Annotated in this window: 102 protein-coding genes and 4 pseudogenes (1 of these 106 only partly in view); 56 read left to right on the top strand and 50 right to left on the bottom strand. The window is 70.1% G+C overall.

Translation table 11 applies throughout. From position 1 onward, the window contains the following. Positions 1-191: 191 nt before the first annotated feature. The 4 genes from zwf to ACFYL6_RS18975 all read right to left on the bottom strand — a co-directional run bounded on the left by zwf (position 192) and on the right by ACFYL6_RS18975 (position 4,796). Positions 192-1,685 carry a glucose-6-phosphate dehydrogenase gene (gene zwf / locus ACFYL6_RS18960; protein ID WP_387172692.1) on the bottom strand — a complete coding sequence of 498 codons (1,494 nt, stop codon included), beginning with the start codon at positions 1,683-1,685 and terminating at the stop codon, positions 192-194. A 340-nt stretch (positions 1,686-2,025) separates the two neighbouring features. Continuing rightward, positions 2,026-2,847, bottom strand: coding sequence for an S-methyl-5'-thioadenosine phosphorylase (locus tag ACFYL6_RS18965; protein ID WP_387172694.1), 822 nt, complete (start codon positions 2,845-2,847; stop codon positions 2,026-2,028). 40 nt (positions 2,848-2,887) lie between these two features. Beyond that, a complete protein-coding gene (locus tag ACFYL6_RS18970; RefSeq protein ID WP_387172697.1) occupies positions 2,888-3,436 on the bottom strand; it encodes a hypothetical protein in 549 nt (182 codons plus the stop codon). Then, positions 3,429-4,796, bottom strand: coding sequence for a molybdopterin-dependent oxidoreductase (locus ACFYL6_RS18975; RefSeq protein ID WP_387172699.1), 1,368 nt, complete (start codon positions 4,794-4,796; stop codon positions 3,429-3,431). The genes ACFYL6_RS18970 and ACFYL6_RS18975 overlap by 8 nt, the downstream gene beginning before the upstream one ends. Positions 4,797-4,911: 115 nt before the next feature. Between ACFYL6_RS18975 and ACFYL6_RS18980 the strand changes: the two genes are divergently transcribed. Beyond that, a complete protein-coding gene (locus ACFYL6_RS18980; protein ID WP_387172701.1) occupies positions 4,912-5,973 on the top strand; it encodes an NAD-dependent epimerase/dehydratase family protein in 1,062 nt (353 codons plus the stop codon). A gap of 25 nt (positions 5,974-5,998) precedes the next feature. Here ACFYL6_RS18980 and ACFYL6_RS18985 read toward each other — a convergent pair whose 3' ends face one another. Continuing rightward, positions 5,999-7,411, bottom strand: a complete 1,413-nt coding sequence (locus tag ACFYL6_RS18985) for a hypothetical protein (protein ID WP_387172703.1) — start codon at positions 7,409-7,411, stop codon at positions 5,999-6,001. Positions 7,412-7,556: 145 nt separating this feature from the next. On the opposite strand from ACFYL6_RS18985, the gene ACFYL6_RS18990 reads away from it, so the two are divergent. The 12 genes and pseudogenes from ACFYL6_RS18990 to ACFYL6_RS19045 all read left to right on the top strand — a co-directional run bounded on the left by ACFYL6_RS18990 (position 7,557) and on the right by ACFYL6_RS19045 (position 17,964). After that, positions 7,557-8,231, top strand: coding sequence for a glycosyltransferase family 2 protein (locus tag ACFYL6_RS18990; protein WP_387172705.1), 675 nt, complete (start codon positions 7,557-7,559; stop codon positions 8,229-8,231). Then, positions 8,228-8,842 (top strand): annotated as a pseudogene (locus ACFYL6_RS18995) (TIGR04282 family arsenosugar biosynthesis glycosyltransferase); the annotation flags it as partial. The gene ACFYL6_RS18990 and the pseudogene ACFYL6_RS18995, both read left to right, overlap by 4 nt. 203 nt (positions 8,843-9,045) lie before the next feature. Then, complete coding sequence (locus ACFYL6_RS19000; protein WP_387172707.1) at positions 9,046-9,738, top strand: class I SAM-dependent DNA methyltransferase; 693 nt, start codon at positions 9,046-9,048, stop codon at positions 9,736-9,738. Positions 9,739-10,111: 373 nt separating this feature from the next. Beyond that, positions 10,112-10,789, top strand: coding sequence for a response regulator transcription factor (locus ACFYL6_RS19005; RefSeq protein ID WP_387172709.1), 678 nt, complete (start codon positions 10,112-10,114; stop codon positions 10,787-10,789). Between the two features lie 88 nt (positions 10,790-10,877). Continuing rightward, positions 10,878-11,432, top strand: coding sequence for an RNA polymerase sigma factor (locus ACFYL6_RS19010; RefSeq protein WP_387172711.1), 555 nt, complete (start codon positions 10,878-10,880; stop codon positions 11,430-11,432). After that, entirely contained in the window at positions 11,429-12,166 is a 738-nt protein-coding gene (locus tag ACFYL6_RS19015) for a hypothetical protein (protein WP_387172713.1), read from the top strand. The genes ACFYL6_RS19010 and ACFYL6_RS19015 overlap by 4 nt, the downstream gene beginning before the upstream one ends. Then, complete coding sequence (locus tag ACFYL6_RS19020; RefSeq protein WP_387172715.1) at positions 12,163-12,909, top strand: ABC transporter ATP-binding protein; 747 nt, start codon at positions 12,163-12,165, stop codon at positions 12,907-12,909. The genes ACFYL6_RS19015 and ACFYL6_RS19020 overlap by 4 nt, the downstream gene beginning before the upstream one ends. Before the next feature lie 17 nt (positions 12,910-12,926). Further along, positions 12,927-14,363: a hypothetical protein gene (locus ACFYL6_RS19025; protein WP_387172717.1), complete on the top strand. Its 1,437-nt coding sequence runs from the start codon at positions 12,927-12,929 to the stop codon at positions 14,361-14,363. After that, positions 14,360-15,037, top strand: a complete 678-nt coding sequence (locus ACFYL6_RS19030; RefSeq protein WP_387172719.1) for a hypothetical protein — start codon at positions 14,360-14,362, stop codon at positions 15,035-15,037. Before ACFYL6_RS19025 ends, ACFYL6_RS19030 begins: the two co-directional genes overlap by 4 nt. 81 nt (positions 15,038-15,118) lie before the next feature. Continuing rightward, positions 15,119-16,534 carry a sensor histidine kinase gene (locus tag ACFYL6_RS19035; protein WP_387172721.1) on the top strand — a complete coding sequence of 472 codons (1,416 nt, stop codon included), beginning with the start codon at positions 15,119-15,121 and terminating at the stop codon, positions 16,532-16,534. A gap of 119 nt (positions 16,535-16,653) precedes the next feature. Continuing rightward, complete coding sequence (locus ACFYL6_RS19040; protein ID WP_387172723.1) at positions 16,654-17,208, top strand: phosphatase PAP2 family protein; 555 nt, start codon at positions 16,654-16,656, stop codon at positions 17,206-17,208. 48 nt (positions 17,209-17,256) lie between these two features. Next, complete coding sequence (locus ACFYL6_RS19045; RefSeq protein ID WP_387172725.1) at positions 17,257-17,964, top strand: DedA family protein; 708 nt, start codon at positions 17,257-17,259, stop codon at positions 17,962-17,964. A gap of 400 nt (positions 17,965-18,364) precedes the next feature. On the opposite strand, the gene ACFYL6_RS19050 is transcribed toward ACFYL6_RS19045, so the two are convergent. Further along, positions 18,365-18,856 carry a hypothetical protein gene (locus tag ACFYL6_RS19050; protein WP_387172727.1) on the bottom strand — a complete coding sequence of 164 codons (492 nt, stop codon included), beginning with the start codon at positions 18,854-18,856 and terminating at the stop codon, positions 18,365-18,367. Positions 18,857-19,302: 446 nt separating this feature from the next. Then, positions 19,303-20,136 carry a hypothetical protein gene (locus ACFYL6_RS19055; RefSeq protein WP_387172729.1) on the bottom strand — a complete coding sequence of 278 codons (834 nt, stop codon included), beginning with the start codon at positions 20,134-20,136 and terminating at the stop codon, positions 19,303-19,305. A gap of 363 nt (positions 20,137-20,499) precedes the next feature. Here ACFYL6_RS19055 and ACFYL6_RS19060 point away from each other — a divergent pair, with 363 nt between their 5' ends. After that, positions 20,500-20,730 carry a hypothetical protein gene (locus ACFYL6_RS19060; protein WP_387172731.1) on the top strand — a complete coding sequence of 77 codons (231 nt, stop codon included), beginning with the start codon at positions 20,500-20,502 and terminating at the stop codon, positions 20,728-20,730. 127 nt (positions 20,731-20,857) lie between these two features. Here ACFYL6_RS19060 and ACFYL6_RS19065 read toward each other — a convergent pair. Further along, positions 20,858-21,202: pseudogene (locus ACFYL6_RS19065) on the bottom strand (LysR substrate-binding domain-containing protein); the annotation flags it as partial. 29 nt (positions 21,203-21,231) lie between these two features. On the opposite strand from ACFYL6_RS19065, the gene ACFYL6_RS19070 reads away from it, so the two are divergent. Continuing rightward, positions 21,232-21,384 (top strand): hypothetical protein, encoded by a 153-nt coding sequence (locus ACFYL6_RS19070; RefSeq protein WP_387172733.1) that lies wholly within the window; start codon positions 21,232-21,234, stop codon positions 21,382-21,384. A gap of 437 nt (positions 21,385-21,821) precedes the next feature. On the opposite strand, the gene ACFYL6_RS19075 is transcribed toward ACFYL6_RS19070, so the two are convergent. The 3 genes from ACFYL6_RS19075 to ACFYL6_RS19085 all read right to left on the bottom strand — a co-directional run bounded on the left by ACFYL6_RS19075 (position 21,822) and on the right by ACFYL6_RS19085 (position 23,938). Next, a complete protein-coding gene (locus ACFYL6_RS19075) occupies positions 21,822-22,682 on the bottom strand; it encodes a class I SAM-dependent methyltransferase (protein ID WP_387172735.1) in 861 nt (286 codons plus the stop codon). 162 nt (positions 22,683-22,844) lie between these two features. Further along, positions 22,845-22,973, bottom strand: a complete 129-nt coding sequence (locus ACFYL6_RS19080; protein ID WP_387172737.1) for a hypothetical protein — start codon at positions 22,971-22,973, stop codon at positions 22,845-22,847. A gap of 26 nt (positions 22,974-22,999) precedes the next feature. Continuing rightward, a complete protein-coding gene (locus ACFYL6_RS19085; RefSeq protein ID WP_387172739.1) occupies positions 23,000-23,938 on the bottom strand; it encodes an AraC family transcriptional regulator in 939 nt (312 codons plus the stop codon). A gap of 128 nt (positions 23,939-24,066) precedes the next feature. Here ACFYL6_RS19085 and ACFYL6_RS19090 point away from each other — a divergent pair, with 128 nt between their 5' ends. Further along, positions 24,067-24,432, top strand: coding sequence for a nuclear transport factor 2 family protein (locus ACFYL6_RS19090; RefSeq protein WP_387172741.1), 366 nt, complete (start codon positions 24,067-24,069; stop codon positions 24,430-24,432). 155 nt (positions 24,433-24,587) lie between these two features. Here ACFYL6_RS19090 and ACFYL6_RS19095 read toward each other — a convergent pair whose 3' ends face one another. Then, positions 24,588-27,311, bottom strand: a complete 2,724-nt coding sequence (locus ACFYL6_RS19095) for an ATP-binding protein (RefSeq protein WP_387172743.1) — start codon at positions 27,309-27,311, stop codon at positions 24,588-24,590. Between the two features lie 109 nt (positions 27,312-27,420). After that, positions 27,421-28,023: a VOC family protein gene (locus tag ACFYL6_RS19100; RefSeq protein ID WP_387172745.1), complete on the bottom strand. Its 603-nt coding sequence runs from the start codon at positions 28,021-28,023 to the stop codon at positions 27,421-27,423. Between the two features lie 97 nt (positions 28,024-28,120). Between ACFYL6_RS19100 and ACFYL6_RS19105 the strand changes: the two genes are divergently transcribed. Beyond that, positions 28,121-28,342, top strand: coding sequence for a hypothetical protein (locus tag ACFYL6_RS19105; RefSeq protein ID WP_387172747.1), 222 nt, complete (start codon positions 28,121-28,123; stop codon positions 28,340-28,342). 64 nt (positions 28,343-28,406) lie between these two features. On the opposite strand, the gene ACFYL6_RS19110 is transcribed toward ACFYL6_RS19105, so the two are convergent. After that, positions 28,407-29,330, bottom strand: a complete 924-nt coding sequence (locus ACFYL6_RS19110) for an alpha/beta fold hydrolase (protein WP_387172750.1) — start codon at positions 29,328-29,330, stop codon at positions 28,407-28,409. Positions 29,331-29,506: 176 nt separating this feature from the next. Next, on the bottom strand, positions 29,507-30,145 hold the full coding sequence (locus tag ACFYL6_RS19115) for a TetR/AcrR family transcriptional regulator (RefSeq protein WP_387172752.1): 639 nt from the start codon (positions 30,143-30,145) through the stop codon (positions 29,507-29,509). A gap of 81 nt (positions 30,146-30,226) precedes the next feature. Between ACFYL6_RS19115 and ACFYL6_RS19120 the strand changes: the two genes are divergently transcribed. Then, positions 30,227-31,027, top strand: coding sequence for an SDR family NAD(P)-dependent oxidoreductase (locus ACFYL6_RS19120; protein ID WP_387172754.1), 801 nt, complete (start codon positions 30,227-30,229; stop codon positions 31,025-31,027). Between the two features lie 437 nt (positions 31,028-31,464). On the opposite strand, the gene ACFYL6_RS19125 is transcribed toward ACFYL6_RS19120, so the two are convergent. The 5 genes from ACFYL6_RS19125 to ACFYL6_RS19145 all read right to left on the bottom strand — a co-directional run bounded on the left by ACFYL6_RS19125 (position 31,465) and on the right by ACFYL6_RS19145 (position 36,630). Beyond that, positions 31,465-32,427, bottom strand: a complete 963-nt coding sequence (locus tag ACFYL6_RS19125; protein ID WP_387172755.1) for a hypothetical protein — start codon at positions 32,425-32,427, stop codon at positions 31,465-31,467. An 8-nt stretch (positions 32,428-32,435) separates the two neighbouring features. Further along, on the bottom strand, positions 32,436-32,783 hold the full coding sequence (locus ACFYL6_RS19130; protein WP_387172757.1) for a PadR family transcriptional regulator: 348 nt from the start codon (positions 32,781-32,783) through the stop codon (positions 32,436-32,438). A gap of 326 nt (positions 32,784-33,109) precedes the next feature. Then, positions 33,110-34,813 (bottom strand): tannase/feruloyl esterase family alpha/beta hydrolase, encoded by a 1,704-nt coding sequence (locus ACFYL6_RS19135; protein WP_387173071.1) that lies wholly within the window; start codon positions 34,811-34,813, stop codon positions 33,110-33,112. Positions 34,814-34,912: 99 nt separating this feature from the next. Beyond that, a complete protein-coding gene (locus ACFYL6_RS19140) occupies positions 34,913-35,911 on the bottom strand; it encodes an SDR family NAD(P)-dependent oxidoreductase (RefSeq protein WP_387172759.1) in 999 nt (332 codons plus the stop codon). Between the two features lie 263 nt (positions 35,912-36,174). Then, entirely contained in the window at positions 36,175-36,630 is a 456-nt protein-coding gene (locus ACFYL6_RS19145) for an SRPBCC family protein (RefSeq protein WP_387172761.1), read from the bottom strand. 668 nt (positions 36,631-37,298) lie between these two features. Between ACFYL6_RS19145 and ACFYL6_RS19150 the strand changes: the two genes are divergently transcribed. Then, complete coding sequence (locus ACFYL6_RS19150; RefSeq protein WP_387172763.1) at positions 37,299-38,195, top strand: SDR family oxidoreductase; 897 nt, start codon at positions 37,299-37,301, stop codon at positions 38,193-38,195. A 118-nt stretch (positions 38,196-38,313) separates the two neighbouring features. Here the strand turns inward: ACFYL6_RS19150 and ACFYL6_RS19155 are convergent, their stop codons facing one another. From ACFYL6_RS19155 to ACFYL6_RS19170, 4 genes are read right to left on the bottom strand one after another with little or no spacing between them, the layout of a single operon-like run. Beyond that, on the bottom strand, positions 38,314-39,519 hold the full coding sequence (locus ACFYL6_RS19155; RefSeq protein WP_387172766.1) for an ABC transporter permease: 1,206 nt from the start codon (positions 39,517-39,519) through the stop codon (positions 38,314-38,316). Continuing rightward, positions 39,516-40,169, bottom strand: coding sequence for an ABC transporter ATP-binding protein (locus tag ACFYL6_RS19160; protein WP_387172768.1), 654 nt, complete (start codon positions 40,167-40,169; stop codon positions 39,516-39,518). The genes ACFYL6_RS19155 and ACFYL6_RS19160 overlap by 4 nt, the downstream gene beginning before the upstream one ends. Further along, the gene (locus ACFYL6_RS19165; RefSeq protein WP_387172770.1) at positions 40,166-41,215 is read right to left on the bottom strand and encodes a peptidoglycan-binding protein; all 1,050 of its coding nucleotides are present in this window, start codon (positions 41,213-41,215) and stop codon (positions 40,166-40,168) included. Before ACFYL6_RS19165 ends, ACFYL6_RS19160 begins: the two co-directional genes overlap by 4 nt. Then, positions 41,215-41,745 carry a hypothetical protein gene (locus ACFYL6_RS19170; RefSeq protein WP_387172772.1) on the bottom strand — a complete coding sequence of 177 codons (531 nt, stop codon included), beginning with the start codon at positions 41,743-41,745 and terminating at the stop codon, positions 41,215-41,217. Before ACFYL6_RS19170 ends, ACFYL6_RS19165 begins: the two co-directional genes overlap by 1 nt. A 246-nt stretch (positions 41,746-41,991) precedes the next feature. Here ACFYL6_RS19170 and ACFYL6_RS19175 point away from each other — a divergent pair, with 246 nt between their 5' ends. After that, positions 41,992-42,648, top strand: a complete 657-nt coding sequence (locus ACFYL6_RS19175) for a response regulator transcription factor (protein ID WP_387172774.1) — start codon at positions 41,992-41,994, stop codon at positions 42,646-42,648. Beyond that, positions 42,648-43,928 (top strand): sensor histidine kinase, encoded by a 1,281-nt coding sequence (locus ACFYL6_RS19180; protein WP_387172776.1) that lies wholly within the window; start codon positions 42,648-42,650, stop codon positions 43,926-43,928. Before ACFYL6_RS19175 ends, ACFYL6_RS19180 begins: the two co-directional genes overlap by 1 nt. 274 nt (positions 43,929-44,202) lie before the next feature. Here ACFYL6_RS19180 and ACFYL6_RS19185 read toward each other — a convergent pair whose 3' ends face one another. Beyond that, positions 44,203-44,793: a TetR/AcrR family transcriptional regulator gene (locus tag ACFYL6_RS19185; RefSeq protein ID WP_387172778.1), complete on the bottom strand. Its 591-nt coding sequence runs from the start codon at positions 44,791-44,793 to the stop codon at positions 44,203-44,205. Positions 44,794-44,869: 76 nt separating this feature from the next. Here ACFYL6_RS19185 and ACFYL6_RS19190 point away from each other — a divergent pair, with 76 nt between their 5' ends. Next, entirely contained in the window at positions 44,870-45,286 is a 417-nt protein-coding gene (locus ACFYL6_RS19190; protein ID WP_387172780.1) for a VOC family protein, read from the top strand. Between the two features lie 296 nt (positions 45,287-45,582). Here the strand turns inward: ACFYL6_RS19190 and ACFYL6_RS19195 are convergent. Beyond that, positions 45,583-45,888 (bottom strand): annotated as a pseudogene (locus ACFYL6_RS19195) (helix-turn-helix transcriptional regulator); the annotation flags it as partial. Between the two features lie 178 nt (positions 45,889-46,066). Between ACFYL6_RS19195 and ACFYL6_RS19200 the strand changes: the two are divergent. Both ACFYL6_RS19200 and ACFYL6_RS19205 read left to right on the top strand, forming a co-directional pair. After that, a complete protein-coding gene (locus ACFYL6_RS19200; protein ID WP_387172782.1) occupies positions 46,067-46,597 on the top strand; it encodes a pyridoxamine 5'-phosphate oxidase family protein in 531 nt (176 codons plus the stop codon). A gap of 198 nt (positions 46,598-46,795) precedes the next feature. After that, a complete protein-coding gene (locus ACFYL6_RS19205; protein ID WP_387173073.1) occupies positions 46,796-49,348 on the top strand; it encodes an excinuclease ABC subunit UvrA in 2,553 nt (850 codons plus the stop codon). Positions 49,349-49,558: 210 nt separating this feature from the next. Here ACFYL6_RS19205 and ACFYL6_RS19210 read toward each other — a convergent pair whose 3' ends face one another. Then, positions 49,559-50,773, bottom strand: coding sequence for an MFS transporter (locus ACFYL6_RS19210; RefSeq protein ID WP_387172783.1), 1,215 nt, complete (start codon positions 50,771-50,773; stop codon positions 49,559-49,561). 215 nt (positions 50,774-50,988) lie between these two features. Here ACFYL6_RS19210 and ACFYL6_RS19215 point away from each other — a divergent pair, with 215 nt between their 5' ends. Next, entirely contained in the window at positions 50,989-51,882 is an 894-nt protein-coding gene (locus tag ACFYL6_RS19215; RefSeq protein WP_387172784.1) for a LysR family transcriptional regulator, read from the top strand. Positions 51,883-52,140: 258 nt separating this feature from the next. Here ACFYL6_RS19215 and ACFYL6_RS19220 read toward each other — a convergent pair whose 3' ends face one another. After that, entirely contained in the window at positions 52,141-53,214 is a 1,074-nt protein-coding gene (locus ACFYL6_RS19220; protein ID WP_387172786.1) for an MFS transporter, read from the bottom strand. Between the two features lie 135 nt (positions 53,215-53,349). Between ACFYL6_RS19220 and ACFYL6_RS19225 the strand changes: the two are divergent. Beyond that, positions 53,350-53,630, top strand: a pseudogene (locus ACFYL6_RS19225) (transposase family protein); the annotation flags it as partial. Between the two features lie 72 nt (positions 53,631-53,702). Then, positions 53,703-55,748 carry a sialidase family protein gene (locus tag ACFYL6_RS19230; protein ID WP_387172788.1) on the top strand — a complete coding sequence of 682 codons (2,046 nt, stop codon included), beginning with the start codon at positions 53,703-53,705 and terminating at the stop codon, positions 55,746-55,748. 125 nt (positions 55,749-55,873) lie between these two features. Here ACFYL6_RS19230 and ACFYL6_RS19235 read toward each other — a convergent pair whose 3' ends face one another. From ACFYL6_RS19235 to ACFYL6_RS19245, 3 genes are all read right to left on the bottom strand, one after another. Continuing rightward, the gene (locus ACFYL6_RS19235; protein ID WP_387172790.1) at positions 55,874-57,112 is read right to left on the bottom strand and encodes an RNA polymerase sigma factor; all 1,239 of its coding nucleotides are present in this window, start codon (positions 57,110-57,112) and stop codon (positions 55,874-55,876) included. Between the two features lie 67 nt (positions 57,113-57,179). Further along, complete coding sequence (locus tag ACFYL6_RS19240; protein WP_387172792.1) at positions 57,180-57,551, bottom strand: YciI family protein; 372 nt, start codon at positions 57,549-57,551, stop codon at positions 57,180-57,182. A 33-nt stretch (positions 57,552-57,584) separates the two neighbouring features. After that, on the bottom strand, positions 57,585-58,235 hold the full coding sequence (locus ACFYL6_RS19245; protein ID WP_387172794.1) for a DUF998 domain-containing protein: 651 nt from the start codon (positions 58,233-58,235) through the stop codon (positions 57,585-57,587). A 150-nt stretch (positions 58,236-58,385) separates the two neighbouring features. Here ACFYL6_RS19245 and ACFYL6_RS19250 point away from each other — a divergent pair, with 150 nt between their 5' ends. Further along, positions 58,386-58,811 (top strand): hypothetical protein, encoded by a 426-nt coding sequence (locus ACFYL6_RS19250; protein WP_387172795.1) that lies wholly within the window; start codon positions 58,386-58,388, stop codon positions 58,809-58,811. Between the two features lie 235 nt (positions 58,812-59,046). Here ACFYL6_RS19250 and ACFYL6_RS19255 read toward each other — a convergent pair whose 3' ends face one another. Next, the gene (locus tag ACFYL6_RS19255) at positions 59,047-59,946 is read right to left on the bottom strand and encodes a LysR substrate-binding domain-containing protein (protein WP_387172797.1); all 900 of its coding nucleotides are present in this window, start codon (positions 59,944-59,946) and stop codon (positions 59,047-59,049) included. 268 nt (positions 59,947-60,214) lie between these two features. Between ACFYL6_RS19255 and ACFYL6_RS19260 the strand changes: the two genes are divergently transcribed. Continuing rightward, the gene (locus ACFYL6_RS19260; RefSeq protein ID WP_387172799.1) at positions 60,215-61,531 is read left to right on the top strand and encodes an MFS transporter; all 1,317 of its coding nucleotides are present in this window, start codon (positions 60,215-60,217) and stop codon (positions 61,529-61,531) included. A 202-nt stretch (positions 61,532-61,733) separates the two neighbouring features. Here ACFYL6_RS19260 and ACFYL6_RS19265 read toward each other — a convergent pair whose 3' ends face one another. The 3 genes from ACFYL6_RS19265 to ACFYL6_RS19275 form a co-directional block, all read right to left on the bottom strand. Next, complete coding sequence (locus ACFYL6_RS19265; RefSeq protein ID WP_387172801.1) at positions 61,734-63,230, bottom strand: sulfatase; 1,497 nt, start codon at positions 63,228-63,230, stop codon at positions 61,734-61,736. A gap of 156 nt (positions 63,231-63,386) precedes the next feature. Further along, positions 63,387-66,515 (bottom strand): hypothetical protein, encoded by a 3,129-nt coding sequence (locus ACFYL6_RS19270; RefSeq protein ID WP_387172803.1) that lies wholly within the window; start codon positions 66,513-66,515, stop codon positions 63,387-63,389. Further along, the gene (locus tag ACFYL6_RS19275) at positions 66,512-67,231 is read right to left on the bottom strand and encodes a VOC family protein (protein ID WP_387172804.1); all 720 of its coding nucleotides are present in this window, start codon (positions 67,229-67,231) and stop codon (positions 66,512-66,514) included. The genes ACFYL6_RS19270 and ACFYL6_RS19275 overlap by 4 nt, the downstream gene beginning before the upstream one ends. Positions 67,232-67,516: 285 nt before the next feature. Between ACFYL6_RS19275 and ACFYL6_RS19280 the strand changes: the two genes are divergently transcribed. Both ACFYL6_RS19280 and ACFYL6_RS19285 read left to right on the top strand, forming a co-directional pair. Continuing rightward, positions 67,517-68,746 carry a trypsin-like serine peptidase gene (locus tag ACFYL6_RS19280; RefSeq protein WP_387172806.1) on the top strand — a complete coding sequence of 410 codons (1,230 nt, stop codon included), beginning with the start codon at positions 67,517-67,519 and terminating at the stop codon, positions 68,744-68,746. Positions 68,747-68,761: 15 nt separating this feature from the next. Then, positions 68,762-68,884, top strand: a complete 123-nt coding sequence (locus ACFYL6_RS19285) for a hypothetical protein (protein WP_387172808.1) — start codon at positions 68,762-68,764, stop codon at positions 68,882-68,884. Here the strand turns inward: ACFYL6_RS19285 and ACFYL6_RS19290 are convergent. Beyond that, the gene (locus ACFYL6_RS19290) at positions 68,881-69,450 is read right to left on the bottom strand and encodes a helix-turn-helix domain-containing protein (protein ID WP_387172810.1); all 570 of its coding nucleotides are present in this window, start codon (positions 69,448-69,450) and stop codon (positions 68,881-68,883) included. The two genes, ACFYL6_RS19285 and ACFYL6_RS19290, sit on opposite strands and share 4 nt — an antisense overlap. Before the next feature lie 75 nt (positions 69,451-69,525). Here ACFYL6_RS19290 and ACFYL6_RS19295 point away from each other — a divergent pair, with 75 nt between their 5' ends. Then, positions 69,526-70,440, top strand: coding sequence for an alpha/beta hydrolase (locus tag ACFYL6_RS19295; protein WP_387172811.1), 915 nt, complete (start codon positions 69,526-69,528; stop codon positions 70,438-70,440). 183 nt (positions 70,441-70,623) lie between these two features. Then, entirely contained in the window at positions 70,624-71,361 is a 738-nt protein-coding gene (locus ACFYL6_RS19300) for a CPBP family intramembrane glutamic endopeptidase (protein ID WP_387172813.1), read from the top strand. Between the two features lie 35 nt (positions 71,362-71,396). Here the strand turns inward: ACFYL6_RS19300 and ACFYL6_RS19305 are convergent, their stop codons facing one another. Both ACFYL6_RS19305 and ACFYL6_RS19310 read right to left on the bottom strand, forming a co-directional pair. After that, complete coding sequence (locus ACFYL6_RS19305) at positions 71,397-73,241, bottom strand: hypothetical protein (protein WP_387172814.1); 1,845 nt, start codon at positions 73,239-73,241, stop codon at positions 71,397-71,399. 734 nt (positions 73,242-73,975) lie between these two features. After that, positions 73,976-74,464, bottom strand: a complete 489-nt coding sequence (locus ACFYL6_RS19310; RefSeq protein WP_387172815.1) for a hypothetical protein — start codon at positions 74,462-74,464, stop codon at positions 73,976-73,978. Positions 74,465-75,256: 792 nt separating this feature from the next. Between ACFYL6_RS19310 and ACFYL6_RS19315 the strand changes: the two genes are divergently transcribed. Together ACFYL6_RS19315 and ACFYL6_RS19320 are read left to right on the top strand one after the other, a co-directional pair. Next, a complete protein-coding gene (locus tag ACFYL6_RS19315; RefSeq protein WP_387172816.1) occupies positions 75,257-76,180 on the top strand; it encodes a trypsin-like serine peptidase in 924 nt (307 codons plus the stop codon). A gap of 54 nt (positions 76,181-76,234) precedes the next feature. Next, positions 76,235-76,615 (top strand): hypothetical protein, encoded by a 381-nt coding sequence (locus ACFYL6_RS19320; RefSeq protein ID WP_387172817.1) that lies wholly within the window; start codon positions 76,235-76,237, stop codon positions 76,613-76,615. Positions 76,616-76,721: 106 nt separating this feature from the next. Here ACFYL6_RS19320 and ACFYL6_RS19325 read toward each other — a convergent pair whose 3' ends face one another. From ACFYL6_RS19325 to ACFYL6_RS19340, 4 genes are read right to left on the bottom strand one after another with little or no spacing between them, the layout of a single operon-like run. Then, positions 76,722-78,302, bottom strand: a complete 1,581-nt coding sequence (locus ACFYL6_RS19325; protein WP_387172818.1) for a multicopper oxidase family protein — start codon at positions 78,300-78,302, stop codon at positions 76,722-76,724. Next, the gene (locus tag ACFYL6_RS19330; protein ID WP_387172820.1) at positions 78,299-78,715 is read right to left on the bottom strand and encodes a hypothetical protein; all 417 of its coding nucleotides are present in this window, start codon (positions 78,713-78,715) and stop codon (positions 78,299-78,301) included. Before ACFYL6_RS19330 ends, ACFYL6_RS19325 begins: the two co-directional genes overlap by 4 nt. Next, complete coding sequence (locus ACFYL6_RS19335; RefSeq protein ID WP_387172821.1) at positions 78,712-79,068, bottom strand: antibiotic biosynthesis monooxygenase family protein; 357 nt, start codon at positions 79,066-79,068, stop codon at positions 78,712-78,714. The genes ACFYL6_RS19330 and ACFYL6_RS19335 overlap by 4 nt, the downstream gene beginning before the upstream one ends. Beyond that, positions 79,065-79,784 carry a DUF3159 domain-containing protein gene (locus ACFYL6_RS19340; RefSeq protein ID WP_387172822.1) on the bottom strand — a complete coding sequence of 240 codons (720 nt, stop codon included), beginning with the start codon at positions 79,782-79,784 and terminating at the stop codon, positions 79,065-79,067. Before ACFYL6_RS19340 ends, ACFYL6_RS19335 begins: the two co-directional genes overlap by 4 nt. 64 nt (positions 79,785-79,848) lie before the next feature. Here ACFYL6_RS19340 and ACFYL6_RS19345 point away from each other — a divergent pair, with 64 nt between their 5' ends. The 3 genes from ACFYL6_RS19345 to ACFYL6_RS19355 all read left to right on the top strand — a co-directional run bounded on the left by ACFYL6_RS19345 (position 79,849) and on the right by ACFYL6_RS19355 (position 83,168). After that, on the top strand, positions 79,849-80,340 hold the full coding sequence (locus ACFYL6_RS19345; RefSeq protein WP_387172824.1) for a MarR family winged helix-turn-helix transcriptional regulator: 492 nt from the start codon (positions 79,849-79,851) through the stop codon (positions 80,338-80,340). An 89-nt stretch (positions 80,341-80,429) separates the two neighbouring features. Beyond that, positions 80,430-81,680: an FAD-dependent oxidoreductase gene (locus tag ACFYL6_RS19350; RefSeq protein WP_387172825.1), complete on the top strand. Its 1,251-nt coding sequence runs from the start codon at positions 80,430-80,432 to the stop codon at positions 81,678-81,680. 603 nt (positions 81,681-82,283) lie between these two features. Then, positions 82,284-83,168 (top strand): hypothetical protein, encoded by an 885-nt coding sequence (locus tag ACFYL6_RS19355; RefSeq protein WP_387172827.1) that lies wholly within the window; start codon positions 82,284-82,286, stop codon positions 83,166-83,168. Here ACFYL6_RS19355 and ACFYL6_RS19360 read toward each other — a convergent pair. After that, a complete protein-coding gene (locus ACFYL6_RS19360; protein WP_387172828.1) occupies positions 83,158-83,511 on the bottom strand; it encodes a winged helix-turn-helix transcriptional regulator in 354 nt (117 codons plus the stop codon). The genes ACFYL6_RS19355 and ACFYL6_RS19360 overlap by 11 nt on opposite strands. A gap of 84 nt (positions 83,512-83,595) precedes the next feature. Between ACFYL6_RS19360 and ACFYL6_RS19365 the strand changes: the two genes are divergently transcribed. After that, entirely contained in the window at positions 83,596-84,513 is a 918-nt protein-coding gene (locus ACFYL6_RS19365; protein WP_387172830.1) for an NAD(P)-dependent oxidoreductase, read from the top strand. A gap of 133 nt (positions 84,514-84,646) precedes the next feature. Here ACFYL6_RS19365 and ACFYL6_RS19370 read toward each other — a convergent pair whose 3' ends face one another. Next, positions 84,647-86,917 carry a glycoside hydrolase family 44 protein gene (locus tag ACFYL6_RS19370; protein ID WP_387172832.1) on the bottom strand — a complete coding sequence of 757 codons (2,271 nt, stop codon included), beginning with the start codon at positions 86,915-86,917 and terminating at the stop codon, positions 84,647-84,649. 308 nt (positions 86,918-87,225) lie between these two features. On the opposite strand from ACFYL6_RS19370, the gene hpnC reads away from it, so the two are divergent. Genes hpnC through hpnH form a run of 7 tightly spaced genes read left to right on the top strand, consistent with a single transcriptional unit; the run spans position 87,226 to position 95,805 of the window. After that, positions 87,226-88,083 carry a squalene synthase HpnC gene (gene hpnC / locus ACFYL6_RS19375; protein WP_387172834.1) on the top strand — a complete coding sequence of 286 codons (858 nt, stop codon included), beginning with the start codon at positions 87,226-87,228 and terminating at the stop codon, positions 88,081-88,083. After that, positions 88,080-88,949 (top strand): presqualene diphosphate synthase HpnD, encoded by an 870-nt coding sequence (hpnD, locus tag ACFYL6_RS19380; RefSeq protein ID WP_387172836.1) that lies wholly within the window; start codon positions 88,080-88,082, stop codon positions 88,947-88,949. Before hpnC ends, hpnD begins: the two co-directional genes overlap by 4 nt. Next, positions 88,946-90,322, top strand: a complete 1,377-nt coding sequence (gene hpnE, locus ACFYL6_RS19385; protein WP_387172838.1) for a hydroxysqualene dehydroxylase HpnE — start codon at positions 88,946-88,948, stop codon at positions 90,320-90,322. The genes hpnD and hpnE overlap by 4 nt, the downstream gene beginning before the upstream one ends. Next, positions 90,319-91,326, top strand: coding sequence for a polyprenyl synthetase family protein (locus ACFYL6_RS19390; protein ID WP_387172840.1), 1,008 nt, complete (start codon positions 90,319-90,321; stop codon positions 91,324-91,326). Before hpnE ends, ACFYL6_RS19390 begins: the two co-directional genes overlap by 4 nt. Continuing rightward, positions 91,326-93,278, top strand: a complete 1,953-nt coding sequence (gene shc, locus ACFYL6_RS19395) for a squalene--hopene cyclase (RefSeq protein WP_387172842.1) — start codon at positions 91,326-91,328, stop codon at positions 93,276-93,278. Before ACFYL6_RS19390 ends, shc begins: the two co-directional genes overlap by 1 nt. After that, the gene (gene ispH / locus ACFYL6_RS19400) at positions 93,275-94,804 is read left to right on the top strand and encodes a 4-hydroxy-3-methylbut-2-enyl diphosphate reductase (protein WP_387172845.1); all 1,530 of its coding nucleotides are present in this window, start codon (positions 93,275-93,277) and stop codon (positions 94,802-94,804) included. Before shc ends, ispH begins: the two co-directional genes overlap by 4 nt. A gap of 2 nt (positions 94,805-94,806) precedes the next feature. Continuing rightward, a complete protein-coding gene (hpnH, locus tag ACFYL6_RS19405; RefSeq protein ID WP_387173075.1) occupies positions 94,807-95,805 on the top strand; it encodes an adenosyl-hopene transferase HpnH in 999 nt (332 codons plus the stop codon). 29 nt (positions 95,806-95,834) lie between these two features. Here hpnH and ACFYL6_RS19410 read toward each other — a convergent pair whose 3' ends face one another. Both ACFYL6_RS19410 and ACFYL6_RS19415 read right to left on the bottom strand, forming a co-directional pair. Then, complete coding sequence (locus ACFYL6_RS19410; RefSeq protein WP_387172847.1) at positions 95,835-96,584, bottom strand: SDR family NAD(P)-dependent oxidoreductase; 750 nt, start codon at positions 96,582-96,584, stop codon at positions 95,835-95,837. Further along, entirely contained in the window at positions 96,575-99,271 is a 2,697-nt protein-coding gene (locus ACFYL6_RS19415; RefSeq protein WP_387172849.1) for a wax ester/triacylglycerol synthase domain-containing protein, read from the bottom strand. The genes ACFYL6_RS19410 and ACFYL6_RS19415 overlap by 10 nt, the downstream gene beginning before the upstream one ends. Before the next feature lie 98 nt (positions 99,272-99,369). Here ACFYL6_RS19415 and ACFYL6_RS19420 point away from each other — a divergent pair, with 98 nt between their 5' ends. Both ACFYL6_RS19420 and ACFYL6_RS19425 read left to right on the top strand, forming a co-directional pair. Then, on the top strand, positions 99,370-100,224 hold the full coding sequence (locus ACFYL6_RS19420) for a hypothetical protein (protein WP_387172851.1): 855 nt from the start codon (positions 99,370-99,372) through the stop codon (positions 100,222-100,224). Between the two features lie 339 nt (positions 100,225-100,563). After that, the gene (locus ACFYL6_RS19425) at positions 100,564-101,499 is read left to right on the top strand and encodes a DMT family transporter (RefSeq protein ID WP_387172853.1); all 936 of its coding nucleotides are present in this window, start codon (positions 100,564-100,566) and stop codon (positions 101,497-101,499) included. A 107-nt stretch (positions 101,500-101,606) separates the two neighbouring features. Here ACFYL6_RS19425 and ACFYL6_RS19430 read toward each other — a convergent pair whose 3' ends face one another. Then, positions 101,607-102,245, bottom strand: coding sequence for a TetR/AcrR family transcriptional regulator (locus ACFYL6_RS19430; protein WP_387172855.1), 639 nt, complete (start codon positions 102,243-102,245; stop codon positions 101,607-101,609). Positions 102,246-102,384: 139 nt separating this feature from the next. On the opposite strand from ACFYL6_RS19430, the gene ACFYL6_RS19435 reads away from it, so the two are divergent. The 3 genes from ACFYL6_RS19435 to ACFYL6_RS19445 all read left to right on the top strand — a co-directional run bounded on the left by ACFYL6_RS19435 (position 102,385) and on the right by ACFYL6_RS19445 (position 104,742). Next, the gene (locus ACFYL6_RS19435; protein WP_387172857.1) at positions 102,385-103,119 is read left to right on the top strand and encodes an SDR family NAD(P)-dependent oxidoreductase; all 735 of its coding nucleotides are present in this window, start codon (positions 102,385-102,387) and stop codon (positions 103,117-103,119) included. Between the two features lie 83 nt (positions 103,120-103,202). After that, the gene (locus tag ACFYL6_RS19440; RefSeq protein ID WP_387172858.1) at positions 103,203-103,826 is read left to right on the top strand and encodes an NADPH-dependent F420 reductase; all 624 of its coding nucleotides are present in this window, start codon (positions 103,203-103,205) and stop codon (positions 103,824-103,826) included. Between the two features lie 385 nt (positions 103,827-104,211). Then, on the top strand, positions 104,212-104,742 hold the full coding sequence (locus ACFYL6_RS19445) for a hypothetical protein (protein WP_387172859.1): 531 nt from the start codon (positions 104,212-104,214) through the stop codon (positions 104,740-104,742). Between the two features lie 154 nt (positions 104,743-104,896). Here ACFYL6_RS19445 and ACFYL6_RS19450 read toward each other — a convergent pair whose 3' ends face one another. Continuing rightward, positions 104,897-105,835: an AraC family transcriptional regulator gene (locus tag ACFYL6_RS19450; protein ID WP_387172862.1), complete on the bottom strand. Its 939-nt coding sequence runs from the start codon at positions 105,833-105,835 to the stop codon at positions 104,897-104,899. A 72-nt stretch (positions 105,836-105,907) separates the two neighbouring features. On the opposite strand from ACFYL6_RS19450, the gene ACFYL6_RS19455 reads away from it, so the two are divergent. Further along, positions 105,908-106,747: an NAD(P)H-binding protein gene (locus ACFYL6_RS19455; RefSeq protein WP_387172864.1), complete on the top strand. Its 840-nt coding sequence runs from the start codon at positions 105,908-105,910 to the stop codon at positions 106,745-106,747. Positions 106,748-106,805: 58 nt separating this feature from the next. On the opposite strand, the gene ACFYL6_RS19460 is transcribed toward ACFYL6_RS19455, so the two are convergent. Together ACFYL6_RS19460 and ACFYL6_RS19465 are read right to left on the bottom strand one after the other, a co-directional pair. Further along, a complete protein-coding gene (locus ACFYL6_RS19460; protein ID WP_387172866.1) occupies positions 106,806-107,063 on the bottom strand; it encodes a hypothetical protein in 258 nt (85 codons plus the stop codon). 76 nt (positions 107,064-107,139) lie between these two features. Further along, a complete protein-coding gene (locus ACFYL6_RS19465; RefSeq protein ID WP_387172867.1) occupies positions 107,140-107,778 on the bottom strand; it encodes a maleylpyruvate isomerase family mycothiol-dependent enzyme in 639 nt (212 codons plus the stop codon). Positions 107,779-108,098: 320 nt separating this feature from the next. Here ACFYL6_RS19465 and ACFYL6_RS19470 point away from each other — a divergent pair, with 320 nt between their 5' ends. The 4 genes from ACFYL6_RS19470 to ACFYL6_RS19485 form a co-directional block, all read left to right on the top strand. Further along, positions 108,099-109,298 (top strand): low temperature requirement protein A, encoded by a 1,200-nt coding sequence (locus ACFYL6_RS19470; protein ID WP_387172869.1) that lies wholly within the window; start codon positions 108,099-108,101, stop codon positions 109,296-109,298. Positions 109,299-109,472: 174 nt separating this feature from the next. Next, positions 109,473-110,048 (top strand): carboxymuconolactone decarboxylase family protein, encoded by a 576-nt coding sequence (locus tag ACFYL6_RS19475; RefSeq protein ID WP_387173077.1) that lies wholly within the window; start codon positions 109,473-109,475, stop codon positions 110,046-110,048. A gap of 91 nt (positions 110,049-110,139) precedes the next feature. Beyond that, entirely contained in the window at positions 110,140-111,303 is a 1,164-nt protein-coding gene (locus ACFYL6_RS19480) for a M20/M25/M40 family metallo-hydrolase (RefSeq protein WP_387172870.1), read from the top strand. Between the two features lie 48 nt (positions 111,304-111,351). Then, positions 111,352-112,485, top strand: partial view of a glutamate--cysteine ligase gene (locus ACFYL6_RS19485; RefSeq protein WP_387172872.1) — the 5' portion only. Its footprint extends 18 nt past the window's final position; 1,134 of the gene's 1,152 nt are visible here — the first part of the coding sequence; it begins with the start codon at positions 111,352-111,354; its stop codon lies off the right edge, out of view.

A 112,485-nucleotide genomic window follows, 5' to 3' on the forward strand; every position in this document is an offset into this window, starting at 1 on the left:
GCGGGCGGCGGGGGGGGGGGGGGGGGGGGGCGGGGGGGGCGCCCCGGGGGCCCGCCCCCCCCCCGCGCCGGGGGGGGGGGGGGGGGGGGGGGGGGGGGGGGTGGGCCCCCCCCCCCCCCCCCCCCGCGCCGCGTCGATGGTGCGACCAAGTGATCGGGCTCAGCAGCGTGGTCACACTCGTTGTGGCAGGGTCACGCGGAGTTGCGCCACCTGCGGCCGTGCCGGCCGATGAGCCGGTCGGCGTCGGTCGGGCCCCAGGAGGCGGCCTCGTAGGTGGGGAGAGGGGACTTGTCCTTCTCCCAGTGGTCGATGATCGGGTCGACGATTCGCCAGCACTGCTGCACCTCGTCGCTGCGGATGAACAGCGACGCGTCACCGATCAGCGCGTCCAGGAGCAGACGCTCGTACGCCTCCGGGGACTCCTCGACGAACGTCTGGTCGTAGGAGAACTCCATGGTGGCGGTGCGGACCCGGAAGGAGTGGCCCGGCACTTTGGCACCGAAGCGCAGCGAGATGCCCTCGTTCGGCTGGATCCGCAGGATCAGCGCGTCAGCATCGAGGCCGGTGAGCTGGTCGTTCGGGATCGGCAGGTGCGGCGGCCGCTGGAACTGCAGTGCCACCTCGGTGAGCCGGGCCGGCAGGCGCTTGCCGGTGCGGACGTAGAACGGCACCCCGGCCCAGCGCCAGTTGTCGACGTTGAGCCGCATCGCGGCGTAGGTCTCGGTCCGCGACAGGGGGTCGACGCCGGCCTCCTCGCGGTAGCCTGCCATCAGATCCTCGCGGGTGCCGCCCCGGGTGTACTGTCCCCGGACCGCGGCCTCGGCGATGTCCCGGTCGGTGGGGAGCCGGATCGCCTGCAGCAGCTTCACCTTCTCGTTGCGCAGGCCCTCGGCCTCGAATGAGGCCGGTGGCTCCATCAGCGCCAGCGCGAGGACCTGGAGCACGTGGTTCTGCACGATGTCCCGCATCGCGCCGGCGTCCTCGTAGAAGCCGCCGCGGCTGCCGACGCCGAGAGTCTCGGCGACGGTGATCTGCACGTGGTCCACCCAGGAGCGATCCCAGATGGGTTGGAAGATCGAGTTCGCGAAGCGCAGCGCCAGCACGTTCTGGACGGTGTCCTTGCCCAGGTAGTGATCGATACGAAAGATCTGGTGCTCGTCGAACGCGCTGTGCACCACGCCGTCGAGCTCGCGGGCCGTGACCAGGTCGCGCCCGTACGGCTTCTCGATGACCAGGCGGGAGAAGGAGCCTTCGCGTGGCTGGTTGAGCCCGACACCGGCCAGTCCGTTGATCACCGGCTCGAAGGCCCCGGCCGGGGTGGACAGGTAGAAGAGCCGGTTGCCGGAGGTGCCCCGCTGTGCGTCCAGCTCGTCGAGGGTCTCCACGAGCTGCTTGTAGGTCTCCGGGTCGTCGTAGCCGCCGGACACGTAACGCACGCCGCCCTGGAGCTGGCGCTTGCTGGCGAGGGTGCGTTCGCCTAAGGCGCTCTCAGCGAACTGCTCGTCGGTCATCGACGTGCGCGCGACGCCGACCAGCGCGAACTGGTCCGGGAGCCGCTCGTGCCGAGCCAGGCTCTCGATCGCGGGCAGCAGCTTACGCCGGGTCAGGTCACCGGAGGCGCCGAAGATCACCAGCGTGGCCGGCGGGGCACTCCGCTCCTGGATGAGCTGAGATGCGTGGTCCATGGTCTGCGTTCCTCCGGGCACAAAGGGTGGGGGGTTGGGGGGTGTGCTGTCATGCCAGGAAATGAGCGGGCTTTGGCGGTAGTGTCCGGGGCCACGCGGCGTGGCCCGTTGGTCACGGAGCTTGAGCGTCGCACGCGGGGCTGACGGGTGGGCGATTCGGTTGCGGTCTGTCGGCGTACGCGGTGGTGGTAAGAATGATCGTGGCCAGGCAGCCCGCGGAGGTCAACGGGCTCGCGTATCCGCCTGTGCGGGAAGATGAACGGCAGGGTGCTCGCGTCGCAACACCAGGCCGCAACGGATTCTTCACCGCGGCCGAGGTGATCCCGACCATTTCCACGTGTCAGGGCAGGGCGATCGGGAGTGGGACGCCCTCGTGGCCTCGCCCGCAGGCACAGGTGGACGGGTCGGACGGCAGCGCCGGAACCGCCTGGTAGAGCACCTCGCGTAGTCGCTCGACGTTCGCGGCGAAGATGCGTAGCACCTCTGCGTGGCTGACCGCGTCGGCCGCGTCGACTCCGGCGTCAAGGTCGGTGACCAGGGCGATGGGGGTGTAGCACAGCTCCAGCTCACGGGCGAGGATCGCTTCTGGGTGTCCGGTCATGTTGATCAACTGCCAGCCCTGGTGGGCGTACCACTGTGACTCCGCCCGGGTGGAGAAGCGCGGCCCTTCCACCACCACCATCGTGGCGCCGACGACGGGTTCGAACCCGATCTCGCGGGCGGCGGCGGCGACGGTTGTGCGCCCGTTCGGGCAGTACGGGTCGGCGAACGACGTGTGGACCGCACCGTCGTCGAAGTAGGTGCAGGCCCGTCCGTTGGTCCGGTCGACCATCTGGTCGGGGAGGACGAGCGCCCCGGGGGCCAGTTCCGTGGTGAGCGAGCCGACGGCGCAGGGTGCGAGGATCTGGCGTACCCCGAGCGCGCGCAGCGCCCAGAGGTTGGCCCGGTAGTTGATGCGGTGCGGGGGGAACCGGTGGTCGGCGCCGTGCCGCGGCAGGAACGCGACCGTGCGACCACCGACCTGGCCGACGGTGACCGGATCCGACGGCCGGCCGTACGGTGTGGAGACCTCGACCGTCGTGCCACCGGCCACCAGTTGGTAGAGGCCACTGCCACCGATCACCCCCACCTCGGCCTGGGGCAGCTCCGTGTACCTCGTCATGCTCGTGCCTTCCTGGGGACGGCGACAGGGAATCACCCGTTCAACGCGCCGTACCGTCGAACCGTCGCCAGCGGATTCGTCGCACCAGGTACCAGGCGCCGCTGACCAGGAACAGCGTGGCGGTGATTGCCAGCCACCGGACAAGGTACGGATGCTGGTTCTGACCTGTGGCCGCGAGATAGGTCTCCCGGCCCTGCCGCAGGATGCCGGGGAGGTACACCAGGAACAGCAGTCCGGTGGCGAGTGCCGGCACCCGGATGTGGTTCAGCGGTGAGGGCCGGGACGGCGCCTGCCCGGCGCGGCCCGGCATCGAGTGGCGTGCGGCGGGCCACTGCCCATCCGTACCGGCGTGGCCGAGGCGACCGAGCGCCCCGCGCAGCACCCGGTCGGCCGACGCGTAGATCGGGAAGAGGATGAGGTCGTGGGCGACGGCCGCCCCGACGAACCAGAGCAGCATTCGGCCAGCTGTGGCCTCCTCGGCGATTCGGAGCGCGATCCAACCGGTGAGGGTGAAGCAGGCGATCATGACGATCAGGTGCTGCGGGGACGATCCGTAGGCCGCTTGGAATCGGAGGATGGGTCTAGTCATCGGCACCGGTCCGGAAGGTGATCTCGGCGACCCATTTCGTGCAGTGCACGCCGGGCAGGGCGGGGACGATCACCCGGGCCGGGAAGCCGTGGTCGACCGAGAGATCGGCACCGTTGACCCGCAGAGCGAGCAGGGAGTCGGCGTCGAGCACCTGGTTTGCCTGGAGGATCGCCTGGTTGAACAACCCGGCTTTCTCCAGTGACCGCACCTGCGCCGACGCCGGATCGTCCACACCGACCAGGGCGGCGAGGTCGCGCAGTCGTACGCCTGACCAGGTTTGTCGCGTCGACCACCCCTCCACGCAGGCGATCGGCAGGCGGGCGGTGTGCTGGCCCATGGCCAGCAGGCGGGGGCGGTCGAGGGTGACGAGGCGATTGCCGCCCCGCACGGTCAACCGCCACCGTTGCCCGGTCTCGTTTCCTTGAATGCCCGCCGCGGCGGCGGTGCGGTTGATCGGGAACCCGTTCGGTCCGGTGCCGGGCTGACGTCCGCGGGGCAGCAGCAGCGCGGTACGACGCCAGCCACCGTCGAGGGTCTGCCCGATCGTGAGGGCGCCGAGCAGCAGGGACAGGCCACCGACCAGGGCTATCGCGCCGCGTCGGCTCATCGTCGGCGCGCCCGGTGCGGTGGCCACCAGGTCGTCCGGATCGGGTGGCTCGGGCCGGGTCGCGGCCAACGGGGTACGCAACTCGGCCCGCAGCGGCTCGTGCTGCCCCGGTCGGCGGCGGTCCCGCACGGCCGGCCGGGATCGGAGTGCGCTGACCATCCGCGGCAGCTTCAGTGTCACGTGCGCCACGAACGCCGCGATGAAGACCCAGGCTCCGAAGTAGTGCGCGGTGTAGAAGTCGAAGCCGAAGAGGTACGCGTACTGGATGTTGAGCAGGCCGGTCGCGATCTCGAAGAGGATGCCGCCGACCAGCAGCAGAAGGGACAGCCGTTCCAGCACCTGTGCCAGGGAGCGGGCCGGTGGCCAGATGAAGAGCTTCGGGATCACCGACCAGAGCTTCCCCAGCACCACGGGGATCAGGATGATGCCGAGCGTCACGTGCAGCCCCTGGGTGACCCGGAACAGCCAGGACGGCCGAGTCGGCCAGTCGAACGGCGGCAGCCGTAGCCAGCCCACCTCGCGGGGGAGGGCCTGGTCGAACTGTGGACCGTAGGCGGCGTAGTCGAGCAGCCCGGTGATGATCACCAGCGGCAGCCCGACGAGGAGCACGGCGCCGTAGACGGCGGTGAGCCACGGACCGCGCAGCGGGCTGCGCCAGCGATCCCCGGCCAGACCGGGGACCGGTGGGGGGTGCCGTTCCAGGGCACGCCACCACCGCTGGGGGAAACCCGTCTGCCGGTCCGTCACGCCCATACCCCCGGACGCTAGACGCGACGGGTCCGCAATTTGGCGCATACCGGGATACCGATCGCCTGGCAGGCGGGCGATCCCGCCCCGCACCGGGCGAGCGCCGTCTACGGTCACCGGGATGCGGGTACTGCTCACCGGCGCGGCCGGTTTCATCGGTTCGCAGATCGCCGACCTGCTCGTCGCCGAGGGCCACGACCTGGTGGCGCTCGACGCGTTGCTGCCCCAGGCACACGGCGGGGAACTCCCGGATTGGTCCCGACGGCACGACCCGGTGGTCGGTGACGTCCGGGACGCCCGGTTGCTGGACGGGCTTCTGGCTGGCGTGGACGCGGTGTGTCACCAGGCGGCGATGGTCGGACACGGGCTGGATCCGTCCGACGCCCCCGACTACGTCAGCCACAACGACTATGCCACGGTGGTGCTGCTCGCCGCGATGCACCGGGCCGGTGTGAGCCGGCTGGTGCTGGCCAGCTCGATGGTTGTCTACGGCGAGGGTCGGTACGTCTGTGCGACGCACGGCACCGTACGGCCCGCCTCTCGCAGCGTCGCCGACCTGGCCGCCGGCCGGTACGAGCCAACCTGCCCGGACTGCGCGGGCACCCTGTCGCCAACGCTGGTGCCCGAGAACGCGCCACTCGAGCCGCGAAGCACGTACGCGGCCACCAAACTTGCCCAGGAACACCTCGCTGCCGCCTGGGCGCGGCAGACCGGCGGAAACGTCTGGGCGTTGCGCTACCACAACGTCTACGGTCCCCGGATGCCCCGGGACACCCCGTACGCCGGCGTGGCCTCGATCTTCCGGTCCGCACTGGCGGCGGGCCTCCCGCCGAGGGTGCTGGAGGACGGCCGGCAGCGCCGCGACTTCGTCCACGTCACCGACGTCGCCCGGGCCAACCTGCTGGCGTTGACCGCTCCGCCACCGCAGGCTCTCGTGCCGGTCAATGTCTGCTCCGGCGAGCCGCACACGGTCGGTGAGCTGGCCGTCGCCCTCGCTGAGGCGATGGCCGGGCCGGCGCCACTGATAACCGGTGGCGGCCGGGCGGCCGACGTTCGACACGTGGTCGCCGATCCGCGGCGGGCGGCGGAGCTACTCGGCTACACCGCCCGGGTCGGGTTCGCCGAGGGGGTGGCCGCCTTCGCCACCGACCCGCTACGGGAACCGGCCGCCCTCACCGCCTGAGACCGTCGCCCTGCCGGCCGCCGGATCAGGACACCGTCCAGAGCAGGTGACTGACCGCGAGGGCGGTGACCACCTGCCCAGCCAGCCAGACCCGCTGGGCAGGCGGCGGCAGGTGAGCGGCGGCCACCAGCAGCCATGCCACGAACGGTAGCCAGATCCGTTCCACCTCCGCCTTGCTGAGTCCGGAGAGATCAGCCGCGCCGACCGCCAACACGGCGGCCAGCGGCAGCAGCACCGTGGGCCCGGTTCCCCGCAGGGCGTCAGGCCCGGTGAGACCCGCAGCTCGGTCCGGCCCGCGCCATCGCGTCGCAACTGCCCGCGCCGGACCGGCCGCGGCCAGCGCGGTCCGGCGTAGCGCGGGCCCGAGCACCGGGCCGCCGCAGAGCAGAAGCGCCGCTACGTTCGCCCACACCCAGTAGCCGTACGGGCGGTCCGCCGCCCAGCCCTGGTGATACCGCTCAACCACCAGGTGGTAGCCGTCCAGCCACCAGAAACCGGCCAGGGTGAACGTGGCCACGACCGTGCCGGCCCCGACCAGTGCCACGAACAACGCCGGCCACCGCTGCTGCGGCCGCAGCAGCCCTACCGCCAGGGCCAGGATGCCGACCAGCACGAAGCCGTACGACAGGTAGAGGGCGAAGCCGAGCAACAGCCCCCCGACTGCGGCGGCGACCAGTCCGCGTACCGCCAGCAGGGCCAGCCCCGCCGCTACCACCCCGGCGAAGATGCCATCGGCCGAGACTCCCACCCAGATCGCGCCAGGCAACAGCACCAGAAACGGCAGCACACTACGGGCCGCTTCCCCCGCACCGAGTGCCCGCAGCGTCACCGGCACCCACACGGTCACCGTCGCTCCCACCAACACGCATGCCAGGGCGGCCAGGGTGGGACCGCCGAGGCCGATCCGGTCCAACCCGACGAAGACCAGCAGCGCCCCCGGTGGATGGCCGGCGGTGTGGGTGGACCAGGCGTCCGGCTGGAAGTCGAGGATCCGGGCGCTGAAGCCGGCCAGCATGGCCGTGATGTCGGTGACCCGGGGTACCTCGTGCAGGTATTCGGCCTGCGCAGTAAGTCGCCGGGTGAAACCGGCCGACCATCCGTCCACCAGCGCCAACGACATCGTCCAGCCGACCGCCGCAAGGTAGGCCGCGACCAGCAGCCGGCCCCAACCGGCGGTCCGGGCCCACCGGACGCCCCAGCCGAGCACCCCGGCGGCGACCAGTAGCGCGGCCGGAGTGCCCCAGCCCAGGTGCGGACGCCAGCTGGCGTAGAGCGGCGCGGCGTCGGCGTGCAGACCAACACCACGCGCGTTGAGCAGCAGGCCCACCGCCACCGCAGCAGCGACCAACGCCACTTCGACGCCGAGCACCACCAGGTCGGCCTCGACGCGTCGGGCGGGCACTGCTGGTCCCCGCCGCAGGGGCGCGAGCACATTCATGACGACCGGACGGTACGGCCATCGCGGGCCCGCTGGTGCGGGAACGGGCAGGACATCACCCTTCGATGAGCGAGCGACGCCGGCAAGGATGCCGATGGTCCGATTCTGCCCATCTCGGGCGGCTCGGCGTCCTAGCGTTTCCGATATGCCAGCACCGATCGACGTGGTACTGCCGTGTCTCGACGAAGCCGCGGCACTACCCGGAGTCCTGACCGCCCTGCCACCCGGCTACCGGGCGATAGTGGTGGACAACGGCTCCCAGGACGGCTCACCGGAGGTCGCGGCCCGGCACGGCGCCCGGGTCGTTCACGAACCGCGCCGAGGCTACGGTGCTGCCGTACACACCGGTCTGGAGGCGGCCGACTCCGCACTGGTCTGTGTACTCGACGCCGACGGCTCCTTCGATCCCACCGAACTCCCGGCGCTGGTCGCGCCGGTGGCCAGCGGGTCGGCCGACCTGGTGGTCGGTCGTCGTCGGCCCGTCGCCGCCGGTGTCTGGCCATGGCATGCCCGAGCCGGTACCGCGCTGGTCGCGGCCCTGCTACGACACCGGGGCATACCGCTGCGCGACCTCAGCCCGATTCGGGTGGCCCGCCGCGAAGCGCTGCTCGGCCTCGGCGTCACCGACCGCGCCTTCGGATACCCGTTGGAACTGCTCATCCGTGCCTCTGGCGCGGATTGGCGGATCCGGGAAATCGACGTGCGGTACTCGCACCGCGCCGCCGGCACCCGGTCGAAGGTCTCCGGCTCGGTACGCGGCACGCTCCGCGCGACCCGGGACTTCGCCGGGGTCCTGCGCACGGTGGAGCGATCGCGGTGACCGTCCTGCTGGTGATGGCGAAGGCACCCGTGCCCGGGGCGGTCAAGACCCGTCTCTGCCCACCAGTCAGCCACCGTCAGGCGGCCCGGATCGCCGCCGCAGCACTGCTGGACAGTCTGGACACCGTCCGCGCCACGCCCGGCGTCACACCGGTCCTCGCCCTCTCCGGCCGGCTGGCCGAGGCCGAAGAAGCCACCGAGCTGACCGCGGCGACCGCCGGCTGGCAGATCCTGCCGCAGCGCGGCACCGACCTCGGCGACCGTCTCGCCAACGCCCACGCCGACGTGGCGGACGCCTACCCGGGTCGACCGGTGCTCCAGATCGGCATGGACACCCCACAGCTGACGTCGGCGCAGCTCGACGCGGCCGTCCACCGCCTCGGCCTGAGCGACGCCGTGCTGGGCCCCGCCGTCGACGGCGGGTGGTGGGCGCTGGGTCTGCACAACCCCCGGCACGCTGCCGTGCTGCGCACCGTGCCGATGTCCACAGCACTGACCGGAATCCACACCATCGCGGCCTTGCGCGAGTGGGGCTTGCGCGTCGATTCGCTACCCCTCCTTCAGGACGTCGACGAGTGGGCCGACGCGCTGGCGGTGGCTGCGTCGACTCCCGGCGACGCGCCGGCGTGGTCGATCGATGTGTCTGCCGACGGGCGTCCCGGGCATGCCGCGACAGGCTTGTCCGGGCAGTCCGGGCAGTCCGGGAGCCAGGACGCGGCGCACCCGGAGGTTCGACTGGCGCGGCACGGTACCGGCAGCCGCTTCGCGCGCCAGGTCGCGGCGGTCCAGCGCAGCCTGACGCCCGGGGTCCCAGGATGAGTCGCAGCGTCCGGACCAGACCGACCGAGGCGTTCGGCAGCGCGTTGCGGCACCGCACCGACGACCACTGGCTGGTGCACGGCGACAACGGTTGGCGCAGCCGCCTGCCGGTACGCCGGTGGCACGGTCCGGCCGAACCAGCGGTGGCAGCACTCGTCGCCCGGTGCACCGGGCCGACGCTCGACCTGGGCTGCGGTCCCGGCCGGCTCACCCTGGCACTCACCCAGGCGGGGCTGACAGCGGTCGGAGTCGACATCTCCGCGCAGGCGGTCCGGTTGACCCGGGCCCGAGGCGTCATCGCCCTTCACAGAGATGTCTTCGCCCCCCTGCCCGCGGAAGGGCGCTGGGCGCACGTGCTACTGATCGACGGGAACATCGGCATCGGCGGTGACCCGGTCACCCTCCTCGGCCGGTGCCACGACCTGCTGCGCCCCGGCGGCACCGTGCTCGTCGAACTCGAACCACCAGGTCCCGGATTGTGGCGCGGTCAGGCCCAACTGGCCCTCCAGGCCGCCAGCGGTGGGTCGCGCCTCGGGCCACCCTTCCGGTGGGCGCGGCTCGACACGATGGCTGTCCCCGGGGTGGCATCGGCGGCCGGGCTCACGATCCGCGAGGTGTTCCGCCGCGATCATCGCTGGTTCGGCGAGTTAGCCGCGGAAGGCTCTGGCGCGGTCAACCCGATGGCGTGATGTCAGTTTCTGCAAACATCTGCTCGGAATCCTTGGGTTGGGCGCAGGAGGGCAGGCCCGGCCGTAGTGGGTAGCCCGCAGACCGGGCGGGATGACGGTGGACCCAGCACACCTCGGCCGGTGATCGCTGCGGCCCGCCGGGGAGCATCGTGTCCGCCCGGACCGCCGTGAGCCTGACCGGCGGCAACCGCCACGACGTCACCCAGCCGTCACCAAGCGAACGTGTCTGACCGAGATTCCGGGGCCTTGCTCCGGTGACGGCACCTCACCATCGGGGTAGCCGGCCTGCCCCGGCTCCTTCACCCGCGATGATCGGAGGTGACGCGGGCTCGGCCGGGCCCGCCGGGGGCAACGGGCGGGAAGGAACGAGCGGGTGCGCGTGCTGGTCGTCGAGGACGAGACCGCCCTGGCGGAGGTGATCCGCACTGGCCTGACTGACGAGGGATTCGCCGTCGATGTGCAGCACAACGGGACTGACGGGCTGTGGGCGGCCACCGAGAACCCGTACGACGTGGTGGTGCTCGACATCATGCTGCCCGGCCTCAACGGCTACGAGGTGTGCCGCCAGCTGCGCTCGCGGGACGTGTGGACGCCGGTGCTGATGCTGACCGCCAAGGACGGCGAGTACGACCAGGCCGACGCGTTCGACCTCGGGGCTGACGACTACCTGATCAAACCGTTCTCGTTCGTGGTGCTGGTGGCCCGCCTGCGGGCCCTGATCCGCCGCGGCGCTCCTGCCCGACCGGTGATCCTGACCGCCGGTGACCTGGCAGTGGACCCGGCCCGGCGGCAGGTGACCCGCGCCGGGCAACCGATCCGGCTGACCGCCCGGGAGTTCGCGCTGCTGGAGTTCCTCATGCGCCATCGCGGCGACGTGATGTCCAAGCGGCAGATCATCGACAACGTCTGGGACGCCCACTTCGACGGCGACCCGAACATCGTCGAGGTGTATGTCGGCTACCTGCGCCGCAAGGTCGACCAGCCGTTCGGCCGGCGGGCCATCCAGACGGAACGGGGCATGGGCTACCGGCTGGCCGCCGACGGCGGGTGACAGCGCCCCGGGTGGTGTCGGGCCTCGATTTCCACATTGCGGGTGTGAGCAGTGAACCGATCCGCTCTGGAACGCAACAGTAGTGGCGATGGACAACGAAGATCTGATCGCTGCGATGGCTGGCGGTGACGAGAGCGCGCTGCGGGAGCTGTTCTCGCGGCACGCCCCGTGGCTGGCTGTTCGGCTGCGCGCGGCGCTGCCCCCTCCCGACGTGGAGGACGTCCTGCAGGAGACCTTCCTGGCCGCCTGGCGGGGAGCCGGGACGTACCGACGTGAGGGTGCCGGCGGTTGGCTGTGGGGGATAGCCCGCCGCCAGGCCGCGCTGTGGCTGCGCCGACGCGGGCAACCCGCACTGCTGCTCTCCGCACTGGCCGACACCGATGACCGGCACGTCGCGGACCCGGCTGACGCGGCGCTGTCCAGGGCCGAGCTTGCCGACGCGGTGAAGGTGTTGGGGCCGGAGGGCAGCCTGCAACGCGAAACCTGGCGGCTGATGTACGTCGAGGACAAATCCGTGGCTGAGGTGGCGGAGTTGATGGGTGTTCCCGCGGGGACGGTGAAGAGCCGCGCGTACCAGATTCGCCGGTTGATGCGCGCTGCTCTGCGGCGCCACGAGCCGGCGCGCGATGGAGGTGGCAAATGACCAGCCGTGACGGGACGCGCCAGGCCCGAGAGCACGAGGAACGGAGCCCTGGGCCGGACGACGTCGATCTTGGTCGGGTCTGGGTCGGGGTGGCCGCGCAGGTGTGGCGTCGCCATCCCGGGGTGGTGGAGCGGCTGGCGGTTCACCTGCTGCGCTCGCCGGGCCTGGCCCGGGCGTTGGTGACCACGCCGTCGCTGCTGCTCGGGTGGGTCATCGCCACCGCGGTGGTCCTGCTCGCCGGACTGCTCGCCACGCTGAGCACCGGAACGCCGTACGTGGCCCTCCTTGCGCCCGCGGTCGCCGCCGTGGGCATCGCTTTCGCCTACGGCCCGGGGATCGACCCCGCGTGGGAGCTGTCGTGCAGCATGGCGGTCAGCGATCGCATGGTGCTGCTGGTCCGGGCGCTGGCGGTGTTCGGTGTGAACGCGGCGCTCGGGCTGGCTGCTTCGGCCGCCTCGGGATCCGCCACGGCGGTCACGCTCGGCTGGCTGGTCCCGATGACCGCGGTGTGCGCCCTGGCCCTCGCCGCCGCGACCGTCGCCCGGTCGGCGAACGTGGGTATGGCCGCGGGGCTGCTCGGCTGGACGATCACCGTCCTGTCCGGGCAGGCGGCCGCCGGTCGGCTCACCTTCGCGGTCACCGAAGCCACGCTCTGGCCTGCCTACCTGGCGTTCGCCTCCTGCTGTGTGGCGATCGTCGTCTACTCGACCCGGATTCCGAGAGGAACGTCATGAACGTCGAGATCAGCGATCTCACCCGGCGCTTCGGCCGCACCGAGGCCGTGGCCGGGGTGACGATGCGGACCGGCCCCGGAGTGTTCGGTCTGTTGGGACCGAACGGGGCGGGGAAGACATCGCTGTTGCGGATGATGGCCACGGTGATCGCACCGACCTCGGGTCGGATCCGGCTGCTCGGCCGCGACCCCGGCCAGTACGGGCAGCGCCGGCAGATCCGGCGCCGGCTCGGCTACGTGCCGCAGCAACTCGGCTACTACCCGCGGTTCACTGTCGTGGAGTTCGTCGAGTATTTCGCGCTGCTCAAGGAGATGCCGCCGGCGCGCGTGCAGCACGCGGTCGCGGCCGCGGTCGAGCGTGTGGGTTTGGGCGACAAGGCGACGGCGAAGCTACGGACGCTCTCTGGTGGGATGCTGCGCCGGGTGGGGATCGCGCAGGCCATCGTCAACGATCCCGAACTACTCCTGCTGGATGAGCCGACCGCCGGCCTGGATCCCGAGCAGCGGGTGGCGTTCCGGGCTCTGCTGCGCGACCTGGGGCAGCACGCCACCGTCATGGTCAGCACGCACCTCGTCGAGGATGTCGGTGCCGCCTGCGGCCAGGTCGCCCTGATGGACCGGGGAAAGATCGTCTTCCAGGGCACGCCGGAGGAGTTGACCGCGCGCGCAGAGGGGACCGCCGCGGCCGGCGATGCTCCTCTCGAGCGCGGATACAGCGCGGTGCTGGCGCAGGCGCGCACGTGAGCCCCGCGTCAGTAGTGATGCCGGCGTCAGACGAACCCGCCCGTCGTACGCGCCTGGCGCTCACCGTGACGGGTGGGCTGCTGCGGCTGGAGATGCGCCGCAGCGTGATGCTGTGGATGTTGCCGCTGGTCGCCGCGCTGTTCTGGTTCATCACCTACCGGCCGAGCATGGCCTACCCGCCGTTGTGGAACGTTCGGGCCATGGCCATGCAGACGACCGCTCTGGCGGTCTTCGCGCCGACGGTGGTCGGCGCCGCCGCGTGGCTGGGCTGGCGGGAGCGTCGCCACGGCATGGCCGACCTGCTGATCGGTACGGCCCGGCCGCGGTGGGCGCGCCAGCTGGCGACCTGGGGCGCGACCACCTGCTGGGCGATCGTCGCCTACCTGGGCTGCGTGGCTGTCCTGTACGGGGTGACCGCGTGGCAGGGCGCCTGGGGCGGGCCGTTGTGGTGGCCGGCCGTGGTGGGCGTCGTGAGCATGCCGGCGTTCGCCGCGCTCGGGTTCGCAGCCGGGGTGCTCCGCCCCAGCCGGTTCACCGCCCCGTTGGTCGCGATCGGCGTGTTCCTCGCTCTGCAGATCAGCCTGCAGTTCATTCACGGCGATGACTCGTACTGGCAGATCTCGCCGTTGGTGGCCGGCCCCTGGGAGATCGGGCCTGACCCGGGTGTGGCGACGTTCTACCGCTACCTGCCCGACCTTCCGATCGCGCAGGTGCTGTTCCTCGCCGGCTTGACCGCGGCGCTGCTGGGCGCCCTCGGCCTACCCGCCGACGCCGGCGGCCGGCGGCTACGTCGGTGCGCGGCGGCCATCACCGCGGCCGGGCTACTGACGGCGGCAACCGCGGTTGCGCTGGCCGGCACCGGCCGCCTCGACGCCCACGGCATGATCGCCATTCCGCTGCTGCACAACACGGGCAATGACCGCCCGTTGCGCTACACGCCGCTCTGCAGCCAGACCCCGATCGCGGTCTGCCTGCATCCCGCCTACGCCGACTACCTGCCCGCCGTGACGCAGGCCCTCGAACCGGTGCTCACCGAGCTGGCGGGCCTGCCCGGCGCGCCGGTGCGGATCAGCCAGGCCTCCGCGAGATATGAACAGGGGCCCGACAATCGCGTCAGTATCAGTCGGGCTGGCCCTCCTACGAGTGGCACGCCGCCGGTGTTCCACCTGCTCCTGCCCCAGCGGACGGCCACCAACGAACTTGTTGCCGAGCTTCGGGTGGACGCCCCCCACAGCATCGTGAACAGCGTCGTCGGCGGCGGCCGTAACGCGAGCCCCGCACAGCAAGCGGTCACGGACGCAATCCTCGGCACCTCCACCGCCGCGCCCGGCAGTCCCACCGCCGCCGCGGCGCAGCGGCTCGCCGCGCTGCCCGCTGCCGTTCGGCACGCCTGGCTCATAGAGCACGTCGCGGCGCTGCGAGCGGGCCAGCTCACCCTGGAGCAGCTGCCATGACCGGGGCCGAAACCCGTCATCGCCCGCACGCGGTCGCACCGGGCGGGGCGATCCGCGCCGCGCTGCGGCTGGCTCGCCTGTACCTGGCCAGCCGCCGCGTCCCCGCGGCCCTGGCGGCGGTGGCGGCCTGCGCCATCGGACTGCGGGTCGCGCTGCGGTGGCAGTGGGAGGCATATGGGGCGCTGCAGTTGCCGCTGATCTTCGAGACCGGGTGCGCCGTGGCCATCGCTGTCACCGCCACCAGTCTGCTCGGCGAGCCGGAACGCGTCACCGGACGCTGGTTACCGATTTTGCGGCTGGCCACCACGCTGGCGCTGACCGTCGCCGCCGTCAGTGCCCTGGCCGCCGCTGGAGCTGATGCACACCTGGCCGGCGGCACGGTAGGGGTGCTGCGCAACACCGTCGGGCTGGTCGGCATCGGCTTGCTGTGCGCTGCCCTGTTCGGCGGCGCGCAGGCGTGGGCCGGCCCTACCACCTACCTCATGATCGCCCTCTACGCGCTGTACACGCAGTGGCACGGGCCGGCGCTGACCACGCCGTGGCTGTGGCCCGCTCGACCGCCGCACGACCTCGGCGGCGCACTCTGCGCCGGCGTGGTGTTCGTCGCCGCAGTGGTGCTCATCGCGGTGCGGGGAGCGCGTGACACCGGTCCGGAGACCGCTCGCAGCGGATGATCGAGACAGGCGGCGGGACAGCCGCACGACCCGGGCCGTCGCTCAGCGCCTTCTCAGCCCTGAGGACCCTAGGCTGCGGATATGGCCACCATGCTCACCTCATTGCGGGCCCCGGCCCGGTGGGCACGCCGCCGCCTGGGTGTGGGGCTGCGTTCGGCGCTGGCCGCGACCATGGTGGTGGCGGTGGTCTTCGGAATCGGCGCGGCCGCCTTCGTCTACCTGGCCCGCGCCAACCTGGTGCGCACCGTGGATGCGGCTGCGCGGCAACGCGCCGCCGAGGTGGCCACAGCGGTAGCTGACGGCGACTCCGAGGCCATCGCCCAGACGTTGAAGCCCAGCCCGGGGGAGCAGAGCCTGGTGCAGGTACTGGCACCGTCGGGTGCGGTGCAGGCGGCCTCGCCGACGCTCGACGGTGCCGTGCCACTGTCCCGGCTTCGCCCGGCCGCCGGTCAGACGCTGCGGGAACAGCGGACGCTGCCCTTCGCGGACGATGACGCCTATCGGGTGGTCGCGATTGGTGTCGGCACCAGCTCGGGCATTCAGACGGTGCTGGTGGCCCAGTCGTTGCGACCGGTACACGAGAGCACCGAGGTGATCGCCGCGATCCTGGTCATCGGGTTGCCGGCGATGCTGCTGCTGATCGGCGCGGCCGTGTTCCTGTTCGTCGGCCGGTCGCTGCGTCCGGTGGAGGCCATCCGCCGTCGGGTAGCGGGCATCACCGCCCGAGACCTGCACGCCCGGGTGCCGGTGCCCCAAGCCCACGACGAGGTGGCGGCACTCGCGCAGACGATGAACGGCATGCTCGACCGACTGCAGACGGCGGCGACCAGCCAACGGCGGTTCGTCGCCGACGCCAGCCACGAATTGCGCAGCCCTCTGGCAACCCTGCAGGCCGGCCTCGACCGCCTCACCATGACACCCCTGCCCGGCGCGAACGACGACCTGGTCCGACTGATGCGCCGCGAGTCGCAGCGGCTGGGCCGGCTGATCGCCGACCTGCTGCTCCTCGCCCGCATCGACGAACACAGCCTCGCCCTGCGCCGCGAGGACGTCGACCTCGACGACCTGGCCTACACCGAGCGGGAGCGTCTCTCCGCCCGCCGACCGGACCTGACCGTCCGAGCCCAGCTCACACCGGTGCGGGTGACCGGCGACGCCCACGACCTCGGGCGGGCGCTGCGCAACCTCGCTGACAACGCCGCCCACCACGCACGCCACGAGGTGCTCCTACGGGTCCGGGCCGAGGACGGGTGGGGATCCCTGGAGGTCACCGACGACGGGCCGGGCGTGCCGGCCGGCCAGCGGGAACGAATCTTCGAACGGTTCGTCCGGCTAGACGAGAGCAGAACGCGCGCCGACGGCGGAAGCGGCTTGGGCCTGCCGATCACCCGCGAGATCGTCGCGGCACACGGCGGGACGGTGCGGGTGCTGCCTGGCCCCGGAATGACGATCCAGATCCGCCTGCCGTTGACCGGCGCCGGCGACCCGAGCGACTGACCCCCAGGGCGTGTGCGACTACCGGTGGCCTTGCCTTTCAGGGTCCTCTCAGTGGCGAACAGGTTGGCTGGGCTCAGCCGGTCGAAGGGAGCCGGGTCGGCCACGGGATCGGACGCCCGATGAACTACCACCTGTTTCACCTCATCAACGCAGCTGCCGGACATCATGATCCGCTCGACGACGTGCTGGAGTGGTGCGCCGTCTGGCTGATCTACCTCCTCGGCGCCCTGGCTACGGTCGCGCTGCTGCTCGGCCTGAGCTCGCGTGGTTGGCCGCTACTCGTCCGCGTCGCGGCGTCCCTGGCCCTGGCATTCGCCGCCGGTCAGGTGGTCGCATTTGCCAGTACCGAGGTCCGCCCGTTTCAGACGCATCCCGTGCATCAGCTGATCCCACACGACCCAGGAGGGTCGCTGCCCAGCGACCACGCCACGGCGGCTTTCGCGGTGGCCTTCGCCGTCGGGGTGTTCCTGTCCTGGCGCTGGGGACTACTGCTATCGGTGCTGGCCACCGTCATCGGATTCGCCCGAGTCTGGGCAGGCGTGCACTACCCAGCCGACGTCCTCGCCGGAGCGGTCATCGGCGGGGCAGCTGTCCTGACAATCGCGCTTGCCGCACGCGTCCTCGATCAGCGCGCCCACCAACAGCGTCCACGGGCCGCCGCCAGCAACCACTGAGCACTCTCGCCCGCCTGCTCTGCCCCACACCCTCCCGGAGGTCTCTTCGTGTCACCGTCCCTCGCCTCGGCGGCTGCGGGTCCCAGCTTCCTCGACCCGGAGTGGTTGATCTCCACCTTCGGGTTGATCGGCATCCTCGCGATCGTCTTCGCCGAGTCAGGGCTGCTGATCGGGTTCTTCCTGCCCGGTGACTCGCTGCTGTTCACCGCCGGGCTACTCGTCGCCGACGGCCACTACCTGCACCAACCGCTCTGGCTGCTCTGTCTGCTGGTGGCCGTCGCCGCGATCGCCGGGGACCAGGTGGGCTACCTGTTCGGCAAACGAGTCGGCCCGAGCCTGTTCCGCCGACCCAACTCCCGCCTGTTCAAACAGGAAAACGTACACCGGGCCAATGACTTCTTCGCCCGCCATGGAGCCCGTTCGGTGGTGCTGGCCCGGTTCGTGCCGATCGTGCGGACGTTCACCCCGATCATCGCCGGCGTCAGCCGGATGCACTACCGGACGTTCCTCCTCTACAACATCATCGGCGGGGCCCTCTGGGGAGTCGGCGTCACCGTCCTGGGCTACTTCCTCGGCCAGATCGCGTTCGTCAAGGCCAACATCGAGATCATCCTGATCGGCATCGTCGTGGTCTCCGTCCTACCGATCGGAATCCAGCTCCTCCGATCCCGCCGGACCGCTACCCGGACCTCCGTGGCCGCGACGAACACCGGCGCGTCGGCTCAAGCGCAAACCCCAGTTCCTCGCAACGAATAGTTTTCCGCGCCGAGGACAGGAGGCACCCCTTCGAATCGTCGCCGCAGTCATTCGCTGCGGACCGTCAACGTACCGCTGTATCTCGTCCAGCCAGACCACCGTCCGGAGTCCGCGCGTTCCTCGCTGCGGACTCGGCTAGTTCGGCGTCGTTAAGCAGGTCGATGATCCGGTCCACCGGTAGTTGGGGGTACGCAGCCATCGCCAGCCGTACCGAGGCGTCGGGGTCGCGGGTGAGCTGGTCGACGAGCGGAGGTTCTGCCTTCGGGTCGCGATGTCTCGTAACGCGACGGAGGTCCGGTGGGGACCATGGGTGATCTTCGATGACGTGGGCTTGGGTCGCGCAGCAGGCAACCAGGCGCACGCATGTCGGTGGTCGCCCGAGCCCCCGGGCAGCGCAGCCTCAAGCCCGATTTTCAGGTGTCAGGCGGTTCAGGATGGTCCGGGCCAGCGCGGCGAGCCGGGTTCGCAGGTCGTCGTCGGCCCGCCCGCCGAGGTCGTCTTCGAGATGCGCGGCCAGGGCGGCGACCGCCGGGAGTAGGTCGTCCAGCGGGCTGCCCTCGTGTCCCACCACGTACAGACGGTGGGCTCCCACCTCGGCGGGGATGCTGCGGTCGAGGATCCGCGCGCAGGTGTCGGCCGCGATCAGCGCCACCGCCGTCGGCAGGTCCGGCTCCGAAAGTCCGAGTTCGGCAATGACCGCCGCCAGGCGCCGATTCGCGTCATGCGTCGGCAGGGTCCGAGCTGACTCGGCCGCAAGCGCCACCACGGCGTCGCCGTCGATGCCAGCCATCAGCAGGTCGCAGGCCAGCATCACCGCGTGGTGCGGGTCGGCGTCGTCGAGCAGCGCCCGGGCCTGTTCGGCCTGGAGTCTGCGAAGAAGTTCGCCATCCACGCACCGAGGCTAAGGGATACCACGTAACCCCGGGCGTCTGTCTGGTCAGGATGGTCGAGCAGGGTGTGCCTGGGTGCAGGTGATCACTGCGGCCAGGCCTGAGTGGATCTTCCCCTTCACCAGGCTGCAGCCCGCCCAGTTCCGGAAGCCGGCGGCTCTCACCGGCGAGCCCCATCCTCTAGCCTGACGCGAGCAGGTGGGTGCGCCCGGCCGACTGTGCCAGGCGTACCCGCGCTCAGGTCTGAACCGATACAACAGATGCCAGACCACAAGGTGGGCTGGTGGAGCCGGTCCCGTTCGTTGAAAACTCGACACGTGGCCATGTCCGGCGGGGCGGTAGGCGGGCCGGGGCGGACATGACTGCTCTGTCCGGCCAGGACGGCCGCCACCGGCGCCGGACGTGCCGCTGCAGCACCGCAACTTCATGCCTTGAGGGTGCGTGGGGGCTATCCCGCCCGGTACCGAGCAATCGCAGCGGCGGCGGCCTCGTCGTCCTCATAGTAGCCCATGAAGCGCTCGACGGAGCCGCCGGCCTCCAGCGCGTTCAGCGCGATGGCCCGGACCTCCCGTGCCATGTCGGGGTCGCCCGATCCGCCCGCGTCGTCGGGGATGTCAAGGATGGCTGCCATCACCGGTGTGACCACTGGACCGTGCTGGCCGGAGACTGCCCGCACCAGGTGAGCACGTTGCGGCCAGGTGTCCAGCGAGGGGTACGCGTCGACCAGAGCCTTGAGCAGGCTTTCTCCGAACGGTTGGCGTAGCTTCTCGATCGCGTCGCGGTCGCCGGCCCGAATCGCCGTCAGCAGGGCGCGCAGCAGACCGGCGTCGCTGATGTCGTACTGCCGGGCCCGGACATCCTCCACCCGGTGCTCCCCGTTCACGACGGTCACCACGGCGGCAAGTTCGAAGTACCACAGACGGTCGGCGTACATCTCCCGTTCGATCGCCCCGGCGAGGCTGTTCTGCCCATGCTCGCGGAGCCGGTCGACGCTGTAGCGGAGATAGTCGCGGGTGCCGCCGACCACCGTCGTCCCGTACGGGAGACGCCGTCGCGGCAGCTCGTACTCGCCGGCCAGCGCGGTGACCACGAGTAGGCGCTCGCCGTCGTCGTCCGGCATCCGCCACACCGCGTCGAGTTCGTCGGGTTCGGTCGGCTCGCTTTCCGTGCCCCAGAGGCGTACCGCTTCGGGAAACACCTGTTGCACGTAGCTCGTGGCGCACAGCCGGGCGATCGTCCGGTCCGCTTCCCACACCGCGCGGCTCGTCGCTTCGTGATCCATCCGACCTCCAAGCTTCGCCGTCGATCCCGGCGTCAGCCCGACAGGTTACCCCTCGAGAAGGGACCGGCGCCTCGGCGATACATGGGACAGTTCTCGTGCGCAAACTTGACGCCACGACGGCGTCCGCACCCACGTTGTGCGCCGACGACCGGTCGGGGCCCGGTGCCTTTGTCGGACAGGCCGGACCCGGCAAGTCGGGGTAGTCAGTTGTCTGGTGGGAGGGAGGGCTACCTCCAAGAACTGGTGGTAGGAGCCGTCGCCGTCTGCGAATTGCTCCGTCGAGGGATTCCCGGCCACGGAGGCCGACCCTTTCGACCGGCCGCGCACGGGTTCGGTGATGACCAGCGGCGGACACTGGCGCGAGTGTCGGACCTGAACCCCCGGATGTTCCGCACCTGCCATACCCTGCGCGGCACCTCGTTCCTGCTGCATCGGATCGGCCGGTCTGCCGTGCAAGTCCGGGCCGGTGATAACGGCGGGGCCAGTGACCGGCGGCGAGCCATGCTCGGCGGCGACCAGGCTCGCTGCGGGGTTGGGCTGCCCTGGTCGGGCCCGACCAGGGCCGACGGTGACGGCGAGCAGAAAGGCACCTAGCGGCGCAGCGAGTGCCGGCCCCATGCAGCGATTCTCACTGCGCGCGAACATGGCCTCCGCCCCGCGCTTCAGGCCTTCGCCATTGCTGTGGCGCTTTCTGGTGGTGCTGCTGTTGTCGGTCGACTGGTCAACCGTGTTGTGAAGCGGCACCGCTTGCCAGCTGCCACATTTCATCGTTCCCGCATTCTGCGGTGACCTCGGCCGTCGCCTTTGCTGCGGCGAGGAAGTCGTTGACCAGCGGTGAGGTGCGCGATGCCGCCACCGCGAGGCACACCTGGTCGGGCGGCAGGTCTGTGACGGGCACATAGCTGACTTCCGGGTGGGAGTAGAACACGGCTGTCGAACGGGCTAGGAACGAGATGCCGCGGCCGGCCGCGACATGTTCGAGCGTCTCGTCCACCCCGCGCACCAGGTATCCGGCGTTGGGGTGCGGGCGCTTGGTGGGCTGTGTGCTTGTGTCGGGATGCCAGAGCCAGCAACACGACCGGGTACTGGAATCTGGTGGACAACGTCTACGTGAACACGCCGAACGAGCACCTGAGGTCGACCACCGATTTCACGGTCCCGTACGCCTACGACGCGGTCAGCCCGGAGAACGCCAGGGCACAGGCTGTGCAAAACACCGGCGTCGGCGTGGTCGACGTGACGCCATAGGCATTTCTCCGTACGCGCACCAACCTGACCCCCGGCCGAGGGCGGTCAGCGATCGGGCCGCAGCGGTCGGCCGGCTCTCTTGCGTCGGTCCGTCGCTGCGGCCCGTGTCTCGCACCCTTTCCGGCGAGCGTTCTACGGTGACGTCGAGGAGTCGAAGGCCGCCGCTGACACCGCGTCGCTCAGTTGCGACGCACCGCTGGCGATGGTGACGGAGAGCACCGAGCTCACGCCCGGGGCATGAAGCTTTGCCGCACGGAGACCGAAGAGGCCGACCTGCCGGCGGAGTCGCCCGGCGCATGGCCCGGGGCAAACCGTCCCCCGCTTCCGGGCCCAGCTTGATGTACAACCTCTGCTGTGTGGCCTCGGATCAGCGGACCGAAGGAACGGACAGTCGAAGGCGAGCCCCCGCCATCCGCGGGGGCTGGCCTTCGTCGTGCTCAGTGCGCGGCGCGAACCGCCGAGACGAGCCCGCCCACGCCCTCGTCCTGCTGCGGCGGGGTACGCACAGGACGCCCGTAGGCCTCGGCGCGCTCACGCAGGGTGAAGGTCTCCGCCTCCCAGCCGAGGCCGCCTAGCCAGCCGACCGGGTCCTCCGGCATCTCCCAGACCCACATCGACGCTGCCGATCCCGAAGCGGCATCCCCGCGGAAGCGTTCGACCACACCGCGCGAGCCCAGTGTGAGGCCCATCCTGCTGCCTGCCGCGGAGAGCGCGCCGACCCGTTCGAGTAGCGACTCCACCGCGTCCTCGGGCAGATAGATCAGCAGCCCCTCGGCGATCCACACCGTCGGCTGCGCCGAATCGTGCCCGGCCGCGGCCAGGGCGCCGGGCCAGTCCTCGCGTAGGTCGACGGGGACGGTGATCCGCTCGCAGCGCGGAACGGCACGCTCCTGACGCAGCACTGAGGCCTTGAAGCCTAGCGGTTCGGCCGTGTCGACCTCGAACAACCGCGTACCCGTAGGCCAGTCCATCCGGAAGGCCCTGCTGTCCATCCCGGCGCCGAGCAGCACGACCTGCCGGACGCCGGACGCGACCGCCCGATCCAGCAGATCGTCCAGGAACTTCGTCCGGATGACGATCGAGAAGGCCACACCGAGCCAGCGGCGCCGCGCCGCCTCGCCCACGCGCGGGGGTGGCGGCGCCCCGGGGTCTCTCCCGCCGGCCGCGGCGAACGCCAGCGCCAGCGGGTCCCGGAACAGCGGCTGCTCGCGTGCCGTCTCCATTGCCCTCACTCGGGCTACGCCCACTGCTGTGGCCCACACCCCGGACGGCTCGATCGGTCCCGCCGCATCAGCCATGCCTTCAGCCTAGCCAGGCGGTGTGTCGCTCAACACCGTGAACCCCTGTTCAGCTATCGCCTGCATGATCGAGTCGTCGTCTTTGACCACCGTGCCGTAGAAGTCCAGCAGCGGTCACGTCCGCAGCGTAGTCGTCGCCGTAGCCGGAGGGGTTCGGCGAGGTCAGTGGCTGCTGCTGGCGAGCCGGATCCCGAATCCGGTAATCACAGTCCCGGTGACGCGGTCCAACAGCCGGCGTGCCGTGGGACGTCGCAACACCGTGCGCAGCCGACGTGCCAGGACGACCAGCACGGCCGACCAGGCAGTGCCCGGAGCGTTCAGGCCGGCAGATCGAAGTCACCGGCGGCACGGGAGGCCCGGTAGTCCCGAGGGGGCGCTCCCATCACCCGCTTGAAGGCGGTGCTGAAGGCGGCCTCCGAGCTGTATCCCAACTCGGCCGCGACCGAGGAGACCGTACGGTCGGACTTCAGCAGGATCTGCTTGGCCGTGTGCATGCGCAGGCTCAGCAGGTACCTGCCAGGGCTCTCCCCGACGACCGCCTTGAATTTCTCCGCGAAGCCCGAGCGTGACATCCGCGCCGTTCTCGCTAGCTCGTCGACGGACCAGGTGCGCGCGACGTCGTCGTGCATCATCGTCAGGGCCGCGTCCACCCCGGGATCGATCAGCGCCGCCGCGTGCGCGCGCTCACCAGGACGTCCAACGGTGCTGGCGGTCAAATGAGCGCGCAGCCCCTGCAGCAGGATGATGCGCGCCAGATGGTCGAGCATGAGCGTCTGTCCCGGCCGGGGCGCGGCCGTCTCGTACGTCAGGAGTTGAATCGTCGCCCGAAGCACGCCGGTGGGGTCCGCGTCGGCGGCGAGGTGTACGACCGACGGAAGTGCGTTGAGCAGCAGTTCGCCGTTGGCCCGGTCGAAATGCAGGCGCCCGCCGACCAGTGTCGTGTCATGGCCGTTGCCGCAGTAGCCGAGGTCCTCGGCCGACGTCCAGACCTCCTCCGAACGCACGGCGGTGATCCCCGGAGTGCTGGCGAGCTGGTAGTCCTGACCGCCGACCACCAGGTAGCAGTCGCCCTGCCGCAGGTGCAGCGGTGCCTTGACGGTCTCCACGGTGAGCCAACAGGCTCCGGAAAGCACCACTCCGAACTTCACGTGCATCTGACCGCGGAAGGCGATCGCCCACTCACCGCCGGCTCGCAGCTCCGCGCAGACGGCACCTTCGATGTTCGACAGGGCCAGCACATGGGACAGGGGATCCATTTCGACTCCGGGACTATCGCGAAACAATTCTGGCGCTTCTCGCATGCGTTTCGGGCAACCCTAGAAGCTAATCTCGGGTCTGGCAAAGAACATCCCGAAGGGAATAGACGATGAGCGACGATGTTCGGGTGATCGCCGACAAGGCGTATGACGCCCTGGTCCAGGGGTTCCAGACGGGTTCGTGGGAGAGCTTCTTCGACCTGTTTGACGATGAGGTGGACGTGATCCTCCCGGCCCCGCAGACCGGGCACTTCACCGGGGCCGAGGGGCGGGAGAAACTGGTCGGGTTCTTCAGCGTGTTCACGCCCGGTACCAGCAGGTTCGACAAGGTAGAGGTGATTTCCAAGACCGTCGCCGAGGATCGCGTCGTCTTCGAGGACTGGGCTCGGGGTGTCTTCTTCAACGAGCCGTACGCGGCCCGCCACTGCATTCACGTCATGGTCCGAAACGGAAAGGTCGTGGGCTTTCACGAATACAACCGATCGCTCGACTGAGCGCGGCCCATCGAGCGTGCGCCAACAGTAGTAGGTACTCGGCCGCGACCCGCACTACCGCGCCCAGAATTGGCTCATGCTCGGCAGGTTGACCGCTAACACGCCCGTCGAACAATATCGACGGGCGTGTGGGCGGCACTTTAGGATTCCGGCGGTCAGCGGTCGCGCAGGGCCGCCGCCAACTCCCTGCGCGACCCGATGTCCAGCTTGGTGAAGACCTTGCGCAGGTGCCACTCGACCGTACGCGGGCTGAGGAACAGCGCGGCGCCGATCTCCGGGTTGGTCCGCCCCGCCACGGCGAGTCGCGCGATCTGCGCCTCCTGTGGAGTGAGCTCGACAGGTACGCCGACCGTCCGCTTGCGGACGGTCTCGCCGGTGGCGAGAAGTTCCCGGCTCGCCCGCTCGGCGAATGCCTCCGCACCCATCGTGGCGAACGCCCCATGAGCGGCGCGCAACTGGTTCCGGGCATCGGCGCGGCGGTTCTCCCGGCGCAGCCACTCGCCGTACAGCAGTCGGGCCCGGGCTAGTTGCAGGCTGAGCTGGCCCGGGGCCAGCCGCTCGATCGCCTCGCGGTACCGGTCCTCGGCCTGCCCGGACGGTCCTGCCAGGGCGTCGGCGAGGGCCCCGGCGCCGAGTGCCCAGTCGGTGCCGGATGCGCCGACCCGCTGCGCAAGGCGCTCGCGGGCCTCGGCGGCCACGTCGGCGTCCCCGACTCGTACGGCCGCCTCGACCAGTTCGCCGAGCGTCCAGTTGAAGACGGCCAGGTCTTCGTACTCGGTAGCCTGGCGTGCGGCTTCCAGCGCGGCCGGATACTGGCCGAGCCCGTTGGACAGCACCGCCCTGGCGTAGCCGGCCAGGCCGAGCAGGCGACCCTCGCCGCGCGCCTCGGCGTCCTTGATGGTCGCGTCGATCAGCTCCATCGCGGGCAACTCCCGGCCCCGGTGCGCGGCCAGGGTGAGCGACGCGGACGGATGCGGCGCCATCCCGGTGGCCTGGGCGAGGGCATCGGCCTCGTCGAGCAGGTCGGACGCGTCGGCGAAGCGCCCGGCGAACACCAGGGCGCCCGCGCGGAAGGTCAAGGCGGTGGGGAGCAGCGACAGCCCTCCGGTGGTACGGGCGAAGCGGACCGCCTGCTCGGTGAGCCGATACCAGGCCGCGTCGTCCCACACCTCGTGCGCGACCGGCCCGGCCAGCCAGAGCAGGTGCAGATTCTCGTCCGCCGTCATCGTGTCGAGGGCTCGGCGGAGATGCGGCACGGCGGGCACGTACCCGTCCAGGGTCCACGCCGTGAGGCCGGTCAGGAACAGGCCAGCGGGCTCGTAGCCGGCCGGCACGCCGCGGGCGGCTTCGGCCGCCCGGCGCAGGTCACCGCCCCCGAGGCGGCCGGCGTGCACGGCGGCACCCACCGCCGAGAGGTACGTCATCCGCGCCGCACGGAGATCGAGTTCTTCAAGGCGGCGAGCAGCCGCGAGCAGTGGCGGCCCGGCGGCCCTGCCGGGGTTGAGCGCGAAGGCGGCTTGCGCCCGCAGACGCTCCACCCCGGCCTGCTGCAACGGTTCGAGCGGACCGCACTCGGCCGCCGCCAGCAGATCGGGCACCTGATTCAGCTCCCCGGCCTCCAGTCGGGCCCGCGCGGCGCCCAACGCGCGTGCGGCACGCGACTTCGGGTCCGGGGTCAGCTCGGCGGCGCGTTCAAGGAAGGACGCAGCGGCGGACCGGCCGCCCCTGGCGAGCGCACGTCCGGCCGAACGCTCCAGTTCACCGGCGACCCCCTCGTCCGGGCCGAGGGCGGCGTGCGCCCGGTGCCAGGCGCGACGGTCGGGATCCTGCTCCGGGTCGGTCGCCTCAGCCAGCGCACGGTGCACCTCCCGCAGCTCCGCGGCCTCGGCCGACCGCCAGGCGGCCGACCGCACCAGCGGGTGCCGAAACCGCACCCGGGCCCCGAACTCGACGAGCCCGGCAGCCTCGGCCGGCGCGGCGGCGTCGGGCCCGACCCGCAACCGATCGAGGGCGCGCCACAGCAAGGTCACGTCACCCACCGGCTCGACCGCTGCGGCGAGCAGGAGCCGGCGCGTGTTCGCCGGGAGGGCGGCGATGCGCCGTTGAAAGCCCTCTTCCATCCGGTTCACCAAGGGCGTCGCGGCCTGTCCGCCGAAGCCGAACGCCAGCTGCGCCGGCGTCAGGCCGCGCGGCAGTTCGAGCAGTGCGAGCGGGTTGCCGCGCGTCTCGGCGACGATCCGGTCGCGGACCCGGTTGTCGACCGGCCCGGACAACACCGAGTCCAATAGCGCCCGCGCCTCCGCGGCCGGCAACCCGTCGACGCGCAGTTCCGGCAGGCTGCCGAGGATCTGTTCGTCCCCCGGACTGCGGGAGGCGAAGACCAGCGCGATCGACTCCTCGTCCAGCCGGCGGGCGACGAAGGTGAGGATGACCTCCGACATCCGGTCCATCCACTGCACGTCGTCCACGATGCAGACCAGCGGCCGTTCCGACGCGGCCTCCGCGAGCAGACCGAGCACAGCGAGGCCGATGAGCAGCCCTTCCGGCGGGTCGCCGGGGCTCAGCCCGAAGGCGGTGGCGAGGGCGACTCGTTGCGGCTGCGGCAACGCGTCGAGGTGACCGAGCAGCGGTGCGCAGAGTTGCTGCAGTGCCGAGTACGCGATCTCGGACTCTGGCTCCACCCCGGCGGCCCGGGTCACCCGACCGGCCGAAGCGTTCTCGCTCAGGTAGTCCAGTAGTGCGGTCTTACCGGCACCCGCCTCGCCGCGGAGCACCAGCACCCGGCTGTGTCCGGCACGGACGTCGCGCAGCAGCCGGTCGAGCGTCTCCCGCTCGCGCCGCCGCCCCCGCAACACGAAATTGTCGGTGTTACCCGGCACGTCACCCCTCCCCGACGGACAGTACACCGACTGAGATCACCAACCCCGCGTACGGCCTGCTCAAGGCTGCGGTCCCGCACGCGCCGACGGCGCGAGGGGCCGTGCCGAGTCAGGAGCCGAGGCCGGCGGCCCGCGCCATGTGGTCGGCGTACCAGCTCGGCCAGTCCGGGTCCTCGTGACCGAGCACGGCCTCGTGCCGGCCGTGCGCCACAGCGGCGTCACGCAGAGCCTGTTCCACCTCGGGCACCGAGCCGTAGACGACGTGGGTGATACGTCCCGGGTGGCGTGCGGTGACCTCCTGGAGCACGAAGCCGTTGCCGTCCGGGTCGCTGAACGACGCGAACGAGCTGTACGACCGCCGATCAGGCTGTGGGCCGGTCACCCGGTCGCGGGTGCCGGCGTGGTGGAACACGCCACCGGCGTCGTGGAAGACCTCGCTCACCTCGATCCCACGGGTGACCAGCTCCGCCCGGGCGGCGACGACGTCGTCCACCACGAGGTGTACGCCCTGCACCGATCCCGGTGCGGCGTCGGACACTCCTTCCCCGATGATCAGGGAGGAAGCCGAGCCGGGCGGGGTGAAGTGCACGACGCGGAAGCCGTCCGGGGCGATGTAGTCCACGTCCTGCCGGAAGCCGATCTTTTGGTAGAAATCCCTGGCCCGGTCCACGTCCGAGACCGGCAGGACGATGACTTCGAGCTTGAAGTCCACGATCTTCACTCCTCCGCCGCGCGGGACGCCGTTCGACGTCCGGTCCTCACCGTTGCGCACCGGACCCGGGTGTCGCCCCAGGGAGAACCCCTGGCAGGTGCCCTGGCCCTCGCCGACCCAGCGCGGGTTGAACAGGTGCAGCCAGATCTCGCTCCGGGCTCTCTCGGTCATCGCCGGTGCGACGTACCTGCCCGCCGCCCTCGGCGCGGAACCGACCCTCAGCACGCTGATCCTCTACACCGCGGCCGGCGGTGTCTTCTTCGTCCTGCAGGCCGCGACCCTGGCCTGGCGGCTCCGCCAGCGGACCGTTCGGGTCTGATCGACTATCGACGTCGTCGTGGTGGAGCCCTGTCGTCCAGGATTGCTTCCGCTATGGGGGTTGCTCAGACTTGCCGCACCGCGTCGGCGAAGGCCTGGGGCGCCTCCTGCGGCAGGTTGTGCCCGATGCCGCCGCTGATGGTCCGGTGTTCGTACTGGCCGGTGAACTGCTTGGCGTAGACGCTGGGGTCCACGTGGGGTGCGCCGTTGGCGTCGCCTTCGAGGCTGATCGTGGGCACCGTGATTTTCGGTTTCCCGGCCAGCCGTTGCTCGACCTCGTCGTACTGGGGTTCGCCTTCGGCGAGGGCCAGTCGCCAGCGGTAGTTGTGCACCACGATGTCGACGTGATCGGGGTTGTCGAACGAGGCGGCGCTGCGCTCGAATGTCGCGTCGTCGAACGTCCACTTGGGGGAGGCCGTCTGCCAGATCAGTTTGGCGAAGTCGTGCCGGTTCTTGTCGTACCCTTCCCGGCCGCGTTCGGTGGCGAAGTAGTACTGGTACCACCAGGCGAGTTCGGCCTTCGGGGGCAACGGCGCCTTCCCCGACTCCTGGCCGGCGACCAGATAACCGCTCACCGAGACCAGGCCATCGCACCGCTCGGGCCACAGCGCGGCCACGATGTCGGCCGTCCGGGCACCCCAGTCGAATCCGGCCAGCTTCGCCTTCTCCACGTTGAGGGCGTCCATGAGCGCTAGGGCGTCGGCGGCCATGGCCGCCGGTTGGCCGTTGCGCATCGTGTCGTTGGAGCGGAAGCGCGTCGTGCCGTAGCCCCGCAGGTGCGGCACGATGACCCGGTAGCCGGCGTCGGTCAGCAGGGGTACGACCTCCACAAAGCTGTGGATGTCGTACGGCCAGCCGTGCAGGAGCAGCACCACAGCACCGTCGGACGGGCCCGCATCAACGTAGCCAACGTTGAGTACGCCGGCGTCGACCCGTTTCACATCGTCGAACGACGCCGCCGATCCGGTCTTCGCGCTGGTCCCCGCCATCTGCTACTCCTCCTGCTGAACTGCCGCAGCGGTCTGCCAGTCGGCGCATGAAGGCTAAGTTCTCGCGACCGGCGTCGTTCGAGGTTTGCGTAAGGCCGTGGGAGCCGAGAACGAGGTGGTTACGATGCGCATGGTGCCTCAACAGTCGACTCAGTCGATGCCAAGCCCGTGCAGCTTTAGCTGGAACTGGTCGAATCGGGTGCCGCGTCGCCGCCGCTGCTGGCCGGCGGTGCGTTGACGAGGACCTGCATCAGCTCGTGCAGTTGTTGGACGAGAGGGCCTTGATCCATGCCAGCGAGTGCCGGGGTCGCGATGATCTTTCGCATCAGCCACACCCCGGCGATCAGGGAGAGCAGCAGTTCCGCACGTGGGGCGGCATCCGGCCCGGGCAGGGTATCGGTCAGGCGCCCTCCGACGTGCTTTTCGATGCCCGCACGAATGATCTCGGCGGCTCGTGGATTGGCTGCGGATCGCAGCATCAGCAGGAACGGGTCCAGGTCGTCTGCGTCTGGTGAGGTCCGCGCAGCAAGCCTGGTCGCCGTCTGTGCGCTCAGCTCGCTCGGGTCGTCGCTGACGACGGTTCGCGGAGCGAACGAGCGGTCGACCGCCTCGGCGAACAGCTGTTCCTTGGAGCCGAAGTAGCGGTTGACCAACATTGCGGTCACTCCGGCGCCCCCGGCGACCTCGCGTACGCCGGCGCCGTCATAGCCGAGGCGCGTGAACGCCTCTATCGCTGAGTTCAGGATCGCTTCGCGGGTGGCGCTGGCATCGCGCCGTCGCGGGCCGTCGCCGGATCCGTCTGTGTCTGCCGTCACGTCTACGAGTGTAGACTACTTCGTTCTGCCATGTCTACAGTCGTAGACATACCAGCCTGAGCGAAAGAAGAGGAGCATCTGATGGACCTGCAACTGACCGGCAAGCGTGCCCTGGTGACCGGCTCAAGCTCCGGGCTCGGTGAGGCCATGGCGCGACTGCTCGCCGCCGAAGGCGCCCAGGTGATCGTCCACGGACGGAGCGAGAAGCGGGCCACGGCGGTGGCCGAGGCGATCCGGGCAGACGGCGGGAAAGCCGACATCACGCTCGGTGATCTCACCACGGACGAGGGTGCGGACGCGGTAGCCGCAGCGGCTCTAGCCGGCGGCCCGGTCGACATCCTGGTCAACAACGCTGGCGCCTACAAGCACCTCTCCTGGACGGACGCCACGCCGGACTCCTGGCGCGAGACCTACGAGGGCAACGTCATCTCCGGCGTACGGATGATCCAGCGACTGGTGCCCTCCATGCGCGAGCGTGGCTGGGGGCGCGTCATCACCATCGGCGGCGGTCTCGCGACCCAGCCGTTGTTCCAGCACCCGCAGTACAACGCCACCCTCGCCGCCCGACACAACCTGGCGGTATCGCTCGCCCGGGAACTGAAGGGCACCGGCGTGACGTCCAACATCGTCGCGCCCGGAGCGATCCTCGTCGAGGCCGTCAAGGACCTGCTGATCGAGATTGCTCCCGAGCGGGGCTGGGGCGAGACCTGGGAGCAGATCGAGCAGGACGCGACGAACGCATTGGTGCCCAACGACATCGACCGACTGGGTCGGCCGGAGGAGATCGCCACGGCGGTCGCCTTCCTCGCCAGCCCGCTGGCCGGTTACATCAGTGGTGCCAACATCCGGGTCGACGGCGGCGCCATCCGCAACGTCACCTGAGCCTCGTACCCATCGCCGCCACCCCCTTGCGGTAGCGCTGGCGGGTGTTACCAAACGTCCATGCGGCCGGCACCTGGTTGATGCTGCGGGCCTGGCCGGTGCCGGCCAGGCCCGCAGCCGTCCGCCCGGGTCGTCGCGCGGCCGTCGGGAACCACAGTCGGAGCCCTCAGCCCCGAGACCAGCCCACACAGGTACTGACGCGCCCGCAGCCGCGGCTCCGCCCGCCGAAACCGAGGCCCGAGCCGCGCATGCAACCGGTCCAACTCGCCATGCCACCGATCGACATCAACGTCCGTCACAGGCAGACCATCGAACGCGATGCTGCCCCGAGCTTCCGGGCGTCGGGCTGGTGCTGGGCCTGGCGTGGTAGGCGACCAGCACGCCGAGCTCGCCGACCGCCCGGTTCGGCAACGGTTCCGTCTGACCGGAGTTGGTGTTCAGCGGATCACGGGTTCGTCGGGTGGTAGCGACCGCACCTCGGGTTTGTGGCGCCGGGCAAGGTGATTGATGCCAGTCATGGTGGCAGCGATCACCGTGATGAGGATTGCCAGTGGTAGCGGCTGACCGTCGAAGTGCTGCATCGCCGTGTTGGAGAGCAGCGGGTCGGGGATGAGCCATCCGGCGAGGAAGCCGGTGAGTCCGACGCCGATGATGACGGCGGGCCGGTGGCGGCGGACCGCGAAGGCGGCCGCGACAGCGGCGGTGGCGGCGGTGAGGATCCCGATGACCGTCGGCACGGCGTCGAGAACGTAGACGCCGTGGCGTCCCCACTCTCCGGTGCCTTTCCAGGCGAGGATGCCGAGCGGGACGAGGGCCCACCAGAACAGGCGCGGCCGGGGCGCGGTCCACCGCTCGCGGTCGGCGATCGCGAGCAGGACGAGGATCGAGACCGGTACGGCGTATGCGAAGAGCAGTTGGCCGATGTTGGTGCCCATGCCGGCACCGTTGAACACGTCGAAGACGAACCAACCAACGGTGACCGTCAGGAATATTGCTTGCAGGGTGAGGGCGGTCCGGGTCGCGCCGCACAGCCAGGCGATCAGCGGTGCGAGGGGCAGCAGGCCGAGTGCGACCAACTCCGGCCAACTGGAGATGATGGCCGGCATGTCGGCGGCGAGGACGGCGCCGGTGAACAGGTCCAGGGTGCCACCGGCGGGCTGGGTGCCGGCGGCGACCAGCAGGGCACTGAGTCCGGTGGTGAGGGCAGCGGTGGTGACGGGCGTCGTAAGTCGCAGCCGGATCGCCAGCGCGATGATGTTGAGTGTCTCGTGTCGGCTCGGGTGCCGACGGCCGTCGTCGAGGTCCAGCAGCAGACCGAGCAGTTCCTCGCCGCGGGCGGTGCGGTGCGTGGCTGGCAGCAGGCGCAGCAGCCGTCGATATCGTCGTTCCAGGGGGCTCATGCCCGGGCTCATCCGATGGTCCCAAGGCGCGGGGCGTTGCGGGAGGCGCGCTTGTTGAGGCGCTCCTCGGCGAGCCGGACCGCGGCGGCCATCCGCCGGCTCTCAGCGCGGATGGCGTCTGCCCCCGCGTCGGTCAGTTTGTAGAAACGGCGCAGCCGGCCCTTCTCCACCTCATCGTGGTCGGGGGCGATGAGCCCTTGAGTGACGAGGCGGTCGAGGGCCCCGTAGAGGGTGCCAGCGCGTAACCGGATCCGGCCGTCGGTCATCTCGTCGACCTCCGTCACCACGGCGTAGCCGTGTCGGGGTTGGTCGGCGAGAGCGGAGAGGATCAGGAACGTCTGCTCACTGATGTCCATGAACTATATATACCGCCCCACGATATATATAGCAACGATGTCACGTGTGGGAGTGGCGCAACACTGGGCGCTCGTCGTGGTCGCCGCCGGCCGCCGAACAGCCCGCGCCAACGTCGTGACCAGCGGCGTCCGCCGCCACCCTGCACAACGCAGCCGGGTACGCACCGCTGCGGGCACCTACGTCGTGGAGCAGCCCTTTCACTGCGACGACCGACGGTGGCGGCCCCGGATGTCACATCCGGGGCCGCCTTGTTGATTCGGTTCAGTTCAGGCCGCGACGCGGCGGCACTTCGCCGCCTCGGTGTTGTCGCGGCCGCTGTGGCGGGTCACCGCGGGTAGTGCTGGATGGTGCTGGTGGTCTTGCCGTCTACGGACGTGGCGGGGAGGGTCTCCGGGGCGTGGCCCTTTTCCACCCAGTTGACCAGGGCGTCGAGGTCGGCGCCCGGGTCGACCAGCGGACCGGTGCTGAAGAGCGGCGTTCCGCAGTGGTCGACGCCGGGCAGCAGGAAGAGGCGGTAGAAGCTGTCGACGCGCTTGTTACCACCGAGGGCGGCGTTGACGTGCTTGCGGTAGTCGACCGTGCCCTGGGTCGGGATCAGCTGGTCTGATTGGCCGTGCCAGGTGAGCAGCTTGCCGCCAGCCTTGGCGAAGGTCGACAGGTTCGGGTTGTTGTTGGCGATGATGTCGTCGTACTGCTTGGTCGCCGAGGTGAAGAGCTGCGTGAACGTCGTGTAGGTGAGCTTGGTGCTGTCGAACGACGGGTTCTTCGTCACGAAGTACTTGGCCCACTGGTCGGGAACCTGGAAGGGCGTGCCGGGGTTGGCGATGAAGGTGAACGCGGAGCCCTTGTTCTGGCCGTACCAGAGCTTCTTGCCGGACGGTGAGACCGGGCCGGCCCAGATCTTGTTGACCGCGTCGGCGACCGCCTTGGTGATGGTGATTTCCTCGCCTTCACAGACGACCTTCTTGCCGACCAGGCGACGGGCGTCCCACTTGCAGTCCTGCGGGTTGTGGATGACGCCGTCCTTGACACCGTCGAGGGGGTCGCAGGCCATGACTGCAGCGGTGTTGAAGGCGGCCAGTTCGCACTGCGACGGGGCGACCTTCTCTTCGTTGTAGACGGCCTGCGACCACAGCGTGGCGATCTCGAACCGGTTCCACTCGATCGCCGGCGCGTTCGCGAGGATGCCCTGGAAGTCCGTCGGGTAGTTCTGGGCCTCCGAGTAGCCCTGGCGGCCACCGGTCGAGCAGCCGGTGAAGTACGAGTACTTCACCGTGCGCTGGTAGAACTTGTTGGCCACGTCCTTACCGATGACCGCCATGTCGTGCACAGAGCGGGAGGCGAAGTTGGTGAGCAGGCCGGTGTTGATCTTTCCATCGGTGAGCCCCCAGCTGGCGTCAAGGCCGCCCTTGACGCCAGCGTCGGTGGCCGCGCCGACGTATCCACCCTTGACCGCGCTGATCAGCGGGACGCTCAGATCGCTGAGGTCGCCGGCGGAGTAAGCGCTGCCGCCGGTGGCCTGGAAACGTCCGTTCCAGTTCTTCACGTCCTGGGGGAGCGAGACCTTGATGGAGACGGTGTCATTCGCGCCCGGGTGGGTCACGACCACATTGATGTCGCACCAGGCAGGCACGGCGTTGATCGGCGGATTCTGCGGGAGCCCCGGGGTGGAGGGGAACGTGAAGTCGCCGCCGGCCTTGGAGACAGCCTTGACCGACACCACTGACGTGCCAGACGGCGCGGAAACGGGAACGGCGGCGCAGGTGGTAGCGGCGGTCGTGCCGCCGTCGCGGGTAGCGGCGTTGACAGCTACGGGCGTGAGGGAGGCCGCTAGTGGTACTGCTGCGGCCATCAGAATCATCAAGCGTCGCTTCATACCTATAACCCTCATCCAACTGGGGCGACCTGACCCCAGGGTGAGGCACTGGTGTGCACCCTGGCCGAGGCACTCGCGCGCTCCGTGACCGCCCGCACAGCGGCGCTCGTCGGCGCTTTCCGGCGTCCGCAGCCCGACCGCGCGGACCAGCATGGCGGTCACCGCCTGCCCTCTGGCAGGTGGCAGTAGCGCAATTCCAGGTCGCCGCGGCCTGAAGACCTAGCGGGCTGGCGGACGCCGATCTTTGTGTGTCTACAGGAGGTGGACGCCGGTCAGTTCTTCGCTGAGCGTCCACAAGTGCTTGGCCTGCGTCGGGTCGATCGCGTGTGGCGCGACCCCCGAGAGGTCGTTGAAGCCACCGAGCTGCGCGGTGTCGGCATCGGTGTCGCGGGCGAGCTCGGCGATGTCGCAGTTCTCGCAGTAGACGCCGCCCATGCCGGCGAGCTGAGGGCTCGTGGCGCACCACACCGGAGTTGCGGCGCCCTGTTCGGGTGTCTTGAGCTGCTTGCTCGGGTCGAGGATCGGGCTGCCGTCGGGGTTGGCCATACCGGCCGCTGTCAGCTGCTCGGTGGTCAGGTACTGCTTCAGTCCGGTGGCGACGATGCTGCCGGGATGGGCGGCGAAGGCGCGTACAGATTCCGCCTGTCCGCGTCGGTCGAGTTCGACCGCGAACAGCGACATAGCCGTCTTGGACTGGCCGTACGCCGCCCAGGAGTCGTACTCGCGGTGCCTGAAGTTCGGGTCGTCGAACACGACGGGCGAGTGACGGTGCCCGAGCGAGGTGAGCGTCACGACGCGAGCACCCGCCGCAGCCCGCAGAGCCGGCCACAACCGGACCGCGAGCTGGAAGTGACCGAGATAGTTGATCGATAGCTGGAGTTCGTTGCCGCGCGAGTCACGCCCGAACGGGGCGGCCATGATCCCCGCCGAGGCGACCAGGATGTGCGCGGGCCGGTCGGAGTCGACGAACTCCTTCGCCACGCTGTCGACCGAGGCCGGGTCGCTGAGGTCCATGACCGCGTATTCCGCGGACGCTGCCGCCAATACGGTCTGGGCGTTGGCGACCTCGCGGTCGAGGACCACGACGTGGGCGCCCGCGGAGCTCAACGCCAGCGCTGTCTGTAGTCCCAGTCCCGAGTTGGCGCCGGTCACGATCGCGGTCTTGCCGGTCAGGTCGACCGAGGCCAGGACGTCCCGGGTTGTGGAGGCAGCGGTGAATCCAGAGCTGATGGGACGCTGTGCCGTCGTCACTGTGTCATTCCTTTCTGCGACCCTGAGGGGCGCAAACCTTGGTGGGCACGCTCAACCTCGCCGTCGTGCCCGGGCAACGCGTCTGGATCCTGAGCACCGTCGTCTCACTGCGGGAGCGCGCCGGCACGCACGTGGTGGGCGGCCGTTCGCGATTGGCAATCGAAATTCACCCTGTCGTGACCATGGGTGCAATCGCCCAGGGGAGACACCCCGCGCGTGCCAGAGGGTGCGGCCGTGCCACGCCCGAACCTCGGAACGCCCGGTCAACCACCGATGGCCATGCTGCGGGCTTCGATGGCTTCGACCGTCTTCTTCAACGCCTTACCCAGCACGCCCTTGCCGACCGAGCCCAGCACAACGCCTGTCAATCGGCCCTTGAAGTTCTTGCCCTCGCGGACCACCACGACGTCCAGGACCGTCGTCCCGTCCCGCTCCGGCCGCAACGTATAGGTGTGACCTGACCTGCCGCCCCAGATGTTGGAATCAGTCGTCGTCATGGTGATACGGCGGGGGTTCGACCAGTCATAGCGCAGACGCTCCCAGATGCCGCCCGAGCCTTCCGTGACGTCAGCCCAGCCAGGGCCCTGGCTGTGCACCGTCAGATACTCGTCGGCGCTGTTGCCAAACACCTCCGAGCGGCCCGGCCCGAAGTCGGTGAGTGCGGCAAGAACCTGCTCCGGCGTCGCGGTGGTTCTCTGAACGAAGTGAATCACGGACATCGCGTTCTCCTGGATCTCCCGCGGACTGACGTCCTCTCAGAGTTCCCGACCACGGAGCCTGGCGAGCCCGTGTCATACCCTGGTTCTCCGTTCCAACTCACTGGTCGACGCCAGTGGATCGGCCACGAGTGGCCGGTCGCTTGCTCGCCCCGTGATGGCCTCCTGCGCACCGACTGTCGCCTGGCGCCGCCAAGGTGGCCGGGGTTGAGCCCAGTGAGGCGGCGGGGATCAGAGGCGGATGTAATCCTTCGTCCCTGGCCGTCCGGTTTCAAACAGGAAGTTGTCGACCACGTCGACGGCCTACGCGGGGCGGACCCGAGCGGAGACCGGCATCGCCCTGGCCACCGAGCACCAATCGGATCCCGCCGCCGCTGCGAGCCGACTACTCAACGTGGCGGTGGCGGGAATCAGCCCCCGAGATAGCCTCCCGGACATCTGAGCTTGGGGGTGCGCAGGTAACCGAAGTCCAGGTATTTGCTCGACGGGCAGCTCCGGGTGTGACGGTCGGGCCGGCGGGTAATCCCGCTGCGCCGACCCAGGCACCACATGTGCCAGGTCGAGCACCATATGCGGTGACGCCTGCCAGGTGTCAGACCGACGCGCCGAAGCGGACCATCTGCCGAACCGCCCTGGTGGAACCGGAGCGTCGGCTAATCCGGGAGGCAAACATGGCCGACCAGTACACGCTGCGCGACCCGCGATCGCAGTACCCGACGGCGGACCCGAGCTTCCGCCAGTCACAGCAACCGCCCGGACTGGACCAGAAGATGGAACCCAAGCCGGACGGCGGCGAATCGACCTACCGTGGCACCGGCCGCCTCGCCGGGCGCAAGGCGGTCGTCACCGGTGCCGACAGCGGCATCGGTCGCGCCGTCGCCATCGCCTTCGGGCGGGAGGGTGCCGACGTGGTCCTTTCCTACCTGCCGCAGGAGGAGCCCGACGCCCGCGAGGTCGTCGAGCTGGTGAGACAGGCCGGCCGCCGAGCCGTTGCCGTGCCCGGTGACATTCGCGACGAGGCATACTGCGACCGACTCGTCAACACCGCTGTGAACGAGTTCGGTGGCATTGACATCCTGGCGAACGTCGCGGGGTCGCAGCATGCAGTTCCCGACATCACCGACCTCACGACCGCGCAGTTCGACGACACGTTCAAGACTGACGTCTACGGCATGTTCTGGCTGTGCCGTGCAGCGGTCGGGCAGATGCGACCGGGTAGCGCCATCATCAACACCACCTCGGTCAACGCCTACCAGCCGTCGCCGATCCTGCTGGATTACGCGAGCACCAAGGCGGCGATCAACAACTTCACCAAGGCGTTGGCCCAACAGGTGACACCCAAGGGGATCCGGGTTAACGCCGTGGCTCCCGGCCCGGTCTGGTCGCCCCTGCAGGTAGCTGGCGGCCAGCCCACCGAAGCCCTGGCGAACTTTGGCGCACGTACCCCACTGGGACGGCCGGGGCAACCCGCCGAGATGGCTCCTGTCTACGTCTTCCTGGCCAGCCAGGAGGCCAGTTTCGTCAGCGGAGAAACGCTCTGTGCCACGGGCGGCCTGCCAACTCCCTGAGCCCAGCGTGCCCGTATGTACCGTCGTTCCGGTGGGAGCCGGTTTCCGATCGGTAGGGCTTGGCCGTTGACCATGAGCCGGCCGGTCTCCCCGTCGGCCGACTCATGGTCAACAGTCGTCAGGGAGCGGCCAGCGCCTCCGTCGGTGGCATCCGCGAGGCCCTGATTGCTGGGTAGAGGCCGGCCAGACCGCCGATCGCCAGCGTGGCGCCGACTCCGCCGACCAGGACCCAGGGCGGCACGACCGTCGACCAGTCCTGGGCGAACGCGTACCCGGCCGTCGCCGCGCCGCCGAGCGCGACCCCGCCGAGCCCGCCGAGCGCGGAAAGGAGCAACGACTCGGCGAGGAACTGCTGTCGGATCTGGCCCCGGGTCGCGCCGAGCGAGCGCCGCAGGCCGATCTCGGCCCTCCGTTCGAGCACCGAGATCACCATCGTGTTGGCGACCCCGACCCCGCCGACGAGCAGCGCGACCGCGCCGAGACCGAGCAGCAGGCGGGTGAACGCCTCGCCGGCGGCCTGCTTCGCGGCCAGCGCGTCGGACGGGCGGGACACCTCGACCTCGCTGGGCGCCTCGGGGTTTGCGGTCGCACCGAGCACCGCCCGCACGTCCTCGACCGACGACTCCGCGGACCGCGTGTAGACCGTGGTCGCGTGGCCGTCGAAGCCGAGCTCGGAGCCGGCCGCCGACCATCCGACGAGGACGGCCGTGTCGAGTTCCGGGGCCAGCGGGGCCGGGTCGAGGATCCCGACGACCGTGAACGGCACACGGTCGACGAGCACCTGGACCTCCGGACCGGCCCGACCGAACCCGAGCCGTTCGGCGGTGGCCGACCCGAGCACGGCGGCCGGATACTCCGCGCTGGCCGCGTTGAGCCAGGTGCCGCTGCGGATCGTCGCGCCCACCGTCGCCGGCAGGTCGAGCCGGGTCGCGTACACGCCGATGCCGTTGGTCTGGGCCTCCGGGATCCGCGCGTGGCGATAGACCTTCGCGTCCGGCACCCGGCCGATCGCCGAGTGGTCGAGCACCGGCCCGATCCTGCCCACCATGCTCTCCGCGGCCAACGGCAGTTGCGCGGCCCCACCGGCGAAGGTGGTCCCCGGCGACACGGTCAGGAGGTTGGTGCCGAGCGCCGCGATCGTGCGGTCGAGGTCGGCCCGGGACGACGACGAGATGCCGACCACGGCGACCATCGCCGCGATCCCGATCGCGATGCCGAGCGCGGACAGGAACGCCCGGGTGGGCCGGGTCCGCAACCCAACCAGGCCGACCCGGAGCACATCCCGCGCCCGTAACCGGGCCGGCCGCAACTGCGTGGAGGTCATGACTCCACCAATCCGTCGCGCATCCGCACCTCGCGAGGGAGGGTCGCGGCGATCTCGCGGTCGTGGGTGATGATCACCACGGTCGTGTCGGCCTCGTGCAGACACCGCAGCAGGTCCATCACTCCCTTGCCGGACGCGGTGTCCAGCGCACCGGTCGGCTCGTCGGCGAGCAACAGCGGTGGTTCGCCCACGACCGCGCGGGCGATCGCGACCCGCTGCCGCTCGCCGCCCGAGAGCTCGTGCGGCCGATGGCTGCCCCGATGCCCGAGCCCGACGCGCTCCAGGGCGGCCCGAGCCCGGCGCCGTCGCTCAGCGAGCGGCAGGCCGGAGTAGAGCAGCCCGTCAGCGACGTTGTCCACCGCGGACGTTCCGGACGCGAGGTGGAACTGCTGGAAAACGAAGCCGATCCGGGTCGCTCGCAACGCGGAGAGCTGACGGTCGTCGAGGGCCGCGACGTCGTACCCCGCGATGTGGACAGTGCCCGACGTCGGACGGTCGAGCGTCCCGATCAGGTTGAGCATGGTGGATTTCCCGGACCCGGAGGGTCCGACGATCGCCACCAGTTCACCCGCCTCGACGCGCAGCGAGACCCCGCCGAGCGCGGCGACGCCGCCCGCGTAGCGCTTGGTCACGTCGGTCAGGGCGATCACTTCGGCATCCCCACGGTCGTCCCCTCGGCGATGCCGTCGCCGGTGACCTCGACCCGCCCGCCGGAGAAGAGCCCGGTGCGCACGCCAACGAACCGGCTCTCGCCGCCGTCGACCACCTCCAGGCCGAAGCCGCCCTCTCGGAGGGCCATCAGCGCAGCGACCGGCACGGTGAGCACGTCCGCGCGCTGGTCGGCGGTGAACGTGACGTCGACCGACGCGAACCCGAACGCGCCGGCCGCCGACGGGTCCTTCAGCGTGACGACGACCTGGACGGTGGTGGTCGGGTCCTCGCCCTGGGCGCCGGGGGTGATGACCGTGCTGACATCGGTCACCGTGCCGTCGACCCGCGCGCCGTCGGGGAGCGTGACGTTGACCTTGGCGTCTTTGACGGCGAGGCGCTGGTCGGCCGGCTCCAGGTCGACGGAGACGGCCCGACCGGTGCCGGTGTGGGAGAGCACGGCCGTGCCCGGCCCGACGACGTCGCCGAGCGAGGCCCGCACGCTGTCGATCCGCACGGTGCCCGGCGCGAAGACCACCGAGCCGAGCGTCACCACGCCGGTCTCCTCGAGCCCGACGTCCACCTGCCACTCGCGCACCGCGTCGGCGGTCGCGCCTGTGTAGTCGTCGTCGACGGTGAACCCCTGGTAGCCCAACGCTGCGAGACTCCGCTCCATTTGGGACACGTCGGTCCCCTCGTCGCCGGAACGTAGGTCCCGATAGGCGGGCATCGACCCGTACATGAGCACGACCGGCAGGTTGTCAATCTTCAGCATCGCCTTTCCGCGGGTGACCTTCGCGCCGTCGTCCGGCAGGTAGGTCACGGTGCCCCGGGTCCGGGCCGTCACGGTCGTCGACGGGCCAAAGCCGAGTTCGCCGTCGAAGGTCTCGGTGTCGGTGAGCGTCTCGCGGGTCACCTCGGCGGTCCCCGGAGGCAGCATTGGCCCACCCGCGTCGGTGGCCGCGCCGCGGTCGCCCATCGCGAGGACGACCGCGACCCCGGCGCCGGCCGCGACGAGCACCGCGACGCCGATGACCGTGCGACGCATCACCGTTGCCCCGGAGTGCCGCCCGACAGCACGCCCTCACACGCCTTCTGCGCGGCTGGGAAGTCGGGGTCCTCGCCGATCTCCGGGGTGATGCGGATGCCCGGCTGCGCGGGATCCGGGTCCGGGAACGCCTCGACCCCGTTCTCCCGCATGCACCCCGCGAACTGCCGTCCCCGCTCGGCCTGCTGCGCGTCCTGCTCGGGCGATCCGTTGGCCTGCGGGTTGAACTCCCGGCACGTCTCCATCGCCGCCTCGACCTTCTCCCGGCCGACACTCTTGTCGAACCGGAACCGCACCGGCTGGCCGGGCTCCGGATCCGGGATGTCGAGGCCCTGCTCGCGCAGGCACTGCGCGAACTTCACACCCATCTCGTTCGGGTCGACCGCGGCGGCGCTCGCGGAAGGGCTGGCGTCCGCGGGCTTGTCGACCGAGGCCACCTTCGGTCCGTCCTGATCCGCGCCGCACGCGGAAAGTGCCAGGACCAGCGCCGGGAGTACGGCGATCGCGGCGCGTCTGAACCCTCGTGTCATCGGTTTCTCTTCCTGTCGCGGCCGAACGCTTCGACCGGTTCAGGTCCGACCCAACCGGGGAGCCTGTTTCCCCAGCGTTTACGGCTCCCCGACATTTCCCGCGTTCCCCGGCGGCGGCCCAGGCTTCGCCCGCATGATCAGGGCCTCCCCGATGTCGTCATGGCAACGCGAACGGCCCCTGATCATGGGGCTGACAGTCATGGGGCTAACAGGAAAGAAACAGCTTCCCTGGTCATGATGTCGGCCATGCGGGTGCTGGTGGTGGAGGACGAGCCGATCCTGGCGGACGCGATCGCCGAGTGGCTGCGCGAGGAGACCCACGCGGTCGACGTCGCGCACGACGGTGAGGCGGCGTGGGAGCGGCTGTCGATCAACGACTACGACGTGGTGGTGCTCGACCGCAACCTGCCCGGGATCGCAGGCGACGAGGTCTGTGGCCGGATGGTCGAGGCCGGCACGCTCGCCCGGGTGCTGATGCTCACCGCGGCGGCCGAGGTGACCGACCGCGTCGAAGGGCTCTCCATCGGCGCCGACGACTATCTTACCAAGCCGTTCGCGTTCGCCGAGCTCGCCGCGCGGGTCCGGTCGCTGGGACGCCGCTCCCGGCCGCCGACACCGCCAGTGCTGCACCGCGCCGGCATCACCTTGGACACCAACAGGCACGAGGTGTTCCGGGACGGTGTCTACGTGCCGCTGTCCAAGAAGGAGTTCGCGATCCTCGCCGAGTTGCTGCGCGCCGACGGCGCCCCGGTGTCGGCCGAGTTCCTCCTGGAGAAGGTCTGGGACGAGCACGCCGACCCGTTCACGCCCGCGGTGCGGCTGGCGATCCTCAAGCTGCGGCGCAAGCTCGGCGACCCGCCGTTGATCGAGACGGTGACCGCCGTCGGTTACCGGATCGCGTGATGCGCCGCCGAGTCGCCGAGCCGCGCGGCATCGTCCCGCCGCGCCGGGTCGCGCTGCGCAGCCTGGTCGCCCTGCCGCGCCGGATCACGTTGCGCGCGCGGCTGACGCTTGTCTACAGCGCGCTGTTCCTGGCCGCCGGCATCGTGCTGCTCGGCGCCACCTACGTGCTGTTCAGCCAACAGATCAGCCGGTCGAATATCAAGGTCGTCGCCCAGTTGCCGCCGCAGGAGCGTGGCACGGCGGAGCAGGACACCGTGGCCTACCGCGACGGCCAGCCGCTCGCCATTCCCGACGTCGAGAAGTGGATGCGTGAGCAGGAGCGACAACTCCACGACGCGGCCACGACCTCGATGCTCACCCAGGGCGGAGTCGCGCTCGGCGTCGTCGGCCTCGCCGCCTCGGGCTTCGGCTGGCTGATCGCCGGGCGGGTGCTGAGCCCGCTGCACCGGGTCACCGACACCGCGCGGCGCATCGCGCAGGCACCGGCCGCCGACCGGGTGCTGCACGAGCGGATCGCGCTGCGCGGGCGGCACGACGAGGTCAAGGATCTGGCCGACACGTTCGACGCGATGATCGGCCGGCTGGACCGTTCGTTCGAGGGGCAGCGACGGTTCATCGCCAACGCCTCCCACGAACTGCGGACCCCGTTGACGCTGAGCCGGGCGCTGGTCGAGATCGCGATGAACCGCAAGGCCGCCTCTCCCGACGTCCGGCAACTCGGCGACAGCCTGCTCGACATCCAGGCCCGGCACGAGAACCTGATCGAGGGCCTGCTGGTGCTCGCGACATCGGAGAACGAGGTCGTCGACCCGCGCCCGGTCGATCTGGCCGACGTGGTGACGCACGTGGCAGCGATGAACCGCGCCGAGGCGGAAGCCGCCGGTGTGACGGTCCACGAAACCGCTGCCGAGGCGCTCACGAGCGGGAACGCGCTGCTCATCGAGCGCGTCGTGCACAACCTCGTCGAGAACGGCATCCGGCACAACCAGGGCCCGGCGGGGTGGGTGCGGGTCGCGAGCCGGACGGTCGCCGGCGGGCGGGCGGAGGTCGAGGTGTCCAACACCGGTCAGGCGATCGCGCCGCACGAGGTGCCGGGGCTCTTCGAACCGTTCCACCGCCGGGCCGGCAGCCGTCAGGTCACCGGCAGGGGCGCCGGCCTCGGCCTGTCGATCGTGCGCTCGGTGGTGCGCAACCACGCCGGCGAGGTGGTCGCCCGCCCGCGCGACGGCGGCGGGCTGGTCGTGGTGGTCACCCTCCCCGCCACCACACCTGGATCGTGAGCGGGCCGGTCCGGCCGACCGTTTCCTCCCGGCGCTCACGGTGACGCCGACGGTCGCCGACAGCGGGTTCCACGCGGCCACCGCGCCGAGCCAGGCGGGCATGGTCTGCCCGGCGTCGATCGCCGCCTGCTGCCCTGCGGTGGGCATCACCATCAGCATGCCGAGAGCGAGACCGACCAGCGTGATGACCAGGCCGAGTCCGATGGCGAGGGCGGTGCTGCGGTCGCCGAGCCACGCCCCGGCGCATGGTGGCGGTGAGGGGGCCCGTCGCGGCTCAGCTGACCCGCAGCGCGTCGATCAACCGGGACAGCGCCGCCTGGGTGGCGGCCAGGTCGGCCGGGTCTGTCGATCCGGCCAGCCAGAGCGCTGCCTCGTTCATCGCGCCGGAGAGCAGGTGGGACAGTGGCGCCACCGGCTGGGGGGTGATCATGCCCGCCGCGATGAGGTCGGCGAGCGCGTCGGCCAGATGGCGACCCGAGGCGGCCTCGTCCAGGGCCCGCCACTCGTGCCAGCCGAGCACAGCGGGGCCGTCGATCAGCATGATCCGCTGGTATTCGGGATCGGCGCTGGCCGTGAGGAACGCCTGGCAGCCGGCGGTGAGGCGGGACCATGGGTCCGGTTGCGCATCGGCGATGGCGGCGACCCGGTCCCCCACCTCCTGTTGCACCTGGGTCAGCACCGCCTGGAACAGCTCGACCTTGCTGGCGAAGTGGTGGTAGAGCGCCCCCTTGGTCACCCCGGCCGCGCTCACGATCTCGGCCAGGCCGACCGATTGATAGCCGCGGGTGGCGAAGAGATGGCGGCTCTGCAGCAACAGGGATCGCCGGGTCTGCTCGCGCCGTTCCTCGCGCACTCCCTGGCCCATCACGCCTCCCAATTGACATACCAACGGTATGCGAAATACGGTCCTTGGCATACCGACGGTACGCGAAGGAGCCCCAATGAATCTCACCAGCTTCTACCCGGTCATCTGCACGACCCGGCTGGCCGAGTGCCACGACTTCTACCGGCACTCACTGGGATTCGAGACGACCTTCGAGGCCGACTGGTACGTGAGCCTGCGCCGCCCCGGCCCTCCGGTGTACGAACTGGCACTGCTCGACCACCGGCATCCGACAGTCCCGGCGGCCCACCGGAAGCCGGTGCGGGGGCTGCTGCTGAACCTCGAGGTCACCGACATCGACGCGGAGTGGGAAAGGCTGGTCGTCCACGGAGGGCTCCACCCGGAACTGACGCTGCGCGACGAGGACTTCGGGCAACGGCACTTCATCCTCGCCGACCCCGCGGGCGTGCTGATCGACGTCATCACACCCATCCCGCCGGCACCGGACTGGGCCGAGCGGTACACCGACCAGTGAGTCACCAGCGAGCGGTTCCGATCGCGCATGTCGGCGAGATGGATCCCAGCCTGGGGCCTTGTCCTGACACGCTCACTTCTCAGTGGAATGGCGCGTGCGCCTGACGCCTGCGTGACCTTTGCCGGTGCACCGGGCGAACAGTGCGTCGGCGACGAACGCCCACTGACGGCGGAGGTCGAGTTCTGCGGGTCCATGAGCCAGTGCATCTGCAGGCCGTCCAGCACGGCCGGGATGACGGCGACGAGCTCGGCTGGCGTGTCCGGATCGACACGCCGGAGGATCCCCTCGGTGTAGCGCGCGGCGCCGCGATGCTCCTGCGGGCTGATGCCGTACACGCGCTTGAAAGCCGAGCTGAACGCGAACCCCTGCCGTAGCCCACCTGCCGAGCCACGGCGTTCAGCGTGGCGTCGGAGTGGCGCAGCAGGTCGGCAGCCAGGGCCAGACGCCACTCGGTCAGGTAGGTCATCGGCGGCGTGCCGACACTGTTGCGGAAGCACTAGGCCAATCTCGCCCGTGATGCCGACCCTGGCAGCGACGCGCGCAAGCGTCCAGTCGTTCGCCGGGTCCTCGTGAAACAGGCGCAGCGCCTCGCTGGCAACCGGGGTGGGTGTGGGCCAGCGTCCTCAGTACGGGCGTGCCGTCCAAATGGTGTCCGCGAAACCGATGAAGAAATCAAGACACAAGGTGTCAGGTTTTGGGTCGAGCATGGGTTTGCTGGCGGACGTCGATGGTCGGGCGTAAGCCGGGAACTCGGATAGATACGAACAGATAAGGACCTTCGTGCGCGAAACTTCGGAAGAGCTCACAGAGCTTCAGGCTCTCCTTGATGCCTCCCTGTCCCGTTCCACCTCGCACCTCCGCTCGATCATCAGCACCGAGCGCACCCTGACCGCGCAGCAGCTCACCCATGTTCTCAGTGGCATGTGCACCCTCGCCCTGTCCACCGTGACGGCGAAGGGCGAGCCGCGCATCAGCGGTGTGGACGGGCATTTCCTGCACGGCAAGTGGCTCTTCGGCACGGCGCGCGGCTCGGCCAAGGCGCGTCATCTCTCGGCGCGGCCGGCCGTGAGCGCGGCCCACATGCGCGGTGAGGATCTGGGCGTGTTCACGCACGGCAGGGTCGAGATCCTCAACCCACAGGACGGCGAGCCGGCCGACGACTGGCCGGACCTGCTGGCGTACCTCAAGGACTTCTACGGCGAGGGCCTCTTCGACTGGGACAACGACGTTGTCTACTACCGGCTGCAACCGCACTGGATGGCCGCCTACGCGCCGGACATCGCGAAGCTCCCTGGGCTGTCCCAGTCCTGATCCCGCGGCAGTGGCCGGATCAGGACCAGCCACGTCGTGAGAGATCGGTGAGGCATCCGCGCAGGTCCCCTGGACGGTGACCTGCGGTGAAGCGCGTGTTCGGTTTGTTCGGCAGGGCAGGGCTGCACGCCCGCGCCCTGCCTCGTGTTGCGAGAGGGGGGACGAAGGTTGACTGAAATCGGATCGGGCGTCGCGAGGATGGGACGCGACACCATCGACGTGGTGGGGGCTCGTACCAACAATCTGCGGGACGTGTCCGTGAGCATTCCCAAAGGACAGCTCGTCGCCTTCACCGGAGTGAGCGGCAGCGGCAAGACCTCACTGGCCATCGACACCCTGCACAACGAAGCCCAGCTACGGTATCTGGAGGGACTCTCGCCGTTCGTACGGCAGTACATAACGCAGCGCAATCGGCCGAAGGTCGACCGTATCCTGGGCCTAAGCGCGACGCTCGCCGTCGACCAGCGCCGCCTGAACCGTAACCCCCGTTCCACCGTCGCGACGATCACCGGCATTGACGGGCACCTGGGGCTGCTGTACTCGCGCCTTCCAGGGATCGGCGCAGACCCGGCGGGGGAGAGTGGGAACGAGTATCTGACGACCGCTCACTTCGACCGCAATACGCCCGAGGGGAGCTGTGCGGACTGCCACGGGGTGGGCGGGCGCTGGCAGGCGCAGGAGGACTTGGTCATCACCCATCCGGAGCTTCCGCTCTTCGAGGGGGCCTCGCCCTGGTACGCCAAGTGGCGCTCGGGAGAACACGCGTTCGTGCCGGCGCTTGCCGAGAAGCGGGGCGTGGACCTCAGCCGATCGTGGCAGTCGCTGCCCGAGGAGTTTCGTCACTGCGTGCTCCACGGCACGGGTGACGAGAAGATCGAGGCGACCGTCGACATGTCGAACAGGAATGAGACGGCCCTGGTGACCTACACCTCGAGCCAGCCGCTGCGGGGCGCGCTCGCCGAGGTCGAGCGGGTGTTCGTGAACGCCCAGACGTCCAGCGCCAAGCAGCGCTACCTGCCGTACATGCGCAAGCAGCCCTGCGGCACCTGCGGCGGCAGCGGATACGACAAGGTGGCCCGGTCCGTGCAGCTCGGCGGGCTGACCTACCCCGACCTGCTCGAGGTGGAGGTGCGGGAGGTGCGCGACTGGGCGAAACGCGTGGCGAAAGAGCTGGACGCCCGGCAGCGTGAGGTGGGCGACCCGCTGCTGCAGGACCTCGGCCGGAGGCTCGGAATCCTTGACCGGCTCGGCCTGGCCCATCTCCAACTGTCCCGGAGCGCAGCGACCCTGTCCGGGGGTGAGTTGCAGCGCACCCGACTCGCCGCGCAGCTCAGCACCGAACTGAGCGGCATCATCTTCGTCCTGGACGAGCCCGGCACCGGGCTGCATCCGGCGGACAAGGCACACCTGCTCGACATCGCCCTGGAGCTGCGCGAGGCCGGCAACACCGTGCTCCTCGTCGAGCACGACCCTGAGCTGATCGCCCGCGCCGATTGGGTGATCGACATGGGGCCCGGCGCGGGCCGATTCGGCGGTGAGATCCTCGTGTCCGGGCCTCCCGCCGACGTGGCCGCTCATCCCACGTCGCTGACCGGGCGCTATCTGGCCGGCGAGGGGCCGCGGCTGCACCGGACCCGCCGCCCGGTAGGGGATGACACCGACTGGGTGGAGCTGCACGGCCTGCGTGCGCACAACGTCACCGCGAGCCTGGTGCGGTTCCCCGCCGGTCGGCTCACCTGCCTGACTGGCGTGAGCGGCAGCGGCAAGAGCAGCCTCCTCGCCGCGCTCGGGGCGAGCGTGGGGGCCGCCCTGGACGGAACGGCGACCGACGCGGTGCGGGAGGTGACCGGCATCGAGGGGTTCAGCTGGGTCGCCGTCGTCGATCAAGAACCGCTCGGACGGACGCCGCGATCCAACCCGGCTACGTACAGCAAGGCGTTCGACATCGTCCGCAAGCTGTTCGCCGAGACCGACGTGGCGCGCGGGCGGGGGGTCGACGCCTCCTGGTTCAGCTTCAACACCGCAGGCGGTGGCCGCTGCGAGACCTGCACCGGTTATGGCCGCAAACTGGTCGACATGCACTTCCTGCCGGACGTGTGGGTGGTGTGCGACGGGTGCGAGGGCCGGCGCTACAAGCCGGATGCGTTGGAGGTTACGTACCGGGGATTGGCCATCGATCAGGTGCTGGAGCTCACCATCGCCGAGGCCGTGGAGCAGTTCTCCGAGCCTCGGCAGCTCGCAGAGACGCTGGGTGCCCTGAACCAGGTCGGGCTCGGCTATCTCCAACTCGGGCAGAGCGCCACAGAGTTGTCCGGCGGCGAGGCGCAGCGGCTGAAGTTGGCGTCCGCGATCCAGCGAGGTGCGGCGAGCCGCAAGGCTGGTCTCGTCGTTCTCGACGAGCCCGTCTCGGGCCTGCACCCGTCTGACATCCAGCGTGTGGTGGACGCGCTCGACGTGTTACTGGACTCGGGAAACACAGTCGTCGTGGCCGAACATGACATCCCCGTCGCCGCGTCCGCGGACTGGGTGATCGACCTGGGGCCGGGAGCCGGGCCGGATGGGGGAGCGGTCGTCGCGGCGGGCGCCCCGGAGGCCGTCGCGACAGCCGACACCCCGACCGCCAACTTTTTCCGGCGGTACGCGGCGGGCCTACCGCTCCTGGAGATACGAGAGGACCTGCGCCCAGAGGCCGGGTCGGCTCCTGCCCCCACGTCCAGGCACCAGTCGAGGAGGAGCGTCCACCACGCCTGAGGTCGGTGCGGAAGCGTGCGCCCTTCTGCCGCCGCCGCACAGCAGGGCCAAGGGTCGGCCTTTGTGCGCCAACGGCTGGCCGGGCGGCGTACGGTTTCGCGTACCCCGGTGGGAAGCGGTTGTCCGCTTCCACCGGGGTCCGCATGGGCCGACAGCCCGCATGGCCGCTGGGCGGGTCCCGCACGGTGTGCGTCCGGCCCGGTCAACGTGTCACCCGGTGGTGGCCAACTCGTCCTCGGAGACATCCGCAGTGGTCGTCCGGCGTATGGCGACGGTGACGAGCAACGCGGCGGCCGTCAGCGCCACACCGAACCAGAGGGCGCTGTCGACGCCAAGACTGTCGGCGAACCACCCACCGAACAGCGCGCCCAGCGCGATGGACGTGTTGTAGCCCATGGTGTTGATGGACATGGCTGCCTCGAACTTTCCGGGTGCGGCGCCGAGCATCAGGTTGATCTGGCACAGGTTCGCGGCGCCGAAAGACGCTCCCCAGAGGGCAACGGCGAGGATCAGTCCGGGCCGTGTGTGCCCGATGGTGAGCAGCAGCAGCATCGCCGTCACGAGCCCTGCGCAGGCGAGGACGAAGCTGACCCAGAGGTTCTTCGTCACCGTGTGTCCGGCGATGAAGTTGCCGGCCGTGCCGCCGACGCCGTAGATCACCAGCAACACGGTGATGAACGCGGCCGAGGCGGACGAGTGCTCCTCCGCGAAGGGCCGGATGTAGGTGTACGCACCGAAGTGGCCGAGCACGTACAGCGTCACGGCGACCATCACCAGGCGCAGTTGCGGGTACTGGATCGGGAGTCGGAAGACATCCCGGACGGGGACGGCATTCTCCGAGGGCAGCGAGGGAACGATCACGGTGACCGCGAGGAACATCAGGCTGCTCAGGCCGGCCCAGATGAGGAATGTGGCGCGCCAGTCGGTGAGGCTTTCCAAGAACGTGCCGAGTGGAATGCCGACCACCGCGGCGATCGAGATGCCGGACAGCGCGACCGCCGAGGCTCGGGGGGCGAGACGTGCGGGTACGAGGCGCATCGCCATGCTCACGCCGATGGCCCAGAAGACGCCGTTGGCGAATCCCATGACGAGCCGGGTTGTGAGGACCAGTGCGAAGGTCGGTGCGACGGCGGTGAGCAGGTTACCCAGGGCCAGGATCGCCAGGAGTGCGGACAGCAGGACGCGCCGGTTGATGCGCCTGGTCCACGCGACGATGAATGGCACGCCGAGGCCGGCGGAAATGCCGTACAGCGTGACCATCAATCCGGCGATGCCCGCGGACACGTTCAGGTTCGCGCTCACCGGGGTGAGCAGGCCGACGGGCATCAGCTCGGTGGTGACGAAGGTGAACAGGCTGGCGGTGATGACGGCGACACCCAGCCACGACCGCAGGGTCGAGTAGGGGTGCTCATCTGTTGTGACCATGTCTTCTTTCTTGTCGTGAGGCCTGGGGTCGGCGATGGCGCGTGTGTCACTGGACGGCTTTCGCTGATCGCTGGTGCCGCGCAGTCGGTCCGGGCACTGAGACCCCGGCGGGACAACGGCCGTGCGGTGCCGGTCTTGCTCGAAGCCTCACCTGAATGAATCAATGAGTCCAACACATGCTTGTCACCTCATCGATCGCGAACAAAGATGAATCGATGGAGCTGCAGCAGATGCGCTATGTCATCGCGGTCGCCGAGACGAACAGCTTCACCCGGGCTGCCCAGCGCTGCCTCGTGGTGCAGTCCGCGCTCAGTCACCAGATCGCGCGCCTGGAACGGGAACTGGGCGCGAAGCTCTTCGAGCGCACCAGCCGGCGCGTCCGATTGACCCCGGCCGGCGCCGCGTTCCTGCCCGCCGCCCGTCAGTGCCTGGACGCCGCGGAGCGCGCGTCCGCCGAGGTCGCGGCGGCCGTCGGTGAGATACGCGGACGGCTCGTGGTAGGCCTGATCCCTACCGTCGCCGCGGTCGACCTTCCCGGCGTCCTACGGGAGTTCCGTCAGCGGTACCCGGCCGTCCGCATCAACCTCCGCGCGGGTGCGAGCGAAGAGCTCATCGAGCAGGTCAAGCAGGGCACCATCGAGGCGGCCTTCCTCGGACTGCCGACCACCGCGCGCCCCGAAGGCGTCAACGCCCGAGAACTCGCCCGCGACCGGCTTGTTGCCGTCGTCGCCCCGGATCATCCCCTCGCCGCAGAGTCAACGGTCAGCCTGCGTCGGCTCTCCTCCGAGGTGTTCGTCGACCTGCCGGCCAAGACCGCCGGGAGAACCCAGTCAGATCAGGCATTCGCGGCCGCCGGTCTCAGCCGCGACGTTGCCTTCGAGGTGACCACCGCCTACCTCACCTCCCGGCTGGTCGAGCAGGGGCTTGCCGTGGCCATGCTCCCGTCCGCCTACGTGCCGCAGCTCACTGGCGTGACCACCATCCAGGTCACGGACGCGCCAGCCCGCGTCGAATACGTCATCTGGAGCCGGGGCGAGCGCACCCCCGCGGCGAAGGCGTTCCTTGCCCTCCTCGACATCCACGCCGATGACGCCGGAAGCCGTGAGTGACGCTTGCTGGTCACGCTGTAGGCGCCTCGGTCACGCAGGCAACGGCCGCGGCGGAAAACATGTGCCGCCAGGATGGAACGTCTCGGCGACATCGCCAGCAGACTGAACCCCCGGTCGGGTTCCGGCCCTGCGAAGGCGCGCGGAAGGTGTCGGCAGGCACGAGGAACTCATACATCACGTCGATGCCCGAAACCTCGTGTTTGAGCACCACGTCGACCAGGGCCAGCACCAGGCCAATGGAGTGGCTCTAAGGCCCCGCTAACCGCGCAGGCGGGTCGCGATCCGGTCGGCCTCATCGGCTTCCAGAGGGTAGGGGCTGCCGTGCAAGATCGGGCCGGTGATAACGGCGGGGCCAGTGACCGGCGGAGAGCCATGCTCGGCGGCGAGCAGGCTCGCTGCGGGGTTGGGCTGCCCTGGTTGGGCCCGGCCAGGGCTGACCTCGGCGTGCCACAAGGTCAGGTCGGTACCGAGCCTGGTGGATCGGATGTTCTCCGAGTCGAGCAGTCGGGCCACCTCCTGCACGAGACCCATCCCGAAGACGGATGTCGTCACCTGCTGGACGCCGCCGACGGTCACCAGCAGCAGTTCGGCCGTCTTGCCACCTTCATGTGCTACCCGGGGATCAGTTGGCCCGCCTGTCGACGCGGTCACGGTCTGACTGGACGTGGCCTGAGGCTGAGCCGGCCGGGACGCGCGCTGTATCAGTACGACGATCCCGCTCACCACGGTGGCCAGCAACGCCACCGCTCCAAAGGGCACGGCCAGCATGAAAGGCCAGCGCCAACCGACCGCCCGCCCCACCAGCACCCCCGCCACGGGCCCGAGACCCAGCGCCAGCACCACGATGCCGGCGACGAGGGGCGTTACCCACACGCGTCGTGCCCCCATCTGCGCCACCAGCATGGCCGTGACGCCCCACGCCAAACCGGCCCCGAACCCCGTCACCGCACGGCCCAGTAGCAGCAGAGCGTCCCCCGAGGCCAGCGCGGTCAGCAGTGACCCGGGAACCAGCAGCGCGATCGCGGACAGCGCGACGGCAGTCGGCCACCGCCGACCGACGAGAGCGCCGACCGCAACCGCCAGTACCGCCGGCAGCAGGTAAGCGACGAAGATCCAGAGGACTGCCGAGGCCGGCAGGTTCATGTCCCGCTGGATCGCAACCCATTGCGGCCCGACGGTGACGGCGAGCAAGAAGGCACCTAGCGACGCAGAGAGTGTCGGCCCGATCAGCAGCCAGACTGGGCGGAAAACGTGCGGCCGATCGCGGATCAGGACGGAGCGTGGACCGTATGGGGGAACCTGGTTGGCGGTGCTGGGGAAGGGCGCGGTCACGCCGGCGAATATACCGGCCTCGAGGCTCTGTGGAGTAAGGGTGCGGGCCATGAGGGCGCCGAATTGTTGGTCCTACTGAGGGACGTCCCGTAACCCGGTCTCTGTCCCCTGAGGACGATCACCAAAGATGCCGTCGTGCAGGTGATCTCCTCAGCCCGGCCGGAGTGGACTTCCCGTTCACCGGTCTGCAGCCAGCCCAGTTCCGCCGGCTGGTCCGGCTGGTCGCCGAACGCGGCGGAGACGCCATCGCTGACGGCCGGCCGGGTCGGCAGTGGGCCCTCGACCTGCCCGACCGGGTGCTGCTGGTGGCAGCGTACTGGCGCACCAACCTGACTATGCGCCAGATCGGCCCGCTGTTCGGCGTCTCGCACTCCGCCGCGCACCAGGTCATCGACACCCTCGGACCGCTCCTGGCCCGCTCTAGCGCGGCTGCCGATTACGCTCCTGTTGGCCCTGTCTTTCGCAGATGACCATGACCGCCCCTTTGGGTGATCGGTGACGTCGGCCCGTGGTCTATGGTCCGCGCTGGCCGCATCCAGAGCCGTAACAGCCTCTGGCGTTGTCACACCCTCTTGTTCCACGTCCGGGGGATCATCCACCCGGACATCGCCTCTTACCCGCCGGTACACAGTGCGGCCCACCATGCGGTCCGATCCTTCAAATCCGCGATGAGTGCGCCTATGGGTGATCAGCGGTTGCTCCGAGGTGGGGCGGAGGTTGGCGGGCGGGTTGGTCGGGTTTACGGCAGTGGCCGGGAGCGCTGCACGCGATGCTCAGCGCCAATCAATTCGTGGAGGTATCTGATGCGTGTCGCTCCCGACCGTCGGCGATCCGTGGCGGCCGTACTCGTGGCTGTCCTTGCCTGTCTGAGCGCCCTGTTCGTCGCAACGCCGGCGGAGGCCGAACCCTTTTGTGACAGGCCGAACCCGCCACCGATCTGCTTCGAGGATCCGGAGCCAACTCCTGATCGGGCCCCGACCGGAGCCTTCGACGCCCTGGAGGGTGGTTTCGGTGAGGTTCGGGTGTCCGGATGGGCGACCGACCAGGACGCGGTCGCCGCCACGACTAGCGTGCGGGTACGCCGAGACGGTGTACAGGTCCTGTCGATCACCGCGAATCTGTGGCGCTCCGATGTCGGGGCACACGGGTTTGACCAGCCGCTGCCGGCTGCCGCCCCCGGGCCACACACGATCTGCCTGGCCGCTGTCAACGTCTACGGCGGCTTCCCTCACCGCTCATCGGAGGTCGGACTGGGCTGCCGCAGCTACACCGCCGGACGCCACCTGGTCGGCAGCGACCAGTACACCGGTCCGGATACGCAGCACGCCACGGCGGTGGAATCCGACTCGTACGCCTGGGGCAAGACCGTCGTCGCCGCGTACCAGGTCGGTCGATCGGCCACCACGATGGGCGCCACCAACATCGGCTTCACCGTCTCCTACGACGCCGGCCTCACCTGGACCAGCGGCAACTTGCCCGGCATCACCCGCGCCGAGAGCGGTCCACACCAGCGCGCGAGCGACCCGGTCGTCGGGTACAGCGCCAAACACGGCGCCTGGCTGATCGCGACCCTGCCCATCAACGCGGCGGGCGACGGGGCACTCATCAGCCGTTCCACCGACGGCCGCACCTGGGGCGCTCCGGTCTGGGCGATCGGCAACGACGGGCAACCGTGGGACAAGGAATGGGTGGTGTGCGACAACTGGACCAGCAGCCCGCACTACGGCACCTGCTACCTCACCATCACCAACCTGAGCCTTAACGGGCGGATCGAACTGGCCCGTTCCATCGATGGGGGGCAGACCTGGGTGACTGTTCCCAACCCATCCGGCCCCAGCGTCAGCCCGTCGGGCAACGGCACCGCCCCGGTCGTCCGTCCGGACGGCCGCCTGGTGATCCCCTACGGTGTCAACGGTTCCTACAGCGTCTTCACCATCGACGGCGCCGGCACCACCTGGAGCACCCCAAGAACCCTGCACCACGGTCTCTCGCGCAACGTAGACATGCTGCGCGACGTCGCGGTCATCTCCGCCGACGTCGACGCCACCGGCCGCGTCTACGCCACCTGGCACGGATGCATCGCCAGCACTTCACCCTGCCAGTACAACGACGTACTCTTCAGCAGCTCCACCGACGGGCTGACCTGGGGCACGCCGACCGTGGTGCCGATCAACTGCCCGGACCAGAGACTGTGTTCCACCAGCGACAGGTTCGCCCCCTCGATCGCCGTCGATCCGCGTCAGCCCGGACGCATCGCAATGATCTACAACGACTACTTCGGCGGCTCCGTCACCGTCCAATACAAGAGCTCCACGGACGGCGGCCACAACTGGCGGGAGTACCGCGACGCCTTGGCCGGACCGATGCCCATCACACACATGGCCAACAGCACCCAGGGACGGATGTTGGGCGAGTACCTCGGCCTGTCCATCGCCAACTCGAGCGCGGTCGCGGTCTTCCCCGTCGCCCTGACACCACCCAGCGGGGGTGGCTACAACCAGGCGATGTACACCCACACCTCGCTCGGGTTCTGACCACCCCGCCGGGGCAGTTCAGGTGTGAATGGCTCCCAGACCGGGGCTCTGCCGGTTGCCCGCGGATGACCTAGGGGATGGGGCCCCAGGACGGAAAATGATGAAAAGCCGGGGCCGATGGCCGGTCAGCCGAGGCGGTGGGCCCGGCCGAGGAGGTATCGCCGTTCGACCTGGTTCTCCGTCAGGGCGGCTGCTTCGCGGTACCGTGCCGCCGCGCTGCTCGGGTCACCGGTCATCTCGAGCAGGTGGGCGCGCACGGCGCGTTCCCGTTGTCGGGTCAGGGGCTCCTGATCGAGCTGGTAGTGCCGGTTGAGGTCGTCGAGCAGCGCGAGTCCTCGGGCCGGCCCGTAGGCGTGGGCGACCGCGACCACCCGGCTCAGCCGTACCGGCGCGGTCGGGTTGAGCCTTTCGAGCCACAGGTACAGTGCCGCGATCTGTGGCCAGTCCGTCTGTTCCGGCGACGTGGCTGCGGCGTGCACGGCGGCGATCGCCGCCTGCAACTGGTAGGTGCCGATCTCGCGTCGGCGCCAGACGCTGTCGATCAGCTCCGTGCCCTCGCGGATCAGGGCGGCATTCCACTGTGTCCGGTCCTGCTCGTCGAGCCGCACCAGTTCGTCGCCGTCGGTACGGGCAGCGCGCCGCGACTCGGTGAGCAGCATCAGCGCGAGCAGGCCGGCCACCTCGGGGTCGTCCGGCAGGGAGTCGCGGAGCATGCGGGTCAACCGGATCGCTTCGCGGGTCAGGTCGATGCGGGCGAGCTCGTCGCCGGTGGAGGCCGTGTAGCCCTCGTTGAAGATCAGGTACAGCACCTGCATCACGGCGTTCATCCGACTGTCCCGATCGGCGTCGGTGGGCGGGGTGAAGCGGGCGCCGGCGCGCGCCAGTTGCTGCTTGGCGCGGCTGATCCGCGCACCCATGGTGCTCTCGGTCGTCCCGTGGGCGTGTGCGATCTCCGCGGTCGTCAGGCCGCCGACCGCGCGCAGAGTGAGCGCCACCTGGGAGCTGGGGCTCAGCGCAGGATGGCAGCACAGCAGCAGGAGCGTGAGGCTGTCGTCGGTCTCCAGCGGAGGGTGCGCCTGGCGGGCCGGATCCTGCATCGCCAGCTCGGTCATGCCCACGTGCTGCTCGCGCCGGCGTCGGGCCTGGTCGGTGCGGAGCAGATCGACCATTCGCCGGTAGCCGATCCGGATCAGCCAGCTACGCGGGTTCTCCGGCACGCCGTTGGTCGGCCACGTCCGGCTCGCGACGAGCAGTGCTTCCTGTACCGCGTCCTCGGCGATGTCGAAGTGGCCGAAGCGCCGCACCAACGCGCCGAGCACCTGCGGCGCCTCCGTGTGCAGCAGGTGCTCGACGTCCGGCGTCACGCCGGGTCTGCCGTTCTTGTGCCCTCCCGGTTCGCCGCTTCCGGCCGGCAGCGTTCAGCACGACCGGTCATGCCGCGAAGTCCGCGCCCATGATCGGCCTGATCTCCATCGGCTCGCCCAGCACCTCGACGATCCGCGAGACGATCTCGACGGCGCGCTCCTGGCTGGCCACGTCGATCACCGCGAAGCTGGCCAGAACCTCCTTGAGTTCGATGAATGGCCCGTCGGTCGCCACCACGCCGGTCGGGCTCTTGCGGACCGTGGTGCTGACCGCCGGGTGACCGAGTCCCTCGCTGCTGACGAACTCGCCTGTCTCGATCAGCTCCTGTTCGAACTGCTGGTACGCGGCGAACGCGGCCAGCGCCTCCTCGGACGGGGTGTCGGCGGTCGCGGCGTCCCAGGCGGCGGCCGGCGTGTAGCTGAGCAGCAGATACTTCATGACCATCCTCGTGCTCGTGGGGCTCCGGTCACGCTACGCCGACCAGCTCGAACGGCGCAGGGAGAGGGCGACGACCGTCGTCCAGGTGAAGGCGACCAATCCGTTCACGGCGATCTGGATGCTCATGTGGCTCGGCGACATGGGCAGCAGCAGGATGAGCGCGGCGACGCCGTTCAGCACCGCCGGCAGGGCGGCCCGACGGCGGACGTGGCGGACGGTCAGCACGATGGCGGCGATGGCCAGTGCGGTGAAGGCGATGGCGGCCGCGGCCGAATGGGCGATGCTGTGCCAGGACATCTGGTCGACCGGCCCGTCGGGGGTCCCGACCGGGAAGCCGTGCTCCGGATCCATGGTGAAAACGCCGGCCGCGACGAGACCGGCACCGAAGATCCCGACGAAGATCGGCAGCACACGCCGGCCGGTTCCCTCGGTGAGCGTGCGCCGGATACCGGCGGCGAGCGCCAGGCCACCGAGACCGGCGAGCACGAACGTGGTGATCTGGATCCAGCCGAGGTTACCGGTGGCGAGCTGGCTGATCGGGTGCCGCGTGATGTCGTAGCCCTCGCGAGTGAGCATCTGCGTCACGGCCGAGGCGAAGAAGACCGGCCCGGCAAGGGCGCCGGCGAGGAGTAGCCGGTCGGACGAGCGGCGGACGGCGGGAACGGTGGCGGCGACGGTGGCCATGACTTCCTCCTTGGTGAGTTCCTGCCGCTACCTCGTGGCCGATCCGGGGATTCCGACACGACCGCGATGTGACCTGGGTCATGCCCAATGAGTGTCAAAGGGCGGGCGCCGCCTTCGAGGTACCGGCAAGCATTCACCAAGGAGGACACGATGTCTGAGAACACTCAGCCGAGCGTCGAAGTGCAGGCCCTGGACCGTCTGGTCGGCACCTGGTCGGTGACCGGCGGCGCCGAGGGAACCGTGCGGTACGAGTGGATGGCCGGCCGGTTCTTCCTACTCCAGCACGTGGAACTCAGCCAGTTCGGGCAGCCGGTCACCGGCCTGGAGGTCATCGGACACCTACACCCGTTCGGCGAGCCGGTCGGCGCGGACGTGGTGTCGCGGTTCTACGACGCGGCCGGCAACACCTTCGACTACGTCTACGAACTCGTCGGCGACAAGCTGACCATCTGGGCCGGCGCGAAGGGTAGCCCCGCCTACTACGAGGGCACGTTCAGCGCCGCCGACACCATGGTCACCGGCGAATGGACCTACCCCGGCGGAGGCGGATACGCCTCCACCATGACCCGGATCTGACATCGGAAGGCCACGCCGACCCTGAACGGCCGGAGGCAGTGTCCCTCACGCATCCAGGAGGTCATTGCTCTCCGGCCGATTCGTCCTACCACTCCGGTTCTTACCCGTCGAGGATCCAGGGCCGAGGCCCCGTTCTCGTGCCAACCGGTACTGCATACCCGCCAGTTCTTACGCAGCCACGTCACCACGACCTGTGCGGGAATCCGTCCACGCTGGTCCAGCCGTAAAACGCCGGTCAGCCACCCCCGGCGGCGTGGACGAAGGTGCGGATCAGCGTGGTCTCTGCGGCGCTGCGCCAGACCGGGGCGTACCGCAGGACCGGGCCGTCGGTGATGGGCACGAATGCGAGGTCACGACGCTGCCGGGAGGCGGCCGCGTACGACCCGACGGGGGACACGACGCTGCCGGTGCCGATCACGGTGAGGGCCTCCTCGAGCGTGGCCGCGGTGGTGCCACGCCGGATGGGCCGTCCGGACGGTGTCATGGCCGGGGTGTGCGCCTGCCACACGTAGTCCGGCACGGGCCCCTCCAGGTCTACCACCGGGTGATCGCCGAGGTCCTCCATCTCGACCCGGTCCCGGCCGGCCAGCGGATGAGCGGAGGCGACGGCCAGCACCAGCCGCTCGGTGTACAGCTCCGGCCCGACGGTGAGGTCGGGCTCGCGGACGGGCAGCCAGAGCAGGCCGATGTCGACCCGGCCCGCGCGCAACCCGCCGAACGGGTCGGAGGGGAGGATCTCGCGCATGCGCAACTCGCATCGCGGATGCCGCTGCCGGAACAGGTCGAGGACGGCCGCAATCTGCCGGTGGTGGGTGTCGAAGGTACCGATGGTCAGGGTGCCGACCTGCCCGCGAGCGGCGGCGGTGGCCTCGTCGATGCCCGCCATGATCTCGCGGTAGCCCGCGTCGAGCCGGTCGCGCAGCCGCTCGCCGAGCGGGGTGAGTCGCACGCTGCGGCTGGTCCGCTCGAACAGGGCGCCGCCGATCCGGCGCTCCTGCTGTTTGATCGACTGGCTGACCCGCGCCTGGGACACGTGGAGGCGTTCGGCCGTACGCCCGAAGTGGAGCTCCTCGGCCAGTGTCAGGAAGATCTCGATGTCGCGCAGCTCCACCAGGCCGTCTCCCTTTCCTGTCACCGCCCGTCCGGATACTGCCCCTGCACCGCGTGATCGGGGAAGTTTACGACTTCGGCGCCGAACGATAACCGGTGGCTTAAGCGGCGGTTCGATCTTTCGCGTTGTTCCGCCCGGGTGGCGAAGGTGATCGTGGGCCCATGAGCGAAACCTTGATCGACATTGGGACAGGGACGCCACCGATGAGCAAATCCGCGTCGCTGGTCCTCGGGCGGTACCAGCCGGCTCGGCGCCAGCAGGTCGAGGGGGATGCCACGTGAGCCGGATCCGGATGAATGAGATGGTGAAGCTGCCGACCGGGTTCGGGCGGCTCTGGACCGCGCAGACGATCTCCTCGCTCGGTGACGGAGTAACGCACGCCGCCCTGCCGCTGCTCGCGTTGACGTTGACACGGGATCCGATGGCGCTCGCCGTCGTCACTGCCGCCGGGACACTGCCGTGGCTGCTCTTCGGGGTGCTCGGCGGTGCGCTGGTGGACCGTTGGGACCGCCGGCGCACGATGTGGGTCGTGGATGCGGCGCGTGCGGTGCTGCTCGTGATACCGGCGGCAGCGGCCGCGCTCGACGTGCTGAGCATCCCACTTCTCGCGGCCGTCGCGTTCCTGCTCGGCCTCGGTGGACTGTTCTTCGACACGGCCGCCACTGCCTATCTGCCGGATCTGCTCGGCCGGCACCCCGCGCTCCTGGAGCGCGCCAACGCCCGTCTGCGTGGCGCCCAGACCGCCGCGTCCGGCTTTGTGGGGCCGCCTGCGGGCAGTGCCCTGCTCGCGCTCGGGCGGGCGGTTCCGCTGCTCGCCGACGCGGTGTCGTTCGCGCTGTCCGCCGTGCTCGTACGGTCGTTGCCTGCCGTGCCCCGGCCCGTACCGCAGGTCCGTGAGTCGCTGCTTCGACAGGCGCGGGCCGGGGCCTCGTACGTCTTCCGGGACCGGTTGCTGCTCGGGCTCGCGCTGCGTCCGGCGGTCGGGAACGTCGCCTTCCTCGCTGTGGAGACCGTTCTCGCCCTCTTCGCGCACGACCGGCTCGGCATCGACACCTACGGCTTCGGCCTGCTCCTCACGGCGGAGGCCGCCGGCGGCCTGCTCGGCGCGGGCATCGCCTCCTTCCTCGGCCGACGACTCGGCACCGGCACCGCGCTCACCTCCACGGCCGCCGTCGAGGGGCTTGCCATCCTGGGCCTGGCGGCTGCCCCGAACCCGTACCTGGCCGGGCTGGCGCTCGCCGTCTGCGGGGCGGGCATGGGCGCCACGATGGTGCTCGGCCCCTCCCTCCGGCAGGCGATCGTCCCCGCCCACCTGATGGGCCGGGTCGCCTCCACCTCCCGCATGCTCGCCATGTGTGCCGCCCCCCTCGGCGCCGTCCTCGGCGGCTGGTTGGCCGCCACCTACGACGTACGCACCCCGCTCTACGCCGCCGCCGGCATCCTCCTTGCCATGACCGCCGTCACGGCCACCATGACCAGCAACCGCAGAGTCGAATCGGCACTACGCGACGCCGCCACGACTCCCGGCCCAGGACACCCGGAACCCGACGGCCCGATTCACGACAGCGCACCCGAATCGCCGCAACCCATTGGGGTTTCGGCAGGATGAGCGTTCGGCGGACGGCCTTGCTCGTCGTCCTGAGCGTCGAGAGGCACCAGGATCTCGCGATCGACTGCTCATCTCATGAGTTGGCGCTCCGCCCGTCGTGCCCGCGTGGCGCCACCTGCGTCCAGCCGGGCGGGGACCGCGATCGGCCCTGGCCCGCAACAGCGCGAGGCCGCAGGTCAGGGCCGTTGCGGTCGATGCACCGTCAGGCCGGCACGTGACCTGCCGTCCAGCACGCCGAGTGGCTGTGGCAGCCGACGTACGCCGTAAGCGCATCGTGCAGTGCCGCCAGTCGCGTTGCCGGAAGTCCGGCGGCGATGTTGTTGAGCTGGTGGGGGTCGACGGTGCGGTCGTAGTACTCCCGTTCGCCGTTCGAGTACTCGACGTAGGTGTAGGTCGCTGTCCGTAGGGCCTCGTAGGTGACTGGGGTGCCGTTGCGCCGGTCCTGGGCGTCGGGGTCGTCGGCCGCCTGGTTGGGGCCGTGGTGCTCGATCAGCGCCCCGGTACGCCAGTTCGGCGCCGGGTCGCCCTGGGCCAGGGGAAGCAGGTTGCGTCCGTCGACGTGCGTGCCGACGTCGGCGGCGCCGATGCGCTGGAAGGTTGGTGCCAGGTCGATGTTCTGCACGATCTCGGCACGCTGCGATCCGGGGACGACGCCCGGCCCGGCGACGACGAGCGGAACCCGCACGTCGGTGTCGAAGGCGGTCTGCTTGCCACCGGTCAGCCGGTACTCGCCCATGTGGAAGCCGTTGTCGGAGCTGAACACCACGTAGGTGTTGTCGGCGATGCCGCTGGTGGTGAGTTGGGCGCGCAGGTTGCCGATCAGGCGGTCGACGGCCTGTACGGACTGGGCGCGCTTGCGGAAGTTCGTGTCCAGGGTGCTCTTCTCCTGCGCGGTCAGCGGCCCGTTGCCGGCCAGCCAGGACGGCGGGTTGGTGGGCAGCCGGTCGTACGCCGCGGTGCGCGGGGCAGTGAGTCCGGGGAAGTCGTCGAGGTCCTGGTTGGCGGGGGTGAACGGACTGTGCGGGGCGAAGGTCGAGACCTCCAGCAGGAACGGTGTGTTGGCCGCGGCCGAGCGTTGGATGAAGTCCTTGCCCTTGCGGGACAGCACGTTGGTCAGGTAGTCGGCCGGTTGGTTGCCGTAGTGGACGACTGTGTGGTTCTCGTTGAGGTCGTAGTTGTACTCGGAGTACCCGTTGCCCGCCACGTACCACTCCGACCAGCCGGGTGGGACGTACGGCAGCGACCCTCCCTGCGTGTCCGCCGGCAGGTAGCCGTTGAGGTACTTGCCGAGGAAGCCGGTCCGGTAGCCCTTGCCCTGGAGCGCGGTCGCGAAGGTTCGGTTCTCGTTGCCCCGACCCTTGAAGACCGCGAACCCGCCGTCGGCTCCACCGTTGGTGAACACGCCGGTGTCGTGGGGGAACTGGCCGGTGAGGATCGACGAGCGGGACGGGCAGCACAGCGAGTCGGTCACCGTGTAGTTGGTGAAGGTCGCCCCCTCGCTCTGTAGTCGCTGCACCTGCGGCAGGTATTGCACGAGGTTCCACGCGAGGTCATCGACGAGTACGAAGATGATGTTGGGTGCGGTGGCGGCGGGCGCCGGGGGAGCGGGCTCGGCGCCGCGTGCCGGTGTCCACGCGGCGAGCAGAGTCAGCCCGGCCACGAGAGTGGCGGCGAGGAGGCGTCGATAGGTGATAGCCATGCTGCCAAGCCTGGCCAAAATTTGTCAGCATCTATTCAACAAGTGGTGATGATCCGATCAACACTTGATCGGCCTTACGGCCCGGCCCGTCGGATTCCCGGTTCCGGCGGCCACCACGTCCGACCATTCCTGGTACGTCCGGACGCAGCCCCGCGGTCAGGCGGATTGCCGGTGGCGGCCGAGTGACAGGAGCAGGCCGGCGGCGGCCAGGGCGATTCCGGCGGCGGCGGTGTATGCAGGGAGTTGGGCGGGAACGCCGAGGTGGACGGTGATGCCGAGGATGCGGGACAGGCCCCAGGGCAGTAGGGCGAGCTGGTCGTTCCACACCGTCAGCGCGCGTTCCAGGCCCACTACCGAGACCAGGGCGGACAACACGCCGAGGGGCACACCCGCGGCGGTGAGGGTCAACCCGACGGCGCTTCGGCGGCGCAGGCCGTACCGGTCCCGCAGGACAACGGCGACGACCACGAACAGCCAGCCGAACGCCGCGAACGCGACGATGACGTACGCCGCGCGCAGACTCGGCGCGGTCCAGAAGGCGAACCAGTAACCGCCCGGTCCGCGCCCGGCGAGCGCCGCCAGCAGCAGCACGCTGCGCAGCAGCGCGACGCCGCCGACCACGGCCCACAGGTGGAACGGATCCCGGCGACCAACGACGAGGCGTACGACGAGTGTGAACAGCGCCCACCCACCGAGGGTGACCAGCAGGTGCGCCGGCGCGGCGAACCAGGTCAACACGAGCCGGCTCGCCACCAGCACCACGGCCGGGACCAGCCACACCAACACCCGGTCCGCCCGCGTCCTGGGCGTCGGCAGCGCGGCGACCCGCCACGGCCGGAGCGCGCCGAGCAGCAACCCGCGCGCGGCGCCCGCGCCGAACCCGCGCCCGTACAGGCCGAGCAGCACCACCAGCAGGATCGACCCGAGCATCACCCGGGCCGCCCAGGCCATCGCCGGGTCCCGGTCGGCGCGCCGCGCCCCGAGGTCGGCGGCGGTGAAGTTGTACGCCGGCAGGTCCAGGTCGGCGCCGTAGCGCTGCCGGTGCGCGTCACGCGCGTCCTGGTATGCCGCCGAGGCCAGCCGCCAGTCGTGGCGGGCGGCCGAGGCGCCCGTGTCCAGCCACTGCGCGTGCCGCAGCACCATGGCCCGGTACGCGCTCAGCGTCTCGAACAGGTCGACCTGGTAGTCGAGAGTCGCGGTGAAGTGTTCGCGCAGTTCGGCGTCGCGCCAGGTCGCCGGTTCGGTCGCGGCGACCAGGTCGCGCATGCGCCGGGCCAGCACGACGGCCTGTGTGCCCTCCTCGATCGCCTCGTCGACTCGGCCGCCGGTCACCGCGTAGATGCTGTCCAGCGCCGCGGAGTCGCCGGTCGGGATGTCCCACTCGAAGATCCACATCATGGGCGGCGGCTCCAGCCCGAGCGCCCGCACCGACCGGTCGGCGTACGGACCGATGTAGAGACCCTTGGTGACCGCCTGCCGGGACAGCGCCATGGCCTGCCCGATCGCGGCGACGGTGGCCGGATCGCCGGAGAACGTGCGGTACGCCCAGTCCGCCGTGACCTGCGCCGGGTCGACGTGCGGGTCCCAGGCCAGGCGGCCGACGGCGTACGTGTTGAGGTCGTAGAGCTGCCAGAACCCTGCGCGCAGGTACAGCGACATGGGCCCGGCGCGCAGCGGACCGCCGTCCTGGGTCCAGTTCCAGACACCCTCGACGTTCGGGTTGGCGGCAAGGAATGCGCGCAGCGCCTGGCGGTGCAGCGGGCCGAGGTCGTTGGGCAGTGAGCCGAACGCCTCGAATTCGCGCCGGGCCTGGAACTCCACGATGCGGCGGTGCCCGCCGCCCAGCAGGGTGGTGTTCAGCGGTAGGTGGCTGTAGAAATCGCCCAGGGTGTACTTGGTGGACACGATCAGGTGTGGGTCGTCGAGCTCGCCGAGGACCTGCGCGTACGACACCGGGTTGGTGTGCAGGTCGCCGACGGCACCGACGCCCACCGTCCACGTGCGGAAGATGATCTCCTTCCCGGCAGGGCTCGCGGTGTCCAGCAGCGCCCGCAGCATCGCGCGCACGGACGTTTCCGTGGTGACCGCGAGCCGTGACGAGTAGTCCCAGCCGGTCCCGGCGTACACCTCGCCGCCCTCGCCGACGCGGACCATCAGACCGTCGACGAACGGCATGCTCTCGAACAGCTCCGCCAGACCGGCCTGGTAGACCGCCCACAGCCGAGGGTCGGCCGCGTCGAGGCCGCCGACGGTCCGCGTCAGGTATGCCTCCAGCGGGGGCGAGACCGCGAGCATGTCGGTCAGCAGGAAGACCCGCACGCCCATGTCCTCGGCGTACCGGAATACCGGGCCGAACGCCGCGACCATCGCCCGTGCCCGGTCGACGTGCGGGTCGCCGGACGGATAGACCGCGCGCCCGTCGCCGACCTTCACGAACGTGACGTACTCCAGGAAGCCGGGCACGACGATCGCGTTGAATCCCTGCGCCACCGAGTGGTCGACGAACTGCCGAAACTGCGCGTCGATGCGGGCCACCGCGCCAGCGTCCACCCAGGGTGCGCGAGGCAGCACCGCCGACCCGACCACGTCGGTGTTCAGGCCGTAGTCGTCGCCGGCGGCGAAGACGGCCGGGTCGGGCTCGCGCCCCACCGAACCCGCGTCGGTCAGCCGCAGGCCGAGTCGGGGGACGACCACCCGCCCCGCGTCCGCCGCGGGGAGCACCTCGGCACCGGAACGGATCCGGTCGGCCAGCCGGTACATCCCGGCTGCCACACCCGCGACGTCGCCGCCCTGGACGGCCAGTTCGGCGCCGCGCACGTCGAGCCGGTACGACTCGGGCGTCCCGCTGAGGGTGGCCAGCACGTCCGCCCGCAGCGTGCTCACCGCCGACAGGTCCGGGGCCGCGACGCGCGCCGTGCCGGTGCCCGGGGCGGCCGTCGCGGACCTGGCCGGGCTCGACGCGGCCGGGACGAGCACCGGCCGGGGTAGGCCGCGGAAGACGACCGCGTCGGCGACGGCGGCTGCGGCCTTCCTGACGCGCGGCTCGTCGGGCACGACGAGGGACGTCAACGGCGGGACCGGTGCGGGCGTCCGCGCCGGCGCGGCGACAGCGTCCTCGCGCGGCACGGCAGCGGGGGCGTGGCTCAACCCCAGCGTGTCGCCGACCCCCCAGGCGGCGGCTGCGCCGAGCGCCAACAGGACCGCCGCGGCGACGAGCAGCGGGTACGGCCTGCGGAACTCCTCCGCGGCCCGGCGGCTGCCGGCACTGGCGGAATTGTGAGTCACCGCAGTGCTGCTGCGAGTTCGGCGGCGTTGTCGAACGCGGACGCCGCCCTTTCGGGTTCGTCTTCCGTGAGCGTGACGGAATGGGCGCGGGCCAGCATCTCGGCCGCAGTCGTCGGGTCGTGCAGCACCAGCGCGAGTTCGGCGCGGTAGACCAGAACCTCTACCAGTTCGACCGGGTCGTCGTCGGCCTGCGGCCGGGCCAACGCGCTGTCGAGGATCCGCACGGCCTGTCCGACGCTTCCCCTGGAGTCGGCCTGCACGACAGCATTCGCCAGGGCCTTGGCCAGCCGTCCGGCAGGCGTGGCGGCTGGCATGGGCGCGGTGGTGGCGTCCCGAAAGACGCGGATCCAGTTGCCGCCCGGGTCGATGACGCTGAATCCGCCCAACCCGTCGGCGTTCTTCCGCGCCCTGGGCCGGGTCATCCGCGGCGTTCCGGACACCAGTACCTTGCCGTACGCGGCGCGCATGCCGGCTGCGAATGCCCGGTGTAGGCCCTCGATGTCCGCGGTGAGTACGAGACAGGAGCCGTAGGACTGCTCCGGGTCGAATCCGGGGATCTCGAAGAACTGCAGATGCAGGTCTTCCCGCTGCACCCCCACGCACGCGTTGGGCTTGCGTTGCTTGTACGTGGTGCGGAAACCGAGAACTTCGTAGAAGGTTTCGATGTCGTCAATGGATGCGCACGGCAGCAGGGGAACGGTCCGCTCGTTGGTCATGCGTCCTTCCTAGGGGGCGCAGAGTGTCCGTCGCACATGGAAATAGCCGATCATCGCCTTCGGTCACCCGATCGGCTGATGACCCAGAATGGACGACGGCCGACGTGGCTCGGGCGGCGGGTAGGCAGGCCATGTGTCACACGTCGGGGGCGCACCCCACGGAAATGAGTGGATGAAGCGGTGCAGGAGGCAGCTATGACATAGATGGGATTACATGTCTTGCGTGATCTCAGGTATGAAGGCCGAAGGCACGTCTCGGTGCTGATTCCTGAGAAGGAGCGACAGATGAAACATGCCCTGCGCCGCCTACGAACCGGGGCGGTCGCGCTCGCTGCCTGCACACTTGGGCTGAGCCTACTGTCGGCACCCGCCGCCGAGGCGTACTCGGTTGCCCCTCTCGCGCCGCAATCCGAGCGGGCACCGGAATCGAACCAGTTCTCGGCAGAGGGTGTGACCACGATCGGTGAACTCCGCACCGTCGACAGTTCCCTGTCCTACGCCCCCAACGGCGGGACGCAGATCATTCAGCACCCCGGTGCCACCTACGTCAAGGTGCACTTCAGCTCGCTGCGACTGGCCCCAGGCGAGTACGTCACCGTGTCGAGCCGCGACGGCAAGGAGAGCTACCGGTACGACCGCCACCTGAACCGGGCGACCGGTTCGGACTACACCACCGACGGGCAGCCGGGTTTCTGGGCGATGTCGGTGGAGGGCGACACCGCCGTGGTGACACTGCACAGCAGCCGCCCCTCACGTGGCAGCGCCGCCACCATCGACCGGTTCTGGCGCGGATACGACCGCACGGAAATCGCCGCGCACAATTTCTCCACCCAGTCCGTGTGCAGCACCGACGCCCGCCGGGACGTGGTCTGCTACCAGAACAGCCACCCGACCGAGTACGCCCGCGGCAGGGCGGTGGCGCGGCTGCTGATCAGCGGCGGTGGACTGTGCACCACCTGGCGGGTCGGCAACACCAACCGGATGCTGACGAACAAGCACTGCTTCTCGACGCAGTCCGCCGTGAGCGGCAGCGAGATGCAGTTCAACTACCAGTGCGCCACCTGCGGTGGCGCCAATCCCGGCGCCGGCACCAAGGTCAGCGGTGCCACCCTCTATCGGGTGAGCAGCGGCGGCTCCAGCCAGCTGGATTACACCCTGTTCTCGGTCAACAACTTCGCCGCCATCCAGGGATTCGGCACGCTGTACCTGGCAACGACCGCCACCAGCAACGGCACCCGGATCTATGTCCCCGGGCACGGCGACGGCAGCGCGAAGCGGCTGTCGATCTACGAGGACACCCAGAACGGTGCGACCTGCGCCGTCCGGAACGCGAACTACAACACCTGGAACATCAGTTACAGCTGTGACACCTCCGGCGGCAACTCGGGTTCGCCCGTGCTGGACGCCGACCACCGTGTGATCGCCCTGCACCACCTCGGCGGTTGTCCGTCGAACCAGGGCGCGAAGGCGCACCTGATCTACAACGAGATCGCCAGCCTGATCGACAACGGCTGAGACTGGGGGCCGCCGATGCGCGCTCCGCGCCTCGGCGGCCCGTCGGCCTCCTCGCCGCTCGCTGCCCAGGGCATCACCACGCACGCCGCCGCCCTACCTGCCATCTCGACCGTGCTCGCCCTCGACCCGCTCGCCTAGGCGGGTGGCCGTTCAGGTGGCGTCGATGGCGTGTCCGGTACGACCACGAGGCTGACGACGCGGCGGGTCCGGCCGTCGCGGGTGTTGCCGGTCCGACTGACCACGGCCTGCTCGATCTCGGCGACCATCGTGCTGAACTCTTCGTCGGTGAGCCAGACGGCGGCCTGCCGGTAGACCACGCCGTCGCGGTGGGGGTCGGCGTGTTCGTGGGCGAGGTAGCGGTCGAAGTCGCCAAGCAGTGACGCCGCGAACGTGGTGTAGGCGCGTCGGTGATCGTCGCGGGTCATCGCGGCCCGGGCGGCGGGGCTGACTGTGCCTTGGTCTTGCCGTACCCGGTAGCTGCGCTCCACCGTGCCGCGTACTCGCCGCTCGTCGACCACCTCCAGCACGCCCGCCTCGGCCAACACGGCGATGTGCCGATACATCGTCGCTGGGGGGATGTCGGGTAGGCGGTCGCGGAGCTGTGTGGTGGTCAGCGGGTCGGTGTCGAACAGCGTTTGCAGGATGCGCATCCGGACGGGGTGTAGGAGAAGGTCTGCGGTTGCCATGAGCCCATCTTCCCACATACGATAATGTTCCCAGGCCTGATAATGTTCGCGGCCACTGAGAACAATCGGAGGTGGCGCATGCGGGATGTCGACATGACGGCTATCGCAGACGACGGACTTCCCCTGGTCGGCACGCTGACCCTGCCCGTCGGCCCCGGGCCGTACCCGGCCGTCCTGCTACTGCACGGCTCCGGGCGACTGGATCGCGATTCCAACACCGCGCGCCTCCGGATGAACCTCGGACCATCACTGGCCGAAAGGCTGGCGAACGCCGGGATCGCCACGTTGCGTTACGACCGGCGCGGTGTCGGCGCCACGGGCGGCGATTGGCGCGCGACCGGATTCGCCGCCGGTCGGCACGACGCGGCCGCCGCGCTACGCGCCCTCGCTGTGCGACCCGAAATCCGGGCGGACGCCGTTGGCGTGCTCGGGCACAGTGAGGGTGCCGTTCACGCCATGTCCCTTGGGGCACGCCCGGAGGTGGCGGCGGTGGTGCTGCTGGCCGGGTTCGCCCGCCCAGGGGAGGACGCCCTGCGCTGGCAGGCCGCAATGATCGCCCGCGACCTCCCCGCTCCCGTACGACCGCTGCTACCGATCCTGCGATCCCTGGCCAACCGGCAACTGGCCCGAATCAAGACGACCAGCACCGACGTGGTGCGCATCCTCGGAAGGCCAACCAACGCCCGGTGGCTGCGGGAGCTGCTCGACCACGACCCGCGCTCCGACCTGGCGAACATCAAGGCTCCCGTCCTGGCCATCACCGGCGACAAGGACATCCAGGTCGACCCGGCGGACCTGGACGAGATCCGCCGGCTGGTGCCCGGCGACATCACGGTCCACCGGATTCCCGACCTCACGCACGTGCTGCGTCGCGACTTCGGCCGTCCGTCGGTGCGCTCCTACCGGCGGCTGCTCCGGCAGCCGGTCGACCCCGACCTGCTCACGCAGGTGGCCGGCTGGCTCGCCCACCGACTACACGAGACGCCCGACACGGTTCGTGCCGAGTGACCGATGGCTCACCCCCACACAGAGCCACCCCCGACAACCCCTGTTTCGAACCCCGTGAAGGGAAATGGCGTGACCACCGCAACCTCTGCTCGCCCACATGACGGCCTCGCAACCTTCTGGATCGTCACGTTTGCGTGGACCTTCGCCTTCTGGCTTTTCGCGATCACACTCGATGGTCCGGCGATGACGTCCCCCACCCTCGTTCCGTACCTTCTCGGTGGATTCGGCCCGGCGATCGGCGCGATCGCTGTCCGGATACGTCGCCGTCGCCGTCGCCAACCGGTCCCCGCCCATACGGTGCGACTTCGGCTGCGTCCACGGCTGTTCTGGGCGCTGCCCATGCTGGCCCTGGCATCGGGGACCGTGCTGGCAGCCGTACTGCTCGCGGAGTTCCTGGGCGGCCCCGCAATGAGCCTGACCGAAGGGCAGGAGCTGATCGCGACGGCGGGCGGAACCGTACCCTTCCTGATCAGCATGCTGGTCGGCGGTCCGTTGGCCGAGGAGCCCGGTTGGCGTGGCACGGCCTACCCACGCCTGCGCGCGTCGATGAGCCGCCTGCGCGCCGGTCTGCTGCTGGGCGCCGCCTGGGCGGTGTGGCACCTGCCGCTGTTCTTCATCAACGGGACACTTCAGTCCGAGTTCGGCCTGGTCAGCTGGAGTGGCCTGTTGTTCACGCTCAGCGTCTTCCCGATGGCACTGCTCACCGGCTACGCCTACGAACTCGCCGGGGTCGCGGCATCGGTCGCGGTCCACTTCGGCGTGAACACCACCATCGCGCTGCTCACCGTCAAGGCACCCGCCGCCCAGGCGCTCGTCCTGGCGGTACAGATCATCGTGGCGGCCGCGCTGCTCGCCTCACACCGCAACCGTCGGCAGGACCGACCGGCGCTGGACCACCGCGAAATGGCTGATCTGCGGTAAACGGGTGGCCGGGTCGCAGGAACCCGCTGGAGCTCCTAACGGTCGCTGTGGTGGCTGCCGGTGAAGCGGAGCGACCGGCGACCGCCTTCCTGATCCGGCTCGTTGTCCGCCACCGGATTGCCCAGCCGGGTCACCCAGTCAACGAACTCCGCGTCCTGTCTCGGCAGCGGCTCGCCGTCCGCCGGGGTGCCCGCGGCGTCCCCGCCGGCCCGGGACTTGTTGCGCCGGAACAGGCCCATCCGCCCGCTGGCCCGTCCCGCCTCGACGACGGATGCCGGGTCGGCCGGCGCGGGGACCGGGTCGGTCCTTGTCGGGCGGGCCGGCGCGGCACCGGTCGAGGGCTGGGGCCCGGCGCGCCGGGCGGTCGCGAGGGCGTCCCAGTCCGCGGCCCGGCCCAGGTTGGGCAGGGGCGGCCGGTGCCGAGGGGGGAGCGCCGGTTCGGGGCCGGCTGACTGGGTCGCCTCGGCGCCCGGAGCGGGCTCGGCCGGGGGCGGCACCCGCCGCGCCGGAACGACCGGCCAGGTCGCCTGAACCCGCGTCCGGTCGGTCTTCGGCGGCTGGTACATCCGGAGGGTCCCCGGGGCGACGAGGGCCCCGTCGGGCGGCATCCCTTCGGGACTGGTGTTGTCGGCCTTGTCCGTCCCGGAGCCGCCCTCGCCAGGTCCCACGGGAAGGTAGGCCGCCGTCGCGGGGGCCGGTTCCGATGTCTCCGGGGTGTCGTCGAGGTCGGCCGGTGTGGTGAGGTCGGCGGGTGCGGCGAGGTCGGCCGGTGTGGCCGATGCCGCGGTAACAGCCGGTGCGGCGCTGGCGTCCCGATCCCCAGCCGGTGCACCGAAGCCCAGCGGTTCGGCTGCGGTCGGGAGCTTCGCTGTGGTCGCGCCGGCGACAGGCCCCGTGCCGGCCAGGTCGGGCGCCGGCTCGTCGGTCGTACCACCAACGGCCGGCCTCGTGGCCTGCCGCACGGCTGGGCCGGCGGACAGCGGACGGAGGGTGTCGGTTGGCTCGGCGACCCGCGCTTCGGCGGTGCGCGGCAGGAGCGGCCAGCGGAACAACGCGGCGGCGGCCGAACCGAGCACACCGGCGGCGACGGCGAGCAGCGCCCCGTAGTACGGCGTGATCTGGTACCGGTCGACGGCGTCGCCGGTACCGGCGGTCAGATAGGTGAACGCGACCAGCACCGTGCCGGCCGCGCCGGTCAGGCCGTTGACCAGCGGCGGATGCCCGCGCCAGCGGGCCAGCCCGCCGGTCGCCGCGCCGATGAGCAGGGCCACCGCCGGCAGAATCAGGATGGCCAGCCGGTGTGCCGCGTCGGCGTCGAGCCCGGCCGGCTCCAGCACACCGAGCCGTACGGCGGGCAACGGCCCGGCGGTTGCGAGCGACGGGACGACCGAGACGAGCGCCAGCAGCCAAACCACGCCGCCCACCGCCGCCATGTTCCAACCCAGCGGCGGCTTCACCAGTACGGCGATCGCGGCACCCGCGCCAACCAGCGCGCCGAGGGTCGCGCAGATGCCGACGGCCCAGATCGGGTCCACTGAGAAGCGCTCGGCGGCCTGGGCCGGCCGGACGAAGAGCGGCGCCACGACGGTGGCGCCCAGCGCGGCGGCGGCGGCGACGGCCACCAACCTGCCCGTGCTCCCCAGCACCTCGTACCGGCGGGCCAGGCGTGCAGCGACGACGGTGCCGGCTACGGCGGCGTGTGCCGCGAACCAGCCCACCCAGACGAGCTGGGCGGGCCACTGGTTGACGGCGGCGCCGGTGGAGGCGCCGGTGAGCTGGACGATGCCGAAGCTGAACGCGATGCCGAGTTGACCGGCGCCAGCGAGCATGCCTATCCCGAGCGCCGTGAGCAGCAGGTTACGCCATGTGCGAGAGACCATGTCCGGCACGTTACGCACCTAATGCGGTGGTTTTTTTGGAAATGCCGGTTTTCGCGTCGGACCGCCGTGCCAGCGGCTACTTCGGTTCGACCAGGCGCGCGATGTGCCTGGTGCCGCCCACATTGCTGAGCATGTGGACCGTGTTGGGGCGTGACCCACGAGCACGGAAGGTTTCACGACCCTCCGCCGGCCCGGCCGGTCGATGTGCGGACGGCCCTCGATCGCGAGGACGTCACGGGTTCTTCGGATGCCACGGTGGGTGCGCGTTGTCGTCGCATTGGGCAAGGCGCGTCTGGGGCCTCCCGCCAGGGGCACCGCGACTCACGCGCTGGATGACATCGAGGAGTTCTTGCACCCGCGGCGTGCGCGCTGGCGTGGGCACCTTTGGCGACTCTTCCGTCCGTGGGCCTGGTTCTGACGCCACTGACGCAAAAGCGCTCGATCGGCGAGAGCATCGACGAGCCGGCTTGTGCCTCTCCTACTGTCGTTGGTGGACTGTGTGCGCATCGCCGTCGTGCCCGGCGCAGCGTCCTCGCGGCGCTCCCTCCACCGCCAACCACCACCGTGCCTCGGCGGCACCAAGCGCATCTCTTCGCGGTAGCTCGCTGGGCGTCGCGCAGGCTGACCGTGGGTTGCTCAGAGGCCGCTGACCCAGGTGCCGCAGGCCGTACGTACACGTGAATCGGCGGTGACCGTCCCAGTGACGGTCACCGCCGATTGTGTGGTCGAACCGGTCAGGCGGCCGAGCAGACGGTGTCCAGCTCCTTGATGGCGGCTTCCAGGGCCTTCTTGCTGGGCTTGGCGTCGGCGGACTTGTTGTACGCGTCGCTCAGGCCCATCATCTCGTTCTGGATCTTTTCGGAGGCGGCGGTGACTGCCTCGTTGGCGCCTATCGAGTGCGCCAGGATCGCGACCGAGCCGGCGGCCCACTGGGCACTGACCGCGAAGTGCCCGGCTGGCGGGCCGATCTTCTCGGCCTTGGTGACCTTAGCCGCGTTGTCCTTGATGTCCTTCTTGATGTCGGCGCAGGCCTTCACTGTGGCCGCGTCGTTGGCCGCGGTGCTGGTCGCGGCGGTGGCCGCACCACCGGTCGAGGCGGCGCTCGCGGCCGCCGGGGACGGCGAGGTTGCGGTGCCCTCAGATTCGGGCTGCGGATCGCAGCCGGACACCGCGATCGCCGCCGCGACGGCCAAGCCAGTCAGGACGAGCCGAGTTCGGTTCATCGATGTTTCCCCCATGATCTTCATGATCGGCGCACGCTACCAGCCCCGGTCGAACGGGTGGGACCAATTAGTGGGCCGACGAGCACCGAGCCCTAGGTCTGGAGCTGGTCACGAGGCGCGTCGTGACTGGCAGTCAGACGCCGGTGCAGCATCAACGTGCCGTTGGCGGACCGCGATCACGGGGTCGGTGACGCTCGCGGTGGTCATCACCACCACCGCGATGATTATCCCGAGCGCGTTGACGGCCCTGCCGGTTCAGAGCATCGATTGATGCGAATATAGGAGAATCCGCTAAATTCCGAAGATCCCTTTCCCATGCCGGCTCACCGGCCCGGCTGCCGGTGCGGGTCGTCGAGCACATCAGCCGCCGGTGGCGTGAATGACGGACAGCATGAAGCTGTGTCCAAAAACACACTGTCGTCTGTGTACGCAGGTCGCACTGATTCGATCTCTCTCGGTAGCTCCCCGCACACTTGCGGTCCATGGAGCGACATAGATGACAGACGATTCTTTCGGTAGCTTCACCTTTCCATGGCAGCCGTCGCCGAGCGGCATGAAGACGGCTTCGAGAGCACCGGAAACGGTTGCTGAACAGGGGGAGTCAGCCGGATGGATTCGTCAAGCAAAATCCGTTGTCCGAGAAGCCTGAGACGCCTGGGTGCCGCCGCACTGGCTGCGACAGTCGCGACAGTCGCCTTACTCACCGCTCCCGCGGGCGCTTCCGCCGGGGCGAACCACTCGCCGGCTCGGATCAGCGGTTCCGATCTGAGCACCAGCAGTGCGCCTGCCCCGGTGCGGCTGCCGGGCGACAAAGCGGTGCGCAACTACACGCCCACACAGTTGAAGTCGTTCGAGCGCACCGGCGGAGACCCCGAGGTGCTGGCGTACTGGACGCCGGAACGGATGAAGGCAGCCAAGCCGCTGGATGCCCCTGGAGATGCCGAATGGGTCGAGAGCACGGCCCGCGCTGTGGCCAGCAAGACGGCTGCCGTCGCGGCGAAGCCGGTGGCCGCCCAGATTTCGCAGAGCGTGACCAACGCCCCTCCACCGGTGACGAACTTCTCGATCACCAATGGCAAGTTGTTCATCGGTGGCTACGAAAGTGGCTCATGGTGCTCGGCGTCGGCGATCAACACCTCGTCCAAGCGGGTGCTGATCACCGCCGGTCACTGTGTCCATGACGGACAGGGCGGCACCTGGCTGCAGAACCTCGTCTTCGTGCCGGGATACAACGCCTTCAACGCCGACCACGACCCGGTCGGCCGCTTCCAGGCGTACTGGCTGCGGACCTTCAACGAATGGATCAACAACAGCAACCTCAACCGGGACGTTGGCTTCGTGACCACCTACTCCGGCGGCGACTGGAACACGACAGTTGTCAACACCATCGGCGGGCACGGCCTGGTCTACAACGGTGGCACCGAGTTCGACACGTCGATCTTCGGATATCCGAGCAACCGTGACGGCGGCAACGTCATGTGGGCTTGCTGGGGCACTGCCACCGACAACAGCATCTTGGACGACAAATCCAAAATCACCTGCAACTTCGGAGGCGGCTCCTCGGGCGGACCGTGGACCTGGAACTACGACAACGCCAGCGGGCTCGGTTCGGTCCGCTCGGTCATGTCCACGGTGAACAGCGAAGGCGTCAACAAGGGGCCATACTTCGACCAGGCTGTCGTCGATGCGATGAACGCCGCCAACGCTGATTGGTAAGTTGAACTGATGAGAATGCGGCCACCACTTCCACTGGCTGCCTGGCTGCTGGCTGTGGTGGCCGCACTGAGCGCCTGCGGCTCCGCAGCCGAGCCCGGCGGCGACACGTCAGGCGTCCGAGCGCCGACCGGACCGACACGACCGGAAGCGTTGCCGACCCGCAGCGACCTGATCGACGCGCAGGTTGTTCAGTGGCGCGATTGGCGCAGTGTCGACGACCGAATCCTCGAGGTCACCGTGACGTCCGGACCCGCCGACTGTTACGGCGCCGAGCCGGAAGTGACAGAGAGTGAAACCGCGGTGCGCCTCCGGATCCGCGTCGGGCTGCTACCCGAGGCGGCCGGCAAGGAGTGCCCAGCAATCGCCAAGGAGTCGGTGGTCCCGGTGCGACTCACCTCCGCACTGGGCGACCGCAAGGTCGAACCTCTGAGCTGAGGCCAGCTCGGCAGGCGACCAGCCGTCGCCTGCCGAGCGGTACCACCGCTGACCTCGCATCCGCCCGGGACCACGTCACGGTCGACAAGAGCAGCAGTTCCAAGGCTCAACTCACGACGAAGTTGGCCATCATGGCCATGTCTTCGTGTTCGAGGTTGTGACAGTGGAAGACGTATTTGCCCTGGTACCCGTCGAAGTGGATGAGGATTTTGGCTTGTTCGCCGGGGCGCAGGTCGATGGTGTCTTTCCAGCCGGCGTCGAACGGACCTGGGCCTCCGCTGCCCCGAGCCAGGACTTGGAAGGGGCTGAGGTGGATGTGGACGGGATGGTGGAAGTCGGCGTTCAGTTGCCAGATTTCGGTGCTGCCGAGGCGGACGTGCGCCGCGATGGAGTCGGGGCTGAACGGGGCTTGGGAGATGAGCCAGCCGTCGTGGTCGTTGACGTCACCGGCCCGGAAGTCGAATTTGCGGGTGACGACCGCGTCGGCTGGCCGCAGAACCGGGATGGCGGATAGTCGATCAGGCACCTTGAATGTCTGCGGCCGGCCTTCGCCGACGACGAATCGCATGACCTGTCCCATTGCTGCAGTGCCGAAGTCGTTGACCAGGGTGACTTCGGCGCCCGGGGCGTAGTGGGAGAAGTCGACGAGTACGTCGAAGCGTTGGGCGGGGGCCAGTTCGAGGTGATCGTGTCGGGTGGGTTCGGCGAGGAGCCCTCCGTCGGTGCCGATCTGGGTGATGGCGGACGGGGGCGCCGGGTCAAGGCGCAGTGACAGTCGTCGGGCGTTGCAGGCGTTGAGCAGGCGTATCCGGTAGGTGCTCCGTTCGACCGGTGCGATGGGCCAGGGTGTGCCGTTGACGAGCATGACGTCACCGAGGACGCCGGCGACGTAGTCGCCGTGGACTCCGTGTTGGTTTACCAGGGTGGGGTCGAGGCTGGGGTAGAGCAGTGATCCGTCGGTGTCGAAGCTGCGGTCGGTGATCATCAGTGGCAGCTCGTGCTCGTTGTCCGGCAGGCGAAGATCTGCTTCTTCGTCGTCGTGGTGCAGGTGGAAGCCGGCGAGTCCTCGCCAGACGCTGGGACCGGTGAAGTCCATGCGGTGGTCGTGGTACCACAGCGTCGCTGCCCGCTGCTGTAGTGGGAAGGTGTAGGTCCGCTTGCCCTGTCGGGTGTCGCCGCCGGTGACCATGTCGTGGCCGCCGCCCATGTTTTCGTGCCGGTGGTGCCGGGCGTAGTAGCTCATGTCGGTCGGGTAGACGTAGTCGGTCGGGTAGCCGTCGCTGTCCTGCGGTGTCCGTCCGCCGTGCAGGTGGACGACGGTGGGTAGCGGCAGGTTGTTGGTGTGCCGGACCTTGACGGTGCGGCCTCGTCCGCTCCGGATGGTGGGCCCTGGGAAGGAGCCGTTGTAGGTCCACAGCTCCGTCGTCAGCCCGGGGAGGATCGAGGCCCGGGTGACGGTTTGCACGATGTCGTAGTAGTCGGTGGTCGTGTCGGAGCGGGTCGGGCGTAGTACGGGTGGGAGGGTGAGCCGCCGTCGGAATGGCGATGGGAGCGGTGCGCGGCTGGGCAGGACCTTCCCGGTGGAACTGGCGCCGGCGATGCCGCTGATGAAGGGGACGCCGATGCCGACGGCGGCGATCCCGGCTCCGGCGATGCCGAGGAACGTTCGGCGGCTGATGGTGCTCATCGGATCTTTCTCCATGCTGCGGCGGTGAGGGCGATCAGCAGCACGATGACGGTGACGCCCAGCGGGATGTGCACGGCGAGGATCAGTTGGTAGCCGAGCCAGGTCTGCAGTGCGGTCAGGATGAGCAGCACGATCGACGCGGGCAGTGGCCAGCGTGGGCCTGCCCCGGCGCGGCGCCACAGGGTCGCGGTGACGATGCTGGCCGCGATTGCCGCGACGGTGTAGGTGGCTGTGTCTCGGTGGAGGTGCAGTGCCCCGTAGCTGCCGGATAGGAACTGGCCGGCGAAGACGGCCTGGTCGAAGGCCAGAACTGTTGCGGTGGTGCTGGTGAGCCGGAACAGCCAGATCGGCCACCCCCGCTTCGACGAAGTGGCTTGGGGCTGCCCGGCCGGTGTGGTCTGGGTGGTTGTCATGATGCGTCGAATGCCTGGGTGTGGTGGGAGCGGAAGACCCGCACGTCGGCTAGCAGACGAGAAGCCGCCATGCTGGAACGGCCGCCAGGGCTTGCCAGCATGGCCGCCAGGGCCTCGTCGTCGCGCCAACGCGCGTGGTGGATGACATGTCGCCCGTCATCGGACCGGGTCAGTGTTGAGCCGAGGAAGCCGGGCGTGTGCTCCAGGACGTCGTGGCCGTTGGCGGTCAGCAGCGCGTACAGCTGGTCCTGGTGTTGTTCCGTCACGGTGAAGACGCTCGTTACGGTCAGCTCGCCGCTCGGGGCCGCCGGATTGTCGGGTCGGCCGGCCGGGCGCTCGGTGGGGGCGGTCATCGCTGAGCCGCCAGGGTCTTGCGGACGGCGACGATCGTGACCGCGACGAGGGTGGCGAAGATCGGTCCCGTGGCCGCGTGGGCGACGGCGAGCACGATGGTGTCGCCCCGGTCGTAGAAGATCACCTGCACGGTGGCGTTGATGACGTTGATTCCGATCGCCGTACTGGTAGCGGTCAGGTGGACGCGGCGCAGCGCGGCGTTGCGGTACCAGTCGTGCGGGCCGCCGGTGACCCGGTTGAGCAGCAGACCGGTCAACGGGCGGCGCGCGATGATGCTGGCCAGGCACACCATGATCACGGCGAACGGGATCAGCGTCGGGACCAGGAAGAAGCCCTTCGCTTCGCCGGTGACCGCGGCGACCACCGCGCACACCGCCACCACCAGGATGCCGATCAGTGCCGACCTCGGCGACTGTCGGCGCGCCAACCGGTAGCCCAGGCCGGCGAGAGCGGTCACGGCAGCGGCGGTGATCGCCGGGTAGAGGGAGGCCACCACATTCGCCGCGACAAACACCAGGCCCGGGGCCGCGGCCAGGAGGATCCCGACCCAGCGCTCAGGGTCGCTCCAGGTTTGCCTGATTGCCGCCCATCCTGACTCCGGTCCCTGGTGGCGGCCCTGCTGCGGGCCAGGTCGGGGTCGTGGTTCGGGGTTACGGCTGGGGTCGTACTCGGGCATTCGATCGCCGATCGTCAGGGTGGCTCGTTGGTCGCTCATGGCAAAATGGTTACACGTGAAACGGTCTCTTGCAAACCTGTGTCTCGTGAGATAGTGTTCGGGTGTGCCTAACGAACAAGCTTTCGCCGACCAGTCAGCTACGTCCGGCACTCCGGAGAACCCGGAGGAGGGGTCGCCCTTTGCGATCGGGCTGCTGCTGCGTCAGGCGCACGACCGCGTGGCGGCGGCGATGGACGGCGCTCTGGCGCCGTTCGGCATCGAGCGGCGCCACCTGATGGTGATGATGCGGCTGCACGCCTCGGGTCCGCTCAGCCAACGTGACCTCGTTGCGCAAACACACCACGACAAAGCCTCGATCGTCCGGATTGTCGACGACCTTGAGCGACTCGACCTCGCTTCACGCCAGCTGGTGCCCGGCGATCGGAGGCTGCGGGCCGTCACCCTGACCGAGCACGGCCGTGATGTCTTCGCTCAGGCGCACCAGGCTGCCGAACCCGCGACTGCGGCCGCAACCGGTCTTCTCACTCCAGCGCAGACTCAGCAACTCCAGCGGCTCCTGCGCACGATGGTCGCCCCCGTGAGCCCACCCGACTGATACCCGGCCGTTCACCACCCGTCTCAGGCCGACCGATGTCGTCCGGCGGGCCCTTACCGTCAGCTCGCTGGCACGAAAGGCAGCACCTCATGCGCGTTCTCATCATCGGCGCGGGCCTCGGCGGGCTCACTCTCCTGCACGGACTACGAAGCGCAGGAGTCGACGCCCGAGTGTTCGAACGATCGGCGCACCGCGCACAGCAACCGGCTAGCTACGGGATCCACCTCAACGCCGATGGCCTGCGCGCCCTGCACGCCTGCCTCCCCGATCAGAACTGGAAGATGATCGACGCGGCCGGAACTCCCGTACCGCTGATCATCCGATTCCACGACCCCCGCCGCGGCGTCCTGGCCACCATCGACAAGAGGTTGCCCGAAGACACCACCGACCCGATCACCAAACGCCGCGCGATCAGCCGCGGCAAGCTCCACGAAGCCCTCCTGCACAACACCCGCACCGAAGACGACGCGGAATCTCTCGTGCACTGGGACAAGAAGTTCACCCACTACGAGCTACACAGCGACGGCGTCCGGGTGTACTTCGCCGACGGCTCCCAGACCGACGGCGACATCCTGGTCGGCGCCGACGGCAGTAACTCCCGGGTACGCCACCAACGTCTTCCCGGCCTGCAACGTCAGGAACTCGGCATCACCAACATCGCCGGCCGCGTCCCCCTGGCAGGCGCCGTCGCCGCCGCCCTGACGGCTGACCTCACCGACGGCGGCATCAACAACGTCGTCCCTGCCCGCAACGGCTGGATGTTCCTCTCCACCTGGCCCAGTGGCGATCCCGACAACACCGACGTCAGCAACGGCGCCGCCGAGTACGTCGTCTGGGCCTGGGCCGGATCGACAAACTCGTACCCGCAGGGAGTGAAAGACCTCGACGGAATCCAGCTCAAGCGACTCGTCGCCGAACGCGTCCACGACTGGGCAGCACCGCTACGGACCCTGGTCGATGCCACGGACGCCGCGACCATCACCACCGTGCCGCTACGGACCATGCCTCAGCTCCCTGAGTGGGCACCCTCGCGAGTCACACTCCTCGGCGACGCCATCCACAACATGACACCCATGGCAGGCATCGGTGCCAACACCGCCCTGCGCGACGCCGACCACCTCCGCCAAGCCCTCAACACCGGCACCGACCCGGTGAACAGCATCGGTGTCTACGAAGCAGCGATGCGACACTACGCCAACCAAGCCCTAGCCCTCTCCACAAGAAACGCCACCAACGCCGCCCTCGCCACACCAGCGAACCGGACCGCGTTCCGTGCGCTTCTCCGTGCCAGCGCGGCCATCCCCGCCCTGCGGCGCAAGATCTTCGGGCCGTCGATCTAATCGACCAGGCATCTCTGAGGGCCATCCTGGCTTCGCGACAGCCGGAGCGACGACCGAACCGGCGGTCGGCCTCACGGCGCGACCCGCGCCACCGTGGTCATCGGGGCGGGTGGGCTCTGGCGACGCCGATGGGCACTGTCCGAGGTGGCAGGCAGCCAACGAACCCGTGAGTACTCGGCGTTCAGTTCGACACAGGGTCGGCGTCGGTCGGGGCGGCTCCGAGATGCGGGCTTGTCAGGCCGTCAGGCATGTGCCGGATAGGGCGGGGGCGCGCCTGCCGATCCCCTCACGGCGGACTCACCACCTCAACAGCCCGATGCAACGGCGGCTTCCGCAACATCGGGGCTGTGCGGTGTCGGAAATCAGCGCCGCCTAGCCGTAGGCAGCACTTCCGATGATGACATCGACGTGCTTCGGTAAGCACACCACCACCGCACGTCACTGGGAGTAGAGATGACCCGGACTGTTCGGTACGGCTTCTTGGTCAGTCTGACCGCTGGCGCCCTCACCGCAACGCTGGGCCTGCCCGGCGTTGCCACGGCCGAGCCGAAGCGCCGGCCCGTCCCGGTCTGCGCGCTACGACCACTGCCCTTACCAGCGGGCATGAATGGTCGAGCTCTGGAGGTCGACCCGACTGGTCGGTTCATCGCCGGTGTCGGCTACCGAATCGGTGACGACGATGAGCAGCCGCTACTTCTGCTCTGGGCCGGAACGCTGCGCCGACCCGGGCCTGGGGTGTGGGACGAACCCCGCCTCACCGTCGTCACCACAGAAGCGCCGGGGCAAGTCGAGAACATCAATCGGTACGGCGTTGCCGTCGGCAATGCCGTCGTCGACAACGTCTACCGTCCCTGGCGCTACCGCAACGGGCGCCTGGAGTGGTTACCCGTCCCGCCGACGGTCTCCAACACCTCGGCGCTCGGGATCAACTCACGCGGCGACATCGTTGGCCTGGGCGCTGTTGAAGAGACCGAGACGACCCTGCCGCTGCTCTGGCCCGCCGACCGGCCGGGCACCGTCGAGGTGATCGACGCCCCGTCCAACGCTAGCGCGAGGGAGATCCTCGACGACGGCACCATCATCGGCACCGCCGGCAACTTCGGCTGGGTACGCCATCCCGACGCAAGGACCGACCGGCTCACCGCCCCCGGGGCCCAGTGGTCGGGGATCTCCGCGGCCCAGGGGACCTGGGCGGTTGGCCGCATCGGCACTGGCAGTGAGGACGGCGACAGCACCCTGGTGCGCTGGGACCTGCGGACTGGCGTGGCGTCCGCCGTGAACCCGGCGCTGGTATCAACGCAGGACGTCAACAGTCGGGGCACAGTGCTCGGCGACCGAGCCGTCGACCACGGCGACCGGCTTGTCGCCCTAGGCGGCGCCATCCCCGGTGTCCAAGACCCCTTCGGCTGGGGAATCGCCGATAACGGCCTCGTCGTAGGCTCCGTGAACGGCTCCCGACTGCGCCCAGCGCGCTGGATCAACTGTTGAAAACAGTGGCGCCCTCGCGACGGATCCGCTCGCTCCCCCAGGCGCCGAGCGGCCCTAGCGCCTGGTTGAGCGTGCGCCCGTGCTCGGTCAAGGAGTATTCCACCCGCGGCGGCACCTCGGCGTGGACCTTCCGGTGCACCAGGCCGTCCTCCTCGAGCTCGCGCAAATGCTGAGTCAGCATCTTCTCGCTCACTCCCGGCAGACCCCGACGCAGCTGCGCGAAACGGCGTACGCCATGGGCCTCGAGTTCCCAGAGGATCAGGCCCTTCCACTTGCCGCTGACGACGTCGAGCGCCGCGTCGATGCCGCAGATGTAGGGCCCGCGCCGGGGTGCCTTGGCCATCGCTGGTCCCCTTACTTAAAGGTAAGTACCGCAGAACTTAGTGGGTACTTACGAGAATAGTGACGCGTCGCCGAGCATGGAGAGGTGAACAACCAGCAGCACAACAGCGCCGTCACCGTGATCGGGCTCGGCCCGATGGGCCAGGCGATCACCCGTACCCTCCTCGCCGCCGGGCACCCCGTCACGGTCTGGAACCGCACCGCCGGCCGGGCCGAGGGCGTGGTCGCCGACGGCGCGACGCTCGCGGCGACACCCGCCGAGGCGGTCGAGGCGAGCAGCCTCGTCATCCTCAGCCTCACCGACTACCAAGCGATGTACGACATCCTCGGCCCGGCCACCGCGTCTCTCGCCGGCCGGACGTTGGTCAACCTGAGCTCCGACACCCCCGACCGCAGCCGCGAGGCGGCATCCTGGGCGGCGGGCCACGACGCGGCCTTCCTCACCGGCGGCGTCATGGTCCCAGCGCCGATGGTCGGCACGGACGCGGCGTACGTCTACTACAGCGGCCCCGGCGAGGTGCTGGACGGCAGCCGAGAGGCGCTGGCCCAGCTCGGTGCGCCGAAACACCTGGGCGAGGACCCGGGTCTTGCCCAGATGATGTATCAAGCCCAGCTCGCGGTATTCCTCGGCACTCTGTCAGCGTTGATGCACGCCACCGCGATGCTGGGCGCCACGGGAATGAAGGCCACGGAGGCACTGCCGGAGCTGATCGCCTCGGCCGAGTCGATCGGCGCCATTCTCCGCGCCGGCGAGGAAAACCCCGGCGCCGAGCTGGACGCCGGAGAACACCCCGGCGACCTCAGCACGGTTACCATGATGGGCGCGACCGCCGACCACATCGTCGAGACCAGCGCGACAGTGGGCCTCGACCTCGCGCTTCCCCTGGCCGTGCGAGCACACTACCGGCAGGCGATCGAGAACGGGCACGGCGGCGACAACTGGACCCGCATCATCGACAGCATCCGCGAGCCACGGGACAAGCGGCGTCGTCTCATCAGCTGACGTGCGGTTCTGAGCCGTCCTGTCGCGGGACGGGCCCCGGCCGCCGATCGAGAGCGGGGGTCCGAGGTGCAGTTGCGCCCCGGACCCCTCCACCCTGCTCCGCCGGTGTGGCACGGAGCAGGGGTCTCTCAGATCACCCGCAGCGTTGACCGTTGAGGTTGAAGGCGGTTGGCGCCGGATTGGTGCCGCTCCACGTGCCGTTGAAACCAGCGCTTGTGGACGCTCCCGGGGCGAGTTTGCCGTTCCAACTCATGCTGTCCGCGGTGACGCTCGCCCCGTTCTGTTTCCAGGTGGCCGACCAGCCCTGGCCGACTTTTTGGGCGGCGGTGGGGAAGTCGAAGGCGAGTTTCCAGCCGTCGATCGCGGTGGTGCCGGTGTTCTTGATCGTCACCGTCGCGGTGAAGCCGCCCGGCCAACTGTTCGCCGTGTATCCGACCGTGCAGCCGACGGTCGGGGCGGTGGGCGCGGTCCGCACGGTCAGGCCGGGCGAGGCCGCCGAGACGTTGCCCGCCGCGTCCCGCGCGGTCACCACGAAGGTGTACGGGGTGTCCGGCGTCAGGCCGGTCACGGTGTACGCGGTGCCGGTGGCGCTGCCCACCTTCACGGTGCCGGTGGCGTCGACCCGGTGCACGTCGTAGCCGGTGACGGCGGTGTCGTCGGTGGACGGCGTCCAGGCCAACGCGACGCTGTCGCCGGTGATCGTGCCGGCGGCCGGCTTGCCCGGGGCGGTCGGCGCCTGGGTGTCGCCGGGTGTGGTGCCGCGCGGCAGCACCAGGTGGGTGATCGAGTTGGCCGGGAAGGTGGCCGTGAGGCCGCCGGCGGTCACCGGCTGGTCGGCCTCCCGGACGACGCCGGCGAGGTTCGCCCCGCTGTAGCGGTAGACCTGAGCGGTGCTGGCGGAGACGCCGGTGAGGGCGACCGGGCTGGTCAGGTCGTCGCCGGTCTTGTTGACGACGACCAGGGTGAGCGCCTTGTCGGCGCTGCGCTCGGCGGCGTACACGGCCAGCTTGCCCTGGTCGGCGCTTGTCGCCTGGACGGAGGTTTCGCCGAACGCGCCGCCCTTGCCGTCGTAGTTGCGGTAGACGCGGAAGGCGTTGGCCACCGGCTGGTCGGCCGTGGGTGCGGTCCAGAGGGTGGCCAGGTCGAGCCCTTCGCGGCCGAAGATACCGAGTACGTCAGCCTGGGTGAGCGCGCCGTTGAGCGACCCGTGGGCGCCCCAGTTGTACTCGGTCATCGCGATCTTCGTGCCCGGGTAGTGCTGGTCGACAAGCTCGCGCAGGCGCGGGATGTACCGGACCGGACTGTTGATCCAGCTCTCGTCCACGTAGGTCGGGTCCCAGAGCTGGCGGGTCGAGCGCAGCCGCAACGCCTGGGTGTTGGCGTCGCCGGCCGCGTCGCCCAACACGCCTGCTTGCTGCGGGTAGAGGTGGACGTCGAAGTAGTCGAGGATGCGTGTGCCGTGCTGCTGCTCGTACTCGCGCATCCGGTCCAGGTACCACGGGCCGAGGTCCTGGCCGCCGTGCGCGGCCTTGTCCGGCGGGTTCGACCAGCAGCCGGTGCGCGAGCAGGTGTCCTGGTCGAGGCCCGAATAGAGGATCGAGTTCAGGCCCCAGCCGACGGGACCGAGCGTCTTGGCGCCGGGGTCGGCAGCCTTGATCGCGGCGGCGTACTCGTAGGTGCGGTCGCGTAGCTCGTCGTAGCCCAGCCCGGTCGGGCGGACGTCGCGGTGGGTGGAGTGCCACAGGTCCGGCTCGTTGTCCAGGTTGTAGAACTGGACCCCGCCGTCGGCGGCGGCGCCGAACTGCCCCTTGAGGTGGTTGACGAAGTCGGTGGCGTACTCCGGACCGACGGCGACGCTGGTGTCCTCCGGATCGTTGCCGGTGACCGGTGACCCGTCCGGCTTTATGCCGTTGCCGCAGTCCGGTGCCCAGGTGTCGGTGGACTGCTGCGGGCCGTACTTGGCGACGCTGAAGCCACACGCCCGCGACCGGTCCTTGGCGATCCAGCCGAGCATCGGCATTGTCATGATCGTGGCGGCCCCGGTGGCCTTGTTCTCCTGCACGAACCGGTCGGTCTCCGAGCCCTCCGGGAGGTCGTCCGGACTCGGGTTGTCGTTGGGGATGTTCTCGAAGTACCAGTCCGCCGCGCGGTTGGTGGTGTCGGCACGGAAGTTGTAGCGGGTGGTGGCGTTGCCGCCGTAGCGGTGCACCGGTAGCCGCAGGTCGCGGGCGAGGGCCTGGTCGGCGAAGTTCATGCCGTAGATGTACGGGCTGATCTGGTGGCGGGCGGCGGTGGTGTCCACGGCCAGGGCCGGGCCGGCCGCGGCCAGGGCGGGGTCTGGCAGGGCGAGACCGCCGAGGGCCGTGGCGAGCACGACGGGGAGTAGAGCGGTGGTGGGACGCACGAGCATTCCTCTCGGATAGAAGCTCGACGATGGGAGCGCTTCCACAGCGTTGCGCCTTCCCGGCTCGGAGTCAACGCCGGAAGACTCATGTGGATCATGTCGATTCGAGCCTGCCAAGAGGCATTCGCTCGGATTTTCGGTAGCGAGGGGTACAAGACCGACTAGGGTCATTTCATGCTGGTTTGAGGTGATCTCGCTCGGTCATGGCGTCATCAGGGCCCGCGACGGTCGGGCCGTCGTAATCCGCAGCATGCTGCGCGATGACCCGCCGTCCGGACGCTCCAGGCCCCAGAGGAAGGCAACCCCGGATGAGTCCACCCGCCGTCGCCCTGGCGACCCGCCGGATCGAGCAGGCGCGGGCACAGGAGAACTTCCCCGTCGCGCTGCGGGTGCTACCCCGTCGGCACCGCCGTCACCTGCTCGCCGTCTACCGGTACGCACGCCACGTCGACGACCTCGGTGACGAGCCCCTCGCACCCGGGGTCGACCGGCTCACCGCCCTGGACCAGGTGGAGACCGAGCTACGGGCCCTGTATGCCGGCCAGCCGGTGACCGACCGGGTGGTGCGTGCCCTCGCGCCCACCGTGGCTGAGTGCCGGCTGCCGCTCGAGCCCCTGCTTCGCCTGGTCGAGGCCAACCGGGTCGACCAGCACGTCAGTCGGTACGCGACGTTCGCGCAGCTGGTCGACTACTGCACCCTCTCGGCCAACCCGGTGGGGGAGCTGGTCCTGCACGTCTTCGGGCAGGTAGGGCCTGCGCGGCTCGCGCTCTCCGATCGGATCTGCACCGCGCTGCAACTCGTCGAACACCTCCAGGACGTCGCCGAGGACCACCGCCGGGGCCGGGTCTACCTGCCCGCCGAGGACCTCGACCGCTTCGGCGTCACCGAGGCCGATCTTGCCGGCCCCACCGCCGACCGGCGGCTGCGGGAGCTCATCGGCTTCGAGGCGGAACGGGCCCGAGCCTGGCTCGACGCCGGCGCCCCGCTGGTGGCGGCCCTGCACGGGTGGGCCCGGCTGGCGGTGGGCGGCTACATCGCCGGCGGACGGGCCACGCTCGACGCGCTTGCCGACGCCGACCACGACCCGCTGCCGCTGACTGTCCGTCCCCGAAGTCGCCGGGTTCTCCGTCGCTGGCTGAGCGCGATGGTGCGGAGCGCCGGATGACCGCGACCATGGACGTGGCGGCCGCCTACCGCCGCTGCGAGCACATCACCCGCAGCCAGGCCGCCAATTTCGCGTACGGCATCCGGCTGCTGCCGCCGGCGAAACGCCGCGTCCTCTCGGCCATCTATGCCACCGCCCGCCGCATCGACGACATCGGCGACGGCCACCTGCCGCCGGCAGAGAAGCTGGAAGGGCTGGGGGAGATCCGGGCGGCACTGCGGCGGTTGCCCGGCGACGCCGGCGGCGACCCGGTCCTCACCGCGCTGGGTCACGCCGCGACCCGGATGCCGATCCCACTGGAGGCGTTCGACGAGCTGATTGACGGCTGCGCCGCCGACGTGACCGGCCGGCGGTACGCCACCTTCGAGGAGTTGCACTGGTACTGCCGGTGCGTGGCGGGCTCCATCGGCCGGCTCTCTCTCGGCGTGTTCGGCACTGGCGACCCAGGTCGCGCCGCGCCGCTGGCCGACGCGCTCGGCGTGGCGTTGCAGCTGACCAACATCCTGCGCGACCTGGTCGAGGACCGGGCCGACGGGCGCGTCTACCTGCCCGCCGAGGACCTGGAACGGTTCGGCTGCACGCTGAACCTGAACGACGGTGGGTTCACGGACCCGCCCGCGCGGCTCATCGAGCTGGTGCGTTTCGAGGCGAGCCGGGCCGACCACTGGTACGGCATCGGGTTGCGGCTCCTGCCGATGCTGGACCGGCGCAGCGCGGCGTGCACCGCCGCGATGGCCGGCATCTACCGTCGGCTGCTCGCCCGTATCGCGGCCGACCCGCTGGCCGTCACCCACCGCCGGGTGTCGCTCCCAGGGCACGAAAAGGCCTGGGTGGCGGCCCGCGCGCTCGTCGGGCGGCCGATATGACCGGGTCGTTGGAAACCCCGCCGACCGGTACGGGCGGGGTCTGCGTGATCGGCGGCGGGCTGGCGGGCATCACGGCGGCCATCCGGCTTGCCGACCTCGGCCTGCCGGTGACGCTGCTCGAAAGCCGGACGGAGCTGGGCGGGGCCACCTACTCCTTCCGCCGTAACGGCCTGACCGTCGACACCGGGCAGCACGTCTTCCTGCGCTGCTACCACGCCTACCGGGGCCTGCTGGACAGGCTCGGGACCTCCGCCGGCACCGACCTGCAACGGCGTTTCGCGGTGCCGGTGCTGCTCCCGGGACGGGCACCGCACCTGCTGGCCCGTCGCCGGTTGCCGGCACCGGCGCATCTGCTGCCCGCGCTCGCCACTTACCGGTTGCTCAAACCCGGCGAGCGGCTCGCCGCGGCGCGCGCCTGCGCGGCGCTACGGCACGTCGACCCGGACGGGCCCGACACCGACGCGCGCAGCTTCGGCGACTGGCTGATCGAGCACGGCCAGAGCGAACGCAGCCGCCGGCGGCTCTGGGACCTCATCTGCGTGGCGGCGCTGAACCTGCCGTGCGGCGAGGCGTCGCTGGCGCTCGCCGCCCAGGTGTTCCGCACCGGGCTGCTGAACGACGCGGACGCCGGCGACATCGGCCGGGCCCTGGTCCCCCTGGTTGACCTGCACGCGGTCGCGGCCCGGCGGCTGCTGGCCCGGCTCGGCGTCGCGGTGCACACCCGGTCCCGGGTGCGCTGGATCCACCCGGAACCCGCGGGTTTCCGGATCGGGTTGAACGACGGCGAACTGACCGCGGACGCGGTAGTGGTGGCCGTGCCGCACCAGATTGCCGCGTCGCTGGTGCCGCCGGCCGCCGCGCCCACCGCCGGCGACTGGCACCGGCTGGGAGCGGTGCCCATCGTCAACGTGCACCTGCGCTACGAACGGCCGGTCACCGCGCTGACGATGGCCGCCGCGGTGGAGTCCCCGGCGCAGTGGATCTTTGACCGGTCGGAGCCGGGCGCCGACGACCAGCACCTCGTGGTCTCCCTGTCGGCCGCCGACGCACTGGTCGACCGTCCCACTGCCGAGCTGGTGGCGACGCAGCGGGAAGCCCTTGCCGACCTGTTCCCGGCCGCCCGGCGTACCCCGGTGCGCGACGCGTTCGTGACCCGGGAGCCGCGCGCCACCTTCCGACAGACCCCTGGTACCCGGGCGTACCGGCCGGTGCCGACCACCCGCCTGCCCGGGCTGGTCCTGGCCGGCGCATGGACCGACACCGGCTGGCCGGACACGATGGAGGGCGCGGTGCGCAGCGGCCGGGAGGCCGCCGACGTCGTCGCCCGCCAACTCGTGTCCCGGCCTCGACACCACACGGAGGCCGCACGATGACTGTTGTAGGCAGTAGCAGCACTGACCAGATCCAGAGCCACGTGGAGCCGGCCATCCGTGCGCTGCTCGACCGCCTGGACCCGGGCAATCGTCTGGTGGCGGGCTACCAGCTCGGGTACTGGGACGCCGACGGCTCACCCACGACCCGGCAGGGCAAGGGGCTGCGTCCCATGCTGGCGCTGCTCTCGGCTCGGGCCACCGGCGCCGAGCCCGAGGCCGGTGTCCCGGCCGCCGCCGCGGTCGAGTTGGCGCACAACTTCTCACTGCTGCATGACGACGTGATGGACGGTGACACCGAACGGCGCCACCGCCCGACCGCGTGGACGGTGTTCGGGGTCGGTCCGGCCATCCTCGCCGGCGACGCCCTCATCGGTCTGGCGTACGAGGCACTCGTCGAGGTGCCCGGCGGGTGCCCCGCGGTCCGGCGCCTCGCCCTGGACGTCCGGGCGCTGCTCGCGGGGCAGGCGTCCGATTTGGGCTTCGAACGGCGCGACGACGTCACCCTCGACGAGTGCCTGGCCATGGCCCGGAACAAGACCGCCGCGCTGCTCGCCAGCTCCTGCGCGCTCGGGGCACTGCTCTGCGGCGGTCCGCAGACCGTGGTCGACGGGCTGTCCCGGTTCGGCCTGCACCTCGGTCTGGCCTTCCAACTCGTCGACGACCTACTGGGGATCTGGGGCGATCCGCGGCGCACCGGCAAACCCGTCGGGTCAGACCTGCGCTCCCGCAAGCGCAGCATCCCGGTCGTCCGTGCGCTGACCAGCGGGGGCAGCGCCGGCCGCGCCCTGGCCGAGCTGTACCGGTCGCCGGCGCCGCTGGCCGCCGAGGACGTGACGCGGGCGAGCGACCTGATCGAGGCGACCGGGGCGCGGGAGTGGACCAGGAAGCGGGCTCGGCAGGAGACCGAACGGGCCCAGGCGGAGCTGGCCGCCCTGGACCTGCCCGAGGAAGTACGCGGCGAGCTGACCCACGTCGCCGCCTTCACCACCGGGCGGGACCACTGATGACCGAGCTGCTGTCTCCGGAGCCCGCCGCGTCCATCTCGCTCGGCCCCCGGACCGGCACGCGTCCGCCCGGCGACGTCCGGGAGGCGCTGCGTCGGGCCCGGGACCACCTGCTCGGGTTGCAGGACGAGGCCGGCTGGTGGAAGGGCGAGCTCGCCACGAACGTCACGATGGACGCCGAGGATCTGCTGCTCCGGCAGTTCCTCGGCATCCGCACCGCGGAGCGGACCAGCGAGTCGGCCCGGTGGATCCGGTCCCAGCAACGGTCGGACGGATCGTGGGCGACATTCCACGGTGGTCCGGGAGACCTCTCCACCACCATCGAGGCCTACGTGGCGCTGCGACTGGCCGACGACTCGCCGGAGGCGCCGCACATGGCAGCCGCCGCCCGCTTCGTTCGCGCACGGGGCGGGGTCGCGGCCAGCCGGGTGTTCACCCGGTTCTGGCTGGCCCTCTTCGGCCATTGGCCGTGGTCCCGGCTGCCCGCCGTTCCGCCCGAGCTGGTGCTGCTGCCGTCGTGGATGCCGTTCAACATCTACGACTTCGCCTGCTGGGCCCGGCAGACAATCGTTCCGCTGTCGATCGTCCGCGCGCTGCGCCCGGTACGGGACCTCGGCTTCGCCGTCGACGAGCTGCACAGCCCGGCGATGGCACCGCGACCGCCCCGGCTCACCTCGCGGCCCGGTCTGCTGCACCGGCTCGACCGACTCGCCAACGGTTACGAGCGGATCGCCCGGGGACCGGTCCGCCGGCACGCCCTACGGCGCGCCGCCGAGTGGGTGGTGGCCCGGCAGGAGGCCGACGGCTCCTGGGGCGGTATCCAGCCGCCCTGGGTCTACTCGCTGATGGCACTGCACCTGCTCGGCTACCCACTGGACCACCCCGTGCTGCGGGCCGGCCTGACCGGGCTGGACCGGTTCACCGTGCGGGAGCAGACCCCGGACGGCCCGATCCGCCGGTTGGAGGCGTGTCAGTCGCCGGTGTGGGACACCGCCCTCGCCGTCATCGCGCTCTCCGACGCCGGCCTGCCGGCCGGGCACCCCGCGCTGGTTCGGGCGGGCGGCTGGCTGCTCGACGAGGAGATCCAGGTCCGCGGCGACTGGGCCGTCCGCCGGCCGCACACCCCGGTCGGCGGCTGGGCCTTCGAGTTCGACAACGACGGGTACGCCGACACCGACGACACCGCAGAGGTGATCATGGCGTTGCGGCGGACCGGTGTACCGGTCGAGCCGGCTGTGCTGCGCGCGACGCGGTGGCTGTTGGGCATGCAGTGCCGCGACGGCGGCTGGGCCGCGTTCGACGCGGACAACACCCGTGCGGTCGTCGGCGACCTGCCGTTCTGCGACTTCGGCGAGGTCATCGACCCGCCCAGCGCCGACGTGACCGCGCACATCGTGGAAGCACTGGCGGCGGAGAATCTCGCCGATACCGTGCCGCTGCGCCGCGCCGTGCGCTGGTTGCTGCGGGCCCAGGAGCCGGACGGCTCCTGGTTCGGCCGCTGGGGCGCCAACCACGTGTACGGCACCGGTGCGGCGGTGCCGGCCCTGGTCGCGGCCGGCCTGCCGCCCGGTCACCCGGCGCTCCGCCGGGCCGTCGACTGGCTGCTCGCCCACCAGAACCCGGACGGTGGGTGGGGCGAGGATCTGCGCTCCTACCGGGACCCGGCCTGGATCGGCCGCGGCGAGTCGACCGCGTCGCAGACCGCCTGGGCTCTGCTCGCGCTGCACGCCGCCGGCCACGGCGCGGGGGAGCCAGCGAGTCGCGGCGTGGGTTGGCTGGTCGACACCCAGCGCCCGGACGGCGGCTGGGACGAGCCGCAGTACACCGGCACAGGGTTCCCGGGCGACTTCTACATCAACTACGGGCTGTACCGGCTGGTCTTTCCGGTCAGCGCGCTCGGTCGGATCCTGGACGCGCGGGAGACCGGTGTCGGGGCCACGGTGACCCGGTGACCGGCCCGGACGGGATGCTCTACGCGCCGATGCGCCTGGAGGCCGCCGCGCTGCGGCGCGGCCTGCCCGACCGACCGGGACTGGCGCTGCGCCGCACCGGTGTCGGACCGCGGCGCGCTCGCTCGGCCGTCGCCGGCCAGCACAGCGGATCCGGCCCGGTCGCCGTCGCCGGCATCGGCGGGGGACTGGCCCACGGCCTGGCCCCCGGCGATGTCGTGGTGGCCAGCGAGGTACGCGCCGACCCGCTGACCCCGTACGGCCCGCCGCCCGTACTGCGAATGCCGGACGCCGCCCTGCTCGCCGCCGCGCTGCGCCGACGTGGCCTGCGGGTGCACGTCGGCCCGGTGGTCAGCACCCACCGGCTGGCCGACGGCGCGACCCGGGCCCGACTCGCGGCGACCGGCGCACTGATCGCCGACCTCGAATCGGCGTGGCTGCTGGCCGGCGTTTCGGCACCGACGGCCTGCGTCCGGGTGGTCGCCGACACCGCGGCTGGGGCCCTGTACCGGCCGTCCACCGTACGCCGGGTCCGAACCGCGCTGCGCGTGCTGCCGGCGGTCGCGGCGGCGCTTGCCGAGTGGGCGGCGGCGCACAGTGTCCAGCGGGTCGTACTGGCCTCCCCCCGATCCTTCTGCGCCGGAGTCGAGCGGGCGATCGCGGTGGTGGAGCAGGCGCTGCGCCGGCACGGCCCACCGGTCTACGTGCGCAAGCAGATCGTGCACAACGCCCGGGTGGTGGACGACCTGCGGGCACAGGGCGCGGTCTTCGTCGACGAACTGGACGAGGTCCCCGACGGGGCGCTCACCGTCTTCTCGGCGCACGGGGTCGCGCCGGCCGTACGCCAGGAAGCCGCCGACCGGCGCCTGCCGGTGATCGATGCCACCTGTCCCCTGGTCACGAAGGTGCACGCCGAGGCGCGCCGGTTCGTGGGCCGGGGCGACACGGTGCTGCTGATCGGGCACTCCGGACATGAGGAGACCGACGGCACCCTCGGCGAGGCGCCCGAGCACATCCGTCTGGTGCCCGACCCGGCCGCGGCCGAGACGGTGCGGGTGGACGACCCGGCCCGGGTGTCGTACCTGGTGCAGACCACGCTGGCGACCGACGAGGCGGCGGAGATCATCGCTGCGCTACGGCGGCGGTTCCCGGCGCTGTCCGGTCCCGGCTCGGACGACATCTGCTACGCCACCACGAACCGGCAACGAGCCGTCACCGCCGTCGCCGGGCAGGCCGACCTGGTCCTCGTGATCGGGTCGGCCAACTCCTCGAACTCTCGCCGCCTCGTGGAGGTGGCAGAGCGCGCCGGGTCCCGGGCGTATCTGGTGGACGACGTGGGCTGCGTGGACCTGCGCTGGCTGGACGGGGCGGCCACGGTCGGCGTCACCGCGGGCGCCTCGGCGCCCCCCGGGCTGGTCGACGAACTCGTCGCCGCCCTCACCGCACTCGGGGCGGGGGAGGTGAGTGAGCACACCGCTGCCGTGGAGGACGTGCGTTTCACCCTGCCGAAGGAGGTACGTCAGCCGTGAGTATGCCGTTGCGTCAGAGCCTGCGGGTCGCGCAATACCTGGTCGGGCAGAAGCTGCGCCGGCGGGAGAAGTTTCCTCTGCTGCTGGAACTGGAGCCGCTGTTCGCCTGCAACTTGAAGTGCGCGGGCTGTGGCAAGATCCAGCAGCCGGCGAGCCTGCTCAAGCGCCGGATGCCGGTGGAGCAGGCGTTGGCCGCCGTCGAGGAGTGCGGGGCGCCGATGATCTCCATTGCGGGTGGCGAGCCGCTCATGCACCCGGAGATCCACACCCTCGTCGCCGAACTCGTGCGGCGCAAGAAGTTCGTGTTCCTCTGCACCAACGCGGTGCTGCTGCCCAAGAAGATCGAGAAGTTCCGTCCATCGCCATACTTCGCCTTCACCGTGCACATCGACGGGCTGCGGGACCGGCACGACGCGTCGGTCTGCAAGGACGGGGTCTTCGACGAGGCAGTGGCGGCAGTGCGGGACGCGCAGCGGCGCGGCTTCCGGGTCACCACCAACACCACGTTCTTCAACACCGACACCCCGCAGACCGTCATCGAGGTGCTCAACTACCTCAACGACGACCTGCGCGTGGACGAGATGATGCTCTCGCCGGCGTACGCCTATGAGAAGGCGCCGGACCAGGAGCACTTCCTGGGCGTCACGGAGACCCGGGAGCTGTTCCGCAAGGCATTCGCCGGTGGCCGGCGGGCGCGCTGGCGGCTCAACCACTCGCCGCTGTTCCTGGATTTCCTGGAGGGCCGGGTCGACTTCCCGTGCACCGCGTGGGCGATCCCGTCGTACTCGCTGCTGGGCTGGCAGCGTCCCTGTTACCTGATGGCCGACGGCTACGCCGAAAGCTACCGGGAGCTGCTCGACTCGACCGACTGGGACAGCTACGGCCGGGGGCGCGATCCCCGCTGCGCGAACTGCATGGCGCACTGCGGCTACGAGCCGACCGCGGTGCTGGCCACCATGTCCTCGCTGCGTCAGTCGCTGCGGGCGGCCCGGATGAACTGAAACGGCGCGACCGCGGCAGATCGGACGGGTCAGCCGAACCGGCTGGCCAGGCGGCGGTACACCGCCGGCAGCAGGCCCTGTACCGCCACCGGCACCCGCAGCCAAGCCGGCAGGTAGACCTCCGCCCGGTTGCGGACGATCGCGTCGGTCACCGCCTCGGCCACCCGGTCCGGTGGTATCGGCCGGGGCCGGTTCCGGTGGTACGGCCGGCCCCGACGGTCGAAGAACGCTGTCCGCACCACGCCCGGCACGACCACGGTCACGCCGACCCGAGGGCAGGCGGATTCCAGTTGGAGGCTCCGCGCGAAGGCGTCCAGGCCAGCCTTGCTTGCCGCGTAGACGGCCTCCTCGGCCACTCCCAGTCGGCCCGCGATCGAGCCGACGAACACCAGGTGTCCGCCGCGGTGACACATTCCGGGCAGCAGCGCCCCGGTCAACTCGACCGGGGCCCGCAGGTTCACCGCGAGCACCTCCTCGGCACGCTCGGTCGGCATCGAGCCGAACGGTCCCGCCCAGCCGACGCCGGCATTGTTGACCAACACATCCACCCGGCCGTGCCGTTCCATCGCCCGCTCTGCCAGATCCCGGGCGGCGCCGGGCAGGGCCAGGTCGGCCCGCAGCGGGATCGCGCCGGTCTCGGCGGCGATCCGGTCCAGCCGGTCCGGGTCCCGGCCGACCGCGAGGACGTGGCTGCCCGCCCGGGTGAGCCGCCGTACCAGCGCGGCTCCGATGCCGGACGACGCGCCGGTGACCAGGACCACCGACCCGGTCAGACGCACCGGCGTACCCCCGGCGGCGCCGGACCGGCGGACACCGCGACGTCAGCCACCCGGTCACCACCGCCCACGGCTGCGTCGCCGTCGTCCCCGCCCGTGGCCACAGCGTCCCCGCCCGGGACCGTGGCGACGTCGGCGAGCAACTCGGCCAGGTCGGCGTGAAGCGCGGCCACGAAGGCGGCCCCGCTGTCGGCGAGCGACTCGTCCAGCAGCACGCCGATCTCGAAGGCACGGCCGCACCGCAGCACGCCGATGCCCACCGGTACTCCGTCGGCCAGGGCGACCACCGGGGTCGCCGTCCGCACCGACGCACCAGCCAGCCGGTGTGACCGAAACGGTGCCGGCATGTAGGAGACGATTACGTTGAGGTTCCGGCTGGTGTAGACGCGCCGGGCCGCCGCCGCGTGCAGCGGCGCGGGGAGGGCGCCCATCGCCCGCATCACCAGGCCGGCGGCCTCCGCCTCTCCGCTGACGAGCGCGGCGCGCAGCGACTCGCGTACGGCGGTGACCCGGTCGCGGGTCGCCGCCCGCTCCAGCGGGAGGTCGAGGCTGACGGCGCCGGTCCAGTTACCGTGGGTGGCCGCCCGCCGCCGTGGGCTGACGGAGACCGCGAACATCGCCCGCAGCCGTCGGGGCGCCGGCGCCGGGTGGACCCGGCCCAGCGCTCCGGCCGTGAGGGCCACCATCAGTTCGCTGGTGTGCGCGCCGCAGGCCCGGGCCGCGCGAAGGACGTCGGCGGCGGGCAGGCTCGCGGTGACCAGCCGCCGACGCGGCGAGCTGAGGGGCCGGTTGAGCGGGCTGCCCGGTGCGCGCCCCTGCGTGGCGAGGCGGATCAGTCCACGCGCGGTGAGCCGGGCCTGCCGAGCCACCTCCCGGAACCGATCGTCCGGACGGCCGCGCCGGCCCGGTGCACGTCCCGGGTACACAGCCGCGTCGGCCCGGTCGTCGGCCGCAGCCCTCGTCGGGGCAACGGTGTCGGGCGTGGTGCTCCGCGGTGGGGTCCGGTCGCCGGCCACGTCCATCAGGCGGTGCAGGACGCCGATCGCGGAGAGCCCGTCCCCGAGGCAGTGATGCAGCTTGACCGCGACCCGGGTACGGCCGTCGGGAAGGCCGCTGACCAGCAGCATCCGCCAGGGTGGGCGGTCGAGGGTCAGCGGCTGTGACCAGAACCGGTCCACCACGACAGTAGCGTCGTCCTCGGACCCGACCCGGACCTCGTCGAGGTGCGCGGCGGCGTCGGCGTGCCGGTCGACGACCCAACCCGGCCGGCGCCACCGGCCGCGCGACACCAGGCGACGTCGCAGGGTCGCAATCGCGGGCAGCCGCCGGACCAGCAACGCGGTCAGGTCCGCCCGGGTGAGCGGTCGGCCGTCGGGGTGCGGGTCCAGATCCAGCACGGCGCCGATCTGCTGGGCCACCGTGGGCGACTGCACGTGCAGGAAGAACGCGTCCTGCGCGCGCAGCGGCCAGCTCGGCGGCCTGCCGTTGGGCCCCCGTCCACCGGGCCGCGAAGCGCCCGGCGCCGCCGCCTCTGCCGGCGGTCGCCCATGGGCCAGCGCCGGCAGCCCGAGGTACGGCAGGAACGACCCGGGTGGGACCTCGGCCAGGCGGGCCGGCGGTCGATCGACCAGCCAGGTACGAACGCAGGCGACGAGAGCAGCCGGATCCTGGGCGGTCTCGGCGAGCCCCGCGGCGGTCATGAGCGCCGCGTTGGCGGCCCCGTGCGCGGCGATGGGCCGGTACATCACGACCGGCGTACCGGTGGCCCACGCCTCCAGCGCGGTGGCCCCACCGGCGTTGGTGACCAGCAGTTGAGCGGCTCGCAGCAGGGTCGGCATGTCGTCGACCCACCGGCGGACCACCAGCCGGCCCGGGGGAGTGTTCAACGCCTCCAACCGGTCGGCGAGCCCTTCGTTGCGCCCGCAGACGGCGACGAGCTGCACCGCGTCCCCGATGCTGACCAGCGCGGCGATCGCCTCCTCCACCGCACCGAAGCCGTACGAGCCGCAGGCGACCACCACCGGTGGTCGTTCCGGGTCGAGGCCGCAGCGCCGGGCTGCTTCGACCCGGTCGCCGGGATGGAACCGATCGAGTACCGGTGGGGCGCAGACGCCGAGCGGTGCTCCGGGCGCGGCGACCGCCGCCACCGGCAGCGCCGACGGATGCACCACGATGTTCAGGTCGAGCTGCGGATAGACCCAGAAGGGGTGCGGGGCGAAGTCGGAAACCCAGGCGCCCATCGGCACGTCGAGCCCGCGATGCCGGCGCAGCCAGGCCAGCCCGGCACTGCCCAGCGGATAGGTCGAGACGATCAGGTCGGGGTCGAACGCCTCGATGGTTCCCACGAGCCGGCGGCCCGCCCAGGCGCCGGTAAACCATTTCGAGGCCATGGCGAACCAGCGGTGCCGCCAGAGCGAGGCCCAGAAGAACTCGTACAACCAGGGTGTCAACGCGACATTTGTCACGTAGGTACGCCGGAAGCCACGGCCGACGCCCGGCCCCATGGCGCTGAGCGTGTCCACCCAGCCGACTCGGCTCCCCGGCCAGAGCGCGTGTACGCGCTCCTCCAGCGCCCGGCCGGTGGCGTCGTGGCCACCGCCGATGTCGGCCGAGACGACCAGCACCCGCCGGGCTGTCCGCTCGGCCGGCTCGGACCCGTCGGGCGGCGCCGGCCGACTCGTCGCCTTCACCGGCCGCTCGCACGGCCGGGGCGATACCCGGCCGAAGACGGGTATGCGCAGGTGCCCCGGGCGGTCCCGTCCGGCGTCCAGGACCACGGGAATCCGTCATGGCCTTCGGTTTCGTGCTCGCGATCATCGCCGCGTCGTGCAGCGCCATCGCGGCGATCGTGCAGTCGGTCGGCGCCCGCCGGGTGGCGGCCACCGAGCACCTCGATCCGCGCCTTCTGCTGCGGTTGGTACGCAACGGCCTCTACGCGACGGGTCTGGCGCTGGACGGCGCGTCCTCGCTGCTCACCTTCACCGCGCTGCGGACCACGCCGCTCTTCGCCGTGCAGGCGGTGCAGGCGACCAACCTGGGGATGGTCGCGCTCATCGCCCTGCTCGTGCTGCGGATCCGGCTCGGCGCCCGGGACTGGGTGGCGATCGGTGCGGTGGTGGTGGGCCTGGTGCTCCTCGTGATCACGGCGGCCAGCCGGCCACCCGGCGAGGTGCCGGCGTCGGCCGGCTGGTGGCTGCTCGTGGCGGTGCTCGCCCTGGCCGTCCTGGCGTACCTGGGTAGTCCGCGAATGTCCGGGCCGGCCGTGCCGGGTCTCCTCGCCGGGCTGTCGTTCGGCTGCGCGGCGCTCGGCGCCCGGCTGATCGGCGGGGCCGGAACCGTCGGCGACGTGCTGGCCAGCCCGGCCACGTACGCCGTGGTGCTGGCGGGGCTGACCGGCCTGCTGCTCTATGCCACCGCCCTGCAGCGTGGCACGGTCACCGTGGCCTCCGCGTCGACGATCCTCGGGCAGACCGTGGGCCCGGCGGCGGCCGGCTGGCTGCTGCTCGATGATGGGGTACGGCCCGGGTCCGTTCCCGTGGCGGCGGTGGGGTTCGCGCTGGCCGTCGCCGGGGCGGTCGCGCTCGCTCGGCACGCCGAGCCGCACCCGCCGCAGCACGAGGAGGCGATCCGCAGCCGGTGCTGAACCGGGACGCGCGGACGCGGTCGCTGACATGTGGGCGCTCCCAGGCGGTACGCGGCAAAGGGGCATCGCCCCTTTTCAGGACGATCGTCAGCTTAACGAGCGAATTGCGGGTTACTGGGATAATTTCGACTCTCGGCATCGGCTACGAGGCGGACCAGCGGAGCCGAGCCGTCGCAGCGAGCCGCCCCATCAGGGGTCGGTCGGGATGGTCGGCGAACAGGCACCGGACGACCCGTTTGACCCGGTCCGAACAGGGAAACCGCGAGCCACCGGAAACGCGGACGAGCGGCCGACTCGACGGCCTGGTCGCGTTGCTGCTGCGTCAGCGCGGACCGACACGTGACGACAATCCGTGATGGAGGAGGCAGCCCAGGTGAGCGGACCGACTGGCGCACGATGAACGCGGCGTGGGAGATGGCGGCCGGGATACCGATCGCCCTCGGCGCCGCAGCGGCGTTCGCCGGGTCGTCGGTCCTGCAGTTCCGCGCCTCCCACCAGGTGCCCGAGGCTCCGGCCGGCCGGCCGAGCCTGCTGTTGGCGCTGTTCCGCCTACGGGGCTGGCGATGGTCCGTGGTGCTTGCGGCGGCGGCGTTCGCCCTCCAGGTTGTGGCGCTGAGCCTGATCCCACTGATCCTGGTCCAGCCACTGCTTGTGACCGGGCTGGTCTGGTACATCCTGCTGTTCGCCGCGGCCGGGCACGCCCGCGTCGACCGCACGTTGCTCCTGGAGTCGATGCTCTGCCTGCTCGGGCTCGCCGCCTTCCTGGTGATTGCCCGGCCTACCCGTGGTCAGGGCCATGGACTCGAATCGTTCTCGTCGGCGTTCCTGCTCTGCGTTGCCGTGGTCGTCGGCGTGGGACTGAGCGTGGTGGCCGCGCTGGGGCTGGACCGGCGCTGGCGACCGCTGCCCCTGGCAATCGCGTCCGGCATCTGTTACGGCGTAACGGCCGGCCTGATCAGCAGCCTGGCGTTCCACCTCGAGGAGAGCCCGGCGGCGATCTTCGGTCAGTGGCAGGTGTACGCCATCGCCGTGCTTGGCCCGTTCGGGGTGCTGCTCAGCCAGAATGCCTACCAGGCCGGCCCGATGGGCGCACCCGCGCTGGCCGCCATCACGGTCACCGACCCCTTGGTGGCCATCCTGGTCGGGCTGCTCTGGCTAGACGAGGCAATCCGCACCGGCCCGTTGCCCCTCCTTGGTCAGGCGCTCGCCTTGGCCCTCGTGGTGATCGCGGTCTTCCTGCTCGCCAGGCGGGCGCCGCACGTCAAGGGCGCCTAGGTTCGGACAACGATGGTGCGCCGCACCGGTCGTTCAGCACGTCAGCCAGGAGCGACCACGGAATGTTGCTTCCCGGCAGGAGCACGCCTACCGGACCCGCCAGGCCGTCACTGGCCTCCCACCGGAACGGGAGCAGACCCGGTTCCGCGGTCGTTGCTGGGCTGCCGAGGAGATGACGCGGGGATGGCGTTGTCGATGAGAACGGCGGCGATGGTGGCGGCGGTGGGGAAGGACTCGCTGTTGAGGACTCGGGTGCGGGCCGAGGCGCCGTCGATGAGCAGCGCCAGTTGTTCGCCGAGCTGCTCGGGGTTGGTGGCGCCGGCTTCGCGGGCGGTTTCGGTGAGCCGGGCGGCGATGGCGGTCTTGTAGTCGCGTGCGTACTGGGATGCGGGGTGTTGGGGGTCGTGGAGCTCGACGGCCGCCGCGATGTACGGGCACAGGGGCGTGGAGGCGGGAATCTCGAAGGCGGCGAGGAGTCGTTCGCGGGGTGTGAGGTCGGTGCGGTCGAACACTCCGGGCATGACGTCGGGATCGAATCGACGCAGGTATTCGGCGACGAGTTCGTCCTTGCTCGTGAAGTGCTTGTAGGCCGTGCGCTTGGACACCTGGGCCACGGCGCAGAGCTGGTCCATGCCTGTGCGGTTGATGCCGTGATCGCGGAAGAGCTGCTGTGACGCGCTGAGGATGCGCTCGCGTGCGCCCCTGCCGCGGCGCCGGCCCTGGGGGCCCTTCTCCAACTCCGTCATGCCTCCAGTATAGGTCGTTGGATACGGACCGGTGTACATAGCTTGTGCCCCGACCAGTCGCTGGGGTAAGTTAAGTACACGGACTGGTGTACATAAGGGCCGGGTTGTTTCGGATATCCATCAACTCAACGGAGTGATCGTGGGAAAGCTCGATGGCAAGGTAGCGGTGATCACTGGCGGATCCACCGGCATGGCACTGGCCGGCGCCAAACTGTTCGTCGAGGAAGGAGCGCACGTCTTCATCCAGGCCCGGCGGCAGGAAGCACTCGACGATGCCGTCAAGCTGATCGGCCGCAACATCACCGCCGTCCAGGGTGACGCGGCCGAACTGGACGACCTGGACCGCTTGTACGACACCGTCAAGCGGGAAAAGGGCTCGATCGACGTGCTGTGGGCCAGCGCCGGAATGGGCGAACCCGCCGTCCTCGGCGAGATCACCGAGGAACAGTTCCACCGCGCCTTCTCGCTCAACGCGCGCGGCACTCTGTTCACCGTGCAGAAGGCGCTGCCGCTGATCAATGACAACGGCTCGATCTTCATGACCGGATCCAACGCCTCTCTCGGCGCCTTCCCCGGCTGGAGCCTCTACGCGGGAAGCAAGGCCGTCCAGCAGGCCTGGGCCCGCGTCTGGCTCAACGAACTGCGCGACCGCAAGATCCGGGTCAACGTCCTGACCCCCGGCCAGGTCGCCACCGCCAAGCAGGAAGAACTGTTCGACGAGGCAACGAAGGCCGCGTTCGAGTCCCTCATCCCCCGGGGAAAGATGGGCCGCCCCGAAGAAATCGCCACCGTCGCCCTGTTCCTCGCCTCCGACGACTCCAGCTACGTCAACGGCCTGGAACTGGTCGCCGACGGCGGCACCACCGCCATCTGAACCACGCCAGGAATGCCGCGGGCGCTGCGCCCGACCCGGACGAACGAGACAGCGACTTCGAGAACAGGAAGAAAGCAGACCTCATGAGCAGCATCACCCTCATCGGTACGGGGAACATGGCCCGTACCATCGGCACGCTCGCGGTGGCGGGCGGCAACACCGTCGAGGTCATGGGACGCGATCAGTCCAAGGCCGATGATCTGGCCAAGGCTCTGGGCGGCGGAGCTACGACGGGCACGTGGGGCGCCGTCCCGGCCGGGGACATCGTCATCACGGCCCTGTTGTACGACGGTGTCGTCCCGGTCGTCGCCACGTACGGGGACGCCCTCGCCGGCAAGGTCATCGTCGACATCAGCAACCCCTTCAACGCCACGTTCGACGGACTGACCCACAGCGAGGAAACCTCGATCGCGCAGGAGGTCGCCAAGGTGGCCCCGACTAGCGCCAGCGTGGTGAAGGCGTTCAACACCATCTTCCGTAATGTCCTGGAGAAGGGCCGGCCCGACGTCTTCATCGCTGGTGACAATGCGCAGGCAAAGGCGGGCGTGGCGGCATTCATCGAGAGCCTCGGGCTGCGCCCGTTCGACGTCGGCGGCCTGAAAATGGCGCACTGGCTGGAAGGAATGGGCGTGGTGACGGTGGGCCTCGCCGGGAACGGTGTCGGCCACTGGGACTTCGCCCTCGGCGTCAACGAAATTTCCGGCTGAGCTAGGGGCGAGCAGTCGGCGAACGAGGCGCCGTGTGGCTCGGACCGGCGAAACCGAGGCCCGATCCGGGCATGCAGCCGGTCCAACTCTCCGTGGTGCCGGGCTCTGGCCATTCCGCCATTCCGTCGATACACACCGATCCCCAAAGGCGCTATTCGGCTGACGCCGCTTCCTTCGAAGGGTGAGGTTTTCCAGCGATCGGGGTGTCCTTACATCCAATGATCAGCAAGGGCAAGGCCGACGGCATCCGATGAGTAAACAAGGGGGCAAGCTGTCGCGCCGTAATGACGGATGCCTATTGCGCACGCTATTCCTGCGGCCATATTCTACGCATCCAATCGGGCGCCGCGGGTGGTTTGCCCGGGCTCTGCTGACAGGAGATGACGTGCTTAGACGCGTTTCCACGCTGGGGGTCGCCCTGCTGGCCTGCTTCGCGTTCGCCGGCGTGACCGCCATGCCGGCGCAGGCATGGCTCCCCGAGTGCCCCATCGACTCGGAGTGTGGCGGTGGCGGTGGCGGTGAGGGGGGTGGCGGCGGCACCTCACCCGCTCCGACCTACAACTTGCAGGGCGTCATCCAGTTGGAAGACACCGGTCACGAAGGAAGCTGGCCACTGCGCCAGGGTGGCATAAAGGTCCGCGGATACTCCCGCCTCGCCACGTGGGGCAACGACCGGGTGGACGCCAACTACATCAACGTCCGGTGCTCGGCCACCGTGCTCAGCTACTCCACCCACGACTATGACTCGGAGAACAACGGGGCCCTCGTCGACGTGACCTTCTGGTCTCCGACCGTCCCCGTCACCGGCGTTCCCGTCCAGTCCCGCACGGTCACCGTCAACTGCATCCACCATGCCGAGAAGAACGGCGTCAACTACGACACCACCAGTACCGCCCAATTCATCATCCCCGAGTGAATTCCCAGCCGGGGCGGTCCAGACCGGACCGTCCCGGCTGTCTTCGGCATATCTCGGACGCCCCGCCCGCGCGCCGCGATGGCTGGCACTGTGCCGTTCAGTGCCCGGCGCGTCGAGGTGTGCCGCGCACAGGCCCTTCGCTGCCAGCTCGCTCCTACCCGCGGGCAGCCACCCGGTGCTGCCGTGGGCTCACCCCACGGCGGCGCTTGAAGGCGGTGCTCAGGGCGAAAGGGCTGCCGTACCCGACCTGGTGGGCGACCGCACCGACGGTGGCGTCCGGTTCGCGGAGCAGGTCGGCGGCGAGAGCCAGTCGCCACTCGGTGAGGTACGTCATGGGTGGTTCGCCGACCAGCGCGGTGAACCGGCGGGCCAGCGCGGCCCGGGAAACCCCGCTCTGGGCAGCCAGGGATGCCACGGTCCAGGGTCTCGCGGGGTTGTTGTGCAGCAGTTGAAGGGCCCGGCCGACCACAGGGTCGCTGTGTGCGCGGTACCAAGCCGGGGCCTTGGCCCCGGGTTGGGCGAACCATTCACGCAGCGTGGCGATCAGCAGCAGGTCGAGAAGGCGGTCGAGCACGGCTTCCTGACCGGGGTCGTCCTTCACGATCTCGGTGGCCAGGAGCGGGACCAGCGGGGTGTCCCAGGATTCGCGCCCGACGACCACCAGCGGCGGCAGCGCGCCCAGCAGCCGCTGATCAACTGCGCCGTGCATCGTGTACGTGCCGGTGAGCAGGATCGTCGACCCGTCCAGCCCGTTACCCCACGTCCGCACACCCAGCTGGGTCATCTCGAACAGTTCCTGGCCGTCCGGACTGGTGCACCGCTGACCCTCGTGGATGATCACCTGTGGCGCCGTGGCCGGGTTGTCGGCGACGGTGTACGGGCCGGGGCCGCGCATGATCGCCACGTCTCCGGGGCCGAGCCGTACGGCCGCGCCCTCTTCGGGAACGATCCAGGCGTCGCCCCGGACGTTGGCCAGCAGGGTGAGCGGCGCCTCGTCCTTGATGGCGATCGACCAGGGTGGCGTCAGGATCGAGCGGAGCAGGAACGCGCCCTGCGCCCGGGGCCCGTCGAGCAGACCGGAGACAGCATCCACGTAGACGATTGAACATGAGAGTGCGCGTCTTGGCTATGTGCAGTCTCACCGATCCGCACTTCAATGGTCCGTATGACGAACAAGCGAGAGCAGAAGACGATCCTGGTCCTGGGCGGCACGGGCAAAACCGGCCGTCGCGTCGTAGAGCGACTGCGGGGCAGGGGAGTGCCGGTCCGGGTCGGTTCCCGGGTCGCCGAACGGGCCTTCGACTGGACGGACCGGACGACCTGGGCGCCCGTGCTCCGAGATGTCGGCGCCGTGTACGTATCTTTCCACCCGGATCTCGCCGTGCCGGGTGCCCCCGAGACGGTCGGCGCGTTCGCCGATCTCGCGGTGGCCTCCGGGGTCTCCCGGCTGGTGCTGCTGTCCGGCCGGGGTGAAGAGGAGGCGCAGGCGGCCGAGAAGCTGATCCAATCCGCCGGCGTCGAGTGGACGATTCTGCGGTCGAGTTGGTTCAACCAGAACTTCAGCGAGGACTACCTGCGAGAGCCGGTCCTGGGCGGCGAGGTGGCTCTCCCGGTTTCGACCGTGCCCGAGCCGTTCGTGGACGCCGACGACATCGCCGAGGTGGCCGTGACGGCACTCATCGAGGACGGACACGCGGGACAGCTCTACGAGTTGACCGGCCCGCGGCTGCTCACCTTCGCCGACGCGGTAGCCGAGATCGCCGGGGCAACCGGCCGGCGCATCGACTTCCTCTCGGTCTCTATCGAGGATTACACGGGGGCGTTGACCGCCGAGGGCGTGCCGGTGGAGGTCATCGAGTTGCTGACGTACCTGTTCACGGCCGTCCTCGACGGTCGCAACGCCCACGTTGCCGACGGGGTGCAGCGTGCCCTGGGCCGTCCGCCGCGCGACTTCGCCGACTACGCCAAGGACGCGGCCGCCGCCGGCGCCTGGAACAGGGCGTAACGCGCGCCACTCCGAACGACAGCGGCCCCCGAGGTCGCCCCGTCGAGGGCTTCGGCGGCTATGCCTCGCCACCCGGCCCGGCGTCGTGGCGTCCGGTGCTGCCGTCGCCCTGCGGGTCACCAGCGTCGGTGTGTCCTTGAGCGCGGTTCCGAATCCCGCCGAAGGCGATCGCGAAGGCGATGCCGATGGCGACGCCGAAGGCCACGCCGACCGCCGCGCCGAACGAGGAAATGCCGATCACCAGACCGAGCAGGATGCCGGCCGGCCACGCCCAGGCATTGGACTGAGTCTTGTCCGTCTTCTCTGCTGCTGCCATCCCCGGATTTTATTCACCAGCATCACCCCGGTGAGGGCCGCGCATCTTCCTGACTGCTCGCATCGTCGGTCCCACGTCAGCTGATCCGGTCGATGATGGTGTCGCGGCCCGGGCCCTCGAGCTGATCGAGGTACGCACGTCGACCTGCCATCGTCATCACCAGGGCCAGTGTTGGACCGGCCACCTCCGGACCCGCACCGGTGGTGAACGGACCGTCCGTCGCCTGCATCCGTAGCCCTGACGCGAGGGTCTTGCTGGCGACGGTGAAGTTGCGCCGGGCGTAGAACTCCGCCACCGCCGTCAACGCTTCGACGTCCGGCTCTGTGCTGATTCCCAACGGGTACCGAATGTCCTGGCCGTGTACCAGCACCTCACCGAGGTAGGCCGCGATGTCCCCCGTGGGGGCCGTGGTGGCGTCGATGACGGCTTCGAAGTTGTTGAGCGTTTCGGCGGGGGTGGTGCCCAGATGCTCGCGCAGACGACGCTCGTTGTGGACCGCCGGGCGGAACCCGGCGCTCACGATGCTCCGGATCCACAGCCATCGGCCCGTGGTGGCGGCGGCGGTGAGGTGGGCGACGACGTGTTCCACGTCCCAGCCGCCGCACAACGTCGGTCGACGCCACTGGTCCTGGCTGAGAACGGACAGATCGTCGGCCAGGCTTCGACGTGCCGCATGGGTGAGACCCCAGAGCCGAGCCTCGGTTCCGCCTGTCATGGCGTTGACCTTTCGGTTGGATCCGTTGGTGGGTGCGATGACCCCCTGCGACTCGGCAGGCCGATCGCCAGCATGGCACCAGCGTGCCAGCTCTGCCGTGTCCTGCAGTGGTTGCCCGCCGCGTCGGCCCTGCTACGCAAACCCCTAGCACGTCGGTCAGCTGGCCGTGGCCTGAATCGGGGAGCACGGTGGCATCTCTCGTCGGCCGTCAGGCTCTTCAGTCATTGGGGTGCGTCTTGTCTGTGGGCGGCGCGGCGACGTGGTACGACTGCTTGAGCGACAAAGCCGACGAAGCGGGCGGGCCAGTGACGAGGAACAGAGTGGCCAGTTTGCTGCGGAGGCGTGACAGTTCGCAGCGGCCGACCTTCCTGGAACTGTTCTTCGATCTTGTGTTCGTCTTCGCGCTCACCCGGATCGTGAACGAGTTGGTGCTGGACTACACCAGGGGTCACGTCGCGGAGCGGTTGACCACTTCCCTCGCGGAGAACGGTGAGACGCTGCTGTTGCTCCTGGCCGTTTGGTGGATCTGGACCCAGACGGCATGGATGACCAGCAGATTCGATCCGTTCCAGCCGGCGATCCAGTTCGTTGTCCTCGCGACGATGTATGGGAGCCTGCTCCTGGCGGTCGCGATTTCGGGGGCTCTCGCCGAGACTGGCCTGCTGTTCGCGAGCACCTACGTCGCGATCCAGGTGGGCCGCACACTTTTCTTCGTTGCCATCGTGCGGGGTCACCATCTGCGTCGCGTCAACATGCTGGCGCTCGTCTGGTTCGTCGCGTCGGCTGTGCCGTGGCTCGCCGGAGCGTTCGCGCCCGAGGTGACGCGCAATTCACTGTGGACGCTTGCCCTGGCGATCGACTACCTGGGGGCCAGATTCGGCTGGCCGGTACCGGGGCTGGGTCGCTCACAGGTGTCCCCGTGGGCTGGTGCGGGCGAGCACCTGGCCGAACGCTACTGGCAGCTCGTCATCGTCGCGCTTGGTGAGACGATCCTGACGTCCGGGTCGAGTCTTCTCCGCGGTCCGATCGTGGCTCAACGAATGTTGGCCCTTACATTGGCGTTCCTCACCACGGTGTTGCTGTGGCGGATCTACTTCTACCGAGCCGGTCAAATCCTGGGCGAGGCCATCGCGACATCCGCTGACCCCGGCCGGCTCGGTCGGTTGGCCGAGTTCGCACACCTGCTCATGGTCTCCGGCATTCTCGCGACCTCGGCCGGCTCCGAACTCGTCCTCATAGATCCATCCGGAGACGCCAAACCCGCCTGGGTCGGGGCCATCCTCGGCGGGCCTGCGCTCTACCTCGCCGGGCGCTCAGTATTCGAGTATGTGGCCTTCGCCCGGGTGTCCCGGCCACGGCCGATCGGGATCCTCGTCCTCGCGGTCCTGGCGCCGATCATGGTCGGCCTGCCGCCGCTCGGGGTCGCCGCAGCAGCTGTCGCTGTCCTGCTCGGCGTCGCCGTCTCGGACACGACCCGAGCCCACGGACGTCCACTCGAGGAGGCCTCACCGCCACGCTGACGCGCGCGCCTGGTGGTGGAACAGAGCACGATTGAATAAGCGCGCCCGGCGGGCGGAATGAGATCGTGGCGGCGCGACGCGGCGGCGGCCGCGCCGCCCGGGGCGCCGGCAGTCGTGTTCGGCACGAGCGCCGCCCGACCGGTCCACGACTCACGGCTGAGAGGCATGGCGACCATGGCGCACATCGACCTGGGGATCGACGAGAAGCAGTTCCCCGGCATATCCGGTCCGATGCGGTACCGCCCGGAGACGGCGAAGCCGCTCAACGAACTGGCCGAGGTGCTGCTGCGCGCCCCTCACTCGCTCCCGGCCGGCGAGCGCGAGCTGATCGCGGCGTACGTCTCCGGGCGCAACGAGTGCACCTTCTGCTGCGCGTCGCACTCGGCGTTCGCCGCGGCACAGCTCGACGAGGGCATGACCCTCGTCGACCAGGTGCGCGCCGACCTCGACAGCGCTCCGATCTCGGCCAAACTGCGGGCGCTGCTGCGCATCGCCGGTGCGGTACAGATCAGTGGCCGCAACGTCACCACAGAGCTGGTCGCCAACGCCCGCGCGGAGGGCGCCAGCGACCTGGAGATCCACGACACGGTCCTGATCGCTGCCGCGTTCTGCATGTTCAACCGGTACGTCGACGGGCTCGGCACTTTCGCGCCCGAGGGGCAGGACGCCTACGCCGAGTCCACGCGTCGGATCGTCGAGTTCGGCTACGGGTCGGCCATCGTGCAGCCGGCGGGTGAACCGGCTGCCTGAGCACAGACAAGGGTGACCACACCCCGATCCCCCTGCGATGGTCGACGGACACGCCTGGCCAGGCCCGTCACCCGTGAGGTTGGAGGGATCGATGGACGACCCACGCCGTCTGCTCGACGCCGCGACGCAGCTCAAAGCAGACATGGTCGACCGGCTGGGCACGCTCGTCGCGTCCGAGTCGGCACCGGGTTCGCTGCCTCACCTGGAGTCCTGTGCCGATCTGCTCGCCCGCTGGGGTGAGGAAGCGCTCGGCCGGCCCGCCCGTCGCGTCGTGATCGACGGCCTGCCGCACCTGCTGTGGCCGGCTGCCGACCAGCGGGTGCTGCTCCTGGGCCATTTCGACACCGTCTTCCCGGTCGACACGATCCGGTCCCGGCCCTTCACCGTCCGCAAGGACGTCGCGACCGGGCCGGGCGTGTGCGACATGAAGGGCGGCATCGTGCAGATGTTCACGGCACTGCGCCTGGTCGAGGACACCTCGGCGGTCGGCGTGCTGCTCACCTGCGACGAGGAGTCCGGGTCCGTCACGTCACGGCCACTGATCGAACGTGAGGCACGGCGTTCGGGTGCGGTTCTCGTCTGCGAGGCGGCCACCCCGGACGGGCAGGTAAAGGTGGCCCGGAAGGGCGGGTCGGTCTACCGCGTCATCGTCGAGGGTCGCGCCGCCCACGCGGGCACCGAACCACAGCGCGGAGTGAACGCCACGGTCGAGGTCGCCCACCAGGTTCTCACGCTGGGTGCGCTCGGCGCGATGGACAGCGGCGGCACCTCCGTCACACCGACCCTGCTCTCCGCCGGCACCACGACGAACACGGTGCCGGAGCGCGCCAGCCTGGCCGTCGACGTGCGAGCCTGGACCAGGGACGAGCTGGAACGCGTCGATCACGCCATCCGCGGGCTGGTGCCGTTCCTGCCCGAGGCGACGTTGGCCGTGCAGGGCGGGATCAACCGTTACCCGATGTCCGAGGAGCTGGCGCGACCGCTCCTGAAGCTGGCCCAGTCGGTCGCCCACCGGCTTGGCATCCGGGGCCTCGTCGGTGCGTACGCGGCCGGCGCGTCCGACGGCAACTTCACCGCCGCGTTGGGCGTACCGACCCTGGACGGCCTGGGCGCGGTGGGCGGTGGAGCGCACGCCGCCGGCGAGTATGTCTGCCTCGACCGGATGCCGGAGCGCACGGCGCTTCTGGCCGGACTCGTCGACGTGTTGTCCACGATGGAGGGTTTCGGACCACGACCCATTGACGACATCCCATAGTCTGGCTCAGCGCCGGCGAACGACCGGCAGCGAGGGGCCGGCGTCGGCATGACTACGGAACAGCGCTCGGGATCACCCATTCCCCTGCTCGGGGTCGAGGAGGAGTTCCTCGTCGTCGACGTCGACCGGGGTGAGGTCGTGCCGGAGGCGGCCACAGTCGTCGACCGCGCGCGTCCGGCCCTCGGCACCCGGGTGGGTGGCGAGATCACCAAGCTTCAGGTCGAGACCCGCACCGACCCGTGTCGGAGCCTGGACGCCCTGAGCACGCAGCTCGTCGAAGGTCGGGCCGCAGTCCAGGCCGCAGCGCTGTCGGCGGGTCTGCGGGTGATCGCGAGCGGCTCGCCGGTGCTCGGCCGTGCGGTGCCGCCGCCCATCACCGAAGGGCCGCGCCAGGATCGCGGCACCGCCACCTTCCGTGGGCTGCACGACGAGCTGGCGATCTGCGCCGTCCACGTCCACGTGGAGGAGCCCGACCGGGACCGCGCCGTGCTGATCGGCAACCACCTGCGCCAGCACCTGCCGGTGTTTCTCGCACTCACGGCCAACTCGCCCTACTGGTCCGAGCGCGACACCGGATACGCGAGTTGGCGCAGCGTCACCTGGGGGCGGTGGCCGGTGGCCGGCGCGCCTCCGTTGCTGAGGTCCGCGCAGCAGTACGACGACTACGTGGACATGCTGCTCGAGGCGGGCGCGCTGGTCGACCGGGGCACGATCTTCTGGGATCTCCGCCTGTCGACGAACCACCCGACACTCGAGGTGAGGGTGGCCGACGTGCCCCTGACCGCCGCCGAGTCCGCGGCCCTGGCCGCCCTGGTGCGGGCGCTGGTGGTCGTCGCCGGTGACGCCGTCGACCGGGGCGACGAGGGACCGGAACTGGTCCCCGAGCTGATGCGGCTCGCGTACTGGCGCGCCGCCCGCGACGGGATGGGCGGGCACGGCGTCGACGTCGTCACCGGCCGGCTGCTGCCCGCCGCGGCGCTCGCCGGTCGGCTGGTCGAGCTCGCCCGACCGGCGCTGCACGAGGCGGGCGACTGCGAGCGGGTCGAGGACTGGCTGACACACCTCGCCACGAACGGCGACGGAGCGACCCGCCAGCGGGCCGCCGCGGCACTGCGCGGCCGTCTGACCGACGTGGTCGACGAGATCGCCAACCAGACCGCCCCGAACGTGCCTTCTCGTGAA

This window comes from Micromonospora sp. NPDC007208 (assembly GCF_042869175.1).
GTDB lineage: Bacteria > Actinomycetota > Actinomycetes > Mycobacteriales > Micromonosporaceae > Micromonospora > Micromonospora foliorum.

Bases quoted from the DNA above. Each gene is read 5' to 3' on its own strand.
- zwf (WP_387172692.1), bottom strand. From the start codon at position 1,685: ATGGACCACGCATCTCAGCTCATCCAGGAGCGGAGTGCCCCGCCGGCC.
- ACFYL6_RS18965 (WP_387172694.1), bottom strand. From the start codon at position 2,847: ATGACGAGGTACACGGAGCTGCCCCAGGCCGAGGTGGGGGTGATCGGT.
- ACFYL6_RS18970 (WP_387172697.1), bottom strand. From the start codon at position 3,436: ATGACTAGACCCATCCTCCGATTCCAAGCGGCCTACGGATCGTCCCCG.
- ACFYL6_RS18975 (WP_387172699.1), bottom strand. From the start codon at position 4,796: ATGGGCGTGACGGACCGGCAGACGGGTTTCCCCCAGCGGTGGTGGCGT.
- ACFYL6_RS18980 (WP_387172701.1), top strand. From the start codon at position 4,912: ATGCGGGTACTGCTCACCGGCGCGGCCGGTTTCATCGGTTCGCAGATC.
- ACFYL6_RS18985 (WP_387172703.1), bottom strand. From the start codon at position 7,411: ATGAATGTGCTCGCGCCCCTGCGGCGGGGACCAGCAGTGCCCGCCCGA.
- ACFYL6_RS18990 (WP_387172705.1), top strand. From the start codon at position 7,557: ATGCCAGCACCGATCGACGTGGTACTGCCGTGTCTCGACGAAGCCGCG.
- ACFYL6_RS19000 (WP_387172707.1), top strand. From the start codon at position 9,046: ATGAGTCGCAGCGTCCGGACCAGACCGACCGAGGCGTTCGGCAGCGCG.
- ACFYL6_RS19010 (WP_387172711.1), top strand. From the start codon at position 10,878: ATGGACAACGAAGATCTGATCGCTGCGATGGCTGGCGGTGACGAGAGC.
- ACFYL6_RS19015 (WP_387172713.1), top strand. From the start codon at position 11,429: ATGACCAGCCGTGACGGGACGCGCCAGGCCCGAGAGCACGAGGAACGG.
- ACFYL6_RS19020 (WP_387172715.1), top strand. From the start codon at position 12,163: ATGAACGTCGAGATCAGCGATCTCACCCGGCGCTTCGGCCGCACCGAG.
- ACFYL6_RS19025 (WP_387172717.1), top strand. From the start codon at position 12,927: ATGCCGGCGTCAGACGAACCCGCCCGTCGTACGCGCCTGGCGCTCACC.
- ACFYL6_RS19030 (WP_387172719.1), top strand. From the start codon at position 14,360: ATGACCGGGGCCGAAACCCGTCATCGCCCGCACGCGGTCGCACCGGGC.
- ACFYL6_RS19035 (WP_387172721.1), top strand. From the start codon at position 15,119: ATGGCCACCATGCTCACCTCATTGCGGGCCCCGGCCCGGTGGGCACGC.
- ACFYL6_RS19040 (WP_387172723.1), top strand. From the start codon at position 16,654: ATGAACTACCACCTGTTTCACCTCATCAACGCAGCTGCCGGACATCAT.
- ACFYL6_RS19055 (WP_387172729.1), bottom strand. From the start codon at position 20,136: ATGGATCACGAAGCGACGAGCCGCGCGGTGTGGGAAGCGGACCGGACG.
- ACFYL6_RS19075 (WP_387172735.1), bottom strand. From the start codon at position 22,682: ATGGCTGATGCGGCGGGACCGATCGAGCCGTCCGGGGTGTGGGCCACA.
- ACFYL6_RS19085 (WP_387172739.1), bottom strand. From the start codon at position 23,938: ATGGATCCCCTGTCCCATGTGCTGGCCCTGTCGAACATCGAAGGTGCC.
- ACFYL6_RS19110 (WP_387172750.1), bottom strand. From the start codon at position 29,330: ATGGCGGGGACCAGCGCGAAGACCGGATCGGCGGCGTCGTTCGACGAT.
- ACFYL6_RS19120 (WP_387172754.1), top strand. From the start codon at position 30,227: ATGGACCTGCAACTGACCGGCAAGCGTGCCCTGGTGACCGGCTCAAGC.
- ACFYL6_RS19125 (WP_387172755.1), bottom strand. From the start codon at position 32,427: ATGAGCCCCCTGGAACGACGATATCGACGGCTGCTGCGCCTGCTGCCA.
- ACFYL6_RS19130 (WP_387172757.1), bottom strand. From the start codon at position 32,783: ATGGACATCAGTGAGCAGACGTTCCTGATCCTCTCCGCTCTCGCCGAC.
- ACFYL6_RS19135 (WP_387173071.1), bottom strand. From the start codon at position 34,813: ATGCTGGTCCGCGCGGTCGGGCTGCGGACGCCGGAAAGCGCCGACGAG.
- ACFYL6_RS19145 (WP_387172761.1), bottom strand. From the start codon at position 36,630: ATGTCCGTGATTCACTTCGTTCAGAGAACCACCGCGACGCCGGAGCAG.
- ACFYL6_RS19150 (WP_387172763.1), top strand. From the start codon at position 37,299: ATGGCCGACCAGTACACGCTGCGCGACCCGCGATCGCAGTACCCGACG.
- ACFYL6_RS19155 (WP_387172766.1), bottom strand. From the start codon at position 39,519: ATGACCTCCACGCAGTTGCGGCCGGCCCGGTTACGGGCGCGGGATGTG.
- ACFYL6_RS19165 (WP_387172770.1), bottom strand. From the start codon at position 41,215: ATGCGTCGCACGGTCATCGGCGTCGCGGTGCTCGTCGCGGCCGGCGCC.
- ACFYL6_RS19170 (WP_387172772.1), bottom strand. From the start codon at position 41,745: ATGACACGAGGGTTCAGACGCGCCGCGATCGCCGTACTCCCGGCGCTG.
- ACFYL6_RS19175 (WP_387172774.1), top strand. From the start codon at position 41,992: ATGCGGGTGCTGGTGGTGGAGGACGAGCCGATCCTGGCGGACGCGATC.
- ACFYL6_RS19180 (WP_387172776.1), top strand. From the start codon at position 42,648: ATGCGCCGCCGAGTCGCCGAGCCGCGCGGCATCGTCCCGCCGCGCCGG.
- ACFYL6_RS19185 (WP_387172778.1), bottom strand. From the start codon at position 44,793: ATGGGCCAGGGAGTGCGCGAGGAACGGCGCGAGCAGACCCGGCGATCC.
- ACFYL6_RS19190 (WP_387172780.1), top strand. From the start codon at position 44,870: ATGAATCTCACCAGCTTCTACCCGGTCATCTGCACGACCCGGCTGGCC.
- ACFYL6_RS19205 (WP_387173073.1), top strand. From the start codon at position 46,796: ATGGGACGCGACACCATCGACGTGGTGGGGGCTCGTACCAACAATCTG.
- ACFYL6_RS19210 (WP_387172783.1), bottom strand. From the start codon at position 50,773: ATGGTCACAACAGATGAGCACCCCTACTCGACCCTGCGGTCGTGGCTG.
- ACFYL6_RS19215 (WP_387172784.1), top strand. From the start codon at position 50,989: ATGGAGCTGCAGCAGATGCGCTATGTCATCGCGGTCGCCGAGACGAAC.
- ACFYL6_RS19240 (WP_387172792.1), bottom strand. From the start codon at position 57,551: ATGAAGTATCTGCTGCTCAGCTACACGCCGGCCGCCGCCTGGGACGCC.
- ACFYL6_RS19245 (WP_387172794.1), bottom strand. From the start codon at position 58,235: ATGGCCACCGTCGCCGCCACCGTTCCCGCCGTCCGCCGCTCGTCCGAC.
- ACFYL6_RS19250 (WP_387172795.1), top strand. From the start codon at position 58,386: ATGTCTGAGAACACTCAGCCGAGCGTCGAAGTGCAGGCCCTGGACCGT.
- ACFYL6_RS19260 (WP_387172799.1), top strand. From the start codon at position 60,215: ATGAATGAGATGGTGAAGCTGCCGACCGGGTTCGGGCGGCTCTGGACC.
- ACFYL6_RS19265 (WP_387172801.1), bottom strand. From the start codon at position 63,230: ATGGCTATCACCTATCGACGCCTCCTCGCCGCCACTCTCGTGGCCGGG.
- ACFYL6_RS19275 (WP_387172804.1), bottom strand. From the start codon at position 67,231: ATGACCAACGAGCGGACCGTTCCCCTGCTGCCGTGCGCATCCATTGAC.
- ACFYL6_RS19280 (WP_387172806.1), top strand. From the start codon at position 67,517: ATGAAACATGCCCTGCGCCGCCTACGAACCGGGGCGGTCGCGCTCGCT.
- ACFYL6_RS19285 (WP_387172808.1), top strand. From the start codon at position 68,762: ATGCGCGCTCCGCGCCTCGGCGGCCCGTCGGCCTCCTCGCCGCTCGCT.
- ACFYL6_RS19290 (WP_387172810.1), bottom strand. From the start codon at position 69,450: ATGTGGGAAGATGGGCTCATGGCAACCGCAGACCTTCTCCTACACCCC.
- ACFYL6_RS19295 (WP_387172811.1), top strand. From the start codon at position 69,526: ATGACGGCTATCGCAGACGACGGACTTCCCCTGGTCGGCACGCTGACC.
- ACFYL6_RS19300 (WP_387172813.1), top strand. From the start codon at position 70,624: ATGACGTCCCCCACCCTCGTTCCGTACCTTCTCGGTGGATTCGGCCCG.
- ACFYL6_RS19305 (WP_387172814.1), bottom strand. From the start codon at position 73,241: ATGGTCTCTCGCACATGGCGTAACCTGCTGCTCACGGCGCTCGGGATA.
- ACFYL6_RS19310 (WP_387172815.1), bottom strand. From the start codon at position 74,464: ATGAACCGAACTCGGCTCGTCCTGACTGGCTTGGCCGTCGCGGCGGCG.
- ACFYL6_RS19325 (WP_387172818.1), bottom strand. From the start codon at position 78,302: ATGAGCACCATCAGCCGCCGAACGTTCCTCGGCATCGCCGGAGCCGGG.
- ACFYL6_RS19330 (WP_387172820.1), bottom strand. From the start codon at position 78,715: ATGACAACCACCCAGACCACACCGGCCGGGCAGCCCCAAGCCACTTCG.
- ACFYL6_RS19335 (WP_387172821.1), bottom strand. From the start codon at position 79,068: ATGACCGCCCCCACCGAGCGCCCGGCCGGCCGACCCGACAATCCGGCG.
- ACFYL6_RS19340 (WP_387172822.1), bottom strand. From the start codon at position 79,784: ATGAGCGACCAACGAGCCACCCTGACGATCGGCGATCGAATGCCCGAG.
- ACFYL6_RS19350 (WP_387172825.1), top strand. From the start codon at position 80,430: ATGCGCGTTCTCATCATCGGCGCGGGCCTCGGCGGGCTCACTCTCCTG.
- ACFYL6_RS19355 (WP_387172827.1), top strand. From the start codon at position 82,284: ATGAATGGTCGAGCTCTGGAGGTCGACCCGACTGGTCGGTTCATCGCC.
- ACFYL6_RS19360 (WP_387172828.1), bottom strand. From the start codon at position 83,511: ATGGCCAAGGCACCCCGGCGCGGGCCCTACATCTGCGGCATCGACGCG.
- hpnC (WP_387172834.1), top strand. From the start codon at position 87,226: ATGAGTCCACCCGCCGTCGCCCTGGCGACCCGCCGGATCGAGCAGGCG.
- hpnD (WP_387172836.1), top strand. From the start codon at position 88,080: ATGACCGCGACCATGGACGTGGCGGCCGCCTACCGCCGCTGCGAGCAC.
- hpnE (WP_387172838.1), top strand. From the start codon at position 88,946: ATGACCGGGTCGTTGGAAACCCCGCCGACCGGTACGGGCGGGGTCTGC.
- ACFYL6_RS19390 (WP_387172840.1), top strand. From the start codon at position 90,319: ATGACTGTTGTAGGCAGTAGCAGCACTGACCAGATCCAGAGCCACGTG.
- shc (WP_387172842.1), top strand. From the start codon at position 91,326: ATGACCGAGCTGCTGTCTCCGGAGCCCGCCGCGTCCATCTCGCTCGGC.
- hpnH (WP_387173075.1), top strand. From the start codon at position 94,807: ATGCCGTTGCGTCAGAGCCTGCGGGTCGCGCAATACCTGGTCGGGCAG.
- ACFYL6_RS19420 (WP_387172851.1), top strand. From the start codon at position 99,370: ATGGCCTTCGGTTTCGTGCTCGCGATCATCGCCGCGTCGTGCAGCGCC.
- ACFYL6_RS19430 (WP_387172855.1), bottom strand. From the start codon at position 102,245: ATGACGGAGTTGGAGAAGGGCCCCCAGGGCCGGCGCCGCGGCAGGGGC.
- ACFYL6_RS19440 (WP_387172858.1), top strand. From the start codon at position 103,203: ATGAGCAGCATCACCCTCATCGGTACGGGGAACATGGCCCGTACCATC.
- ACFYL6_RS19455 (WP_387172864.1), top strand. From the start codon at position 105,908: ATGACGAACAAGCGAGAGCAGAAGACGATCCTGGTCCTGGGCGGCACG.
- ACFYL6_RS19460 (WP_387172866.1), bottom strand. From the start codon at position 107,063: ATGGCAGCAGCAGAGAAGACGGACAAGACTCAGTCCAATGCCTGGGCG.
- ACFYL6_RS19465 (WP_387172867.1), bottom strand. From the start codon at position 107,778: ATGACAGGCGGAACCGAGGCTCGGCTCTGGGGTCTCACCCATGCGGCA.
- ACFYL6_RS19475 (WP_387173077.1), top strand. From the start codon at position 109,473: ATGGCGCACATCGACCTGGGGATCGACGAGAAGCAGTTCCCCGGCATA.
- ACFYL6_RS19480 (WP_387172870.1), top strand. From the start codon at position 110,140: ATGGACGACCCACGCCGTCTGCTCGACGCCGCGACGCAGCTCAAAGCA.